Genomic DNA, 115,343 nt, shown 5'->3' on the forward strand with positions numbered 1-115,343 from the left:
GTGCAAGCGGCGGCATTCAGGACGACGGAGATGGGACGGCAACGACCTTCGGCGGCGGCGCACGCTACTCGGTCCTCTCCAACACCGGTCGGCTTCCTGCACTCGTGGTCAGTGCGCAAGGAGTCTTCCTGCACGGTGTCGCCGGGCTTCCAGAACTCGACATGTCGTGGATAAAACTCGGGCAAACCGCGGCAGAAGACGCCCCGCGTTCGGACGCTCTGTGGCTGGAGCCGGGTGAGGCCGCAGCAGTGCGAACCGCGTGGAACCTGCCGGAACCGCATAGCGACCTGAGTTACGTGATGTACCAAGTCGCGGATGAATCTGCAGACACCATCACGCCCGTCGCCACGGCAAACGCCCGGCGACTACCACGAAGCGTTGCGGAAGCCTATGCCCGGCTGGATCCGAAGGCTGCACCGGACTGGGACGGTGTTTGCACCGCGCCACGGGCCTTCGCGGAATAAGCCGGGAACGACGAAGGCCCGGATGCCTGGCATCCGGGCCTTCGAAGAGGTCACGCCTGGAGCGCGAACTGCAGGTCGAGCTCGATGGTGACGTCCTTGCCGACGAGGACGCCGCCGGTCTCGAGCGCGGCGTTCCAGGTGAGGCCGTAGTCCTCGCGGTTGATGACCGTCTTGGCGGTCGCGCCGGCCTTGTAGTTGCCCCACGGGTCGGTGCCGAAGCCGCCGAAGTCGATCGAGAAGGTGGCGGGCTTGCTGACGCCGCGGATGGTGAGCTCGCCGTCGACGAGGAAGTCGCCGTCCTCGACGCGGACGCCGGTGGAGCGGAAGTCCATCGTGGGGTAGGTCTCGACGTCGAAGAACTCGGCCGAGCGCAGGTGCTGGTCGCGACCCTCGTCCTTGGTGTCGACCGAGGTGACGTCGACGGAGGCCTCGACGGTGGCCTCGAGCGGGTTCTCGGGGGCGACGAGCGTGGCGCTCTTCATGCCGAAGGTGCCGCGCACCTTGGAGATCATCATGTGGCGGACGGTGAAGGTCACCTCGCTGTGCGAGGGGTCCAGCACCCAGGTGCCCGCCTTGTAACCGGGGATGTCGAGAGTCGTTGCGTCGGTCATGTCACTCCTTGAGGTCTGGGGAGCCGTGTCGGCGTCCTGCGAGAGTAAAACTCTCATTCATACGAATGTATTCCACGATCGAGAAAAACGACGAACCCGAGGGTGCGGGAGCACCCTCGGGTTTCGTGAACATCGGGTTTCGTACTCAGCCGACCTTGAGCAGGTCGATGATGAAGATGAGCGTCTTTCCGCCGAGGAAGTGGCCGCCGGCGGGGCCGTACGCGAGGTGCGGCGGGATCACGAGCTCGCGGCGTCCGCCGACCTTCATGCCCGGGATGCCGTCCTGCCAGCCCTGGATGAGGCCGCGCAGCGGGAACTGGATGCTCTCGCCGCGTCCCCACGACGAGTCGAACTCCTCGCCGGACTCGTACTCGACACCGGCGTAGTGCACCGTGACGGTGTCGCCGGGCTTGGCCTCGTCGCCGTCGCCGACGATGATGTCGCGGATGACGAGGTCGGAGGGGGCGGGGCCGCTGGGAGCGTCGAACTCCGGCTTGGTGCGATCAGTCATGCGTCCATCCAAGCACGTCAGCACGCGACGGACAGCCCCTGGACAAAGACTCAGCGCCCGGTGCCGCGGCGATGCCTGCGTGTCTCCCGAGCGCTGAGTTGGCCTACACCGATGGTGCTCCCGCCGCGCGGCGGTGTCAAGAGCCCGGATGCCGCGGGCTCACCGCGCGAGCAGAGCCGCACGCGCGGCCGTCGTACGCTCGAGCAGATAGCGCTCGGTGGCCGCGGCCTGGGGTTCGCGCCCCGAGAGCGAGCGCTGGCGTGCGGCGGCGAGCGCCGTGGCATCGGCGATGAACCCGCGCATCACCGCGGTGCGATCGCCGGGGAGCGTGCGCGCCCACGCCAGAGCCGATCGACGACCGGGACCGGTGGCCAGCATGTCGACCTCTTGCGGGGTGAACCACCCGGCGGCGGCGTACTCGCCCAGGCGGGCGCGGGTGAGGCGGGATTCCTCGCGCCGCAGCAGCAGGATGCCGGCGATGAACGCCAGGAACAGGGGCACCTGCAGTGTGGCGTATACCTCGAAGAAGTTCGCGAACGTCGCCGAGCCGTTCCACAGGGCGTGCAGCACGATGGCCGCGATGATGCCCGGGATGCCGTATGCCAGTGCCCCGCCCGCGCCGAGGCCGCGCCGGGCGGCGAGACCGAACGCGAAGCCGGTCAAGCTGGTGAACATGACGTGCGCGAAGGGCGACAGCACCGCGCGCAGGAAGAACGTCGTCGCCACCTGCTGCGGCCCGCCCTCGAGGTAGCTGACGGCGAAATACTGCACGTTCTCGGTCAGTGCGAAACCGGCGCCGATGAGCGCCCCGTAGACGATGCCGTCGACCGGACCGTCGAACGCTCGGCGGGCGAAGACGAAGATGAGCAGGACGCCGAGGCCCTTGGCCAGCTCCTCGACGATCGGAGCCTGCACGACGGCGCTGAACGCCTCGGGCGGACGCCCCACAAGCAGCGTGATCACGAGATCGACCCCGAGAGCGATCGCGACCGCCGCCACCGCGCCCCACGCCACCGCGAACACGAGCAGGCGCCGCGGTTCGGGCTCCCAGCGGTCGATGTAGCGCACCGCGAACCACACGATGACGAACGGGATGACGGCCAGCACGAGCCCGAAGAACGACGCGGCCGTGCCGAGCGCCCCGGTGAAGTAGCGCACGAGCAGGGCCAGCACCGGCACCAGCAGCACGGCCACGACCCACAGGGCGACACCTCCGCCGCGGCGACGCGGCGGCGCGGCGGAGACGGGCGCTCGCGGGGCCGGCGAGATGGGCGCCGGCGCGGCCGATCCGGGCTGCGCGAGCGGCGAGGGGAAGCTCATGCGCACAGCCTAGGGGCGGCCTCCGACATGGGGTCCGGGGCTTGCGACGGCGGGACCGCGGCGCGGGCCGGTAGCGTGGTGCCATGCGATTCGCCCACGTCCGCTCCCCGGAAGGGGCCGAGTCCCCTCGTCTCGTCAGCGTCCACGACGAGGAGTTCTCGTTCGTCGAGGAGTTGTTCGACGGCGCCCCGCGCACGCTCGAGCAGCTCATCGCCGGTGGCGACGACCTTCTGCAGCGCGTACGCACCTTGGCGGCCTCGGCTCCCCGGCATCCCCTGGCCGGCGTGACCTTCGCCTCGGCGGTGCTCGCTCCCCCGACGATCCTCGCGGTGGGCCTGAACTATGCCGCGCACTCGGGCGAACTCGGGCTGAAGACCGACGCGGGGCCGACGGTGTTCGTGCTCTGGCCCAATTCGCTCACCGCGCACGGCGCGACGACGTCGTGGCCGCGCGCGCTCAGCGAGGCCGTCGACTACGAGGCCGAGTTGGGCGTGATCATCGGGCGTCCCGGGCGCGACGTTCCCGAGGCCGACGCGCTCGACCACGTCTGGGGCTACACCGTCGTCAATGACATCACGGCGCGCAACATCCAGTTCTCCGAGGCGCAGTGGTCGCGCTGCAAGTCGTTCGACGGCTTCACCCCGACGGGGCCGTTCGTCGTGACCGCCGACGAGATCCCCGACCCGCAGGATCTGCACATCTGGACCGTCGTCGACGGTCACACGGTGCAGGATGCCAGCACGGGCCAGATGGTGCGGTCGGTGGCGACGCTCATCCACAAGCTGTCGGAGTCGGCAACTCTCCTGCCCGGCACTCTCATCTCGACGGGGAGCCCCGGCGGTGCCGGCTACTCCCGCGACCCGCAGATCTTCCTCCGCGACCGCTCGACGGTCACCGTCGGCATCGACGGCATCGGCGAGCTGACGACGCACTGCCGCATCCTGGACTGACCGCAGCGCGCCCCCGGTGCCACCGCCCGCGTCGGCTCACTCCTCGACGACGTCCTCTACGGCGCGCACGACGGGGATCGCCTGCGTGATCGGGTGCAGTCCCGACAGGCGCGCGGGCGAGAGCTGCTTCGTGACCTCCTCGCGCGACATCAGCCCGGCCTCCACGACGAGGTCGGCGACGTTGCGGTGGGTCAGCAGAGCGGTCTTTGCGAGGGCGGCCGCCGCGGCGTAGCCGATGAAGGGCGTGAGAGCCGTCACGACACCGACCGAGGAGCCGACCATCGCGCCGAGTCGCTCGCGGTTGGCGGTGATGCCGTCGACGCAGTTCACGCGCAGCGTCCACATCGCCTGTCGCATCCAGGTGATGGACTGATAGATCGAATGGGCGATGACCGGCTCGAAGGCGTTCAGCTGGAGCTGACCGGCCTCGACCGCCATCGTCACCGTCATGTCGGCGCCGACGACGGAGAACGCCACCTGGTTGACGACCTCCGGGATGACGGGGTTCACCTTGCCGGGCATGATGCTCGAGCCCGCCTGGCGCGCGGGGAGGTTGATCTCCCCGAGGCCCGCCTGCGGGCCGCTGGAGAGCAGGCGCAGGTCGTTGCAGATCTTCGACAGCTTGATCGCGTTGCGCTTCAGCGACGACGAGAACGACATGAACGCCCCGGTGTCGCTCGTGGACTCCACGAGGTCGGTCGCCGTCTCGAGGTCGAGGCCGGTGATCGCGCGCAGGTGCCGCAGCACGGCAGGCCCGTAGCCGGGGTGCGCGGTGATGCCGGTGCCGATGGCGGTCGCGCCCATGTTGATCTCGGAGAGCAGGGAGGCGTTCTCGGTCAGGGCGGCTGTAGTCCTCGCCGAGCGTCGTGGCGAAGCCGTGGAACTCCTGCCCGAGCGTCATGGGCACGGCATCCTGCAGCTGGGTGCGCCCGACCTTCAAGACGTCGTGGAACTCCTCGGACTTGGTCAGGAACGACTGGCGCAGCAGCGCGAGCTCCTCGAGCAGACTCTTCAACGTCAGCGCGAGGCCGACCTTGATCGCCGTCGGGTAGACGTCGTTCGTCGACTGGCTGCGGTTGGTGTCGTCGATCGGCGACAGGAACGCGTAATCGCCCTTCGCGCGGCCCGCCATCTCGAGGGCGATGTTGGTGATGACCTCGTTCGCGTTCATGTTGGTCGAGGTGCCGGCACCTCCCTGGATGACACCCACCGCGAACTCGTCGTGGAACTCCCCGTCGATCACTCGCTGGGCCGCTCGGTCGATGAGCTCGGCCTTGGCCGGCTCCAGCGCACCGATCTCGGCGTTCGCGCGCGCGGAGGCCTGCTTGACCATCGCGAGACCCCGTACGAGATCGGGGTACACCGAGATCGGCCGCTTCGCGATCGGGAAGTTCTCGAGCGCCCGGGCGGTGTGGATGCCCCAGTACGCGTCGGCGGGGATCTCGAGGGACCCCAGGGAATCGGTCTCGGTGCGAGTGCGCGTCATTGCGTCCAGAGCCATGTGTCGTCCTTGTGGGTGTCACGTGAAAGGGATGCCACGAGCCTAACCACCCGCGCTCCGCCCGCCGGTGGACACGATGGACCGTGTCGATATCCGCACCGTCCGTGGCGTCCATTGCCGCTGAGGCGCGTCACGACCGCTTGCGCGAGAAGGCCTCGAGCCGCTCCTCGGGGCTCAGAGCCGCCATACGTGCCGTCCACTCGGGCGTGAAGTACCCGCCCGTCTCCGCCTCGACGACCGGCACGACGGCGTGCGTGATCGTGTCGTCCCACACGTGCACCAGCTGGAACGACCTCCCGGCGTCCATGCCGTTGACCTCGTCGGCCGGTCGCGCGAGATTCATCGTGTAGCACGAGGCCGCGGCCACGCTCACCGGGACGCCGGCGAACGTGCCCGACGTCGAGTAGTGCAGGTGCCCGGCGAGGATCACCCGCACGTCGCTCCCCCGGACGACGTCGGCCAGGCGGGGCTGATCCCGCAGCTCGAGGATGTCGAAGAAGGGGATGTGCGACGGCAGCGGCGGGTGGTGCAGCGCGAGGATCGTGCCCAGCGGCGCCGGCTCGGCGAGCACGCCGCGCAGCCACTCGAGCTGCGCGGCATCGACATCGCCGTGGTGCCACCCCGGCACCGTGGAGTCCAGGGCGACGAGCCGCAGACCCCCGAGATCCCAGACGCCGGTCACCGGCTCCTCGGTCGCGGCGGCGTCGAGAAGCTCCGCGCGCAGCGCCGGCCGCTCGTCGTGGTTTCCCGCGACCCACACCACCGGCGCGCCGAGCCGCGCGGCCCACGGCTCGACCTCGGCGCGCAGGGCGCGGTAGGCCTCGGGCTCGCCGAGGTCGGTCAGATCGCCGGTGAACACCACGGCATCCGGTCGCACACCGCTCGCCTCTGCGGCGCGCAGCATGCGACGCAACTGCAACAGCGTGTCGTAGCGTTCCCCGAGCAGGCGGTCGCCGGCCAGCAGGTGCGTGTCGCTGAGGTGGAGGATCACACGCGCCGCGGGCGCGTGCTGACCGAACTGCACGGATGCCATGACCTCAGCCTAGGAGCAGGGTCCGACATCGCCGGCCGCCTCACTGCACCGCGACGCTGTCCCGCACCGTCGCGAGGGTGACGAGGGCGTCGGCCGCCTGTCGCTCCGAGGTGGCGCTGAAGCTGATGCGGATGCGGGCGTCGGCGGGCTCGCCGACGAAGTAGGCATCGCCGTCGCCGATCGTGATCCCGGCGCGCTGCGCGTCTCGGGCGAGCGGCCCCGGCTCGACTCCCCGGGGACACGCGAGCCACAGGTGAAAGCCGGCGCGCGGCGGGGTGACATCGCCGTCGGGCCACACGCGCCGCACCTGCGCGAGCAGGGCATCTCGTCGGGCGACGAGGGTGCGGCTGAGGCGACCGGTGTGACGCGGCCACTCCGCGGAGGTGAGGAACTCGAGAGCGACCTCTTGCAGGGGGCGGGCGACGAACAGCTGGTTCGTGACGACCGCGGTGTGCAGCCGCGCCAGGACCGGTCCCCGCGCGGCGAGGAAGCCGACCCGCAGACTCGGGGCGACGGGCTTGGCGAGCGAGGAGATGTGGATGACGTGCCCGTGGACGTCGTCGGCGATGAGCGGCGGAGGCACGGGCGCGTCGAGGCGGATGTGGCGCGCCCAGTCGTCGTCGACGACGAGCGCGCGATGCCGGCGCGCGACCTCCAGCAGGGGCCGTCGTCGTTCCGGATGCAACGACAGGCCCGTGGGGTTGTTCACGGCGCTCTGCAGGTACGCCAGACGCGCACCGGTGCGCGCGAACGCGGCATCCATGTCGACCGGGTCGACGCCGCGGGCATCGGTGGGGACCGGAATCGGTGCGCAGGCCCGCGGCGCGCAGAGCGGCGAGGGCCCCGGGGTAGGTCGGGCTCTCCACGATCACGGCGTCTCCCGGCGCGGCGACGGCCTGCGCGATGAGGGCGATGGCCGACTGCGAGCCGTTCGTGACGAGGACCTCGCTCTCGTCGACGGTCGCCTGGTGGGCGAAGACCGCGCGCAAGGCGCTGAGGCCGGCAGCGGGTGCCGGCTCCCAGACGCTGCCGCGACGGATGCTGCGCGAGGCGGCGGCCTGCAGAGCCGCGCGGGGATGCAGATCGGCGCCGAGGTAGCCGCTGGAGAGCGGGACCGTGTCGGCGAGGACTGCGACGGGATCGAGAAAGCGGACGGCCGCGCCGTCGACGCGGGAGGGAGCGAGCGCGAGAGACTGCCAGCCGGTGGAGGCCGCCTCGGTGCGCGGTCCGGCCGCGATGAACACGCCCCGCCCCGGCTCGCTGCGCACTCTGCCCCGCGCAGCCAGGGCCGCGACGGCGCGACCGACGGTCACCGGACTGGTCGACAGTTCCCGGCACAACGCCCGCGTGGAGGGAAGCGCGTCACCCGGCGCACCCCGCTCGATCAGCCGTTCCAGATGGGCGACCACGACCGCGACCCTGCTATCGTTTTCCATGACAGACAACGATAGCGTTACACCGCTCAGACCCGTACCGTTACATCGCTCCTGGTCCGTGACCGCGACGGTCGCCGGGCTCGTGGCCGCCCTGGTCTCCTTCGCGGGCCCCTTCGCGGTCGTGCTGCAAGCCACCCGGGCCGCGCACCTCGACGAGGCCCACACCGCGTCGTGGGTCTGGGCGATCGCCGTCGGCAGCGGCGTCAGCGGCCTGGTTCTCAGCCTGCTGACCCGGATGCCGATCATCGTGGCGTGGTCGACGCCGGGCGCGGCCCTGCTGATAGCCGCGATCGGCGGATTCTCGTTCTCGGATGCCGTGGGCGCCTTCCTGGTGTCGAGCGTCTGCGCGTGCATCCTCGGATTCACCGGATGGTTCGGCCGCCTGTTGGCTCTCGTCCCCGGCTCCGTCACGTCGGCCTTGCTCGCGGGAATCCTGTTGCCGTTCGTCGTCTCGGGCAGCTCCGCCGTCGTGACCGCCCCGGCTGTCGCGGGGGCGGTCGTGATCGCCTTCGTCGTCGCGAAGAGATTCCTCGAACGGTACGCCGTCGTCATCGCCCTCGCCGTCGGCGTGTGCGCGACCGTGGCGACCGGCGCGGCAGAGCGCGTCACGCTCGATCTGCAGCTCACGGCACCCGTGCTCACGATGCCGACCTTCGACCCGCAGGCCCTCCTGTCGATCGGGCTGCCGCTGCTGCTGATCACCATGGCCGCGCAGAACGCCCCCGGACTCACCGTGCTGCGCACCTCGGGCTACACCCCGAACGATCGCATCCTCGTGGGCGGCGTCTCGCTCGTCTCGGCGACGCTGACGCCCTTCGGCGGGCACGCCATCAACCTCGCCGCGATCACCGCGGGCATCTGCACCGGGCCGACCTGCCACCCCGACCCCGCGCGCCGCTACGTCGCGGGCGTGGCGTGCGGGCTCGCGAACCTCGTCGCGGGCGCGTTCGCGTCGACGCTCGTCGGCGCCTACACCGCCCTCCCGGCACCCATGATCGCTGCTCTCGCGGCGGTCGCGCTGCTGCCGTCCGTCATCACGGCCCTGACCGCGACCCTCGCGGGCCCGCCCGCCACGCAGACCGCCGCTCTCATCACGCTCGCCGTCACGGCATCCGGGATCGTCGTCGTCGGCGTCGGGAGCGCGTTCTGGGCACTGATCGCCGGGCTCGCCGTGTGGGCGGTGCTCACCCGCGCGACCTCTCGCGCGCGTCTCGGAGCGTCGCAGAGCGCCCTCAGTGGTTGAAGAGGATCAGCAGCAGTGCCCCGAGCACCGCGGCGCCGCACACGCCGAAGCACGCGTAGGCGCCGGCCAGAGCGAGACCCTTCTGCCCCTCGCTGAGCGGATTCTTCGCGGCGGCCTTGGCGACCGCCTTCTCGGCGCGGCGCCGCTGCTTGTCGGTGAGCACGGTGATGGCATCGGTGAACTCGGCGGGCGCGACCAGCGGCGGGCGGCCTCCGCGCACCAGCAGCCGCAGGCCCAGGGCGTAGAAGGTCACGACGATCGATGCGCCCAGCAGGGCCGCGACGAAGACGTGCAGGAACGCTTCCCAGTTGATCACCATCAGACGTCCTTCCCGGCCGTGGCGCGCTCGATGCGGCGCTGGCGGCGCGTGGGGCCGGGCTTGCGGGGCACCTTGACGGCGGCTCCCGAGTCGGCGACCTCGCTCATGGCGTTGACGGAAGTGACCTCGTCACGACGCGAGCGCAAGAACAGCCCCAGCACGATCACGACGGCGATGACCGCGTCGACCGCCACACCCCAGCCGCCCAGCCAGACCACGACGAGAGCCGCGGCGGCGCCGACGGCACCGGCGGCGGGCAGGGTCAGGACCCAGCCGATCATGATGCGCCCGACGGTGTTCCAGCGTACGGTCGAGCCGCGCCGCCCCAGCCCCGACCCGATCACCGACCCCGAGGCGACCTGGGTGGTCGACAGGGCGAAGCCGAGAGCGCTGGATGCCAGGATCGTGGCCGCCGTCGACGTCTCGGCCGAGAAACCCTGCGCCGGCTTCACGTCGGTCAGGCCCTTGCCGAGCGTGCGGATGATGCGCCAACCGCCCATGTACGTACCGAGGGCGATCGTGATCGCGCAGGCGAACACCACCCACAGCTGCGGATCGGGGTTGGCGGTCGACTGCCAGCCCACGGCGATGAGGGCGAGGGTGATGACCCCCATCGTCTTCTGCGCGTCGTTCGTGCCGTGCGCGAGGGCCACGAGCGACGACGTGAAGATCTGCCCCCAGCGGAAGCCGTCGCGACCGTCGGCCTTGGCGTCGTAGCGGCGGGTGACGCCGTAGGCGATCTTGGTCACGGCGAACGCGATGATGCCGGCCGTCAGCGGCGCGATGAGCGCCGGCAGGATGACCTTGCTCAACACGACGCCGGTGTCGATGGCCGAGACCCCGACGCCGACGAGCGTCGCACCGATGAGCCCGCCGAACAGCGCATGCGAAGAGCTGGAGGGAAGCCCCAGCAGCCACGTGAGCATGTTCCACGTGATCGCCCCGATGAGTCCCGCGAAGATGATCGGGGGGAAGATGTCGGGACTCAACTGGTCTTCGCGGATCATGCCGCCCGAGATCGTCTTGGCGACCTCCGTCGACAAGAACGCTCCGACGAGGTTGAGGCTCGCGGCCAACAGGACGGCGACCTTCGGCTTGAGCGCACCGGTGGCGATGGGGGTGGCCATCGCGTTCGCCGTGTCGTGGAACCCGTTGGTGAAATCGAAGAACAGTGCCAGCACGATGACCAGCACGATGATGAGGGCTGCGCTCTCCACCGTTCGCTTTCCGTGAGGAGGAAGAAGGGATGCCGACGGGATCGGCGCGACGAACGAAGAGTTCACCTGGCATTCGACACTCGTTCACCGAGGTCGCGTCCACATCATTTCACCGGGGCACGCGGTGGTCAAACGCGCAGCCCCTGGTCGATCGGCATCCGGAGCGTCATCCCCCGCGGATGTCCGACGGGCGCACTAGCGTGGAACGGTGACCGACCTCGACCCGCAGACCACCCCGCCCGTCGCCGACCGCCGTCCCGTCGCGCGAAGCCACCACGGCGACACCTTCGACGACCCGTACGAATGGTTGCGGGCGAAGGACGACGACGAGGTCGTGGCGCACCTCGAAGCGGAGAACGCGTACACGAGCGCCCGCACGCAGCACCTCTCCGCCCTGCGCGACACGGTGTTCGGCGAGATCAAGGGGCGCACGCTCGAGACCGATCTCTCGGTCCCCGCGCGCCGAGGCGACTGGTGGTACTACGGCCGCACCGTGGAGGGACGGCAGTACGGCATCCAGTGCCGGGCCCCGCTCGACTCCCCCGACGACTGGACGCCGCCCACCCTGACCCCCGGCACCCCGGTACCCGGCGAGCAGGTGCTCTTCGACGGCAACGTCGAGGCCGAGGGCACCGACTTCTTCTCGCTGGGCAGCTTCGAGATCTCGAACGACGGCACCCGCATGCTCTACGGCATCGACGTCGCCGGCGACGAACGCTACACCGTGCGCGTGCGCGACCTGACGACCGGCGAGACGCTGGCCGACGAGATCCCCGGCACGTTCTCGGGTGCGACCTTCTCGCCCGACGGCCGCTTCATCGTGTACACCACCGTCGACGACGCCTGGCGCCCCGACACCGTGTGGCTGCACGAGATCGGCACCCCCGTGGATGCCGACGTGAAACTGTTCCACGAGAGCGACGACCGGTACTGGGTCGGGGCCGACTTCACCCGCAGCGACAAGTACCTCGTGATCGAGATGGGTTCCTCCATCACCTCGGAGGAGTGGCTCCTCGACGCCGACGACCTGCGCGGTGAGCCGCGCGTGGTGTGGCCACGGCGCGAAGGCGTGGAGTACTCCTCGTCGCACGCCGTCGTCGACGGTGAGGACGTGCTCTACATCGTCCACAACGACGGCGCTCTCGATTTCGAGCTCGTCCGGGTCTCGGCATCCGCCCCCCAGGGCCCGCGCGAGACCGTCATCCCCCACCGCGCCGGGCAGCGTCTGCTCGGCGTCGATGCGTTCCGCGACTGGGGCGTGGTCGCCTATCGCCGCGACGGCCTGGCACGTCTGGGCATGCTGTCGTACTCCGACGGCGCGGTGACCGAGATCGCCTTCGACGAGCCGCTGTACAGCGTCGGCACGGGCGGCAACCCCGAGTACGCTCCCCCGGTGCTACGGCTCGGTTACGGCTCGTTCGTGACGCCGAGCACCGTGTACGACTACGTCGTCGAAACGGGCGAGCTGCTGCTGCGCAAGCGTCAGCCGGTGCTCGGCGGGTTCGACCCCGCCGACTACGGTCAGGCGCGCGTATGGGCGCCCGCCGAAGACGGCACGCGCGTGCCGGTGTCGCTGGTGTGGAAGCGCTCGTTCGGCGAGCCCGGCTCGTCGCCGCGGCCCGTTCACCTGTACGGCTACGGGTCGTACGAGCACTCCATCGAGCCCGGGTTCTCCGTCCCGCGGCTGTCGCTGCTGGACCGCGGCGTCGTCTTCGCCGTGGCGCACGTGCGCGGCGGCGGCGAGATGGGCCGCCAGTGGTACGAGGACGGCAAGCTGCAGGCCAAGCGCAACACGTTCACCGACTTCGTCGCCGCGGCACGTCACCTCGTGTCCGAGGGCTACACCACCCCCGACCGCATCGTCGCCGAGGGCGGCAGCGCCGGCGGCCTGCTGATGGGCGCCGTGGCGAACCTCGCGCCCGAGTTGTTCGCCGGCATTCTCGCCGACGTCCCCTTCGTCGACGCGCTGACCACGATCCTCGACCCTTCGCTCCCGCTGACCGTGATCGAGTGGGACGAGTGGGGCGACCCGCTGCACGACGCCGACGTGTACGCCTACATGAAGTCGTACTCACCGTACGAGAACGTGCGCGAGGGCGTGCAATACCCCCGCATCCTCGCCGTCACCTCGCTCAACGACACGCGCGTGCTGTACGTCGAGCCGGCCAAGTGGGTGCAGCGCCTGCGCGAGGTCGGTGCCGACGCGCTGCTCAAGTGCGAGATGGTCGCCGGGCACGGCGGTGTCAGCGGCCGGTACAACGCCTGGCGCGAGCGCGCGTTCGAGATCGCGTGGCTGCTCGACGTGCTCGGGCTGGCGGAGTAAGTCTGGTCTCTGCGAACGCCCCGCCGCCTCGTGCGGTGGGGCGTTCGGCGTGGGGCGGCGGCGTGCTGGGGGCGGCGTGCTGGGGTGCTGGGGTGCTGGGGCCGGGGCCGGGGCCGGGGCCGGGGCCGGGGCCGGGGCCGGGGCCGGGGCCCGGCGTGCTGAGTCCGGGAACAGGCGATCGCTCGAGAACAGGGTCGCGGCGCCGCACCACGGCCTGTTCCCAAACGATGCCCTGTTCTCGAACGTGGGGCGACGGCTCCTCCCCGACTGTGCGGCATCCGGAGTTCTCCACCGTCAGCCGCGCAGCGACGACGCTGCACCGGGGCGTGCGGGCATCCTCGGAGGATGAGTGACGCTCTTGTCGAGTTCCTCCGCCGGCGAGGTGGTGCCGTTCACACCCGTGCGGTGCGCGCAGCCGGTTTCACGCCACACACGATGGTCTCCGCCGTGCGGGAGGGACGCATCGAACGGATTCGCCGCTCGTGGCTGATCCATGTTGAGTGCACTCCGCACCGCCGGGCTGCGGCCGCCCGGGGCGGACGACTCACGTGCGTCAGCGCCGCCGCGGAGCGCGGGCTGTGGGTACCGGCGCCCGCAGATCCCCATATCTGGGTACCGTCGACAGCGTCTCGTCTGGATGCCACGGACGTGCGGCTGCACCGCGCGGTCGGTCCCGTGCCCCTGGCGCGCATCGAGCCCGATGAGCACATCGTGAATGTGCTGTACCACGTGGCATCCTGTCTCCCGCCCGCGGATGCCCTGGCGGTCTGGGAGTCCGCGCTTCGACAACGGCTCGTCGACGGTGAGGTGTTGAGGCGTGTGATCTGGCGTTCTCCCCGCGCCGCCGAGATGGCCCGCGTGGCGGGTGCGTTGTCGGACTCGGGGCTGGAGAGCCACTTTCGCGCGCTCTTGTCCGCCGCGGGGATCTCGATGCGCCAGCAGGTGCGCATCGACGGACATCATGTCGACGGACTGATCGGCGAACGGCTCGTGGTTCAGCTCGACGGGTTCGCATTCCATAGTGCTCCCGCCGACCGTCGTCGCGATCTCGAGCAAGATGCACGGCTCGTGCTGCGCGGGTACACGGTGCTGCGCTTCGACTACGCGCAGGTCATGCTCGAGCCTGCAACGGTGGTCGACCGTGTGCGGACGGCCATGGCCCAGGGACTGCACCTCGGCCCCTCCCCCCGGTGACCGGGGACCCGGTGAGAACAGGGGATCGTGCGAGAGCAGGGCGCCAACACAGCGACGCGGCCTGTCCTCCAACGATCCCCTGCCCGCGAACGAACACGCCACCGCCGTCAGCGACACGCGCCGACACGGCGACGCACCCCCAAGCGGGGCGTCGGCACGACGGCAGCTCAGCCGAAGAGCGCAGCGGCCTCTTCGTAGCGGTACAGGGGCACCGAGTTCAGTTCACCGAGGGCGTCGGCAAAAGGCACGCGCACGATGTCGGTGCCGCGCATCGCGACCATCTGGCCCCACGCACCCTCGTTCAGCGCATCGGCGGCGTGCAGGCCGAGGCGCGTCGCCAGCACGCGGTCGAACGCCGAGGGCGAGCCGCCGCGCTGGATGTGGCCGAGCACGGTGGCCCGGGTCTCGATGCCGGTGATCCGTTCGATCTCGGGCGCGAGCTGCTCGCCGATGCCGCCGAGGCGGGGACGGTTGAACGCGTCGAGGCCCTTGTCGCTGAACGCCTCGTCCATGCCGGTGAGCTTGAATCCCTCTGACACGACGACCAGAGGCGCGCGGCCGCGGTCGTGGGCGCGGGTGACCTGCTCGGTGATCTCGTCGATCGACATCGGCACCTCGGGGATGCAGATGACGTGGGCGCCGGCCGCGATGCCGGCGTGCAGGGCGATCCAGCCGACGTGCCGGCCCATGACCTCGGCGACCATGCACCGCTGGTGCGAGTCACCGGTCGTGCGGAGGCGGTCCATGGCATCCGTCGCGATGTTCACGGCGGTGTCGAATCCGAACGAGTAGTCGGTGGCTCGCAGGTCGTTGTCGATCGTCTTCGGCACGCCGATCACGTTGATGCCGTCGTTCGACAGACGGTCGGCCGCGGCGAGGGTCCCCTCGCCGCCGATGGCCAGGATGCCGTCCAGGCGGTGCCCGTACATGGTCTTGGAGATGTTCTCGGCGCCGCCGCGCACGCCCTCGTACGGGTTGGTACGGCTTGTGCCGAGGATGGTGCCGCCGACCTTGGACAGCCCCTTGACCTCGTGACGCGTCAGGGGGAAGAAGTCGCCGTCGACCACGCCCCGCCACCCGTCACGGATGCCGACGAACTCGATGTCGTAGTTGGTCGTGCCCTTCAGCACGACCCCACGGATGACCGCGTTGAGCCCGGGGCAGTCGCCGCCGCTGGTCAGGATGCCGATCTTCATGGGCTGGAGTCCTCGCTGTGATTCGGGTGAGGGGGCGGCGCCATTGCCATCTTCGACCTTATCGCCGCGAGCGGGAGCGGTGCCACACGGCGACCGAGGGGCGGGATGCCACAACCCACCCGCGCCCCATCCCACCCACCGAGAACAGGCGATCACGCCAGAACAGGCCGCCCAGACGCCGATCGCCCTGTTCCCACCGAATCCCCTGCTCTCACGAGGACCAGACGCACGAACAGCGGGTGCCGGGACACCGCCGCGCGCAGGACGATCGCGCGCGCGAAGACCCGGCGAGACTCGCGAACGGAGACACACGAACGCCCCGGCGCCGAAGCACCGGGGCGTTCACAAGAAGCGGGATCAGGCCTTGCCGAGCGCCTGACGCAGCAGATGCATGAGCGCCGACAGCTGCACGGAGTCGCTGGAGCCGGGCTCGATGGCGTGCCCGTCGAGGGCGCGGGCCGCGAGCCCCTCCTTCGAGTCGATGAGCTCAGCGATCTTCGTGTCGATCGTGTGCGCGGCGATGATGCGCCACGCGGTGACGGGCTCCTCCTGACCGATGCGGTGCACGCGGTCGATGGCCTGCGTCTGCTCGGCGGCGGTCCATGACAGCTCCGCGAGCACGACGTTGGAGGCCGCCTGCATGTTCAGACCCACACCGGCGGCGGTGAGCGAACACACCGCGATCCCGACGTCGGGGTCGGTGTTGAACGCGTCGATCGCGGCCTGGCGCGCGGTGGACGTCTGCTCGCCGCGCACCGAGACGGCCTTCAGACCGGATGCCTTGAAGTGGGCCTCCGCGGCATCCATCACGTCGATGTGCTTCGCGAAGAACACGACCTTGCCCACCGAGCGCTGCAGCTGCACGGCGTAGTCGGCGGCGAGGTGCGCCTTGGCCTGGCCGATACGACGGACCATCGTGAAGACGTTCTCACTGCCGGAACCGGCGGCCTTCGACTCCTCGAGTTCGCCGTGCGCGACGAGGCGCACGATGTCGTCGTCGATCTCGCCGGCGGCCAAGCCACGGTCGCCGCGGGCCTCGATGATGCGGCGGTACTTGGCCGCGAGCCGGGCACCGAGTTCGCGCTCCGCCTGACGGATCGAGCGGCCGTACTCGTCGTCGAGCTCGACGGGGAGGTCGGCGACGAGCTTGTCGGGCAGGTCGGCGGCGACGTCCTTCTTCTTGCGCCGGACGATCCCCATGGAGATCACGGCCTCACGCGCCTCGGGGTAGAACGCCTTGTCGGCGGGGGTCAGACCCGTGGCATCCAGCTTCTCCATCAGCTCGGGGCCGGGCTTCTCGCCGTTGGTCCAGCCGAGGAAGCGCCAGATCGCGTCGAAGTCCTCGACGTCGTTGATCAGCGGCGTACCGGTCAGGGCGAGCATGAGCGGGTCGCGCGTCTGCTGGCGGACGCGCGATGCCAGGGCCAGCACGTTCTGCGAGCGCTGCGAGGTGAGGTTCTTGATGAAGTGCGCCTCGTCGACGACGACGCCCTTCAGGCCGATCGACGACAGCCATGACAGGTGCCGGTCGAGGATCTCGTAGTTGACGATGAACACATCGGCGAAGGCGTCGATGTCGGCACCGCCGCCCGAGATGACGGTGGCGCGACGCTGCGGCGTCCAGCGCTGCACCTCGCGCGCCCAGTTCATCTTCACGACGTTGGGCACGACGACCAGCAGCGGGTACGCGTCGGCGACGCTGGCGGCCAGCACCGACTCGGCGGTCTTGCCCAGGCCCGGCTCGTCGGCCAGCAGGAACGAACGGTGCCCCTGCCGCACCGCTTCGAGGAAGCGGGACTGGTGCGGCATGACCTCGAGTCCGCGCGGCGAGACGCGGTCGAACTCGGGCACCGGCGGCAGCTCCATGCTCGCGGCGGAACCGCCCGCACCGGTCTCGAACGCCTTGTACAGCGGGCCCATGAGCTCCCAGCCGTCGAGGCGACGGCGCGGGGCGTCGCCGCTCGAGCGGGGGGTGAGGTCGGGGGCGAGGAAGGGATTCGCCATCTGCCGCGCCTCGATGGACGGCGGGATGACCTGCTTCTCGGCGAGCGCGGCCGGAACGACCGGCGCGACCTGGGGCGTGTTGTCGGTGATGATGAGCTCGTCGGGCGGGAGCTCGGCACCGGACTCCAGCAGCCAGTCGCGACGCATGCGGCGGGCGACCGGCGAGGTGGCCTGGTCGACCTCCAGGAGCTGGATGAGCGAGGTGTCGCGCGCGGCGGTCTTGGCGAGGATGGTCGCGACGCCGTCGAGACGCTTGAGCAGCTCGGCGCGCGCGGCGTCGGTGATCTCGGGGTCGGCCTTGACCCGGGCGCGCTCCTCGCGCACCAGGAAGGCGATCACCTGGAACTTCACCCGGTTGGTGGGTCCGAGCTTGCCGCGCTGCGCCTTCGCCTCGATCTCGCGCACCTTGCGCGCGAGGATCGGGATGACGGGGGCTTCCTCGTCGCGTCGGGATGACGTGGTCTTTCTGCGCCGTTGGCTCGAGCCTCGGGCGGCGGTTGCCGTGGTCGGCATGCTCCTCCTGAGCGTGTCGTCCGGATGACAGTCCGGAACGTCCGGCGTGACGCCGGCGGTCGGTGACCCCGAAGATCGTCGCGCGAACCGCCGCCGAAGCGGCGGTGTCGGCGACCCGCAACGCGTCTACGCCGGAACGGCTCGCGAGACCGCGGATGACGGGGTCGACTCCCATTCTAGCGCCACCCGCGTCGCCGTGCGTGATGGCGCCACGCGGGTGGGGGTTCACACCGGTCGCGGCCTTCCCAGGCGACATCGTCATCGGATGCCGCGAGGGGGCCGCCCCGGCCGGGCACGCGCCGGTGGCGACAGGGCCGCCCGGCCCGTACGGCGCCGCGCACCGCCCGGACCCGGCCGGACCCACCCACCGCCCGACCCGCCCGGGACGCCGCCCGCGCGTTTCAGGCTGCGCGGCGCAGACGCAGGCTGTTCAGCACGACGAACACGCTCGAGAAGGCCATCGCCGCACCGGCGAGCATGGGGTTCAGCAGGCCGAGGGCGGCCAGCGGCAGGGCGGCGACGTTGTATGCGAACGCCCAGAACAGGTTGCCCCGGATCACGCGCATGGTGCGGCGGCTGAGGGCGAGGGCTGTGACGATGCCGCGCGGGTCGTCCCGCATGAGCGCCACGTCGCTGGCGTGCAGCGCCGCGTCGGTGCCCCCGCCCATCGCGATACCCAGGTCCGCGGATGCCAGGGCGGCGGCGTCGTTGACCCCGTCGCCGACCATGGCGACGGTGCGCCCCTCAGCGCGCAGAGCAGCGATCTCGGCGACCTTGGCCTCGGGCAGCACGCCCGCCCGCACCCGGTCGATGCCGAGCTCGTCGGCGACGAGACGGGCGACGTGCGGGTTGTCGCCGGTGAGCAGCACGGGTTCGAGGCCCAGCGCGCGCAGCTGCGCGACCGCCGCGGCGCTCTCGGCACGCACCGTGTCGGCGATCTCGACCACGGCGCGGGCGCGAGGCACACCGTCGGCGTCGGGCCAGCCGGCCACCACGACGGTGCCGCGCTGCTCCCCCTCCTCGACCGCGGCGGCGAGTTCCGGGGGCAGGGCCGCTCCCTCCTCGGCGGCGAGCGCGGGACGCCCGGCGAACACGCGCACGCCCTCCACGCTCCCCGTGACGCCCCGGCCGGGGAGTGCGTCCAGGTCGGTCGCGACGGGCCCCTCCCCCACGGCGGCCACGATGGCGTGGGCGACGGGGTGCTCCGATCCGCGCTCGACCGCCGCGATCCGACGCAGGGCGTCATCGGCATCCTCGCCCTCGGCGACGACGACCGCCGTGACGCTCATGAGCCCCGAGGTGAGTGTTCCGGTCTTGTCCAACGCGATCGTGTCGATGCGCTCGGCCGACTCCAGCGCCGCCGGCCCCGTGACGAGGATGCCGAGCTGGGCGCCGCGTCCGGTGCCGACGAGGATCGCGATCGGGGTCGCGAGGCCCAGCGCGCACGGGCAGGCGATGATGAGCACGGCCACGGCGGCGGTGAACCCGGCGGCGACGGGCTGACCAGCGGCCAGCCAGGCCACGAGGGTGAGCATCGCGAGCACGATGACCACCGGCACGAAGACGCCGGAGATGCGGTCGGCGAGCCGCTGCACGCGGCTCTTGCCGAGCTGGGCGTCTTCGACGAGACGCGCGATGCGCGCCAAGCGCGTCTGCTCGCCGACGCCCGTGGCGCGCACGACCAGGCGCCCGCCGGAAGCGATCGTGCCGCCGGTCACGCTCGATCCCGGGCCCACGTCGACCGGGACGGACTCACCGGTCAGCATGCTCTCGTCGATCGCGGCGCGGCCCTCGAGCACCTCGCCGTCGGTGGCGACGGTGGCGCCGGGGCGCACGACGAAGACGTCGCCCACCGCGAGGTCGTCGACGGCGATGCGACGGCCGTCGGCGAGTTCGGCCTCACGCGCACCGAGGTCGAGCAGCGACCGCAGCGCCGCCCCGGCGCGACGCGTGGAACGCTGCTCGATCACGCGCCCGAGCAGGAGGAACACCGTCACGGCGGCGGCGACCTCGAAGTACACCACCGAACTGGCGTCGTGCACGGGGCCGAAGAGCGTGGCCTCGTGCCGGATGCCGATGCGCCCGGCCGTGCCGAACACGAGCGCCCACACGCTCCACAGGTACGCCGCGAAGGTACCGAGCGTGATGAGCGTGTCCATCGTGGCGGTGCCGTGGCGGGCGTTGCGCAACGTTGCGCGGTGGAACGGCCAACCGCCCCACATCACGAGCGGAGTGACCAGCACGAGCGACAGCCACTGCCAGCCGGGGACCTGCCACGCGGGCACCATCCCGAGCGCGACGACGGGGACGGCGAGGGCGAGCGACACCCACAGGCGCACGCGCAGCGGCGTGGCGCCCGGGGAGTCGGCGGTGTCGTGCACGTGTCCGCCGTGCGGGTCCGCGGCGTGGTCGTGTCCGGCGGCCCCGCGGACGACGGGCACGGCCGGAGCGGCGGTCACGGCGGGAGCCGCGGGCACCGCGGGAGCCGCGGCAGCCGTCGCAAGGGCAGCCGGCGCAGCCACGGCCGGCGCATCGGCCGACGCCGGAGGGCGCATCTGCGCGCCCGCGCGTGTGCGCACCCGGGCGTCGTATCCGGCGGCGCGGACGGCGTCGACGAGAGCGGCGGTATCGAGGTCGGCGGGGTAGCGCACGCGTGCGGTCTCGGTGGCGAGGTTGACGGCGGCCTCGACCCCGTCGACCCGCCCGAGCTTCTTCTCGACGCGCGCGACACAGCTGGCGCACGTCATTCCCTCGATGTCGAGCACCGCTTCGACGGTGGGTGCGGTGGCATCCGTGTTCTCGCCCATGGCTCCTCCTCGGTCCGCCTTCCCTAACAGGATACCCCCAGGGGGTATTCCGGGATCCCGTCGCCCGGAATCGGCACGATGCCCCCGCAGACCGCTCGTCCACCCTCGTGGCCGGTGACGTCCCGCGACCCTACGCTGGAGAAGTGGCCGAGACGATGACGCGGGAGCAGCGCACGGTCCTCGCCGTCGCGGTGCTGGCGTCTTTCGTGTCGTTCCTCGACGGCACCGTCGTCACCGTCGCCCTCCCCGCCATCGCCCGCGATCTCGGCGGGGGCCTCTCCACGCAGCAATGGGTCGTCGACGCCTATCTCGTGACGCTGGGCGCCTTCATCCTCGTCGCAGGCTCGCTGAGCGATGTGCTCGGGCGCGTCGTCGTGGTGCGGATCGGCCTGATCGGCTTCGGCATCACGTCGATCGCGATCGCGGCCGCCCCGACGGCCGGGTTCCTCATCGTCGCCCGCGCCCTGCAGGGGATCGCGGGCGCTCTGCTCGTGCCGAGTTCGCTCGCCCTCATCACCTCGACTTTCCGCGGACCGGCGCAGGCCCGCGCGATCGGCATCTGGACCGGGGCCACCACGGTGGCGATGATCGCGGGGCCGCTCATCGGGGGCGTCTTCGTCGACACCCTCTCGTGGCGGCTGGTGTTCCTGGTCAACGTGCTGCCGATCGCCGCGACGATGTGGCTGCTCACCCATCTCGGCCGTCGCGAGCAGCGGCGGCCCGGCGCCCGCGTCGACATCGTCGGCGCCCTGCTGTGTGCGATGGGCCTCGGTGGTGGGGTCTTCGCCCTCATCGAGCAGCCGAACCTCGGCTGGGCCTCTTACGTGATCTGGATGCCGGGGGCGATCGGCGCCGCGGCCTTCGCGGGGTTCCTCGTGCGCCAACGCCTCGCACGCGACCCGATGATGCCGCTCGACCTCTTCCGCGCCCGCAACTTCTGGGCCGGCAACCTCGCGACGGCGCTCGTCTACGCGGCGCTGTCGCTCAACGGCTTCGTCGTGAGCGTGTACCTACAGCAGGGCGCGGGCTTTCCCGCGACCCTCGCCGGCCTCGCGTCACTGCCGAGCACCGTGCTCATGATCGCGCTGAGCTCACGGATGGGTGCCCTCGCGGGTCGTTTCGGCCCGCGCCTGTTCATGACTCTCGGGCCGCTCGTGATGGCAGCCGGATCGCTCCTGCTGCTGCGCGTCGGCGACGAGGTCGACTACTGGACGCAGGTGCTCCCGGGAATCGTCGTGTTCGGACTGGGGCTCACGGCCACCATCTCGCCCCTCACGGCGGCGGTGCTCGGCGCGATCGACACCGAGCGCTCCGGTATCGCGTCCGCGGTCAACAACGCCGTCTCCCGCGTGGCCGGACTACTCGCCATCGCGGGGATCTCCGCCGTCGTCGGCGGCTCGCTCGATCTTCCCGGATTCCACCGGGCAGCGATCGTCGTCGCCGCGCTGATGCTGCTCGGCGCCGCGGCGTCGTTCCTCGGCATCCGCAACCGCCCCTCCGCGGCGCTCGCGTCCCGGTGACGCTCGCCGCTCTCAGCGCAGGATGCGGCGCGTGCGCTCCACGTCGTCGGCCATCTGCACCAGCAGCGCGTCGATGCCGTCGAAGGCCATCATGTCGCGCACGCGTTCGACGAAGCGCACCTCCACGTGATGGCCGTAGAGGTCGAGAGCGGTCTCGTCGAGCACGTAGGCCTCCACCTGCCGTGCGTCCACGTCGTCGAAGGTCGGATTGGTGCCGACGCTGATGGCAGCGGGATAGCTCGTGCGGCGCCCGCCCTCGACATCGACGAGCCAGCCGGCGTAGACGCCGTCGGCGGGCACGAAGCCCTCGAGGTCGGCGGAGAGGTTGGCGGTGGGGTACCCGAGCTCTCGCCCGCGCTTGAGGCCGTGCACGACCTCGCCCCACACCGAGGGGGCACGGCCCAGCAGGCGGGCGGCGGTCTGCACGTCGCCGGCCGACAGGGCCTCGCGGATCCACGTCGACGACACGCGCCGATCGGCGTGCACGGCGCGCACCTCATCGACGACGTCGACGTGGAAGCCGTACTCGGCCCCCATCCGCTCGAGCAGCTCGGGGCCGCCAGCACCGCCCGCACCGAAGCGGAAGTCGCGCCCGACCAGCACCGTGCGCGCCTGCAACGCGTCGACGATCACCCGACGCACGAACTCGTCGGCCGGAATCGACGCCAGGTGCTCGTCGAAGGTGAGCAGCAGGGTGGCGTCGACGCCCGCGCGATCCAGCAGGTCGAGCTTCTGGTGAGGTCCGATCACGTCGGGCGGGCACTTCTCGGGGCGCAGCACGCTGAGCGGGTTGCGGTCGAACGACACGGCGACCACTTTCGCGCCATCGGCGGCGTCGATGCGGGCCCGGTCGATGACCGCGCGGTGTCCCGCGTGCACACCGTCGAACTTGCCGATGGCCACGACCGACGGCCCGAAGCCGGCGGGGACCTCCGCGGGGTCGCGGAAGACGATCACGACGACGCCCGACGGTGCTTCACGAGCCACCATAGTCCGAGGAAGGGCAGCACGAGCGGAACGAACACGTACCCGTAGCCGTACACCGACCACACCGTCGGGTGCTGGAACAGGGAGGGCAGCGCAAGGCTCAGCGTTCCGACGACGAGCACGCCGACGAGCTCGAACCCGATGGCGACCCAGGCGACGCGGTACCACGCCGGGCGCGCCGAGAAGACGAGGGCCAGCGTGGCGAGGATGTACACGACGGCAGCGAGCGCGGAGAGACTGTAGGCCACGGGGGCGTCGTCGAATTCGCGCACGATCTGCACGAACGAGCGGCCGGTGGCGGCGAGCGCCATGATGCCGTAGACGACGACGAGGACACGGCCGATGCCGGTCATCCCCCGGGCGCGAGTGGGAGTGGTGGATGCCATGACCCCTCGATTCTAGTTCGCCCGCGGCGGCGTCGAGTGGCGGCGTCCTCCCGTAACAGGGGATGCACCGGGAACAGGCCCCTGCGCCGCGGATCGACCTGTTCTGGACGTATCGCCTGTTCTCACGACCCGCCAGGTCACGGCATCCGGAACCGTCAGGCGATCTGCACGGTCCAGATCACGTGCATGCGCCACACCATCACGGCGACCGCCAGGGCGGCGACACCCATGACGACGGTGCTCCACCGGCTGCGCTCGATGAGCGCCCACGCCGCGCCCGCGACGGGCACGGCCGCTGCCGAGACGAGATACGTCCAGAACTCCAGCAGACTGCCCGAGGGCGGGTTGCCCGCGAACGGCGCGATGATCGCGACGACGATCTGCACGATCAGCAACAGCTCGATGAGGGCGAGCGAGCCGACGGTGACGTCTCCGGGGCGGCGGCCGATCAGCCCCGCGACGATCGCGACCAGGCCCGCGATCACGGCGATCCCCACCTGCACGAGCGTGAACCACAGGATCATCGGGCGGCCTCCTCGGGCATGTTCATGACGCTCTTGAGCTGCGTGCCGCGCTTCTCGACGATACCGACGAGGCGTCCGTCCGGGTCGATCGCTGCCGCCACCGCCCCGGTGAGGCGTCCTCCCCCATCGATGCGCTTACCGTGGCGCAGGTCGCGCGCCTCGTCGGCACCGACGGCCAGGGCGCCGACGACGACCGCCGCCGCCGTGGCGGGTTCGACGAGCGCGTCCTCGGCGATGTCGTCGACGGATGCCGCGGCGGCGACGTCGAAGGCACCGATCCGCGTGCGGCGGAGCATCGTCAGATGCCCGCCCACGCCGAGGGCGCGACCGAGGTCGCGGGCGAGGGCGCGGATATAGGTGCCGCTCGTACAGTCGACGACGACGTCGAGCTCGATCACGCCGTCACCGCGGCGCGTGTCGCGCACGTCCAAGCGCGACACCGTCACGCGTCGGGCCTTCAGCTCGACCTCCTCGCCCGCGCGGGCGAGGTCGTACGCCCGCCGCCCCGCGACCTTGATGGCCGAGACGGTGCTCGGCACCTGGTCGATCTCGCCGGTCAGCTCGGCGATGCCCGCCGCGATCGCCTCATCGGTGAGGGCGGAGGCATCCGTCCTCGAGATCTCCGCACCGTCGGCGTCGTCGCTGTCGGTGGCGGCACCGAGCAGGATCGTCGCCTCATACGTCTTGTCGGCGCCCACGATGTACGTCAGCAGCCGCGTCGCGCCCTCGACCCCCAGCACGAGGAGCCCGGTCGCCATGGGATCGAGGGTGCCGGCGTGCCCGATCTTGCGGGTACCGAGAGCTTTGCGCGCCCTCGAAACGACGTCATGGCTGGTGATGCCCCCCGGCTTGTCGACCAGGAGGATGCCCGGACGCACCATCAGCAGAAGTCCCCGAACACCTGCACGGGATGCGCCGGGTCGGAGTTCTCCACGATCACCGAGGCGGCCGCGCGCGGGCGCGCCGTGCGGAGGTAGTGCTTCTCGGCATCCGCAAGCTCGGGGCGAGGAGCACCGATCGGCGGGTTGTTCTCGAGCCAGACCGAGAAGTTCCAGAGCCCCCGCACCTCGGGGCTGTGCAGGAAGCGCCCGTCGACGACCAGCACGGCGTCGGAGGGGGCGACGAAGCCCGCACCGAACTCCTCGCCCGCGCGGAACGGGGCGATGAAACGCTCCCGCGCCTCGGGTGCGCCGTCGGCGAGCGACGCACGGAATACCGCCGTGCCCTCGTCGGAGATCGCCTCTTCGAAGCCGTTGGCGAACTCCCTCGCGGCGCCCTGATCGAGCGCGTCGATCGCGACGACGACGCGTCCGGCGCGGTTGTTCTGCCGCATCAGGGCGCGCAGGCTCCGCTGCAGGTCTCGAACGGCGTTCTCGGGCGACGACATGGTTCCAGCCTACTTTCGCCACCGCGGCGGTCGCACGGGCGGCGTCCGGCGCGGCGCGGCGCGGGACGGGACGGGGCGGGACGGGGCGGGGCGGCGCGGGGCGGCGCGGGGCGGGGCGGGGCGGGGCGGGGCGGGACGGGGCGGCGCGGGGCGGCGCGGGGCGGGGCGGTGCGGGGCGGGGCGGCTACTCTCGCGCGCATAAACGCGATCCACGCGCATAAACGCGCTCTCCTCGCGTTTATGCGCGTGAATCGCGTTTATGCGTGACTCACCGACCCGCGCCGCGCGCGCTCGCGTCCCGCACCGCACCGCGCCGCGCGCGCTCGCGCGCCCACCGCACCGCGCATGCGACCGTAGGCTGGAGGGATGCCAGAACTCGCCGCCCCGCTCATCGCGTGGTACCGCGAGGCGGCGCGCGACCTCCCCTGGCGGCGCGCGGGCTTCGGCGCCTGGGGAACCCTCGTCAGCGAGTTCATGCTGCAGCAGACCCCGGTCAACCGCGTGATCCCGCACCTGGAAGCGTGGCTGACACGCTGGCCGACGCCCGCCGACCTGGCGGCCTCTCCCCCGGGAGACGCCGTGACGCAGTGGGCCAACCTCGGCTATCCGCGTCGAGCGCTGTGGCTGCACCGGGCCGCGGTCGAGATCCGCGACCGGCACGACGGGGTCGTCCCCCGTGATGTCGACGCGCTTCTCGCGCTCACGGGTATCGGCGACTACACGGCCCGCGCGGTGGCGGTGTTCGCGTACGGTGATCGGCATCCCGTCGTGGACACGAATACGCGCCGCGTCCTCGCCCGCGCCGTCGACGGCCGGGCGCAGCCCGGGCCGCCGCACAAACGCGACCTGGCGGCGATGGAGGCCGAGCTGCCCGATGGCGTCACCGAGGCGGCGATCGTGAATGCGGCGACCATGGAGCTCGGAGCGATCATCTGCACGGCGCGGTCGCCGAAGTGCGACCTGTGCCCGCTCGTCGCGCAGTGCGCGTGGCGTGCGGCCGGATATCCCGCGTCGGAGGATCTGCGCCGCAAGCAGGCGGCGTACGAGGGCAGCGACCGTCAGGCCCGTGGGGCGGTTCTCAAGACGCTTCGTGATGCGGCTCCCTCCCCCGTGCCGCTGTTCGCCGTGCTCCCCGACTGGCCGGACGCCGCGCAGCGCGATCGCGCGATCGACTCGCTCGTCGCGGACGGCCTCGCCGAGGCGATCGACGACACGCTCCGGCTACCCGGCCACCCCGCGACCTGACCCGGAGACGCCGCCACGGCCTCGTACGACGGGGCATGCATCCTCGCACAGCTCCTGCATCCCGCGGAGCATCGGCCCGACATCGCCACCGCGCAGCCCGCTTTGCAGGAGTTGTGCAGCCGAAGCGCGCCCGCGCAACGGCGAACGGCCGGATGCCATCCCCTCGGGGCGGCATCCGGCCGTGTGTCGAACGGGCTCAGGCCCGGTCGTCGTCCTCGTCGAGATCGTCACCTTCGTCGTGCTCGCGCGGCTTGACGTACGGGTCGGCGTCGCCGGCGTACGCCGCGGCGGCAGCGAGGCCCGCGACCGACTCGTCGCGTTCGCGCGCTTCGCGCAGCAGCGCCGAGATGTGGTCGGCGTTCTCGGGGATGCCGTCGAGGATGAACTCCAGCGACGGGGTGAGACGCGTGTTGAGGTGCTTGCCCACCTCGCTGCGCAGCATGCCGGTCGCCGACTTCAGCGCCGCGGCGGTGTCGGCGCGGTGCGCCTCGTCGCCCATCACGGTGTAGAACACCGACGCGCGCTGCAGGTCGCCGGTGACCCGCACGTCGGTGATGGTCACGAATCCGAGCCGCGGGTCGCGCAGCCCCTTCTCGAGCCGCTCGGCCAGCACCACGCGGATGCGGTCCGCCACCCGGGCCTGTCGCTCTCCTGCCACGTCCTTCTCCTTCTCGTTCTTCATACCGCCGCGGATGACCCAGCGAGTAAATATCCCCACGAGGATGCCGCCCCCAGCGTAGGCCGGAGGGGTGTGCATCTCCGAGAGCATCGGGGTAGGGGCCCCGCTCTGCTCTCGGAGATGCACACCCCGCAGACCGAAGCGGGAGCCGCGTCCGAAGACGACACCCCCGCAGGCCGAAGCGGGAGCCGCGCCCGAAGACGCGACCCCCGCCCAGCGAATCAGCCTCGCGGCTTCTCGACCATTTCCGTGGTTTCGATCTCGTCGCCGACCTGGATGTCGTTGAACTTGCCCAGGCCGATACCGCACTCGAAGTCCGTGCGGACCTCGGTGACGTCGTCCTTGAAGCGGCGCAGCGACTCGATGGCCAAGCCGTCGGCCAGCACGACGCCGTCGCGGATGACGCGGGCCTTGGCGTTGCGCGTGATCGTTCCCGACCGCACGATGACACCGGCGATGTTGCCGAACTTCGAGGAGCGGAACACCTCGCGGATCTCGGCGACACCCGACTGCACCTCTTCGAACTCCGGCTTGAGCAGGCCCTTGAGCGACTGCTCGACGTCGTCGATCGCGTTGTAGATGACGGAGTAGAACCGCACGTCGACACCCTCGCGGGCGGCACGCTCGCGGGCCTTGGTGTCGGGGCGCACGTTGAAGCCGATCACGATCGCGTTGTCGATCGTGGCCAGGTTGATGTCCGACTCGGTGATCGCACCCACACCGCGGTGGATGATGCGCAGCTGAACGCTGTCGTCGACCTCGATCTTGAGCAGCGACTCCTCGAGCGCCTCGACGGCACCCGACACGTCACCCTTGATGATGAGGTTGAGCGACTCGACCTTGCCCTCTTCGAGAGCGCGGGTGAAGTCCTCGAGCGAGATGCGCTTGCGGGCCTTGGCCAGCTGGGCGTTGCGCTCGGCGGCCTCGCGCTTCTCGGCGATCTGGCGCGCGGTGCGGTCTTCTTCGGTGACGATGAAGACGTCGCCGGCACGCGGGACCGAGTTCAGACCCTGCACCTGCACGGGACGCGACGGGTAGGCCTCCTCGACCGCTTCGCCGTTCTCGTCCATCATCGCGCGGACGCGGCCGTACGCGGTGCCCGCGACGATCGCGTCGCCGACGCGCAGCGTTCCGGACTGGATCAGCACCGTGGCGACCGAACCGCGACCCTTGTCGAGCTTCGCCTCGATGGCGACACCGCGAGCGGCCTTGTTCGGGTTGGCGGTGAGGTCGAGGCCGGCGTCGGCGGTCAGCAGCACGGCATCCAGGAGCTCCTGGATGTTCGTGCCCTGACGGGCCGACACGTCGACGAACATGACGTCTCCGCCAGTACTCCTCGGCCACGAGGCCGTACTCGGTGAGCTGCTGGCGCACCTTGGCGGGGTTGGCGTCGGGCTTGTCGACCTTGTTGACCGCGACCACGATCGGCACGTTCGCCGCCTGGGCGTGGTTCAGCGCCTCGACCGTCTGGGGCATGATGCCGTCGTCGGCCGCGACGACGAGGATGGCGATGTCGGTCACCTGCGCACCGCGGGCACGCATGGCGGTGAACGCCTCGTGACCCGGGGTGTCGATGAAGGTGATCGCGCGCTCGATGCCCTCGTGCTCGGTCCAGATCTGGTAGGCACCGATGTGCTGCGTGATGCCGCCGGCTTCGCCCGCGACCACGTTGGTCTGGCGGATGGCGTCGAGGAGTCGCGTCTTACCGTGGTCGACGTGGCCCATGACGGTGACCACGGGAGGACGGATCTCGAGGTCGTCCTCGCTCTCGGCCTCCAGCTCGGCGTCGAGGTCGAGACCGAAGCCCTCGAGGAGCTCTTTGTCTTCGTCCTCGGGCGAGACCATCTGGATCTTGTAGCCGAGCTCGGCACCGAGCACCTCGAAGGTGGCCTCGTCGAGCGACTCGGTCGCCGTGGCCATCTCGCCCAGGTTGAACAGGATGGTCACGAGCGTGCCGGGCTGCACGGTGTAGCCGCGCAGGGCCTCGAGCTTGTCGGCGAAGTCGGCGATGGAGGCACCGCGACGCAGGCGAATGATCTCGCCGTTACCCTTCGAGACGTTGACGCCGCCGACGACCGGCGCCGACCGCATCTCGAATTCCTGCCGCTTCGCCCGACGCGACTTACGTTGCTTCGACTTGCCGCCGCCCTTGCCGAAGGCACCCGCGGTACCACCGCCGGGACCACGGCCGCGACCGCCACCGCCACCGGGACGACCGGCGAAACCGCCGCCGCCCGGAGCACCGGGTGCGCCGCCGGGACGCTGGAAGCCGCCACCGGCGCCGCCGGGACGACCGGGACCGCCGGGACGCTGCTGGAACGGAGCGCCGGGACGACCGCCACCACCGGGACGACCTGCGCCGCCGGGACGCGGAGCGCCGGGACGGGGGGCGCCGGGGCGCGGAGCCTGCGGACGCGGGATGTTGCCGGGGGTCGGGCGCTGGCCCATGCCCTGCGCCGAAGCGAAGGGGTTGTTGCCGGGGCGCGGACCCGAAGGACGCTGGCCCATGCCCTGCGACGACGCGAAGGGGTTGTTGCCCGGACGGGCGCCGCCCGGGCGCGGGGGCGCGCTGGGGCCGGGCTTGGGGGCACCGGCGCCGGGCGTCGGGGCCTGGGAGCCGGGGCTCGGCGGCGACGACGGGGTCGCCGTGGGCTTGGCCGCAGGCGCGGGGGTGGATGCCGCGGCGGCCGACGCCGCGGGAGCGGCAGCCGGAGCCGCGGGGGCGGCGGGCTTCGCGGGACCGGGCGTGGGTCCGGACGGACGCGCACCGGGGGTCGCCGCGGGACGCGCGGGGCCGGGGCGGGCGCCGGCGCCGGGGCGCGCCGCGGGAGCGGCGGGCTTGGCATCCGAGGATCCGGACGAGCCTTCGGCCGCGAGAGCGGCGCGGAGCTTACGAGCCACGGGGGGCTCGATGGTGGATGAGGGGCTCTTGACGAACTCGCCGAGCTCCTTCAGCTTCGCAAGCGCGACCTTGCTGTCGACGCCGAGCTCGGAAGCGATCTCGTGCACGCGTGGTTTTGCCACAATTCTCCTGTCTGAGGGCCTACCCCGGACAGGGCAGACCGTTACTGGCGGACGGGTCTCATTTCGAGCCGTTCACTTCGTGTCCATAGCCGTTCAGCCTTTTCGCTGGAGGGTTGATTCGAAGGTCTGCGTGTCAAGCGGGCCTGACACACGCAATGCTCGTACGAAGGCGCGACGCGCGAGAGCTTTTCCCACGCACGCGTCCGTCTCGTGCACCCACGCGCCCCGACCGGGAAGGACCGCTCGCTCGTCTCGGACGAGGACCGACCCGTCGGCGACCACACGCAGAAGCGAGGATCGGGGGGCACGTGCGCGGCATCCGACGCACGTTCGTACGGGATCCATCCTACACCTCGCGCCTACCTGGCCGACGGACGGTCAGTTGTCTTCAAGGATGCTGTCGGGCTGGATGTCGATCTTCGCGCCGGTGAGCTTGGCAGCCAGGCGGGCGTTCTGCCCCTCCTTGCCGATCGCCAACGACAGCTGATAGTCGGGGACGAGCGCGCGCACGGCCTTGGTCGAGGCATCCAGGACGAACGACGACGTCACCTTGGCGGGCGACAGCGCGTTCGCGACGAAGCGGGGCAGCTCGGCGTCGTAGTCGATGATGTCGATCTTCTCGCCCGCGAGCTCCTCGGTGACGGCACGGACGCGCCGGCCGAGCTCGCCGATGCAGGCGCCCTTGGCGTTCACGGTCGGGTCGTTGGCCTTGACGGCGATCTTGGAGCGGTGACCGGCCTCACGCGCGAGCGAGACGATCTCGACCAGCCCCGCGGCGATCTCGGGCACCTCGAGCGCGAAGAGCTTGCGCACGAGGCCGGGGTGGGTGCGCGAGACGGTGATCTGCGGGCCCTTGTTGCCCTTCGCGACGCTGGTCACGTACACGCGCAGGCGCGAGCCGTGCGCGTACGTCTCGCCCGGCACCTGCTCTTCGGGCGGGAGGATCGCCTCGACGGTGCCGAGGTCGACGTGCACCATGCGCGGGTTGGGACCCTGCTGCACGACGCCGGCGACGATGTCGCCTTCCTTCCCGCGAAACTCCCCCAGCACCGCGTCGTCGGCGATGTCGCGCAGGCGCTGGCTGATGACCTGCTTCGCGGCGAACGCGGCGATACGACCGAAGTCGTCGGGAGCCTGCTCCTCTTCGCCGATGACGGCGCCCTCTTCGTCGGTGACGGGGGTGAAGATGCCCACGTGACCGGTCTTGCGGTCGAGCGACGCGCGCGCGCCGGCGGGGATCTCACCGCTGGGCGAGATGTGCTTGGCGTAGGCGGTCAGGATCGCCTGCTCGATGATGCGCGCGAGTTCGTCGAAGGGGATCTCCTTCTCGCGTTCGATCGTCTTCAGAAGTGCGAGATCGATGTCCACAAGGCCCTCCGTTATTCAGCTCTCGTCGACGCGACCGGCGCCGACAACCCTCCTACGATACCCGGGATGCCAGCGGGTGCGCGACTCGAAGAGGGATGACAGATGCCGATGCCCCGCGACACGACACCGGATGGGAATACAATGGTAGCTTTCTCCCATGGAACTCACCATCGACAGCGGCGGCCGCATCGTGCTCCCCAAGGCCTTGCGCGATGTGTACGGTCTCCTTCCCGGCACCGTGGTCGATATCTCGGCCTACGGCAGTGGTCTGCAGATCACCCCGGGCGGTCGTACCGCGCGCCTCGTCCGCGACGACGACGGTCGACTCGTCGCCCAGGGCGACACGCCCGTGAGCGACGACGTGGTGTCGGCGCTGCTCGACAGCGGTCGCCGGTGACGACCTCCGGCGAGTCGGGCAGCCTGACCGCGGTCGACACGAGCGTGGCGGTCGCCCTGCTCGTGTGGTCGCACGAACACCACGAACGCGTGCGTGCCTGGGCGCGCGGTCGCGAGCTGAGACTGAGCGGCCATGCGGCCGTCGAGACCTACTCGGTCCTGACCCGTCTCCCCGGCGACGCACGCCTGACCGCCGCCGACGCCATCGCCGTCATGGACGAGAACTTCGGCGCCCCGCTCACCCTCACTCCTGGCGCCGCCGCGTCGACACACCGCGAACTCGCCTCCCACGGCATCGCCGGCGGGGCGACGTACGACGGCCTGGTGGCCCTCGCTGCCCGGCAACACGGCGCCCGCTTGGCGACCCGCGACGCCCGAGCACGCGGAACCTACGAGGCGGTCGGGGTCGCGGTCGAACTCGTCGTCTGACCCCCCGACGGGAGCGGCGTCACAACCGCTCGTGCGGGTTGGCCGCGAGCGTGCTCAGCACACCCCCGAAGCGCTGCCGGTACGACCGCGGCGTCGTGCCGTATCGGGCGATGAAGCTCTGCCGGAACGTGACGGGACTGGCGAAGCCGCACGCGCTCGCGACCCGTGACACGGGCCACGTCGTCACCTCCAGCAGACGCCGGGCCTCGTCGAGGCGCCGAGCGCTCACCCACCGCGCCGGGGTGTCGCCGGTGAACGCCGAGAATCGCCGCGAGAAGGTCCGTGGACTCATCAGCGCCCGCGCCGCGAGCGCACGAACGCTCAGCTCGCAGTCCAGGTGCGCCAGTGCCCAGGAGATCGTCTCGCCGATGATGCCGTCACCCGGTTCCGCGACGGGGCGCGGGATGTACTGCGCCTGATGCCCCTCGCGATGGGGGGCGATCACCAGCCGCCGTGCCACGTTCGACGCTGCCTCCGACCCCAGCCGCGATCGCACGAGATGCAGACAGGCGTCGAGGCCGGAGGCGGTGCCCGCAGCCGTCAGCACGTCTCCGTGATCGAGGTACAGGGCGTCGGCGCGCACCTGCACCCGAGGGCAGGTGGCGGCCAGCTCGGCGACCCCCTCCCAGTGGGTCGTCGCCGACCGGCCGTCGAGGATGCCGCTCGCCGCCACGGGCGTCGCGCCGAGACACAGGCCGACGATGGTGGCGCCCCGTGCGTGCGCGGAACGGATCCGATCGACCAGCACCGCCGACGGCGGATCCCCGGCGGCCGGCCACGACGGGAACACGACCATGTCGGCCGCGTCGACGACATCCGCGTGCGAGAGTCCGCCCACATTCAACCCCTCCGACGTGCGGATCGACGTCGAGTGCTCGTTCCACACGCTCACCGACCAGTCGGCCCGCCCCTGTCGGGCGACCTCACCGAAGACCACGAGCGGCACCGAGAGGTGGAACGACGTGATGCCGTCGAAGGCGTGCACCGCGATGCGCATGAGTGGCTCGATCTCATCGAAGGATGTCGGAACGGACACTCACTCTACGTGCCCCCGGGCGGACATGATCGAGACGCCGCCGCCAGCGGCATCCGCTCACTCACGGAGGAACGATGTCCGAACCCCGCCGCGCCCTGATCGTCGTCGACGCCCAGCGCGAGTACTTCGAGGGTGCTCTGCCGATCGTGCACCCGCCCCGCGAGAGCGCTCTGGCCCGGATCGTCGAGGCGGTCGGGCACGCGCATGCCGCTGACATCCCGGTCGTCGTCGTGCGACACGAGCGCCCGGGCGGCACGGTCGCCTTCGTCCCCGGCTCGCGGGGTGCTCAGACGCATCGGGATGTCGAAGCGGTGACGGAAGGGGCCGTCCTGGTGGTGAAGCGCTTCTCGAGCGTCTTCGCCGGCACGGGACTCGCCGAGCGCCTGAACGACGACGGCGTCGACACGGTCACGCTCGTCGGTTTCATGACGAACAACTGCATACTCGCCTCCGCCGCGGATGCCGAACCCCGTGGCCTGTCCGTCGAGGTGCTGTCCGATGCCACCGGCGCCGTCGGACTCGCCAACGACGCGGGATCGGTCGGCGCCCGTACCGTGCATGAGACGCTCATGCCGATGCTGCACTCGAACTGGGCGGCCGTGGCAGACGTACGCGCGTGGGCAGCCGCCGTGACCGCGGGCCGCTCGCTCGCACCCGACTCGCTGGTCGCCTCCGCCGCGCGTCACCGCGCCGGAACGCCCGCCGCGCGGCACCGCACCGGAACGCCCGCCGCGTGACCGCCTGGGCGTGATGGGGACGGGTCAGAGCCGTTCCAGCGGGTTGGCCGCGAGCTTTTGCACCACTCCCCCGTCGACGAGCCGGCGCGCCGCGGTTTCGGGCTTTCGCGCGGCTTGGTCGACGACGCAGGCCCCGAACTCGGCGGCGAGCGCGCCGCGGGGGTGCGCGGTCAGCACCTCGACGACGAATTCCTCGGGCAGAGCGTCGGGCCGGGCGCCCGAGATGTCGAGCGCGGTCGCCGTCTCGAGCAGGTAGCCCTCGGCATCCCTCTCCGGATCCACGCTCGGCCAGTTGTGCCGCACGATCACGTCGAGCACGCGCTGGCGCCGCTCGAAAGCCCAGCCCGCACCCGCGGTGAGAGCCACACCCACGTGGCCGCCGGCGTGCTCGTACGAGATGGTGTGGTTGTCGAACTCCGTCACCGTGCCGATGTCGTGCAGCACCGCCGAGACATACAGCAGCTCGTGGTCGACGCCGGTGATGCCGTCGACGCGGGCGAACGCCTCGGCCCACAACCAGGAGCGCAGCGCGTGCGCGGTGAGGGCAGGCGAGTGATACTCCCGCGCCAGCGTCAGGGCGCCGCGGGCGGCGACGGTTTCGGGCACGGGGATGTCGGCGATGCGCACAGAACCTCCGGGGTCGAGTCGGCACTACTCTCGCTCAGCTCGTCGCCGGGCGGCAGCGCGACGACGGTCAGGTCACGACGCGTTCCTGCCAGAGCGTTCCGGATGCCGTTGCCTCGAGGCCGTGGCATCCGGAACGGCTCAGATCACCGGGGTGGCGTGCCAGATGCGGTCGAGGTAGTCGCGCATGGCTCGATCCGACGAGAAGTAGCCGCTGCGCGCGACGTTGAGGATTGCGGAGCGCACCCAGGCGTCCTGGTCGGCGTAGGCCGCATCCACGCGGTTCTGCGCGTCGAGGTACGACGAGAAATCCGCCAGGGCCATGAAACGGTCCTCGTAGAGCAGGTTCGACACGAGCGGCTCGAACACCGTGCGGTCACCGGCTGAGAACGCGCCCGATGCAATGAGATCGATCGCGCTGCGCAGCCGCTCGTCGCGCTGGTAGAAATCGGCGGGGCGATACCCCTCTGCCCACAGCGCCTCGACCTCGGGCTCGCTCATGCCGAAGAGGAAGAAATTGTCGTCGCCGACGAGCTTGCGGATCTCGACGTTCGCCCCGTCGTCGGTGCCGATCGTCAGCGCGCCGTTGAGGGCCAGCTTCATGTTGCCGGTACCCGACGCCTCTTTGCCGGCGAGCGAGATCTGCTCCGACAGGTCGGCGGCGGGGATGATGCTCTCGGCGAGGGTGACGTTGTAGTTGGCCGGGTACAGCACCTGCAGCTTGCCCTGCACCCGCGGGTCGGCGCTGACGACCTCGCCGACGGCGTTGATGAGGTGGATGATGCGCTTGGCCATGCCGTACCCGGGCGCGGCCTTCGCACCGAACAGGAACGTGCGCGCCTGGACGTCGTCGACGTCGAGCCGGCCAGACACGATGCCCTCGTACGTGCTGACGATGTGCAGCACCTTGAGCGTCTGCCGCTTGTACTCGTGCAGGCGCTTGATCATGACGTCGAGCATGTGGCCGTCTCCCGGTGCCGCGTCGCCGCGCGCTTCGAGCACGCGCCCCAACCGCCGCTTGTTCGAGGCCTTGACGGCGGCGAAACGCTCCCGGAAGTCGGCGTCGTCGGCGAGGGCTTCCAGGCCCCGCAGCCGTTCGAGGTCGACGGTCCAGCCGGCGCCGAGCGCCTCGGTGATGAGCGCGGAGAGCTCGGGGTTCGCCAGGCGGAGGAAGCGGCGCGGGGTCACGCCGTTGGTGACGTTGGTGAACTTGTCGGGCCACATCGTGGCGAAGTCCTTCAGCACGTTGTCGCGCAGCAGCTGCGAGTGCAGCTCCGCGACGCCGTTCACCTTCGACCCGGCCACGGTGGCGAGGTAGGCCATGCGCACCGAGCGGTAGGGGTGCTCGCCGATGATCGACATGTTGCGGATGAGCAGCTCGTCGTCGCCGAAGCGCTCGCGCACTTCGAGCAGGAACTCGTCGTTGATGCGGTAGATGATCTCGAGGTGACGCGGCAGCAGACGTCCCAGCAGGTCGACCGACCACACCTCGAGGGCTTCGGGCAGCAGCGTGTGGCACGTGTACGCGAAGCACTTCTGTGTGATCGCCCACGCGGCATCCCACTCGAGCTTCTTCTCGTCGACGAGCACTCGCATGAGCTCGGGCACGCCGATCACGGGGTGGGTGTCGTTGAGCTGGAAGATCACGCGCTCGGGGAGCTTGTCGAGATCGAAGTCGTCGGGCAGGACGTTGTCGATGAAGTCGGCGATGGAGGCCGCGACGAAGAAGTACTGCTGCTGCAGACGCAGCTCCTTGCCCTGGGGCGTGGAGTCTTCGGGGTAGAGCACCTTGGAGATGTTCTCGGCGAAGGTCTGCGCGCGCACCGACTCGACGTAGTCGCCGGAGTTGAACGTGTGCAGGTCGAAGGCGTTGGTGGCGACCGCGCGCCAGAGGCGCAGGGTGTTCACCCGGCCGTTGTGATAGCCGGGGACCATCATGTTGTACGGCACGGCCAGCACGTTCCACTCCGGAACCCAGCGCGTGCGCTCGACGCCGCCGTCGTCGTAGGTCTCGGTGTGTCCGGCGAACGAGATGGTCTGCGCGGCCTCGGGGTGGGCGAAGTCCCACGGCGACCCCATGCGCAGCCACGCGTCGGGCTGCTCGACCTGCTCGCCGTCGGCGAAGGCCTGGCGGAAGATGCCGTACTCGTAGCGGATGCCGTAGCCGATGGTCGGCACGCTCATCGTCGCGAGCGAGTCGATGAAGCACGCGGCCAGGCGCCCGAGACCGCCGTTGCCCAGGCCCGGCTCGATCTCGACCGCGCGCACGGCGTCGATGTCGATGCCGCACTGCGCGAGCGCCTCGGTGGCGATGTCGGTCAGCCGCGCCGCGAGAAGGTTGTTGTCGAGCTGACGCCCCAGCAGGTACTCGGCCGAGAGGTAGCAGACCGTCTTGGCCTGCTGCGTCTTCTGCGTGGCGCGATCGTCGAGCCAGCGCGCCATCAGATAGTCGCGCACGGTGTAGGCCAGGGCGAGGTACTGATCGTTGACGTCGGATGCCGACAGCGTCACGCCCTGGCCGAAGTTGAGGTTCTGCAGGAACTGTTTGGCGAAGCCGTCGACCGATGCGGCGGGGGCGACGACCGGGGCGAGAGCGAGCGGGTGGGTGGGACGCAGCTCAGAGGTGTTCTCGGGCACGATCCGACCGTAATGACATCCGGCGTCATGTACCAAGGGAGCAATGTCCATGTCACATGATCTTCACCCGTTCGCCGCAGGGTCCTGCGGGGAACGAGCGCGAGTGAAGCGCGGACGGAGAGGAAACACCGTCGCCCTATGCTGAGCGATTGTGTGACACCGATCGGAGGCAACGTGCTCGTCACCCTCACCTCGACCGCACCCGTGGCATCCCACCTGAGTCACTTGCTCCGCAAGCATCCCGATCGCGCGCAGAGCTTCCCCCTCAGCGTCGGGTTGGCGCATGTGTTCTACCCCGAGGTGAACGACGAGCGCTGCACTGTCGCGATGCTGCTCGAGATCGATCCGATCGATCTCGCCCGCAACCAGAACTTCCGAGGGGGCGCGACCCACACGCTCAGCCGGTACGTCAACGATCGTCCCTACACGTCGTCGTCGATGGTCGCTGTCGCCCTCGGGCAGGTCTTCCGTTCCGCGATGACCGGCCGGAGTGAGACCTTCCCCGAACTCGCCGCAGCCGCGCTCCCGCTGGAGATCACGGTGGCGGCGGTGCCCGCGCGGGGGCCTGCCACCGCCGGTCTCGCCACCCGTCTCTTCGCGCCGCTCGGCTGGGAGGTGACCGAGACCCCCCTCGCCCTCGATCCGGCCTATCCCGAGTGGGGCGAGTCCGTCTACGTCGACCTGGCACTGCGCGGAACCGTTCGGCTGAGCGACGCGCTCCGGCACCTGTATGTGATGCTCCCCGTCCTCGACGACTCCAAGCACTACTGGGTGTCCGACGACGAGGTCGGCAAGCTGCAGCGGGCGGGCGAGGGATGGCTCGCGGGTCACCCCGAGCGCGAGCTCATCACACGGCGCTACCTCGCCCATCAGAAGTCGATGGTCGACACGGCCCTCGACCAGCTCGCATCCGAACTCCGCTTGGACGCGCTCGACGACCTCTCCACCGATGCTCTGGCCGCTCCCGCCGAGGCGCCGCCGTCCGCCCCACTCGCCGCCACCCGCGCTGACGCGGTCCTTCGCGCCTTGCGCGACGTCGGTGCACGCACGGTAGGAGACGTCGGGTGCGGTGAGGGCGCGCTGCTCGTGCACCTTGCCGACGACCCGGCCTTCACCCGTATCCTCGGCTCGGATGTCTCGGCGCGAGCCCTCGCGAAAGCGGCGCGACGCCTCCGCCTGGCCGATGCGAGCGACCGCCAGCGCGAGAGGATCAGCCTTGCGCAGTCCTCGATCACCTACCAGGACGACCGCCTCGCGGGCTTGGACGCCGTCGTGCTGATGGAGGTCATCGAGCACGTCGACGCCGAGCGCCTGCCCGCGCTCGAGGCCTCGGTGTTCGGTGCCGCCTCCCCCGCGTCCGTCGTCGTCACCACCCCCAACAGCGAGTACAACCGCCTGTACGACACGCTCCCCGCGGGCGCGTTCCGCCACGAAGACCACCGTTTCGAGTGGACGCGTGCGCAGTTCCAGGACTGGGCGCAGGGCGTGGCCGACCGCCACGGCTACGCCGTCGAGCACCGCACCGTCGGCGACGTCGACCCCTCCGTGGGGTCGCCGACCCAACTCGCCCTCTTTCGGAAGGTCACCTCGCGATGACACGCCTGTCCCTGCCCGAGCTGTCGCTCGTCGTGCTCGTCGGAGCGTCCGGCTCGGGAAAGTCGACCTTCGCAGCGACACATTTCGGTCCCTTCGAGACTCTCTCCAGCGACTTCTTCCGGGGTCTGGTGTCGAACGACGAGAACGACCAGTCGGCGACGCGAGCCGCCTTCGAGGCGCTGCACGTGGTGGCGGCCAAGCGACTGGATGCCGGACTGCTCACCGTCGTCGACGCCACCAACGTTCAGGCCGAATCCCGCCGATCGCTGATCGCCCTCGCCCGTGAACACGACGTGCTGCCGGTCGCGGTGGTCCTCGACGTGCCGCAGAGCGTGTGCGTCGAACGGAATGCCGCGCGCCACGACCGCACGTTCGGCGCGGCTGTCGTCACGCGGCAGCACGACCAACTCCGCCGCTCGCTGCGGCACCTCGGCAAAGAGGGGTTCCGCCGGGTGCACGTGTTGTCGGGGGTCGACGAGATCGCCGCCGCCGAGTTCGTCAGAGAGCCGCTGCTGAACGACCTGCGCGGCGAGACCGGTCCCTTCGACGCGATCGGCGACGTGCACGGATGCCGTTCGGAGCTCGAGGCGCTGCTGAGCAAGCTCGGGTACGCCCTCATCCGCGATGAGGGCGGTCGCCCGGTCGACGCCGTGCACCCCGAGGGTCGCCGGGCCGTGTTTCTCGGCGACTTGGTCGACCGCGGACCCGACGCTCCCGGCGTGCTGCGACTGGCGATGGGCATGGTCGCTGCCGGGCATGCGCTCGCCGTCCCCGGCAATCACGAGGCCAAGCTCGTGCGCGCGCTCGAGGGCAAAAAGGTGCAGGTCAGCCACGGACTGGCCGAAACGCTCGCGCAGCTCGCGGAGGAGACGGAGGAGTTCCGGCAGCGGGTGCTCGAGTTCTGCCGGGGCCTCGTCTCGCACCTCATCCTGGACGGCGGACGCTTGGTCGTCGCCCACGCCGGACTGATCGAGAAGTACCACGGACGCGCGTCCGGTCGCGTGCGTGCGTTCGCCCTGTATGGCGACACCACGGGCGAGACCGACGAGTACGGGCTGCCGGTCCGCCTGCCCTGGGCGGAGGACTACCGGGGGAAGGCGACGGTGCTCTACGGTCATGTGCCGACGCTCGAGGCCGAGTGGGTCAACAACACCATGTGCCTCGACACCGGCTGCGTCTTCGGCGGCAAGCTCACCGCTCTGCGCTACCCCGAGCGACAGCTGGTCGACGTCCCCGCCGAGCGCGTCTGGTACGAGCCGGCGGCACCCCTGGACCGGAGCGTGAGGGCGACCACGCGGCATCCGGGTCTCCTGCGGATCGATGACGTGCTCGGCAAGCAGGTCGTCGAAACGCGGGTGTTCGGAAAGGTCGGCGTCCGCGAAGACAACGCCGCCGGTGCGCTCGAGGTGATGAGCCGCTTCGCGATCGACCCGCGACGACTCTTCTATCTGCCGCCGACCATGAGCCCGCCGCAGGCTTCGCGCCGCGAGGGTGTTCTGGAGCACCCGGCGGAGGCGTTCGAGGCCTATCGCAAAGAGGGCTTGGAGCGGGTGATCTGCGAAGAGAAGCACATGGGCTCGCGCGCGGTCGTCCTGCTGACGCGAGATGCGAAGCGGTTCGGCGCGCCCGAGGGGTGGCGTGGGGTCGTGCATACCCGAACCGGCCGCCCCTTCTTCGACGAGGCCACGAACGATGCCTTTCTCGCGCGGCTCGACCGCGCCGTCGACTCCAGCGGCCTCTGGGCCGAACTCGACGCGAGCTGGCTACTGTTCGACGCGGAGCTGCTGCCGTGGTCGCTCAAGGCGGGCCCTCTCATCCGTGACCTGTACGCCAGTGTTGCCGCCGCAGCCACAGCCGCGTTGCCCGCAGCCGCGAACGTCCTGCGGAAGGCCGTCGATCGCGGCGTGGACGTCGCCGAGTTGCGGGATCGCGTCGATCGCCGGGCGTCGAACGCCGAGCGCTACCGGGACGCTTACCGCCGCTACACTCAGCCCGCGCGGGACCTCGACGGCGTGCAGCTCGCGCCTTTCCAACTGCTGGCCTCCGAAGGCGCCAGTCACCTCGGCCGAGACCACGAGTGGCACCTCAGCGTGGCGGACCGTCTGGCCGAGGCGGATGCCGACTTCATCCGCCGCACCCGACACGTCGCGGTGGATCTGTCTTCGACCGACTCCGAGGCTCGGGCGACCCTCTGGTGGGACGAGCTCACGGCCTCGGGAGGAGAGGGGATGGTCGTCAAGCCGACCGCCGGCCTCGTCCGTGGCACTCGTGCGCTCGCCCAGCCGGGCATCAAGGTGCGAGGCGCGGAGTACTTGCGCATCATCTACGGTCCCGACTATCTCGAGCCCGCCCACCTCGAACGGCTTCGTGACCGGGATGTCGGGCACAAGCGGTCGATGGCCCTGCGCGAGTATGCGTTGGGTGTGGAGGCCATCGAACGGTTCGTCACCGAAGAGCCGCTCTGGCGCGTTCACCAGGCCGTCTTCGGCGTCCTCGCCATGGAGTCGGAACCCGTCGACCCGCGCCTCTAGCGCGAGCAGCATTCGAACGCGGGGACGTCGTCGCGGGCGGTCCGCGTGGTCAGCGCCGCCGCGTGACCGCCTCGCGCAGAGCCCCACACCGCGATCCGGGAGGCAGCGGCAGACCGCCGTGCAGCTCCCTGACCGGCACACGCGCAACGGTTTGGCGCCGGTCGCCCCTTCGACGTACGGTTCACGGATGCCGTCGACCGCCCGCACCGTCGCTCGTGAGGCCGAAGCGAATCCCGCGTTCCGGGGCGCCGCGCGGGCAGGATATGTCGCCAACGGCATCCTGCACCTGCTCGTGGGGGTCCTCGTCATCGCGGTCGGCTTCGGCGCCTCGGAGGACAGCGACCAGACCGGCGCCTTCCGCGCGCTCGCCGCCCACCCCCTCGGCGCCGTCGGTCTCTGGGCGCTGGCCGCGGGGCTCGTCTCGCTCGGGGGCTGGCATCTGCTGCAGGCGATGGCGCCACGCGGACTTTCCGGGTGGAAACGTTTGGCCCGCATCGCCGCCGAGGCTCCCCAGGGCGTCGTCTTCCTCGTGATCGGCCTGGTGTCGGCATCCGTCGCTCTCGGTGCCCGTCCGCACGCCGAGCAGGCGGCGGAGGAGGTGAGCCGGGCGGTGCTGGACCTCGCCATCGGCGGGTTCCTGCTGGGCACGACGGGGCTCGCGGTGGCCGGAGTCGGCGTCGGGTTCGTGTGGATGGGCGTTCGCCGGTCGTTCCACTCCAAGGTCCGGCTCCCCGACGGGCCGGCGGGACACGCACTCAGCGTGCTGGGACTCGTCGGCTTCCTCGCCAAGGGCGTCGCGCTCGGGATCGTCGGCGTGCTGTTGGTGGTGGCCGCCGTGAAGGTCGAGCCCGACACCGCCGGCGGGCTCGACGGGGCGGTGTCGGCGCTCATCGCGCTCCCCGCGGGTCCCGTGCTCGCGGCGCTCGTGGGAGCCGGTTTCCTCGCCTACGGCGTGTTCGCTGTGTTCCGGGCCCGCTACGCGCGGCTCGACGTGTGAGCGCCGTCTGGACGGCTCAAGTCCTGGGGGTTCGCTTCGCGGCGTGACGGGCGCAGCGACGATCAGTCGAGGTCGGGGTTCCGGCCCGTACGCTCCCCCGTCTCGAGCGTCGCGATCGCCGCGTGATCGTGGGCGTCGAGCGTGAAATCGAACACGTCGCCGTTCTCGCGCACGCGCTCGATCGACACCGACTTCGGGAACACGACGAGCCCCCGATCGAGGTGCCACCGCACCACCACCTGGGCGGGCGTCTTGCCGTAGCGCTCGGCGATGCGGGCGAGCACGGGCTCATCGAGCAGACCGCCGCGCGCGAGCGGCGCCCACGACTCGGTCACGATGCCGTGTGCCGTGTGCCAGTCGACGAGGGCGTTCTGCGGGAAGCGCGGGTGCAGCTCGACCTGATTGACGGCCGGGAGCACGCCCGTCTCGTCGCGGAGACGCTCCAGGTGGGGCACCGAGAAGTTGCTCACGCCGATCGAGGTCGCACGCCCCTCTTGCTGCAAGCGCAGCAGGGCCCGCCAGGTATCGACGTAGCGGTCGGCGCTCGGGATGGGCCAGTGGATGAGGTAGAGGTCGACGCGGTCGAGCCCCAGACGCGCGCTGCTGGCGTCGAAGGCGCGCAGCGTCTCGTCGAAGCCCTGGTCGTCGTTCCATACCTTCGTCGTGACGAACACGTCGTCGAGATCGAGGCCGGAAGCGCGTAGGCCCTGCCCCACCTCGGTCTCGTTGCCGTAGAGGGCCGCCGTGTCGACGTGGCGGTACCCCGCCGTCAGCGCACCCGTGACGAGGCCGGCGGCGACGTCGGCCGGAACCTTGTAGGTGCCGAGACCGAGCTGCGGAATCGTGGAGCCGTCGGACAGCGACAGGCGGGGCGCGGAGATCATGGCATCCACGCTATCGGGACGGGCGCGCCGCGGCCGGGTGACGCGGGCTGCCTTCGGGCCGCGAGATCGGACGCTGCCTCGGCGCCAGGCAGGCGTTCAGTGCGCCAGCGCCGCCACGGCGTCGGCGACCGCGAGCGTCTCGCGCTCCCCCGTGCGACGGTCCCAGAGCTCGACCTGACCCTCGGCCGCACCGCGGCCGACGATGAGGATGCGCGGGATGCCGACCAGCTCGGCGTCGCCGAACTTGACACCCGGCGAGACCTTGGGGCGGTCGTCGTACAGCACGTCGAGGCCGGCGCTCTCGAGGTCGGCCGCGACCTTCTCGGCGAGCTCGAACGCCGCGGCATCCCGGCCCGTGGCGACCACGTGCACGTCGAACGGAGCGACCGACGCGGGCCAGATGAGGCCCTTTTCGTCGTTGTTGAGCTCGGCGATGATCGCGAGGATGCGGGTGACGCCGATGCCGTAGGAGCCCATCGTGACGGTGACGAGCTTGCCGTTCTCATCCAGCACCTTCAGCCCGAGCGCCTCGGCGTACTTGCGACCGAGCTGGAACACGTGGCCGATCTCCATGCCGCGCGCGAGCTCCACGGGGCCCGAGCCGTCGGGGGCGGGGTCGCCGGCGCGCACGGTCGAGACCTCGACGAAGCCGTCGCCGACGAAGTCGCGGCCGGCGACGAGCGAGTGCACGTGCTTCTGGTCGATGTTGGCGCCCGTGATCCACGCGGTGCCGTCGACCACGCGGGGATCGAGCACGTAGCGGATGTTGGTCGCGGACTCCTCACCGAGCACCGGCCCGGTCTCGGACCACGGCCCGATGTACCCCTTGACCAGCAGCGGGTTCTTCGCGAAGTCCTCTTCGGTAGCGGCCTCCACCTCGGCGGGCGCGAAGGCGACCTCGACGCGCTTGTCGTCGACGTCGCGGTCACCGGGCAGACCCACGACCACGAGTTCGCGCGTGCCATCGAGGTGCGTGAGGGCGAGCACGACGTTCTTCAGCGTGTGCGCGGCGGTCCACGCCGCAGCCTCGGCCGTCGCGGGACCGGCGATGCCCGGCGCTGGCGCGTCGAGGTGCGCGTTGGCGTGGTCGACGAGGGTGGCGATCGTCGGCGTGTTCGGCGAGTCGAAGATCACCGGCGCCGGCTGTCCCTCGATCGGCAGCGCGTCGGGCACCACCGTCGTGAAGGCTTCGACGTTGGCCGCGTAGCCGCCCTCCGAGCGCACGAAGGTGTCCTCGCCGATGGGGGTGGGGTGCAGGAACTCCTCCGACTTCGAGCCGCCCATGGCGCCCGCATCGGCGGCGACGATGACGTACTCGAGGCCCAGGCGCGTGAAGATGCGCTCGTAGGCGTCGCGTTGGGCCTGGTACGACGCGTCGAGACCGGCATCCGTCGCGTCGAACGAGTACGCGTCCTTCATCGTGAACTCGCGGCCGCGCAGCAGGCCCGCGCGGGGGCGCGCCTCATCGCGGTACTTGTCCTGGATCTGGTAGATCGTCAGGGGCAGGTCTTTGTACGACGAGTACAGGTCTTTCACCAGGAGCGTGAACATCTCCTCGTGCGTGGGCGCGAGCAGGTAGTCGGCGCCCTTGCGGTCCTGCAGGCGGAACAGCGCGTCGCCGTACTCCTCCCAGCGGCCGGTCTGCTCGTAGGGGTCGCGCGGGAGCAGCGCCGGGAAATGCACCTCGAAGGCGCCGGCGTTCGCCATCTCCTCGCGCACGACGGCCTCGATCTTGGCCTTGACCTTCAGTCCGAGAGGCAGCCACGCGAAGATACCCGGGGCGTTACGGCGGATGTAACCGGCGCGCACGAGCAGGCGGTGGCTCGTGACCTCGGCATCCGAGGGGTCTTCGCGAAGCGTGCGGAGGAAGAAGTTCGACAGACGGGTGACCACGATCATCGAGTCTACGGCGAGCGAGTGCAGGCGATGGATGCCGCAACGCCCATGAGAGCGGCGGTGCGCGCCGCGGTCCGCCTCCCGCCCGCGGTCCCTCGTCAGTCGCCGCCCCGGACGACGTCGATCACAGCGGCCGCGATCTGCTGCGCGTCCGTCACCGCCGTGTCAACGGTCATTCGGCTGAGGACGAGTCGGTCGTCACCCACCGTCGCCACAAGCCCGAGCATGTAGACGTGATCGTAAGGCACCTGTATCCACGCCTTGTCGGCGCCGGCGACATCGGTTTCGTCGACGTCCGGAAGGTCCAGCACAGATGAGGACGGAGCCGACGCCCCCGGCATGAGCGTGACGATGATGTGTCCGCGACTGTCTTGTGCGCCCTGTCGGTAAGAGCAGGCCGTCATACCGGCGGAACTGGTCAGCACACGATCGACCAACTCTGTCGGTTGCAGGTCGTCGTCTCGGGGCGTGTAGCTGGTCACGGGTCCGCCGGTGATCGTCTCGATTCTGCCCTGGAGCGTCTCGCAATCCGTGAGTGTCCATCGTGTCGGGAGGACTGAATCGATGGTGGCGACCGGCGCGGCGTGCGCTTTCCTGCCGATGAAGGAGATCACGCGCTCAAGGCGCACGGCCGCCGTCGCGATCTCGTCCGCGGTGAAGCCCACCGAGACGTCGGCCGGCGAGGTGTGGTCTTGGACGGCGATCCACAGGTCTCCCGTGGTCTGGCCGAGAGAGCACCCACCATTGCGCACACATCTTGTCGACGAGATGGATGCCGCCAACTCGGGGGCGATCGCGTCCGGCGCCCCGACGACGACCGTGAACCCGTCTCCCTCGTTGGCCCAGGTGCACGAGATTCCACCGAGGAGAGCGAGCGAGCCGGACGTGTCCGCCTCGAGCTGGGAGCTGGCGTACCGGGCGGCTCCCCCACCGCGCAGGAAGTCGGAGGCCTCGGCGTCGGTCATCATCTGATCACAGTCCCCGCCGAAGGCGACGACGGGGACCGCCGGCGGGGTAGCCGTCGATACGGGGGTCGAGGTGGGTGTGGGTGTCTCCACAGCCGTCACGGTGGCCGTCGGTGACGGGGTGGTCGCGATCTGCGGGGCCGACAAGGTCGACGTCGCCGCCACGCCCCCCGCGACAGCGATCACCAGCACCGCCGCGATCGCCCCGGCGATCACGGCCCCGCGGTGCGCGCCTGCCGGCTTGATGCCCCGGGCTCCGCCCACGATCCGCGCACGCAGCGCCGCATGCTCCTCAGGCGTCAACTCCGCGTTCATGCCCGCGCTCCCTCCTGCGCGAGTTCCCCGCGCAGCTTCGTCTTCGCGCGGGCGAGACGCGACTTGACCGTTCCCACAGGGATGCCGAGAACGTGAGCTATCTCCCGCTCCGGGTACCCCTCCATCACCGACAGCACCACGACCGCTTGCTCCCGCTCCGGCAACCGCCGCAACGCCGCCATCACCTCACTGTCGTCGTGAGGGGGCGACACCGGCTCGGCGACCGGCGCCCGATCCAACAGCGCCCGATACCGCCGACCCGACCGCTCCAGATTCCGTGCACAGTGCGCCACCGTGTTGAGAAGCCAGGGCAAGGGCGACCCGTCGACCAGGCGCACCGACGCGCGCTTGCGCCACAGCTCGAAGAACGCCACGGCCACGGCATCCTTCGCGTCCTCCCGGTGCGTCAGCAACCGCGACGCGTGTCGGAACAGCCGCACCTCGTGCCGGTCGAACAGTGCGGCGAGCGCAAGCTCGTCCCCCCGAAGCACCCGAGCCCACAGCCCGGCGTCGTCATCTTCCACACCTCGTAGTGTCCACGCCCGGTCCATCGGTTCCCGGGAGGAGCACCGACATGGTCACGGATCGGTAACGACCTCGCCCGGGCGCTTCGCCGCGGCCCGTGCGGCCCGCCGGAGATCATGCGCGTCATCCCTCGGGAACGGTGCGCGCGAGAGACATCAGCGCGGCGAGCCCGGACGCCATCCCCTCGCGCGGCAGATGCCCCGCGACGACGAGCGTCGCCATGCCGTGGGCGAACGACCAGACGGCGGCGACGGCGGCCTCCAGCTCCGTACCTCGCAGGGACGGATCCATCGTCGTCAGCACGTCGGCGAGGAGGTCTTCGTTGGCACGGATGAGCGGGGCCATCGTCGGGGTGGGCGAGCCGGGGACGCAGATCTCGGGGTCGAAGACGAGAGCGAAGCCCTGGGGGTGCGTCACCGCGTAGTCGAGGTAGGCCTCGGCGATCGCGCGAAGCGATGCCGACCCCGCGGGGGCTGCCTCGTACGCCCGCCGCTGGGCGTCGAGCAGCTGGCCCATGTGCCGTTCCGACAGCCGTTTCAGCAGCGCTTTCCGGTCGGCGAAGTGGTGATAGGGCGCGTTGTGACTCACGCCCGCTCGCCGGGCGACCTCGCGCAGGCTCAGCGCCCCCACACCACCGGAGACGAGCAGCTCGTCCGCGGCCGCCAGGAGGGCCGGCCCGAGGTCTCCGTGGTGATACGTCGTCGATGTGGACACACGCAAGATGCTAGACGCCGTGCGGGCTGCCGCACCTCGACGCGCTCTCGACAACCGGTGGGACATCGCGCTATCTTGCTCCTGTCCAGATTCTTGACAGTGACCAGATAGGAACACCATGACCGCCCTCGTCATCGACGGCCACCCCGCGGCCGACTCCCTCACCGCCACCCTCGCGCGCCGCTATGCCGAGGCGCACGGTGACGCCGAGCTCCTCGCCGTCCGCGACCTGGATTTCGACCCCATCCTGCGCGGCGGGTACCGCAGCCCGCAGCCGCTCGAGCCCGACCTCGAGCGCGCCCTCGACGCGCTTCTCACCGCGTCGCACCTGGTCGTGGCCACCCCCGTCTGGTGGGCCGCGACGCCGGCGCTCCTCAAGGGCTTCTTCGACCGCGTCCTCCTGCCCAAGCAGACGTACCGCTACCGCCCCAACGGACTCCCGGAAGGGCTCCTACCGGCCCGCACGGGGCGCCTGCTGGTCACGAGCGACTCTCCGCGCTGGTTCCTGGCGTGGACCGGCGATCCCACCGTCCGGCAGGTGCGGAACCAGACGATGCGGTTCTGCGGGGTCGATACCGTGCGCACGACGCGTTTTCCCTCGGTCCGCACCGCCGACGAACGCACCCGCGCGGCGTGGCTCAGCGTGGTCGAGCGGATCGCACGCCGCGACGCGCGCGCGACCGCCGGCGTCGGCGCCTGAACGGGCAGCCGCGACAGAGCCCGCGCGACATAGCCTGGAGGGGTGACCACCGTGCTCCTCACCGGCTTCGAACCCTTCGGGGGCGACGCCGCGAACCCGTCCGGCGATGCCGTGCGGGCCGTCGGCGAACGATGGACCGGCGACGAGAAGCTGATCGTCGAGGTGCTGCCGGTCGCCTTCTCCGCGGCGGCGGCGCGGGTGCGGCAGCTCCTCGACGAACATCGCCCCGATCTCGTGATCGCGACGGGTCTCGCGGGCGGCCGGACGCAGGTCACCCCCGAGCGCGTCGCGATCAACCTCGCCGACGCCCGCATCCCCGACAACGACGGCGCCCAGCCCGTCGACCAGCCGGTCGTCGAGGACGCCCCCGCCGCCCACTTCGCGACGCTCCCGGTGAAAGCGATCACGGCGGCTGTCGGCGACGCCGGTATCCCCGCGGCCGTCTCGTACTCTGCCGGGACGTTCGTCTGCAACCACGTGATGTTCACGGCGTTGGATGCCGTCGGCCCGGGCACGCGAGCGGGTTTCGTGCACGTGCCGTCGGCGAGCGCCCTCCCGCTGCACGACACCGTGCGCGCCCTGGAGATCGCGGTGCGCACGGCGATCGACGTCACCGACGATGTCGCGACCGTCGGCGGCTCCCTCCACTGAACCGCCGCGTCAAGCCCGGCGCCGCCCGAGGTGCAGCACCGCGCGCACGAGCAGACCGGTGACGAGTGCCCAGAACGCCGCGCTGACGCCGGCGATCGCGATCCCCGATGCCGCGACGAGGAACGTCACGACCGCGGGCGTCCGCTCGCCCGGGTCGTCGATCGCCTGCTGGATGGCCGACCCGAAGGCCGCGAACAGTGCGACCCCCGCGACCGCCGGGATGACGCCTTCGGGTGCGAGGAGCACGATCGCCGCGAACGCGGCCGAGAGCGCGCCCAGCACCAGGTAGGTCGCGCCGGCCGAGACTCCCGCGACCCAGCGCCGCTTCGGGTCGGGGTGCGCGTCGGGGCCGGCCGCGATCGCGGCGCTGATGGCACCGAGGTTGACCGCGTGTCCGCCCGCGGTGGCCGCGAGCATCGACCCCGTGCCGGTGACGAGCATCGCCGGGCGCCACGGGATCGTGTAGCCGAGGCTGCGCATGACGGCGACACCGGGGACGTTCTGCGACGCCATCGTCACCACGAACAACGGCAGCGCGACGCCGACCACCGAGCCGATCGTCAGCGTCGGGGCGGTGAACGCGAACTGCGGCACGAGGCTCGCGGCATCCAGGTCCGCCCCCGTTCGCGACAGCGACACGGCGACCACGACGATCGCCGCCACGAACGCGAGCGGAACGGCCCAACGCGGAAGGAGGCGGGATGCCACCAGCCACACGATCAGCACGGGCGCCACGCCCCACGGATCGTCTACCAGACCGAGGAACGGGGCGACGCACAGGGGCAGGAGGACGCCCGCAAGCATGGCCTGCGCGATCGAGGGCGGGATGCGTGCGATCAGCGCGCCGAGCGGCGGGAACAGCGCCGTGCAGAGGATGAGCGCGGCACACACGAAGAAGCCGCCCACCACCGCGGGCCACCCGCCGTCGACCGCGCCGGTCGCCGCGAGCAGCGCGACGCCCGGTGTCGACCACGCCACCGTGATCGGGATGCGATAGCGCGAGGCCAACACGATGCAGCCGACGCCGACGACGAGCGTGATCGCCAGCAGGCCGCTCGCCGCCTGCTCCGGCGTCGCTCCGACCGAGCGCAGACCGGTGAGGACGACGGCGAACGTGCTCGTGAACCCGACCAGGGCCGTCACGACCCCCGCGATCAGCGGACGGGTGAGGGAGACGTCGGAACCGGGCATGAGACTCTCGACGTTAGCGGACGCGGCGCGCGGCGCCGGACGACTCAGACCGTGACGACCTGCGCCGTACCCGGCGCGGCATCCGGGCCCATCTCGTCGGCGAGGCGGTTGGCCTCCTCGATGAGAGTGCGCACGATCTCGGACTCGGGGACGGTCTTGATGACCTCGCCCTTGACGAAGATCTGGCCCTTGCCGTTGCCGGAGGCGACTCCCAGGTCGGCGTCGCGCGCCTCGCCGGGGCCGTTCACGACGCAGCCCATGACGGCCACGCGCAGCGGCACGGTCATGTCCTTCAGGCCCTCGGTGACGTCGTCGGCGAGCGTGTACACGTCGACCTGCGCGCGGCCGCACGAGGGGCACGAGACGATCTCGAGCTTGCGCTCGCGCAAGTTGAGCGACTGCAGGATCTGGTGACCGACCTTGACCTCTTCGGCCGGGGGCGCCGAGAGCGAGACGCGGATGGTGTCGCCGATGCCCTCGGAGAGCAGGATGCCGAAGGCCGTGGCGCTCTTGATCGTGCCCTGGAACGCGGGGCCCGCCTCGGTCACGCCGAGGTGCAGGGGCCAGTCGCCCCGTTCGGCGAGCAGGCGGTAGGCCTTTACCATGACGATCGGGTCGTTGTGCTTGACCGAGATCTTGAAGTCGTGGAAGTCGTGCTCCTCGAACAGCGAGGCCTCCCACACGGCGCTCTCGACGAGCGCCTCGGGCGTGGCCTTGCCGTACTTCTCGAGCAGGCGACGGTCGAGCGAGCCCGCGTTGACGCCGATGCGCAGCGACACACCCGCCGCCTTCGCGGCCGCGGCGATCGCGCCGACCTGGTCGTCGAACTTGCGGATGTTGCCGGGGTTCACGCGCACCGCACCGCACCCGGCGTCGATCGCCTGGAAGACGTACTTCGGCTGGAAGTGGATGTCGGCGATGACCGGGATCTGGCTCTTCTTCGCGATGATGTGCAGCACGTCGGCGTCGTCCTGCGACGGGACGGCCACGCGCACGATCTCGCACCCGGATGCCGTGAGCTCGGCGATCTGCTGGAGCGTGGCGTTGATGTTGGTCGTCGGCGTCGTGGTCATCGACTGGACGCTCACGGGGGCGTCACCGCCGACGAGCACCTTGCCGACCTTGATCTGACGGGTCTTGCGACGAGGCGCGAGGACCTCCGGCACGCGGGGCATCCCGATGTTCACTGCAGGCACGCCCACAGCCTACGCCGCCCCACCCGGACGGGCGCTGAAGGCGCCCTGTGGTAGGTTCGGCCCCATGCGCTCGTACACATCCTGGTGGCTCACCGTCTAGGCGGTGCGCGCGCATGCAACAGACCGCCCTCCCCCTGGGGAATCCGGGCGGTCTTCGTGTTTCCTGCGGCCGTTTCGGACCCTCTCTCACGAACGAAAAGACATCTCGATGACCGGTCCCGACCACTCCTCGCTCCTCCACGACCTGGCCGCGGGCTCCACGCCCTTCGCCCTGATCGCCCGCGACGGCGCGACCGTCGAGGTGCTCACCGGCGACGTCGTCGACGTCGACCTGCTGGCCGACATCCCCCTGACGGACGCCGCGGGCACCGCGCGCGAAGTGCTCGCCCTGGTGCCGTACCGGCAGGTGCGCGAGCGCGGCTTCGTCTGCCACGACGACGACGCGCCGTTGCGCTGCCTCGTCATCGACGAGCGCGTCTCGATCGACCGCGCCGAGGCGATGGCATCCCTCCCCTCCTCCCCCGTGCCGCTCGCTGATGCCGGTTTCGACATCGCCGACGAGGAGTACGCCGACATCGTGCGCCGGGTGATCTCCGACGAGATCGGTCGGGGCGAGGGGGCGAACTTCGTCATCCGTCGCGACTTCGTCGCCGGCGTCGACGTCGATCCGCGCATCGCCGCGCTGACGTGGTTCCGGGCGCTCCTCGAGCACGAGAAGGGCGCGTACTGGACGTTCGCGGTCGTCACCGACGGGCACATCGCGGTGGGGGCGAGCCCCGAGGCGCACGTGAGCGCGCAAGACGGCGTCGTCACGATGAACCCCATCTCGGGGACGTTCCGCCACCCGGCCGGGGGCGCCACCGCCGAGACGCTGGCGGAGTTCCTGCGCTCGACCAAAGAGACCGAGGAACTCTTCATGGTCGTCGACGAGGAGCTCAAGATGATGAGCGCCGTCTGCAGCGACGGCGGCCGCATCACCGGGCCGCACCTCAAGGAGATGTCGCGCCTGACCCACACCGAGTACATGCTGCGCGGGCGCAGCGACCTCGACCCGCGCGACATCCTGCGCGAGACGATGTTCGCCCCCACGGTCACCGGCTCGCCGATGCAGAACGCGTGCACGGTCATCGCCCGCCACGAGACCACCCCGCGCGGCTACTACTCGGGCGTTGCGGCCCTGTTCACCCCGAACGGCGCCGCAGAGGGGCCGACGCACGATCTCGACGCCCCGATCCTCATCCGCACCGCCTACCTCGTCGACGGACGCCTGCGCGTGCCCGTCGGCGCGACCCTCGTGCGTCACTCCGACCCGTACGGCGAGGTCGGCGAGACCCACGGCAAGGCCGCCGGCGTGCTGGGGGCGATCGGCGCGATCCCGCGCGATGTGCCGAAAGCGGCCCCGGATGCCGACCCCGACGCCCCCGCCGCCCCGCGGCGCCCGCTCGCGGAGGATCCCGCAATCGCCGAGCTGCTGGCATCCCGCAACGACCGTCTGGCGCCGTTCTGGATGAACCCGCAAGACCCCGACGGCTCGGGCCCGTTCGCCGGGCGCACCGCGCTCGTCGTGGATGCCGAGGACCGCTTCACCACGATGCTCGCTCACCAGCTGCGCCACCTGGGGCTCGACACCCGCATCGTGCCGTGGTCGGACGTCACGGATGCCGAGCTGGATGCCGCCGACCTCGTCGTCTCCGGCCCCGGTCCCGGCGACCCGCGCGACGACAGCCCGCGCATGGAGGCGATGCGCCACGTCGTGGCTCACCGCCGCGCGTCCGGCGCGCCGCTGCTCGCCGTCTGCCTGAGCCACCAGATCCTGGCCGATTCGCTCGGCATCGACCTCGCGCCCCTCGCCCAGCCCCACCAGGGCCTGCAGAAGAACGTCGACGTGTTCGGCGAGCCGGCCTCGATCGGCTTCTACAACACGTTCACGGCGCGTGTCGCGCCCGGAGACACCCAGCGGGGCATGACGATCGGCGATGGCGCGGTGGTGACCGAGATCGTCACCGACGTGGCGGCGGATGCCGAGACCGGCGACGTCTACGCGCTGCGCGGCCCCGGCTACGCGAGCGTTCAGGGACACCTCGAGTCGATCCTGTCGCGCGACGGCATGCGCACGCTCGAGCGGCTGATCTCGCACGTGCTCTGAGCCGCCCTGGCGGCCGGGCCGCGCGGCGGCCCGGCAGGTCGGCGCGCGGCCGCACGGCTACTTCCTGCGCGCGCCCGCGCTCGCGCCGCCGCGCCCGCGCGCCGCGCCGCACAACTCCTGCACAAACCCGCCGCCCGCCCCACCGACAACGCGACGTTTGCGATCTGCAGGAGCTGTGTCGAGACCGCACCCGGGCCCGAGACCGCGGCGCCACCCGCACGCGCGACGCGATGAGACCCCCCACCCGGCGCACAACTCCTGCATAACCGGCGGCATCGCCGCACCGCTGGCGCGAACCGCGTCGGTGTGCAGGAGATGTGCGCCGCCCCACCGGCGCCGCATCAACGGCGACACGCATCAACGACGGCAGGCCACCGGCCCCGGCCCACGAACGCCCGGTGCCGCCGGCACATCGAGGCTGATTAGAGCAGCTGCACCGGGTTGAAGATGTCGGCCAGGAACAGGATGCCGCCCATCCCCACCAGCAGCACCACGACGACGAACGTCACGGGGACGAGCTTCGTGGCGTCCACGGGGCGAGCGACTTTGCCGCGCAGGCGCGCGAACCAGCGCTTGATCCCGTCCCACAGCGCGACCACGACGTGCCCGCCGTCGAGGGGCAGCAGGGGGATGAGGTTGAAGACGAAGAGGGCGACGTTCAGGCCCGCGAGCAAGGCGATGATCGACTGCACCCGATCGAGGATCGGTGCGTCGACCGCGGCGATGTCGCCCGCGAGGCGGCCCGCGCCGACGACGCTCATGGGGCTGTTCGCGTCGCGGGGCTGGCCCGTGAGGGTGTCGACGGCGACATCGTAGATGCGCACGGGCAGCTGCGACACGATCTGCACCACCTGGCCGACGTACTGCCCCGTCGCGTCGGCGCCCGACCAGATCGGCTGCGGGACCAGCGCCTTCTGCGCGAGGAGCCCCGCGAAGCCGACCGTCTCGTACTCGGGCTGGCCCGCGGCATCCGTCACGGGCCGACCGCGGTCGTCGGTGACGGCGCGATCGGTGCTCTGCGGCGTGAACTGCACCGTCTGCTGCGCGCCACCGCGCTCGATCACCACCGAGAGCTGCTTTCCCGGCGAACGCTGGATGATGGCGGCGGCGTCGGCGAAGGTCGACACGGGAGTGCCGTCGACCGACACGAGCTTGTCGCCGGGCTGGATGCCGGCAGCCGCGGCGGGGGCGACCGGATCGGCCGAGGTGCACGCGTCGCGCTGCTGGCTCGCGGGGATCACGCACTGCGACACCGACGCGACGGTCGTGGTGCCCTGCTGCACGCCGATGCCGCTGAGGGCGATCGTGAACAGCACGACCGCCAGCACGAGGTTCATCAGCGGACCGCCGAGCATCACGATCACGCGCTTCCACACGGGCAGCTTGTAGAACACCCGGTCATCGGCGGCGATGAGCGTCTCGGCGTTCGCATCGCGCGCGTCCTGCACCATCGTCGCGAAGAAACGGGAACGTCTCGCACCGGGCTCGGCGCCCTCGGCAGCGGGCGGGTACATACCCGCCATCGAGATGAAACCCCCGAGCGGGAGCGCTTTGAAGCCGTACTCGGTCTCGCCGATGCGCTTGGACCACAGGGTCGGCCCGAAGCCGATCATGTACTGACCGACGCGCACGCCGAAGAGCTTGGCGGGCAGCAGATGCCCGATCTCGTGCAGCGCGATCGAAACGGCGAGGCCGATCACGAGCACGATGACGCCGATGAGGAAGGCGAGCGCGGTCACCCCGCGACGATACCGCCGCCCGCCTTTGAACCGCCCGTGCGGCCGCGATGCGATGTCTGTGCGACGCCGGATGAGACAATGGATGAGATGCCGACCGACGCGCCCTCGAACCTCCCGCCCGTGCTCCGGCCGGAGCGACCGCCCCGCCGCGATCTCGCGGAGCTGGCCCGACGCTTCGGCGTCCGCAGCGTCGGCGACGTCGAGGGCACGACCCTCACCGGCCTGACCCTCGCCACCGCGGACCTGCGCCCCGGAGAGGTCTTCGTCGCCATCCGCGGCGTGAACCGCCACGGGGCCGACTTCGCCACGACCGCCGCCGAGCGCGGCGCCGTCGCGGTCGTCACCGATGCCGACGGCGCCGAGATCGCGGCATCCGCGGGTCTGCCGATCGTCGTGGTCGGCGACCCCCGCGCCCTGCTCGGCGACCTGTCGGCTTGGGTGTACGGCACCGGCGCCGACGACGAGCTCCCCCAGCTGTTGGCCACGACCGGCACCAACGGCAAGACGAGCGTGTCGCACCTGCTGGAGGGCATCCTCGGCCAGCTCGGCATCGTCACGGGTCTGTCGTCGACGGCCGAGCGCCACATCGCAGGCGAGGTCATCGTGTCGCGGCTGACCACGCCGGAGGCGTCGGAGTTCCACGCCCTGCTCGCTCTCATGCGCGAGCGCGGCGTCGAGGCCGTGGCCGTCGAGGTCAGCGCTCAGGCGCTGACGCGCCACCGCGTCGACGGCCTGGTGTTCGACGTCGCCGGGTTCACCAACCTCACGCACGACCACCTTGACGACTACGCCGACATGCGCGAGTACTTCGAGGCGAAGCTGCCGCTGTTCCGCCCCGACCGTGCGCGCCGTGGCGTCGTGTGCCTCGACTCCCCCGCCGGCGCCGAGATCGCCGCGCGCGCCGAGATCCCCGTCGTCACGATCATCACTCCGGCGATCGCGCACGACCCCGCTGCCGACGCCGACTGGACGGTCGAGATCGTCGACGAGAGGCAGGACGGCACCGAGTTCACGCTCCGCTCCCGCGACGGGGCGCGCCCTGACCACCGTCGTCCCCGTGATCGGTCGCCACATGGCCGCCAACGCCGGGCTCGCCATCGTGATGCTGCTGGAGACCGGCCACGCCTGGGAGCGTCTGGCCGAAGCCCTCGACGGCGGCCGCATCGCGGCATCCCTCCCCGGCCGCACGCAGCTCGTCTCGGGTGCCGAAGGCCCGGCGGTGTATGTCGACTTCGGTCACTCCCCCGATGCATTCGAGAAGACGCTCGCGGCCATTCGCCGGGTGACGCCCGGCAAGGTCGTCATGCTGTTCGGCGCCGACGGCGACCGCGACGCGACCAAGCGTCACGACATGGGGCGCACGGCCGTCGAGGGCAGTGACATCCTCATCGTCACCGACCACCACCCTCGCCACGAGAATCCGGATGCCATTCGCGCGGTGCTCGTCGAGGGCGCGCGCCGAGCACGACCCGACGCCGAGATCCACGCCTTCACCCCGCCCGAGCGGGCGATCCTCGAAGCTGTGAAGCTCGTGGGCGACGGCGACGCGATCCTCTGGGCCGGCCCCGGGCACCAGGACTACCGCGACATCCGGGGCGTGCGCACGCCCTACTCGGCGCGCGAGCTGTCACGCCGCGCGCTGCGCGCCGCCGGGTGGACCGTGCCAGACCCCCAGTGGCCGGTGCCGTACCCCGCCGATTCGACGCCGTCGTCCGACCCCGAGCGCCCGGTCGACTTCCCCGCCTGACGCGAGGCGGCGTGGCCGCCGCCCCACGCCACCCGCGCCCTCGCGCACCGCGCCACCCGCGCCCCCGCTGACTTGCGCCAAGTGCACGCGCAACGGGCGCCTCCGAGAGCATTCGACGCAAGTCATCACCCCCCCCCCCCCCCCCCCCCGCGGCACCACGACCCGCGGGGCGGGGCGGGGCGTCAGCGCGCGGCGATGACCTCGTCGGCCGTTCGGCGCGCCCACGCCTCGGCGTCGGCGAGCGAGTCCCGGGTGAGAGCCGTCGGCGGCTCGTGGCGGTCGACGACGCGCTCGATGACCTCGACGATGCCGAGGAAGCTCAGACGCTTCTCGTGGAACGCGTCGACGGCCTGCTCGTTCGCCGCGTTGAAGACCGCGGGATACGTCGCGCCCGCGCGCCCCACCCGTTTGGCCAGGGCCACCGACCCGAATGCTTCTTCATCGAGCGGCTCGAACGTCCACTGCGAGGCCCGCGTCCAGTCCAGGGGCGCGCCGACGCCGGCGACGCGGCGCGGCCAGTCGAGACCGAGCGAGATGGGCAGGCGCATGTCCGGCGGCGAGGCCTGCGCGATGGTCGAGCCGTCGACGAACTCGACCATCGAGTGCACGATCGACTGCGGGTGCACCGTGACGTCGATGCGGTCGTAGTCCACGTCGAACAACAGGTGCGCCTCGATCACCTCGAGGCCTTTGTTGACGAGCGTGGCGGAGTTCGTCGTGACGACCCGCCCCATGTCCCATGTGGGATGGGCGAGGGCCTCGGCGGGGGTGACTCCGGTCAGCTGCTCGCGCGAGCGCCCGCGGAACGGACCCCCGGATGCCGTGAGCACGAGCCGACGAACCTCGGAGGCGTCACCGGAGCGCAGCGCCTGCGCGATGGCGGAGTGCTCGGAGTCGACGGGGACGATCTGCCCGGGGGCGGCGAGGGCGGTGACGAGCGGGCCGCCGACGATCAGCGACTCCTTGTTGGCCAGCGCCAGCGTTCGACCCGTCTCGAGTGCCGCGATCGTGGGGCCGAGCCCCACCGAGCCGGTGATGCCGTTGAGCACCACGTCCGCCTCGACGTCGCGCACGAGCTGCTCGGCTTCGACGGCGCCGAGCGCCGTGTGCGCGACGCCGAACTCATCGGCCTGCGCCTGCATCCCCGCTCGATCCGACCCGGCGGCGAGGCCGACGACCTCGAAGCGGTCGGCGTTCGCGCGGATGACGTCGAGCGCCTGAGTCCCGATCGAACCGGTGGAACCGAGGATGAGGACGCGACGCATCACGCCAGCCTACTGAGCGCCGACCTTACTGAGCCGCCGCCGCGTGCTGGACCCCGAGGATGTCGACGACGAACACGAGGGTCGAGCCCGCCGGGATGCTGCCCTGGGCCTGATCCCCGTAGCCGTCGGCGGGCGGGATCACGGCGACGACCTGCGAGCCCACCGTCTGTCCTTCGAGCGCCTTCTTGAAGCCGGGCACGACCCCGGTCGTGGCGAACTGCGTGGGAGCGCCCTTGTCCCAGCTGGAGTCGAAGACCGTGCCGCCGTCGTAGAGCACCCCGGTGTACTGCACGATCACGGTGTCGCCGGGGTTGACGACGTCGCCGCCGCCCTGGCGCAGGTTCTCGATGCGCGTCTCGGTGGGGGCGGGGGTGCTGGGCACCGTGATCGTGGGGGCGCCGTTGTCGGCGAAGGTCACCGTCGGCATGCCCTCGACCGGCGCGACCTCCGTGCCGTCGGCGCGCAGCGGCAGCTCCGAGATCGAGTCGGCGACGAGCACGTAGGCGGGCGAGCCCTCGCCGAGGGTGCCGGCGGGGAAGGTCGACACGGTGCGCGAGCCGATGGGAACGCACGACACGGCCGCACCGAAGATCTGCTGCGCGTTGACGATCATGTCCATCCCCGACGGGTCGCTCGTGAGCGAGTCGAGGGCGACCTCACCGGTGCTCGCGTCGATGACCGTGTAGTTCGCCTTGACCAGGTCTCCGGGCTTCACCTCGGCGCCGGTGCCCTCGATGAGGGTGCTGCGCTGGATGCCGGCGGGGGCGAAGCCGTCGGGACGGGTGACCGTGACGGGGCCCTGGAAGTCTCCCGAGACCTCGAGGCCGGCGGGGACGTCGCCCGTGAACGGGGTCTGGCACGCTCCGGCATCCGGGGTCGCGCTGGCATCGGGGGTCTGTGCCTGGTCGGAGGAGCCGGAGCACCCGGCCAGCAGCAGCACCGCGGCGGCGGCGAGGGACAGGGACGCGATCGGGCGGAAGCGCACGGGAGACCTCTCGATGAGAACGGGAAGCGTCCATCCTCGCTCATCCGGCTTTGCCGCGCCTGGGAGTCGGACCGGTATCGCGCAGGCGGCGGGCATGCACGGTCGGGCATGCGGCGGCTAGTAGCCTCGACGGGTGAGTACCGACGCGCCCGCCGAGCCCCCCGCCGCCGTGCCGCAGCAGATGGGGGCGACGTACGTCCTCGGGCGTTCGCTGATCGCCCCGCTCGCCCGCGCCGTCTATCGGCCCCACGTCGAGGGCCGCGACAACGTCCCGCGCACGGGCCCGGTCATCTTCGCCAGCAATCACCTGTCGTTCATCGACTCGATCGCCATCCCCGTCGCCGCGCCCCGGCCGGTGCATTTCATGGCGAAGTCGGCGTACTTCGAGAAGTGGGCGTCGCGGCAGTTCTTCACCGCCATCGGCGCGATCCCCGTCGAGCGAGGGGCCGGCCAGAAGGCGCTCGACGCCCTCGACCAGCAGCGTGCACTGCTGGAAGACGGTCGCGCGGTCGCCCTGTATCCCGAGGGCACCCGGTCGCTCGACGGCCGACTGTACAAGGGCCGCACGGGCGTGGCGTTCCTGGCGCTGCAGACGGGCGCGCCCGTGGTGCCGGTGGGTTTGATCGGCACCGACAAGGTCATGCCGGTGGGCGCGAAGATCCCGACCACGAAGGAGCGCATCACGGTGCGTTTCGGGGCGCCCCTCGACCTGTCTTCGCACGGCCCGGCCTCGTCGGGACGGGCGCGCCGCGCAGCGACCGACGAGATCATGGCCGCGATCCACGCCCTCAGCGAGCAGGAGCTCGCGAACGCGTACAACGAGGCGCCCGCTCACGGCACCATCGAGCGCATCAAGCAGGCGCTCCCGCACGAGCGGCTCTGACCCGCAGCGGCGCCTCCCCGCACCGCCGCCTCCCGCGCTCTTGACGCGGCGACGCGCGACGAGCAGGGTCGGGTGTGACGGTCGGCGGCCGTCGACGCCACGACGAGGAGGCACCGTGAAGAAGTTCGTCAACGATCCGGCAGACGTGCTGGCCGAGGCCCTGCGCGGTATCGCGGCCGCGTATCCCGACCTGCGAGTGGACGCCGACAACCGTGTCATCCTGAGGGCGCGACCGACGCGCGCGGGCAAGGTCGCCCTGGTATCGGGCGGCGGGTCGGGCCACGAACCGTTGCACGGCGGTTTCGTCGGGCGCGGCATGCTCGACGCCGCCGCGGCCGGCGAGGTGTTCACCTCGCCCACGCCCGACCAGGTGCTCGCCGCGACGCGAGCCGTCGATGCCGGTGCCGGCGTGCTGCACATCGTGAAGAACTACACCGGTGACGTGCTGAACTTCGAGATGGCGGCCGAACTCGCCGCGGCCGAGGGCGTGCAGGTCGAGACGGTCGTCGTCGCCGACGACGTCGCCGTGCAGGACTCCACGTGGACCGCGGGCCGCCGCGGGACCGGTACGACGGTGATCCTCGAGAAAGTCGTCGGCGCTCTCGCCGAAGAGGGAGCAGACCTCGCCGCCGTGGCCGGACTCGCCCGCCGGGTGGCCGCCGCCGGACGGTCGATGGGCGTGGCCCTCAGCAGTTGCACGGTGCCGGCGGCCGGCCGCCCCACCTTCGACCTGCCCGACGACGAGATGGAGGTCGGTGTCGGCATCCACGGCGAACCGGGTCGCTCGCGCGTGGGCCTGGCATCCGCTCATGAGATCGCGAGGATGCTGGTCGATCCGATCGTCCACGACGTCGGCGAGGCCGTGGGGCCCGCGATCGTCATGCTGTCGGGTCTCGGCGGCACGCCGCTCATCGAGCAGTACCTGCTGTACGGCGAGATCGCGCCGCTACTGGCGGAGGCGGGCGTCGAGGTGCGGCGCGTGCTCGTCGGCGACTACATCACGAGCCTCGACATGGCCGGGGCGTCCCTGACGGTCGTGAAGGCCGACGACGAGATCCTGCGCCTGTGGGACGCTCCCGTCGTCACGCCGGGACTGAGGTGGGGCGCGTGAGCGGCTTGATCTCGATCGACGACCTCGTCAGGTGGATCCGGGCGTTCCGCGACGCCGTGCAGCAGCACAAAGACGAGCTCACCCGCCTGGACTCCGAGATCGGCGACGCCGACCACGGCTCGAACATGGCGCGGGGTCTCGACGCGGTCGTCGCCACGCTCGACCCGGCGCCGGCGAGCCCGGCCGAACTGTTCAAGACGGTCGGGATGACGCTCGTGTCGTCGGTGGGAGGTGCGAGCGGTCCGCTCTATGGCACGTTCTTCCTCCGGATGGGGCCGGCCCTGTCGGCGGGGAACGTGGATGCCGCGGCGGTGGGCGCGGCTCTGCGCGCCGGCCTCGAGGGGGTCGTCTCCCGGGGCAAGGCCGAGCTCGGCGACAAGACGATGATCGACGCCCTCTCTCCCGCCCTCGACGCGTGGGACGCCGCTGTCGCCGCGGGCGCCGGTGCGGCCGAGGCTGCCCGCGCTGCCGCCGAGGCCGCCGCCCGCGGCCGCGACGGCACCGAGCCGCTCGTCGCCCGCAAGGGTCGCGCGAGCTACCTCGGCGAGCGCAGCGCGGGGCGCCTCGACCCGGGCGCGACGTCGGCGACCCTGCTGATCGAGGCCCTCCGCGACGCCCTGGAGACCGCCGGATGATCGGTATCGTCGCGGTCTCGCATTCACGTGCCCTCGCCGAGGCGGCGGTGCACCTCGCCCTGCAGATGGGCGAAGACCGACCGCCCGTGGTGCTCGTCGCCGCCGGCGGTCCCGATGGCGATCTGGGAACGGATGCCGTCGCCATCGCCGCCGCGGTCGACGAGGCCGACGGTGGCGACGGCGTGCTGGTGCTGATGGACCTGGGCTCGGCGATCCTCAGCGCGGAGACGGCGCTGGATTTCGTCGCCGCGCCGGAGCGCGTGCGTCTGAGTCCGGCACCGTTCGTGGAGGGTCTCGTGGCAGCGGTGGTGACCGCCGCGGGGGGCGCCGGTCTCGACGAGGTCGCCGGGGAGGCGGCGGGGGTCGACCGAGCTAAGCGAGGTCAGCTCGGCGAGACGACCGACGACAGCGAGGACCTCGGGCCTGCGATATCCGTCGACACCCCACCGCACGAGGAGCTGGCCTTCGAGGCGGTGGTCATCAATCCGTCGGGCTTGCACGCCCGCCCCGCTGCGACGTTCGTGAAAGCCGCGTCGCACTACGACGCAGACATCCGCATCGTCGACCTGGACACCGGCGGCGGTGAGGCCTCGGCGCGCAGCTTGCTCGAGCTCATGGCTCTGGGCGTACGGCAAGGTTCGCGCGTACGAGTGAGCGCCACAGGGCTGCAGGCCGCGCAGGCGCTCGAGGAACTCCGCGCACTGATCGACGACGGGTTCGGCGAGCGCTGAGGCCCTCGGCTAATTCACCTGGGATACGTGGACGGGAGTCGACCGCGTCTCACCCGCCCGCGCTCGGTCCTCTCCTACGAGCCACATCAACGGGCCGAATGCTCCGAGAAGAGCGAGAAACAGACTCGGAGCGAGGTTCTGGAGACGCGAGAAGACCGGCGACAGCCAACTGGTCGCCGAGAAACCGAGCCGGCGTCGAACGGCACTGACCGCCACGATGCCCACGGCGAGACCTGCCGCCAGCGTTCCCACGGTCCACAAGAACTGGACCGCCGCACCGGCTTGGATGAGGAACCCGATCGCGAGGAGAACCGTCGCTCCGGCTCGGCTCAGCCAGGACTCCGTCAGACACGCGCAGAAGGCGATGAACAACCCCAGGGTAGACACGTTGATCAGCGCGTCGCTTCGTTCTCCGAGCCACGCCTCGACGACCCCCAACCAGTCCGCCGGGATGGCGAGCCACGACAGGAGGCGGGCAGTCTGCTGCAACGGGGTCACCCCCTCGCTCCCTGCTGAGATTGCAAGGAGGAAGAAGAGGGCGCACACGAAGCGATAGACGTTGTCGAGCGTGAGGCGGAAGAAGTTCTGGACGGTATCGAGGCTCATACGCGGACATTAGCGGCAGGTTCCGACACGCTTTTTCGCGGGGCACCCGGACGGCGGAGCGTGGGATCCGGCAATGCCTGTCACCGCGTCACGCTGAGCAACCGCCGCGCGAGCGACTCCTCCACGACGAGCTCGGTGACGAGGTCGGCGGCGAGGGCGCCGCGCAGCCCGTCGAGTTTCGACAGGCTCGAGACCACGCAGAACCGCCGCGGGATGCGGCGCACCGTGTCGAGGTCGGGTCCGCTGGAGCGGGCGTTGAGCTCGGGGATGTCGTCGGAGCCGTCGGCGCGATAGAAGACCGTGGCGCAGTCGCCGACGACGCCCTCGCGCTCGATGACCGCGCGGTCGCGCTCGTCGAAGTAGTCGCCGCTGTAGACGTGCGAAGGCACGTCCGCGTGGGGCGATCCGAGGCCGAACACGAACAGGCCCACGCGCTGCTGGATCTCCAGGACCGAGCGGACCGAGCGCTCGCGCCACATCGCTCGCTTGGTGTGCGGGTCGTCGAAGAGCGCGGGCACCGGGAATTGGTGCACCGACGATGACCAGGCCGCGCCGAACTTCGACAGGATCTCGCCCGCGTAGGGGATGCCGGAGGTACGCACGTTGGCGGCACCGTTCATCTGCACGATGTGCGTGTCGTGCACGTCTTTCTGGGGTACGTGGCGCGCCACAGCCGACAGCGTGGAGCCCCAGGCGACGCCGATGGTCATCGACGACTCGACGCGTTCGGCGAGGATGCGCGCCGCTGTCAGCGCCGTGCGCTCCAGTCGTTCGGCCTCCGATGTGCGGGCGGGCGTGGGCACGACGTGCGCGGTGATGCCGAAGCGGTCGGCGATGCGCTGTGCCATCTGGCCGCGGGCGTCGTCGGGCGGGCTGATCGAGATGGTCACGAGGCCGACGTCGCGGGCGTGCTGCAGCAGGCGCGACACCGACGAGCGCGAGACGCGCATCTCGTGCGCGATGGCATCCATCGTCAGGTCCTGCAGGTAGTACAGCTGTGCGGCCCGCAACGCGTCGCGAGAGCGCGCCTCCGCCTGCGTCACCATTCGTTCATCACCACGCGGACCATTGTGCACGTTTGTTCAAGGGGCTTGCAACAACGTGCACACAGGCGCATTCTGACTGCGTACCAACAACGAAAGGTCGCAGTCGACATGTCGTCCCCCGCTACTTCGCTCCGCGCCGATGTACAGGCGCTCCGCGACGCCGAAGACCTCGACGTCCTGATCATCGGTGGGGGCATCAACGGCCTCGCCACTTTGCGCGACCTGGCCCTGCAGGGCGTCAGCGTCGCCCTCGTCGAACGGGGCGACTTCGTCTCCGGCGCCTCGTCCGCTTCGAGTCACATGGTGCACGGCGGTATCCGCTACCTCGAGAACGGCGAGTTCCGTCTCGTGAAGGAAGCCGTCACCGAGCGCAACGACCTGCTCAAGACCGCCCCGCACTACGTCAAGCCGCTCGAGACGACGATCCCGATCTACAAGACGTTCTCCGGCATCCTGTCGGCGCCCTTCCGTCTGCTCGTGACCCACGGGCGCGGTAAGCCGAACGAGCGCGGTGCACTGCTGATCAAGGTCGGCCTCATCATGTACGACACCTTCTCGCGCGACGGCGGAACCGTCCCCCGCCACAAATTCCTGGGGAAGAAGAAGTCGCTCGCCGAGCTCCCCCAGCTCAACCCCGACCTCGCCTACACCGCCACCTACTTCGACGCGTCGATGCACGATCCCGAGCGGATCGCCCTCGACGTGCTGCGCGACGGCATCGAGGCCGGCGCGGGCCGCGCCCACGCCGTCAACTACGTCGCGGCCGTCGGCGCCGACGAGAACGGCGTGCGCGTGCGCGACGAGGTGTCCGGCGAGGAGTTCACCGTCGCGGCCAAGGTCGTGCTCAACACCGCCGGGCCGTGGACAGACCTCGCCAACGCCGCTATGGGCCTGAAGACGCAGTTCATGGGCGGCACCAAGGGCTCGCACATCGTGCTCGACAACCCCGACCTGCTCGCCGCGACCGGAGGCCGCGAGATCTTCTTCGAGCACTCCGACGGCCGCATCGTGCTGATCTACCCGCTGAAAGACCGCGTCCTCGTCGGAACCACCGACATCGACGCCGACCCCTCGAAGCCGGTCGTGTGCACCGACGACGAGATCGCGTACTTCTTCGACCTCATCGGGCACGTCTTCCCGAAGATCGCGGTGGACCGTTCCCAGATCGTCTACACGTTCTCGGGCATCCGCCCCCTCCCCCGCCACGACGACACCGCCCCGGGCTTCGTCTCGCGCGACTACCGCATCGTCGAGGACGAGATCGCGGGTGTGCCCGCGATGAGCCTGGTCGGCGGCAAGTGGACGACCTTCCGCGCGCTGGCCGAGCACCTGAGCATGAAGACGCTGCAGAAGCTGCGTCGCCCGCACCGCATCAGCACGCAGGGCCTGCCCATCGGCGGCGGCGCGGGCTTCCCGACGACGCCCGAGCAGCGACGACGCTGGGTATCCGCGCGCACGAATGCGCACTCCGCCGAGCTCGTGGATGCCATGCTCGAGCGCTACGGCACGCGCGCCGACGCGATCCTCGCCGCCCTTCCCGCCGAGCCCACGCCCGTGCCCGATGCTCCCGGCTACTACCGCGAGGAGCTTGCCTGGATCGCCGAGAACGAGCAGGTCGTGCACCTGATCGACGTGCTCCTGCGCCGCACCCACCTCGCTTTCGTGGGCGGCATGACCGAGCGCACGCTGCGCGAGGTCGCCGAGGCGGTCGCCGGTCCGCTGGGGTGGGACACCGCCACCGTCGACGCCGAGATCGCCCGCACGACGGAGATCCTGCGCGTCGCTCACCGCGTCGATCTCGCCGAGGCGGGCGTCGCGCGAATCTGAGAGAACGTGCGGGCGCGCCACCTGTCGCGCGCCCGCACGGTCCCCATAGGTTCGGAGCACCGAGCCGCACCACCACCCGAGGCAACGACGTCCGGGGGTCAGAAGAAAGGTCGATGACGACATGCAAGAAGTGAACCTGGGGCTGTACTTCCTTTCGGAGGTCGTCGGCACCGCGATGCTCATCCTGTTGGGCTGCGGCGTGGTCGCCAACGTGGCTCTGGCCAAGACCAAGGGCAACGCCGGCGGCACCCTGATGGTCAACTGGGGATGGGGGCTGGCGGTCTTCGCCGGCGTGATCGTCTCCGCCTACTCCGGCGCGCAGCTGAACCCCGCCGTCTCGATCGGTCTGCTCGTGGCCGGCAAGATCGCTCTCGCGCAGTTCTTCGTCGCCGTCGCCGCCCAGATGGTCGGTGCGATCATCGGTGCCGTGCTCACGTGGGCCTCGTACAAGCAGCACTTCGACGATGAGCCCGACCCGGCCGCGAAGCTCGGCGTCTTCTCGACCGGCCCGGCGATCCGCTCCTACGGCTTCAACTTCCTCACCGAGGTCATCGCGACCTTCGTTCTCGTCTTCGTCATCTTCGGCTTCGGCGACTACGGGGTGGCCGACATCGGCGTTCCCGGTGGCATCGGCGGACTCGCCGCCGTCCCGGTGGCTCTGCTCGTGGTCGGTATCGGCGCGTCTCTCGGCGGCCCCACCGGCTACGCGATCAACCCGGCCCGTGACCTCGGCCCCCGCATCGCCCACGCGATCCTCCCGATCAAGGGCAAGGGATCGAGCGACTGGGGCTACGCGTGGGTGCCCGTCGCCGGTCCCCTCGTCGGTGGCCTCCTGGCGGGTCTGCTGGCGCCGGTCCTGCTCGGCCTCGGAAAGTGACGCCCCGGGCGCCATCCTCCTCCCCCTTCCTCTCACACCACTGAACTAGACAAAGGAGTCCCTCCATGGCCGACTACGTCCTCGCCATCGACCAGGGCACGACCTCGACCCGCGCGATGATCTTCGACAAGTCCGGCGGCGTCGTCGCCGTCGGGCAGAAGGAGCACGAGCAGATCTTCCCCCGCGCCGGGTGGGTCGAGCACGACCCGCTCGAGATCTGGCGCAACACCCAGGAGGTGATCGGCCTGGCCCTCGGCCGCGCCGACATCACCCGCCACGACATCGCCGCCGTCGGCATCACCAACCAGCGCGAGACCGCGGTGGTCTGGGACAAGAACACCGGCAAGCCCGTCTACAACGCCATCGTGTGGCAGGACACCCGCACCCAGCCGATCGTCGACCGCCTCGCCGACGGCGACCCCGAGCGCTACAAGAGCGTCGTCGGCCTGCCGCTGGCGACCTACTTCTCGGGAACCAAGATCGTCTGGATCCTCGAGAACGTCGACGGCGCTCGTGAGAAGGCCGAGGCCGGCGACCTGCTGTTCGGCACGACCGACACGTGGGTGCTGTGGAACCTCACCGGCGGCATCGACGGCGGCGTGCACGCCACCGACGTCACCAACGCCAGCCGCACGCTCTTCATGGACCTCGAGACGCTCGAGTGGCGCGACGACATCCTGGCCGACTTCGGCGTGCCGCGCTCGATGCTCCCCGAGATCCGCTCCTCCTCCGAGGTCTACGGCACGGTCGAGTCCTCCTCGCTGCTGCGCGAGACCCCGATCGCCGGCATCCTGGGCGACCAGCAGGCAGCGACCTTCGGGCAGGCGGCGTTCGACCCGGGCGAGAGCAAGAACACCTACGGCACGGGCAACTTCCTCATCTTCCAGACGGGTGAAGAGATCGTCCGCTCCAAGAACGGCCTGCTCACCACGCTGGGCTACAAGCTCGGCGACCAGCCCGCGCGCTACGCACTCGAGGGCTCGATCGCGGTGACCGGATCGCTCATCCAGTGGCTGCGCGACCAGCTCGGCATCATCTCCTCGGCCCCCGAGGTCGAGGCGCTGGCCCGCACCGTCGACGACAACGGCGGCGTGTACTTCGTGCCCGCGTTCTCGGGTCTGTTCGCTCCGTACTGGCGTCCGGACGCCCGCGGCGCGATCGTCGGTATGACCCGCTTCGTCAACAAGGGCCACATCGCCCGTGCCGCGCTCGAGGCGACCGCGTTCCAGACCCGCGAGGTGCTCGAGGCCGTCAACGCCGACTCGGGTGTCGACCTGACCGAGCTCAAAGTCGACGGCGGCATGACCGCCAACGACGAGCTCATGCAGTTCCAGGCCGACATCCTGGGCGTGCCGGTGGTGCGCCCGGTCGTCGCCGAGACCACCGCGCTGGGCGCCGCGTACGCCGCCGGCCTGGCCGTCGGCTTCTGGGACAACCTCGACGACCTCCGCGCCAACTGGCAGGAGGACAAGCGCTGGGAGCCCGACATGGAATCCGCGGAACGCGACCGCGAGCTGCGCCTGTGGAAGAAGGCCGTCACCAAGTCCATGGACTGGGTCGACGACGACGTGCGCTGAGCGCCGTGCCCCGGAACCCCGTCGGCATCATGCCGACGGGGTTCCGTCGTCGGAGCTTCTGGTCCGCCGAGGCCGCACGACTCCTGCGATCTGCCGCGTCACGGGCCGAAACCGTCACCGGAGCGCCGCATTGCAGGAGTTGTGCTCGTCACGCGTCCGCGCCGCGTCGCGGGAGTCGACGTTCGGGATCCGGATGCCGAGGACTCAGCGCTCCGGCTTCGGGTACGCCGCGCGCACCGGGTCGGACTGCAGGTAGTCCGAGACGCCGATCAGCAGGATCGCGAAGAGGATCTGCTCGGTCACCACCCAGAACGGGTACAACCCGGGGATGGCGGCGAGCACGAGGGCGACGATCGGGAAGATCCGGCTGAACAACTGCAGCCGGCGGAACGCCCAGTACCACCCCGCGTGTGCGCGCCAGAGGAAGTAGAACAACGTGGTGGTGATGGCCAGCACGACGAGGCAGCGCATCCAGACGGCGAATCCCACGTCGTCGCCGTTCACCGTCATGACGAAGGCGACGGCGACCGTGGCGACGCCGAGTACGAAGCCGATCGCGAGCAGGAGCGTGACGGCGCGGAACGCCCGTCGCACACGCGGATCCTCGGATGCGGCGACGCGATGATCGGCCTGGCGTCCGCCGGCGATCCGATCGAGGCCGCGCAGGGCCGGTTCGAGCTGCATGCGCTCACTGTACGACGCCGAGGAGCCCCGGCGCACACCGGTCAGCCCACGGTGATCTCGGGTTCGTGACGCACGGGGAAGTTCACGGAGTTGGCGATGAAGCACCATTCCCGCGCCTGCCGGTGCGCGGCACGGGCGGCCTCCACCATCGACTCCTCGGCCACGCGCACCCGCGGGCGCAGCACCACCTCGATGAACGCCCCGCCGCTGTTTCCGTCTTCCTGCATCGTGCCCGACGCGTCGTCCTCGTACGCGGTGACGACGACACCGGTCGTCACGCACGCGTGCAGGTACGACAGCAGGTGGCACTCGCTCAGCGCGGCGAGCAACAGCTCCTCGGGGTTCCACTTGACGGGGTCGCCGCGGAAGGGTTTGTCGGCGGATGCCGCGATGGCGGGTTTGCCGTCGACCTCGAGCGTCACGGAGCGGTCGTAATCGCGGTAACCGCTCGTGCCACTCCCCCGATCGCCGGTCCAGGTCGAGCGCAGGCGGTAGTGATGCTCTCCATTCATGCCCCCAGTCTGCCGTTCCTCGCCGCTCACCGGCCCCCGGCAGCCGAGGTCCGCCGGGATACGATGGAGGGATGGCCGCAACACCCCCCGCCTCCGTCGAACTCGCCGTCGTCGAACGCAGCGGATTCGTCGAATCCCGCCACCACGGCGTCGCCGTCGTCCTCGCACCCGACGGTGCCGAGACCCTGACGCTCGGCGAGGCGACGGCCGCCTTCCTCCCCCGCTCGAGCATGAAGCCCCTGCAGGCGCTGGCCTGCCTGTCGGCCGGAGCCGACCTCGCGGGCGAGCGCCTGGCGATCTCGATGGCGAGCCACTGCGGCACCGAACGGCACGCCGAGGTGGCCCGTGGCATCCTGCAGTCCGCGGGTCTGACCGAAGACGATCTGGGCTGCCCCGCGGCCTGGCCGAGTGACACCGCCGCGCGCGACGAGCTCGTACGAGACCACGGCACGCCCTCACCGCTGCGTATGAACTGCTCCGGCAAGCATGCCGCGATGCTTCTGACGTGCGTCTCGAACGGCTGGCCCACCGCGGGTTACCTCGACCCGCAGCACCCGCTGCAGGTCCACATCCGCGAGGTGATCGAGCGCCTCGTGGGCGAGCGCATGACGACGACCGCGATCGACGGGTGCGGTGCCCCCGTCTACGCGATGAGCCTCGTCGGTCTCGCCCGGGCCATCCAGCGCATCGCGACGTCGTCGGAGCGTTCCCCCTTCGCCCTGCATCGCAGCGCCGGCACTCTCGTGCGCGCCGTGAAGGAGCACGCGTGGACGATCGACGGACCCGGTCGCCCCGACACGGTCGTGATCGAGCGCCTCGGAGTGTTCTCCAAGATGGGCGCAGAGGGCGTCCAGGTCATGACGGCTCCCGACGGGACGACCGTCGCGCTGAAGATGCTCGACGGTTCGAACCGTGCCGGCCACGCTGTCGCACTCCGCCTGCTCGAGCGCGCCGGCGCTCTGACGGCCGAGGCGGTCGCCGACACTCTGGCGCTGCTGCCGTTGAGCGTCTCGGGCGCCGGGCGCGAGGTCGGCGCCATCCGCTGCGCGGTCTGACGCGAACCGCCACCGAGAACGCCGACGCGGCGTCTGCGACGGGTCCCCCTCAGATGCCCCCGTCGACCGAGCGCGGGTACGCGATCGGCTCCTCGGGGACGAGCACCTCGGTGTCGCGGTTGAGGCTCTCGCCCCGGAAGAACGCCTTCGCCGCGGGGAAGAGGTACCACAGGAGCATCAGCACGACGCCGAACGCGAGCGAGCCGATGCCGAGCACGAACGTGCCCCCGACGCCCAGGAGTTCACTGTTGCCGTAGTCGACGGCGAACATGTCGATCGCCGACTGGACGAACGCGTAGGTCAGCATCAACGCTCCCAACAGGGGCAGGATGCCGCGATAGACCAGGTTCTTACCCGATGTGAACAGGTCGCGGCGGAAGTACCACACGCATGCGTACCCGGTCATGGCGTAATAGAACGCGATCGCAAGGCCCAGCGAGGCGATGGAGTCCTGCAGGATGTCGTCGCTGATCAGCGTCATCCCGATGTAATACAGGCTCGCCACCACGCCCATGACGACGGTCGAGAACGACGGCGTCTGGAATCGCGGGTGCACCGTGGAGAAGCGCTGGGGCAGGGCCTTGTACGCGGCCATCGCGAGGGTGCCTCGAGCCGTGGGCAGGATGGTGGTCTGCGTCGACGACACCGCCGAGATGATCACGGCCAGCACGAGGAGCCAGCCGAACGGCCCGAAGAGTCCGTCTTTGAGGGCCAGGAAGACGTCGTCGACGTTGGAGATGGCTCCCTCTTCGCCCACCCCGGCGTACATCATCGCGGCGATGGTCACGGCGACGTAGGTGCCGAGCAGGATCACCGTCGTCAACAGCGCGGCTCGCCCCGGAATGCGTGTGGGATCCTTGGTCTCCTCGTTCAGGGCGAGGCAGGTGTCCCAGCCCCAGTAGATGAACAGCGCGAGCAGCACCGCTTCGGTGAACCCGGCGCGGTCCTCGAAGCCGAACGGGTTCAGCCACTGCAGGTCGAACGGGGTCGGGTTCGGGGCGGTGCCGTCGAAGAACTTCCACAGCGCCAGCACGACGAACAGCACCAGCACCAGGTACTGCACCCCGAGCAGGACGTTCTGGATCCGCTCGCCGATCTCGACGCCGCGGTAGCTGACGTAGGTCATCACCGCGATGAAGAAGACGCCCGTCGCGGTCACGAGCGGCACGTTCTCGGCGAGAGATCCGTCCCCCACGAGCGTCCACACGTAAATCCCCGCGATCTGCGCGAGATTGGCGAGCACCACGGTGCCGGCCACGGCGACACCCCAGCCGCCCATCCAGCCCACCCAGGGTCCGAAAGCCTTCGTCGACCATGTGAAGGTGGTGCCGCAGTCGGGCACGTCGTTGTTCAACTCGCGGTAGGCGAAAGCGATGAGCAGCATCGGAATGAAGGCGATGATGAAGGCGATCGGGGCCGAACCGCCGACCGCGGCGACGACGAAACCGAGTGTGGCGACGAGGGAGTAGACGGGGGCGGTGGATGCCAGTCCGATGACGGTCGAACCCCAGAGTCCGAGCGTTCCGCTGGCCAATCCCTTGCCCGCGGTCCGTTCGGGTGCGGAGGTCATGTGCCGAACGTAGAATCCGCGGGTCGCCGCGGTCAAGAAGAGATTCTCAGGCGGAGTGGCGAGCGACGTCGAGGACGACGATCGTGATGTTGTCGCGGCCGCCGTTCTCGAGAGCGGCCGCCATCATGGCCTCGACCGCGGCGGCCGGGTCGGCGTTGGCTTCGAGGAAGTGACGGATACCGAAGTCGGTGAGTTCCTTGGTGAGGCCGTCGGAGCAGATCACGAACCGGTCGCCGTCGACCACGTCGAGGCGAAGGTAGTCGGGCTTGACGCTGTCGCTCGGTCCGACGGCGCGCGTGATCACGTTGCCGTACGGGTGGTTCTCGGCCTCTTCGGGGCTGAGACGGCCGGCGGCGATGAGCTCTTGCACCACCGAGTGATCCGTCGTCACCTGAACGATCTCGTCGTCGCGCAGCAGGTAGACACGCGAGTCGCCGATGTTCAACGTCACCCAGTGCGGCTCATCGGTATGCGTCTCGAGGTACAGACCCGTGAGAGTCGTCCCCGTGCCCTCGTCGGTGGTCTCGGGGTGGGCCACGATGTCTTTGACCGCGCGCGACAGGGCCTTCTCGATGGTCTTCGACGACACCGAGCCACCGGCCACCACGGCACGCAGACGCTCGACCGTGCTCGCGCTGGCAATCTCGCCACCCAGGTGTCCGCCCATGCCGTCGGCGACGACGAAGAGCGGGTAGTCGGCGAGCACGGCGTCTTGATTGACCTCGCGACGGCGACCCGTGTCGGTGCTCGCCGCCCACGACAACTCGATGTCGCCCGCGCCGAGCGGAACGGTACGCGTGTGGGTGGTCACCTCGGGCACGAAAGATCCTCCGGTTGGCCGACAGCTGCGCCGGCGGGTCTGCACGGCCCTGTCATCCTAGTCGACCTGCGCCCCCCGCCCGGGGACGCGCCGCGCGGGGTCATCCCGCTGCCGGATCGGCGGGGAGGGCGAAGATCGCGTCGATCTCGGCGATGTCCGCGGCATCCGGGGTCCAGGCCGTCGCCGCCGCGGCGTTCGCGCGCACCTGCTCGGGGCTCGTCGCTCCGGCGATGACGCTCGACACGTGCGGGTTCGCGAGGAACCAGGCGAACGTCGCCTCGAGCATGCTGATGCCCCGGGCGTCGCAGAACGCGCGGTACCGCTCGAGGGCGTCCCACGGCGCGTCGCGCCACAGGTGCGGGCGCTGGCGCATGATGCGGCTTCCCTCGGGCCCGCCCTCGCGGGTGAATTTGCCCGTCAGCAGACCGTTGTGCAGCGGGAAGAACGGCAGCAGGCCGAGTCCGAACCGTGCGGCCGCGGGGATCACCTCCCGCTCCGCGGCGCGCGCGAGCAGGCTGTACTGGTTCTGGGTCGACACGAAGCGCACACCGGATGCCGCATACTCGGCCTCGGCGATCTGCCAGCCCGTGAAGTTGGAGTGGCCGATGTAGCGCACCTTGCCCTCGCGCACGAGGTCGGTGAGAGCGTCGAGGGTCTCGTCGATCGGCGTGGAGGGGTCGGGAGTGTGCAACTGGTAGAGGTCGATCCAGTCGGTACGCAGACGCCGTAGCGAGCCTTCGACCGCCCGTCGGATGTGCGCGCGCGAGCCTTTCGCGCCGCCCGGCAGGGCGGGAGCGAGGTCGGCGTGACCGAACTTGGTCGCCACGACGACCCGATCGCGCCGGCCCTCCAACGCCTCGCCCATGAGCGTCTCGGACAGGCCGAACTCGCGACCGTACACATCTGCGGTGTCGAGGAAGGTCACGCCGACATCGATCGCGGCGTCGAGCACCGCACGGGTGCCGGCGATCGTCTCGGTCGCGGTTCCGGCCCGACCGAAGTTGTTGCAGCCGAGGCCGACGGCAGAGACGCGGAGGCCGGAGCGGCCGACGGGACGAAGGGGAAGAGCGGGGGACGTCATCCCCCCACGCTAACCCCGACCGACACGACGGGCTCCCCGCGTCAGCGGGAAGCCCCGTCGTGTCAGACCTGCGGACCGGCCGGGGGTGGAGGGGTGGGACCGCCGGACGGCGGAGCCGCCGGGGGCGCGTAGCCCGGCGCAGGCGGAGCCGCCGGGGGCGCGTAGCCCGGCGCAGGCGGCGCGTCGGCACCGTACCCGGCGGAGGGGGCGGCGACGTTCTGCGCGGGCTGGGCGGGGATGCCCTCCCAGAAGGTCTTATCGGCGAGGAAAGAGGAGGCCCAGGGCGACGGCGATGCCGCGGCGGGATTCCAGCGGTTGCCGCTGAACGCGAGAATGCCGAGCCAGATCCACATGCCAAGGCTGCCGAGGATGTACAGAAACAGAATCGGCCAGTCGCGACCGAACTTCGCGTTGATCCTCACCGAGGCCATGATCACCAGGACGAACATCGCCGGCACGGCGAGGAAGTTGACGATCGGGATGACCCACGCGACGATCACGAACACGATGGCCCACGGCGTGATGTCGCCGAGCTTGGCGAAGACCATGACGTTGTAGACCGGCACCCACGCACGCCACTTGCCCTCGACGCCGGCCTGCTCGAAGACCTTCATGAGCAGGAAGGAACCGATGAGGTATCCGGCGAGGGACAGGACAACCGCGAACACGAAGAAGACCACCCCGAACACGGCCTCGGCCCCCGTCGTCGTCCCGTATTCCGAGTAAGTGAAACTACTGATGATATGCACGTCGATCCTCTCGAACGGACCGCCCGCGAACGCGCGCCCCGGCGGGTATCTCCCGTGGGACACATGCTAGCGAGCCTGAGTGTTCGCTGACAGCCCCGCGCTCGGAGGGGTCAGACGACGAGGTGGAGCTCTTCCCGCACGCCCGGACGAAGCACCCACCCGGTCGTCGCCGCCCACTCCTCGAAGTCTCGCCGTGTCGCGACACGGCGCCCCGATGTGGCGAGGGCGCGCACGAGGTCTCCCTTGGCGTGCTTGTTGAAGTGATTGAGCGCGCGTACCACTCCCCCCTCACCCTCGGTCACCACCCGCACGTAGGCGGCGTCCACCGACGCGGGCACGGGGCCCAGCGCCGCGTAGGCCTCGGAACGGAGGTCGAGCACGAAGGCGGGCGCCAGCTCGACGAACGCAGCCGTCACGGCATCCGCCCACACGCGCCGCAGTGCGGGCAGGCCGGGAATCGACGTGCCCGCCGCCAGGCGATACGCGGGAATGCCGTCGAGCGCACCGATCGGTCCGAACGGCGCCGAGTGGATGACGACGTGCTCCCCCAGCCATGAACGTGCGGCGGCGTCGAGGCTGCCGGCATCCAACGCATCGAAGAGGACGCCCGTGTAGCGATCGATCGCGGGCATCGTCGGTGCGCAGCGCAGGGCTGCGTTGTCGGCGATCTCGTGCCGACGCTTCGCACTGAGCTTGAGCACCCGCGCCGCTTCGTCCTCGTGCGACGACAGCGCGACGAGCGCATCGACGACCGCCTCGCGCTGCGGTCGCAACGTCGGCACTGTCAACGCTGCGACATCCAGCGGCGGACCGTCGCCGCCGGGACGTTTGGTCTCGGAAGGAGGAAGAAGGACCAGCATCGATGTCTTTCGGGGAAAGCACGACGCGCGCCTCCCGGAGGACCGGGGGGCGCGCGTCGTGAAGAAGGCCGTCAGGAGACGAGGGCGGCGTTACCGGCGACGATGGTGAGCTCGTCGTCGGCCATCGACAGGAAGCCGTCTCGGGCGTTGGCCAGGATCTTCGTGCCGTCGGTGCGCGTGATGCGCACCTCACCCTGCGCGAGGATCGCGAGCACCGGCTCGTGTCCCTGCATGAAGCCGATCTCGCCCTCGACCGTCTTGGCCACGACGAGGGAGGCCTCCCCCGTCCACACCTCGGCGTCGGCCGAGACCAGGCTCACACGCAGCGACATGTCAGCCGTTCTCCTTCTGGATCTGCGCCCACTTCTCTTCGACGTCGCCGATACCACCGACGTTGAAGAAGGCCTGCTCGGCCACGTGGTCGAAGTCGCCCTTGACGATGGCGTCGAACGACTCGATGGTCTCCTTGATCGGGACCGTGGAGCCCTCGACGCCGGTGAACTTCTTCGCCATGTAGGTGTTCTGCGAGAGGAACTGCTGGATGCGGCGTGCGCGCGACACGACGATCTTGTCTTCCTCGGAGAGCTCGTCGACACCGAGGATGGCGATGATCTCCTGGAGTTCCTTGTTCTTCTGCAGGATCTGCTTCACGGCGGTGGCCACGCGGTAGTGGTCGGCACCGATGTAGCGCGGGTCCAGGATGCGGCTGGTCGAGCTGAGCGGGTCGACGGCGGGGTACAGACCCTTCGACGCGATCTCACGCGAGAGCTCGGTCGTGGCATCCAAGTGAGCGAACGTGGTCGCCGGGGCCGGGTCGGTGTAGTCGTCGGCGGGGACGTAGATCGCCTGCAGCGAGGTGATCGAGTGACCGCGCGTCGAGGTGATGCGCTCCTGGAGCACACCCATCTCGTCGGCCAGGTTCGGCTGGTAGCCCACGGCCGAGGGCATGCGGCCCAGCAGCGTCGAGACCTCGGAACCGGCCTGCGTGAAGCGGAAGATGTTGTCGATGAACAGCAGCACGTCCTGCTTCTGCACGTCGCGGAAGTATTCCGCCATCGTCAGGGCCGACAGGGCGACGCGCAGACGCGTCCCCGGCGGCTCGTCCATCTGGCCGAACACGAGGGCGGTCTTGTCGAAGACCCCCGCGTCTTCCATCTCGTGGATGAGGTCGTTGCCCTCACGGGTGCGCTCACCGACACCGGCGAACACCGACACACCACCGTGGTCCTGCGCGACGCGCTGGATCATCTCCTGGATGAGGACCGTCTTTCCGACACCGGCGCCGCCGAACAGGCCGATCTTTCCGCCCTGCACGTACGGGGTGAGCAGGTCGATGACCTTGATGCCGGTCTCGAACATCGTCGTCTTCGACTCGAGCTGGTCGAAGCTCGGCGCCTTGCGGTGGATGCCCCAGCGCTCGGTGACCTCGATGGTCTCGCCGGGCTCGCCGTTCAGCACCTCACCGGTGACGTCGAACACCTTGCCCTTGGTGACGTCGCCGACGGGCACCGTGATGGGTCCGCCGGTGTCGCGCACCTCCTGGCCGCGGATCATGCCGTCGGTCGGCTTGAGCGAGATGGCGCGCACGAGGTCGTCGCCGAGGTGCTGGGCGACCTCGAGCGTGATCTCGGTGGAGACGCCGTCGATCGTGATGGTCGTCTTCAGCGCGTTGTAGATCTCGGGGATCGAGTCGTGCGGGAACTCGATGTCGACGACCGGGCCGGTGACGCGCGCGACGCGCCCGACGACGGCTGCGTCGGTCTTCTCGGCGGTGAGGCTCATGGCTTCTTCTCTCCTTGGGACTTACTTGCCGGATGCCAGAGCATCGGCGCCGCCGACGATCTCGGCGATCTGCTGCGTGATCTCCGCCTGTCGCGCGTTGTTGCGCAGGCGGGTGTAGTCGGTGATGAGCTTGTCGGCGTTGTCGCTGGCCGACTTCATGGCCTTCTGCGTGGCGGCGTGCTTGGCGGCCGACGACTGCAGGAGGGCGTTGAAGATGCGGCTCTGGACGTAGACCGGCAGGAGGGCGTCGAGAACGGTCTCGGCGTCCGGCTCGAACTCGTAGAGCGGGTACACCGTCGCGGAGGCGTCGGTGTCGGCCTCGACCACTTCGAGCGGGAGCAGGCGCACGGTCTCGGGCGACTGCGTCATCATGCTGACGAAGCGGTTGTAGACCAGGTGGATCTCGTCGACGCCGTCGTTCTCGCCGGAGCGGTGGTACGCCTCCAGCACAGCCGCCGAGATCTCTTCGGCGGTCGAGAACTGCGGCGTGTCGGTGTCGCCGGTCCACTGGGCCTTGCTGGCCATGCGACGGAACTGGAAGTACCCGACCGCCTTGCGCCCCACGAGGTAGAACTCCACCTCTTTGCCCTGCGAGCGCAGCAGCGCAGCCAGCTCGAGACCCTCACGGAGGATCTGCGAGTTGAACGCGCCGGCGAGCCCGCGGTCGGAGGTGAAGATCACCACGGCCGAGCGGCGGATGTTCTCGCGCTCGGTGGTCAGCGGGTGGTCGACGCTCGAGTGCGTCGCCACCGCCGACACCGCGTTGGTCACGGCGCGCGCGAAGGGCGACGCCGCGCGCACACGCGCCATCGCCTTCTGGATGCGCGACGCAGCGATGAGCTCCATCGCCTTCGTGATCTTCTTGGTCGTCTGAGCAGAACTGATCTTCTGCTTGTAGACCCGTAGTTGTGCGCCCATGATTCCGTTCTCGTGTCGTCGCTGTCAGCGACGGCCCTTGACGATCCGCTCCTGGTTGACGTCGTCGGCCTCGGCGGCCTCGACGTTCTCGGTGCCGACGAGACCCTGGTCGTCGCCGGCCTGGAACTCGAGGATGAACTGGTCGACCTTCTGCTCGAGCTCGGCGACGATGTCGTCACCCAGCACGTTCGTCTCGCGCAGCGAGTCGAGCACGGTGGAGTTACGACGCAGGTAGTCGAGCAGCTCGCGCTCGAAACGCAGCACGTCGGACACCTCGATCGAGTCGAGCTTGCCGTTCGTACCGGCCCAGATCGACACGACCTGCTCCTCGACCGGGTACGGCGAGTACTGCGGCTGCTTGAGCAGCTCGGTCAGACGCGCGCCGCGGGCGAGCTGACGACGCGAGGCCGCGTCGAGGTCGCTCGCGAACATCGCGAACGCCTCGAGCGAACGGTACTGCGCGAGCTCGAGCTTGAGCGTTCCCGAGACCTTCTTGATCGACTTGACCTGAGCGTCACCGCCGACGCGCGAGACCGAGATACCCACGTCGACCGCGGGACGCTGGTTGGCGTTGAAGAGGTCGGACTGCAGGAAGATCTGCCCGTCGGTGATCGAGATCACGTTGGTCGGGATGTACGCCGAGACGTCGTTGGCCTTGGTCTCGATGATGGGCAGACCCGTCATGGAACCGGCACCGAGGTCGTCGGACAGCTTCGCGCAACGCTCGAGCAGACGCGAGTGCAGGTAGAACACGTCGCCGGGGTACGCCTCACGGCCCGGCGGGCGGCGCAGCAGCAGCGACACGGCACGGTAGGCCTCGGCCTGCTTCGACAGGTCGTCGAAGATGATCAGGACGTGCTTGCCCTCGTACATCCAGTGCTGACCGATGGCCGAGCCGGTGTAGGGAGCGAGGTACTTGAAGCCCGCGGGGTCGGAGGCGGGTGCGGCGACGATGGTGGTGTACTCCATCGCGCCGGCGTCTTCGAGGGCGCCCTTCACCGAAGCGATGGTCGAGCCCTTCTGGCCGATGGCGACGTAGATGCAGCGCACCTGCTTGTTGACGTCGCCCGACTCCCAGTTGGCCTTCTGGTTGATGATCGTGTCGATCGCGATGGCCGTCTTGCCGGTCTGACGGTCGCCGATGATGAGCTGACGCTGGCCGCGGCCGACGGGGATCATGGCGTCGATGGCCTTGATGCCGGTCTGCAGGGGCTCGTGCACGCTCTTGCGCTGCATGACGCCGGGGGCCTGGAGCTCGAGGGCACGACGACCCTCGGTCGCGATCTCGCCGAGACCGTCGATGGGGTTGCCGAGCGGGTCGACGACACGGCCGAGGTAGCCCTCGCCGACACCGACCGAGAGCACCTCGCCGGTGCGGGTGACCGGCTGGCCCTCTTCGACGCCCGAGAACTCGCCGAGCACGACGACACCGATCTCGTTCTCGTCGAGGTTCTGCGCGAGGCCGAGCGTGCCGTCTTCGAAGCGCACGAGCTCGTTCGCCATGACACCGGGGAGGCCTTCGACGTGAGCGATGCCGTCGGCGGCATCCACGACCGAACCGACCTCGTTCGCCGCGGCGCCAGTGGCCTCGTAGGCGTTGACGAAGTCCTTCAGCGCGTCACGGATGACGTCGGGGCTGATAGAGAGGTCTGCCATTGTCTTCCTTCGTTCGTGGGGCCATCGGCCCCCAGATCTCCGCCCGTTCCGGGCGGGAAGTCTTAGCCTGCGATCCGCTGCCGCAGGTCGGCGAGACGCGCCGAGACGCTCGCGTCGATGACGTCGTCGGCGATCTGCACGCGCAGCCCGCCCACCACCGTCGGGTCGATGACCGTGTTCAAGGTCACCGTTGCGCCATAACGCGCGCCGAGGGCGTTCTGCAGGCGCGTGGCCTGCACCTCGCTGAGCGGGGCGACGGCGTGCACCGTCGCCACGACGCGTCCGCGCTGCTCGGCGACGAGCTTCTCGGCCCAGCGCAGGAGCGAGCGCACACGACGTTCGCGCGGCTGCTGGACCAGCGACGACGCGACGAGCACGGTGGCCTCGCTCACGCGCCCCTGGAGCAGCGAGGTGACGAGGGCCCCCTTGGCCGCCGGCTCGCCCACGCGGCTGCCGAGAGCGAGCTCGAGATCTCCGTTGGCGGCGACGGTGCGCGAGAACTGGAACAGCTCTCCTTCGATGTCGCTGTGCGTGTCGGCCACGGCCGCTGCACGGATCGCCAGCTCTTCGAGCCCGTCGATCAGCTCGCTCACGCTCGACCAGCGCTGCTCGACGACGGTGCGCAGCAGCGCGACCGTCGTCGGAGCGAACGACGGGCCGAAGACGGCCGTGACCACGTCGGCGCGCGCCGAAGCAGGCGCCGACGAATCGGCCAGCGCGCCGCTCAGGTGCGACGACGAGTCGACGGTGCGCGCCGCGGCGAACAGCTCGCGGGTGACGTCGAGGTCGACACCGGTCGCGGCGCCGAGGGCGCTCGCGACGGCGGCCCGTGCCTGAGTGGTCGCGCTGCCCATTACTTGGCCGCCTTCTCGGATGCCTCGAGGTCGGCGAGGAAGCGGTCGACCACGGCCTGCGCCTTGGCGTCGTCGGAGAGGCTCTCACCGATGACGTTGCCGGCCAGGTCGACGGCGAGCGTGCCCACCTCGGCGCGGAGCGAGACGAGAGCGGTCTGGCGCTCGGCCTCGATCTGCGTGTGCGCGGCCGCCGTCAGACGTGCGGCCTCCGACGAGGCGGTCTCTTTGGCCTCGGCGACGATCTTGCGACCGTCTTCACGAGCGGCCTCGCGGATCTCACCGGCCTCCTTGCGGGCGGCGGAGAGCTGCGCGGTGTACTCCTCGAGCGCGGCCTCGGCCTTGCGCTGGGCCTCGTCGGCCTTGGCGATGTTGCCCTCGATCGCAGCGCTGCGCTGGTCGAGGACCGCGCCGATGCGCGGCAGCGCGACGCGCCACACGACGAAGGCGATGATGACGAAGCAGACGAGCGACCACGTGATGTCGTAGACGGCCGGCAGCAGCGGGTTGCCCGCGCTGTCGTGCCCTTCCTCGGCTGCGACCGTGACAAGAGCCTGAAGCATCCTGTCTCCTTACTCGGGGATCGGGTGGATCAGAGCGCGCCGAAGATGAAGGGCGTGGCGATGCCGATCAGCGCGAGGATCTCGATGAAGGCGACACCGATGAACATGGTGGTCTGGAGGCGACCGGCGAGCTCGGGCTGACGAGCGGTCGACTCGATGGTCTTGCCGATCATGATGCCGAGGCCGATGGCCGGGCCGATGGCAGCGAGACCGTAGCCCACGGTCGCGATGTTGCCCGTGACCTGAGCGAGAATCGTCGTTGCGTCCACTGAGGGTTTCCTTTCGTAGGGCGAACAGCCGGGCGGCTGGTCGTCAGTGCTCTTCCGCCACCGCGAGCTGGATGTAGACCGCGGTGAGGATCGTGAAGACGTAGGCCTGCAGCAGCGCCACGAAGACCTCGAAGAGGGTGAACGCGAACCCGAGGGCGAGCGTTCCCGCGGCGAGCGGGGTGAGCAGGTTGAAGCTGAAGAAGAAGAACTGGGTGGCCGAGAAGAACAGCACGAGCATGAGGTGCCCGACGATCATGTTCAGCAGCAGTCGGAGGAACAGCGAGACCGGGCGGGCCACGAAGACCGAGATCAGCTCGACGATCGCGATGATCGGCACGAGGTAGATCGGCACCCCGCTGGGGACCAGCGAGTTCTTGAGGAAGTGCCCGAAGCCGTGACGACGGATGCCGGCGTACACGAACGCGACGTACGCGGTGAGCGCGAAGACGAGAGGCGCACCGGCGACCGAGGTACCCGGGATGTTGAGGAACGGGATGACACCGGTCAGGTTGAGCGCGAGGATCGTGAGGAACATCGCGGTCAGCAGCGGCAGGAACCGCTTGCCGTCCTTCTCGCCGAGCACCTGGAAGGCGATCTGCTCGCGGATGAAGCCGAAGCCCAGCTCGATGACGCTCTGGAAGCGACCGGGAACGACCGTCAGACGGCGCGTGCCCAGCACGATGATGAGCACCATCACCGCGGTGGCGAGCAGCTGCACGAGCGTGATGCGCGTGACCGCGAAGGGCGTGCCCGCGAACAGCAGTTCGGGCGGGAAGAAGTCCGAGATGGACGGCGGGTGGAATGTGTTCGCGTCAGCAGTGATGTGCGCGATCGTATTCGCCTGAGTCAACGGGGTGGCTCCAGCTTCTCGAGCCGCAGTGAAGCGGTTCGGGGAGGGTGGGAAACGTCTCTCCCCGGGGCCTCGGCGTCACCGCCGCACACCGGCCGAGGTGCGTAGGACCACCCTAGCAAAGATCGCCGGGTTTGCGGCATCCGGTTGTGGTCAGACCTCATTCGGGTCGCTGTGCGTGGGCAGCACCGTCTCGGAGACGGCCGGCAAGCGCATGCGCGAGATCACGATGAGATCGACCACGAGCGAGCTCACCGCGGTGGCCAGCAGCGCGAAGAAGAACACGGGTGCGACCACCCAGTCCAGGCGTAGCAGCACCAGGAACGCAACGATCACGAGCACGAACTTCAACAGCCAGCCGCCCAGCACGACGCCGAAGAAGATCTGCAACCAGGCGGGGTGGCCGTAGAACCGGTTGGCGACGAGGATGCTCACGGCGGTCAAGGCGGGGAAGATCGCGCCGACGGCCGCGCCCACTCCCCCGCTCAGTGCGCCGTTGCCGCCGGCCACGAGCGCGCCGACGCCGACAGCGACCACGAGGACGACCACGGCCACCACGGCAGACCAGATGAGCGCGGCGCGCAGGACGGGGGTACTGGAGAGCGGGGCGGTCATGACGTTTCCTCACGGACGGGGCGACGCGCGAAGCGTCGGGACGGAAGCAGGGTCAGCACCACGCATGCGGCGACGCCGACGACGCCGAACACGATGCCGAAGGCGTAATCGCCGGGCCAGCTCTGCTGGGTGCCGATGTACATGAGCAGGAAGGCCAGGCTGACCACGGCGGTCCAGCTGTAGAAGATGAGCACCGCGTCGCGGTCGGTGTGCCCCATGTCGAGCATCCGGTGATGCAGGTGCTTGCGGTCGGGCGAGAACGGAGAGCGCCCGGCCCACTGGCGACGGGCGACCGCGAGGCCGAAGTCCAGCAGCGGCAGCAGCACGATGACGACTGGCAGCAGGATGGGGATGAACGCTCCCAGCAGCTGCGATCGACCGATCTTCTCGGGATCCAGCACCGCCGGGTCGAGCTGGCCCGTGATGGCCACGGCCGAGCTCGCCATCAACAGGCCCAGCATGAGCGCGCCCGCATCGCCCATGAACAGTTTCGCGGGGGTCCAGTTCATCGGCAGGAAGCCCAGGCACGCTCCCACGAGCACGGCGGCGATGAACGAGGCGAGGTTGAAGTAGGTGCTGGCGCCGGTGTCGCGCACGAGCAGATACGAGTAGGCGAAGAACACCCCGTTGGCGATGAGACACACGCCCGCGACGAGACCGTTCAGCCCGTCGATGAAGTTGACCGCGTTCATGACGACGACCAGCGCGAACACCGTCAGCAGGAAGCTCACCCAGCTCGACCCGACCGTGAGGGCACCGATCGGCAGCGAAAGGATCTGCAGCTGCCCGAACCAGGCGATCACGCCCGCGGCGATGAACTGTGCGCCGAGCTTGATCATCCAGTCGAGGTCCCAGAGATCGTCGACGACGCCCACCACCACGATGAGCAGCACCGCCCCGAGTAGCGAGAGGACGGGCACCGGATCGGTCCAGAAGATCGAGAAGTAGGGGTTTCGGCTCGACAACGCGAACGCGGCGACGACCCCCAGGAACATCGCCACCCCGCCCAGGCGCGGCGTGGGCGTCTTGTGTACGTCGCGGTCGCGGATCCCGGGGTACAGCTTGAAGCGCAGCGCGAGCTTCCACACCACCCACGACAGCGCCAGCGTCACCGCCGCGGTGAACAGGATGGTGAGGAGGTACTGGGTCACGGACCCGGGGCCTCGGCATCCGGGGTGTCGCCCACCGGCGCTGACGTCGCAGCGGGGGCGTCGCGGGCGTCGACCGGGTCGTCCTCGAGCAGATCGCCGAGCACCTCGCGCAGGCGTTCGCGTGAGATGGCGCCTTCGCGCAGCACCCGCACCCGCGGCTCGGTCCCGCCCACCAGCGTGGTGGCGTCGACGATGGTCGAGGCGATACCGGTCTCGCTCACGCCCGCGTCGAGGTAGGCGGCCACGCTCTCGCCCAGCATGTCGCGGGCCGCGTCGATGTCGACCGCGGCGGGCATGCCGGTGAGATTGGCGCTCGAGACGGCGAGGGGGCCGGTCTCTTCCAGCAGTTCGAGGGTGATCTTGTGCGCCGGCATGCGCACCGCGACCGTGCCGCGGGTCTCGCCGAGGTCCCACGACAGCGACGGCTGGGCGGGGAGCACGATGGTGAGCCCGCCCGGCCAGAACTCGCGAACGAGATCGTCGACCGCGGGAGGGATCTCGGCCACGAGGGCGCGGAGCGTGCCGACGCCGGCGACGAGCACCGGCGGCGGCTGCTGGCGCGTGCGCCCCTTCGCCTCGAGAAGGCCCGCGACGGCGCGCGCGTTGAACGCGTCCGCGGCGATTCCGTAGACGGTGTCGGTGGGGAGCACGACGAGTTCGCCTCGGCCGATCGCCTGACGCGCGTGGCGCATCCCGGGCAGCAGCTGCGACTCGTCACGGCAGTCGTAGACGGGTGACATGTCGCGCGCCAGTCTAGTCGCGCGACGCCGTGCGCGTGGTCATGGCCGCACGGCCGTGGTCGCGCGGTCCCTCGCGGTGAGGTCGGGATGCGTCGCCGCTGCACGCCAGCCGTCCGCGGCGAGGATCTCGCGGATCGCCGCCCCCTGCCACTCGCCGTGCTCGATGACGATCGTTCCGCCGGGATGCGCCAACCGCAGTCCGACGCGGCTCAGCTGCCGTACGGCATCCAATCCGTCGGGTCCGCCGTAGAGCGCCGCCGGCGGGTCGAACAGCCGCACCTCGGGATCGCGCGGGATCGCGTCGTCGGGAACGTAGGGGGGATTGGATGCCACGACCGAGACGGTTCCATCGAGCTCGGGGAAGGCGTCGGCGAGGTCGATGAAGGCGAGCGTGACGTTGCGCGCGCCGATACGGGCGACGTTCTCTTTCGTCCAGATGAACGCGTCGACGGAGTTCTCCGCCGCGTACACCCGCGCGTGCGGCACCTCGGTCGCCAGGGCCAGGGCGATCGCGCCACTGCCGGTGCCGAGGTCGACGGCGATCGGATTCTCGGATGCCACCGAACGCAGCGCGTCGATGGCCAACTGCGCCACCATCTCGGTCTCGGGGCGCGGCACGAACACGCCGGGGCCGACGGCGAGCTCCATCGAGCGGAAGGGCGCCAGACCGGTGAGGTGCTGCAGGGGCTCGCGTGCACAACGGCGGTCGACGAGCGGGGTCAGGGCCGCGGCGGCGGACTCCGGCATCCGGTCTCCGCGGATCGCGGCCGCCTGCACCCCACCGCGAGAGGAGTCGAGCACGTGTGCGACGAGGAGCTCGGCGTCGACGTGAGCATCGGGGACACCCGCGCTCGCCAAGCGCGCGGCGACGGCGCGCACGACATCGGCGACGGAGCCGGGGGTCGCGGGTGCGGGCGTCGCGGGAACGGGGGCCGGGAGGGTCTCACGCATGACGGGAGCCCAGTTTAGTCGCGCATCGTCATACGAACGTCGGGTGTCGGTGGGCTCACCTAAAATGAGGACGATTCGATCGACGGCGAAAGGCGAGCCATGCCCGGCATCCACTCCGACATCACCTCTGCGTTCGGCGACACGCCGCTGGTGCGCCTGAACCGCGTCGCGGAGGGGACCGAGGCGCAGATCCTGGCCAAGCTCGAGTTCTACAATCCCGCCTCCAGCGTGAAGGACCGCCTCGGCATCGCCATCGTCGACGCGGCCGAGGCCTCGGGCGAGCTGAAGCCGGGCGGCACGATCGTCGAGTCCACGAGCGGCAACACCGGCATCGCGCTGGCCATGGTCGGTGCCGCGCGCGGGTACAAGGTGATCCTGACGATGCCGGCCTCGATGTCGAAGGAGCGCCGCATCCTGCTGAAGGCGTTCGGCGCCGACCTCGTGCTCACCGACCCCACCAAGGGCATGTCGTACGCCGTCGAAGAAGCCAAGCGCATCGTGGCCGAGACCCCGGGCGCGGTGTGGGCCCGGCAGTTCGAGAACGAGGCCAACCCGGCCATCCACCGCAAGACCACGGCCGAAGAGATCCTCCGTGACACCGACGGCAAAGTCGACTACTTCGTCGCCGGCATCGGCACGGGCGGAACCATCACGGGTGTCGGGCAGGTGCTCAAGGAGCGCGTGCCCGGCGTGAAGGTGGTCGCGGTCGAACCGGCCGACTCCCCCGTGCTCACCAAGGGCCACCCCGGCCCGCACAAGATCCAGGGCATCGGCCCCAACTTCGTGCCCGCGATCCTCGACCGCGACATCATCGACGAGGTCATCGACGTCGAGTTCGATGACGCCATCCGCCTCGCGCGCGAGACCGCGGCCAAAGACGGCATCCTCGTCGGCATGTCGTCGGGCGCCGCGATCTGGGCAGCCCTCGAGGTCGCGAAGCGCCCCGAAGCCGCCGGCAAGAACATCGTCGTGATCATCCCGTCGTACGGCGAGCGCTACCTCTCGACCGCGCTCTACGAGCACCTGCGCGAAGACTGACGGTGGGGGTTCTCTCCCGCATCCGCGAAGACATCTCGTCCGCCAAGCTCCGCGATCCCGCGGCGCGCGGCGGGATCGAGATCGCCCTGCTGTACCCGGGTCTGCACGCGGTGTGGTCATACCGCGTCGCGAACCGCCTGTGGCAGCGACGTCTGCGGTTCGCGGCGCGGGCGCTCTCGCAAGCGACGCGATGGCTCACGGGGATCGAGATCCACCCCGGCGCGACGATCGGTCGACGTTTCTTCATCGACCACGGCATGGGCGTCGTGATCGGCGAGACCGCGGAAGTCGGCGATGACGTGATGCTGTATCACGGCGTCACCCTCGGCGGCCGGCAGCGCGAGGGCGGCAAACGGCATCCCACCCTTCACGATGGGGTCGCGGTCGGCGCGGGGGCGAAGATCCTGGGGCCCATCACCGTCGGCGCACGCTCGGTCGTCGGCGCGAACGCCGTCGTCACGCGCGACGCGCCCGCCGACAGCGTGCTGGTGGGCGTGCCGGCGAAAACCCGCTCACGTCGAAGCGGCGAAGACACGCGCGCCCTGCTGACGGCGCCGGAGTACTCGATCTGAACGCGGCGGGCTAAACCCCCCGGCTGTCAGGGTGAAAGCCTGCTCCGGCGGGTCAGGGTTCCACGCCGCGGGCGTTGGTCAGGGCATCCACGGTCGTCGACGCACGCGCACCGCAGCGTCCAGGCGACCGCCGCAGAGTCCCACCGAGGAGAACCCATGAGTCACGCCCGCATCACCAAGACGCTGTACCGCACCCGGGTCACCTCGACGAACGACGCGCAGCCGCGCGTCACGAGCGACGACGGCCGCCTCGATCTCGACATCGGCATCCCCGTCGACCTCGGCGGTCCCGGTGGCGACGGCACCGACCCGCAGCAGCTGTTCGGCGCGGCTCTCGCGAAGTGCTTCGGCGGCATCCTACCGCTCGCCCTCGACGACGATTCCGACATCGATCCGACGCGAGCGGTCATCTCCGCGGAGGTGGCGATCGGGCCCAGCGATATCGGGTTCGCGATCGCGGTCCGGCTCGAGGTGCATCTGCCCGGGGTCGACCTGGCGACCGCGCAAGAGCTGGTCGAGCGCACGCGTCGCCTGTGCCCGTACTCGCGCCTGTTGGAGGACCGCGTCGACTTCACGGCCGTCGCCGTCTGAGGTCTCCGCGACGCAGGTCTCCGCGTCCCGTACGGCGGCAGCTCCCCCGGGAAGCCGGACGAACACCTCTGTGCGGGCCCACCATCGCCGCGGGCCCGCACAGAAGCGGCTCGGTCAGACCGACAAGCGGTTCTCCGCCGCGGCCAAGTGGTCGTATCCGGGGGTGCGCAGCATCTCGTGCAGGTGGCGACGCCGCACGCCCATGTTGCCGCCGTCGTAGATCGGCAGGCACAGCACGTCTTGCATGATGTCGCCGAGCGGCACGCGGTCGCCGTAGGAGTCGACGCCTACCAGACGCATCGCGTCGTAGACGGTCTGCACGGCGAGCTCCGAGTTGTAGATCTTCGACATGTTCGACAGCTCGCGGTCCAGGCCCCCGGTCTTGTCGAAGTGGTCGGCGGCCTTCCACGCGAAGTACCGGCCGACCTCGATGCGGGTCTTGATGTCGGCGAGCATGTAGCCGGCGTTCTGGTGGTCGATGACCGGCACGCTGCCGGAGCGCTTCTCGGTCGAGACGAAGTCGTACGCGATCTCGAAGGCGCGGCGCATCTTTCCGACCGCCGCCGCGGCGATGCTGGAGCACGTCCACGAGAAGGCACCCTTGGTCAACGCCATCCCGTCGCCGGGGACGCCGATGAGGTTCTCCACGGGCACCCGGACATCGACGAAGTCCACGTACGGCGAGTTCGTGGCGAGGTGGCCGATCGTGTCGATGATGCCCGAGAACGTGACACCGGGCGTGCCCTTCTCGACGACGATGATCGCGAGCGACTCCGCCGGCGGCTTGGTCTCGTCGATGCGGCAGACGACGCTGATGATGTCGGCGCCCTCGTCGTCCCAGCCCGAGGCGTTGGTCGTGTACGCCTTCCGGCCGTTGATGACCCACTCGTCGCCGTCGCGGACGGCGAAAGTCTGCACGCCGTACTTGGGGTCGGGGTGGTCGAAGTTGGCGCCTCCCGCGGCCTCGGTGAACGCGATCGCCGCGAGAGCGGGACTGCCGTCGACGAAGGGTGCGAGGAAGCGCTCCTTCTGCTCGGGCGTGCCCGCCGTTATGATCGGGAAGGTGCCGAGACCGGTGCCGAGGACGATGGTCGGGGTGTTGATCTCGACGCGCGCGAGCTCCTCGCAGGCGAGGGCGAACTGCAGGTTGCTGAAGCGCTGCCCACCGTTCTCGGCGGGGATGAGTCCCTTGACGAAGCCGGCATCCACCATCTGCTGGTAGAAGGGCTTGAGGGCGCGGAACCGGTCGAGCGGGTCGGGAATCGGCGCGATGACGTCGGGGACCTGGCTGAGCACGGTCTCGGCGAACTCGCGCGCCTGCAGGCGGAGACCGAGCTGCTCGTCGGAGAGGGTGAAGTCGATAGCCACGGGTGTGCTCCTCGTTCGTTCGGGTGAAGGTCTGGGTAGCGTCGCAGCGCAGCGAACGGCCGAGATTGGATCCGCGTGCACGTCCACGAGGACGACAGTGCACGGCAGAGCGCGGTGAGCAGTTCGTTACCGGGATGACATGTGGCACGCCGCCCCGGGAAACAGGACGTTGCTCTGCTGTAGTGCGTCGACATCCGTACAGCGTCGAGGAGGAGCACATGCAGCGCTGGGACACGCGCGAGAAGCGCCCGTCGGAGCAGTACGCGTACTGGCGCGAGGTCGTGTGCGCGGCCTTCACCCCGCTGCGGCCGGCCGCGCGCGGCACCCACGACGACTGGACGCGCACCGGGCTCGAGGGGCATGTCGAGAGCCGCCCCTTCGGTCCGGTGAACGGTGCCGAGATCGCCACCTGCGCGCAGGTCATCCACCACGGCCCCGACGAGGTGAAGCGCGTCGACGACGAGGTCGTCTTCGTCAACCTGATGCTCGACGGGCGCTGCATCGTCGCGCAGGACGGCCGACGCAGCATGTCGGGTCCGGGGACGTTCTCTATCGTCGACGTCACTCGCCCGTTCTCTCTCGACTACCTCGACCCGTGGCGCACGGTGTCGTTTCGCGTGCCGGCGCGCGACATCCCCGACGGTCTTCGGGCGAACGCCACCGCGCGCACCTTCTCCGCCGGAAGCGGGCTCGGGGCGGTGATCGCCGACACGGTCCGCGCCTCGTGGATGCAGGCGTCGCGGATGAGCGCGGGCGAAGCGGATGCCGTGGGCATCGCGGTCGCGTCGCTGACCAGGGCGCTGTCCCACGCGTCGCCGACGGCGGCCGTCGCCGAGGAGGACGGCGGCGACGAGATTCTGCGGCGGAGCATCGAGCATCACCTCGAGCGCCACATCCGCTTCGTCGACACGTCGCCTGCCGCGATCGCTCGACATTTCGCCATCTCGGTGCGCAAACTTCACCAGTTGTACGAGAGCGCACCCCTCACCTTCGGGCAGACCGTGATGCGCCTGCGTGTGCTGGCCTGCGCCGACGACCTGCGTGCCGAGTGCGGGCGTGTCACCATGACGCACCTGGCGGCGAAGTGGGGCTTCAGCGACCTCTCGCACCTGCACCGTGCGTTCCGCCACCACCTGGGCCAGACTCCGCGCGAGGTGCTCGCGCAGCTCGACACGGGAGATCTCGCGCAGATGCGCGCGGGCTGACGGTTCTCGACGACGCTCGTCACGCGGCGGGCGGTGCGCAGCCGGTCACCAGAAGGGCACGCCGTAGGCTCGAACCATGACGCGCCCGCACGACCTGTCGCTCGTCGCGCAGGTGGCCGCCCTACGCGACGGCTCGCTCGATCCTCGCGACCTCGCGGCGCACTACCTCGACCGCATCACCCGGTTCACCGATCTGGGCGCGTTCGCCGAGGTGACCCCGGACGCCGCCCTGCGTCGCGTCTCCGCGCTCGTCCGACCCGCGCGCGGGTCGCTGTGGGGCGTCCCCCTCGCCGACAAAGACCTCGTCGCCCGCGCCGGCGTGCCCACCCGCTATGGCTCCCGCTCCCGAGCGCACCTCGTGCCCACGGCATCCGATCCGCTCGCCGAGGCCCTCGACGCCGCCGGCGCCGTCAACGTGGGAAAGACGAGCACGTCCGAGTTCGGGCTCACCGGGTTCACCGAGCCGCTCATCCACGCACCGGCGCGCGACCCGTGGAGGCTGTCCGCCGGGGCGGGCGGGTCCAGCGGCGGCGCTGCGGTCGCGGTCGCGGCGGGCCTGCTGCCCGCGGCGGTGGGCTCCGACGGCGGCGGGTCCATCCGCATCCCGTCCGCCACGGTCGGCGTCGTCGGGCTCAAGCCTTCGCGCGGCCGCCTGCCGATCGGTTCGGGCTTCGACTCTCCCGACGGTCTCTCGGTCACGGGCCCGATCGCGCGGACCGCCGAGGACGCAGGGCTGCTGCTCGACGCGCTCGTCGGGCTCGCACCGTTCACGTATGCCACCGCCGCCGCCGGTTCCGGTCCGTTCGTCGACGCCGCTCGGCGCCCGCCCGGACTCTTGCGGGTCGGTGTCACGACCGTGTCGCCGTGGGACGACGACGAAAACATCGTGCTGGACCCCGACGCGCGCGCCGCGTTCGAGACGGCCGGCGCCTGGCTGAGCGACGCGGGACACGACGTGACCGCTGCCGACTGGCATCCCTTCGGCTACGCCTCGCTCTTCCACGTGCTGTGGCGCGCGAGCGCGGCGAGGATTCCGTTGAGCGACGACGACATGACCCTCGTCGAGCCGCTGACGGCGTGGCTCGTCGCCGAGGGGCGCCGCCTGTCGGCGCTCGATCTGCTCGGCGGCCTCTCCTCCGCGCGGGCCTTCGAACGGCGCACGATCGCCGACTTCGCCGCTTTCGACGCGGTGCTCACGCCCGCCCTGGCGCAGAAGCCGCAGCCGGTGGGCGCGTACGCCGGGCACAGTCCCGAGCGCACGTTCGCGATGCAGGTCGAGTACGCGCCAGTATTCGAGCTTCGTCAACGTCGCCGGGCTTCCCGCCCTGACGCTGCCGGTGACCACCGATGCCATGGGACACCCCGTGTCGGTACAGCTCATCGGCCGTCCCGGCGGCGAGGCGACGCTGCTGTCGCTCGCCGCCCAGCTCGAGCACCGCCGCGGCCCTCTCCCCCACCCGCCCGTCTGGGACGCCTGACTTTCGCGCTGACTTCGGCCATACGCGCGCCTGTGACCTCCCGCGGCGTACGGAAGCCGGAAGTCATCGAGCCCGCGCGTCGCCGACGAGTCTCACGAGGAGATCGGGGCGACGGAAGAGCATGGCTCGCGTCACCCTCACGATCCGCCACCCCGCCGCCGCCAGACGTTCGTAGCGTTCCAGGTCGCGTTGCCACTGCGCGGGATCCGTCCGATGCTGGTCGCCCTCGTACTCCACGCCGACGCGCACGTCCGGATAGGCCAGGTCGATGCAACCGACGAAGCCGTCGACGTCGTACACGTCATGATTCAGAACGGGTTCGGGCAGGCCGCCGTCCACGAGTGTCAGCCGAGTCCAGGACTCGGTCCGAGACGCCGAGCCGACACGAACCCGAGGGAGCGCATCTCGCACCGCGACGATGCCACGTCGCTTTGGCGCGGCATCCACAGCCGCTTGCAGCTCCTCGATCGTCACCAGCGGATCACGGATGACGCGACCCCGCGGCCCCGCCACGCGGACGCTCGTCACGGCGGCGTCGGCCGCGGCGACGAGGTCGTACGGATGCCGAAGCTCTGACCCGAGCAGGGCCCAGGTCGTGGCGGGGTCAGTGAGGAGAGCACCGCTCGAGGAGGTCCGCACACCCACCCCGTGCGGCTTCAACTGATGTCCACGGACGCCTCGCCCTTCCGGCGCGCGCGCGGGTGCGACAACGGAGACGTGCACGACATCGTCCGTCAGAGGGGGAAGGGGCATGGCCCACAGGAGAGCCGCGGTGGAGTGGGAGAAGAAGGCGTGGGATCCGATGATCGCGCGATACGCCTCGACCCGGGTGAGAATTCTGCGCTCGCGCTGCGTCGCGGGGTGTACGTCGGTGTCTTCTCCGCTCGGCGACATCCGCACACCGTGGAACGGTCGCGCCCACTGTCGGGAGTCGACGAAGCGCCGCGTGGCGCCCTCGCGGAGCGCGTCGCCGGTGGTGAAGACGTGAACGGAAGGCGATGTCATCCCGACATCCTGCCGCCCTGGGAGGCGTCGCCCCGTGCGTTGTCCACAAGCCGCCACGCCCGCCCGACACCGCTGCCGCTAGGTCGCGCGGCCCATCCTGCGCGCCCCGCCGAGCCCCCCGGCTGACTTCGGCCAAACGCGCGCAATCCCCCGCCTCCGCCGTACAAAAGCCCCAAGTCAGCGTCCTGCGTCACGCCCCTGGCTCGTCCCGTGCCTCGCGACGACGCTGACTTCGGCCGAACGCACGCCCCGGCGGCGTCTTGGCGGGCGTTTGCCCGAAGTCACGCGCCTGTGACTCACCCCTCGGACGCGCCGGGGGCTCACTCGCCGGCGAGAGCCGCCAGACGTGCCTCTTCGTCGGCGGTGATCGCCGACTCGATGATCGGGCCGAGGGCGCCGTCCATCACCTGGTCGAGGTTGTAGGCCTTGTAGCCGGTGCGGTGGTCCGCAATGCGGTTCTCGGGGAAGTTGTAGGTGCGGATGCGCTCCGAGCGATCCATGCCGCGGATCTGCGAGCGGCGCGCGTCGGCCGCCACGGCATCCCGTTCTTCCTGCTGCTTGGCGAGCAGGCGGGCGCGCAGCACGCGCATGCCGGCCTCGCGGTTCTGCAGCTGCGACTTCTCGTTCTGCATCGACACGACGATCCCGGTGGGCACGTGCGTGATGCGCACGGCCGAGTCGGTCGTGTTCACCGACTGGCCGCCGGGGCCCGACGAGCGGAAGACGTCGATCTTGAGGTCGTTGGGGTCGATCGCGACCTCTTCGGGCTCGTCGACCTCGGGGAACACCAGCACGCCCGTCGTCGAGGTGTGGATACGCCCCTGCGACTCGGTCGCCGGCACGCGCTGCACGCGGTGCACGCCGCCCTCGTACTTCAGGTGCGCCCACACGCCCTGAGCCGGGTCGCTGGACGAGCCCTTGATCGCGACCTGGACGTCCTTGTAGCCGCCGAGGTCGGACTCGGTGCGCTCGAGCAGCTCGGTCTTCCACCCCATGGATGCCGCGTACTGCAGGTACATGCGCAGCAGATCGGCCGCGAACAGGGCGCTCTCGGCCCCGCCCTCGCCGCCCTTGATCTCCATGATCACGTCGCGCGCGTCGTCGGGGTCGCGCGGGATGAGCAGGCGCCGCAGACGCTCCTGCGTCTCGGCGACCCGTTCCTCCAGGGCCGGCACCTCGTCGGCGAACGCCGCGTCTTCGCGAGCGAGCTCGCGCGCGGCATCCAGATCGTCGGATGCCGAGACCCAGGCCCCGTACGCGTGCACGATGCGGTTCAGCTCGGCGTATCGCCGGTTGACCCGCTTCGCGCGCGCCGCGTCGGCGTGGACCGCCGGGTCGTTGAGCTCGAGCTCGACCGCGCGGTGCTCATCGAGCAGCCCGCGGACGGACTCGAAGATGCCGGACGCTTCGGCAGGCTCAGCGCCCACGGATCAGCGGATGCTGTTGTCGTCACCGCCGCGCGCGGGCGCCGGGATCGACTTCTGCATCTGCACGAGGAACTCGACGTTCGACTGCGTCTCTTTGAGCTTGCCGAGCACGACCTCGAGGGCCTGCTGGGGCTCGAGACCGGCCAGCGCACGGCGGAGCTTCCAGGTGATCTTGACCTCGTCGTTCGACAGCAGCATCTCTTCGCGACGGGTGCTCGAGGCGTTGACGTCGACGGCGGGGAAGATGCGCTTGTCGGCGAGCTGGCGGTTCAGGCGCAGCTCGCTGTTGCCGGTGCCCTTGAACTCCTCGAAGATCACGTCGTCCATCTTGGAGCCGGTCTCCACCAGCGCGGTCGCGAGGATCGTGAGCGATCCGCCGTTCTCGATGTTGCGCGCGGCACCGAAGAAGCGCTTCGGCGGGTACAGCGCCGAGGCGTCGACACCGCCCGAGAGCACGCGGCCCGAGGTGGGCGCCGCCAGGTTGTAGGCGCGGCCGAGGCGGGTGATCGAGTCGAGCAGCACGACGACGTCGCGGCCGAGCTCGACCAGACGCTTCGCACGCTCGATCGCGAGCTCCGCGACCGTGGTGTGGTCTTCGGCCGGGCGGTCGAACGTCGAGGCGATGACCTCGCCGCGCACGGTGCGCTGCATGTCGGTGACCTCTTCGGGGCGCTCGTCGACGAGCACGACCATGAGGTGGACCTCGGGGTTGTTCGTCGCGATCGCGTTCGCGATCTGCTGCAGCACGATCGTCTTGCCGGCCTTGGGGGGCGCGACGATCAGGCCGCGCTGGCCCTTGCCGACCGGGGCGACCAGGTCGATGATGCGCTGCGTGAGCTTCTCGGGGCCGGTCTCGAGGCGCAGGCGCTCCTGGGGGTAGAGCGGCGTGAGGTTGTTGAACTCGACGCGGGCGGCGGCGTCGTCGACGGACAGGCCGTTGATCGAGTCGACCTGAACGAGAGCGTTGTACTTCTGACGCCCCTGCTGCTCGCCCTCGCGCGGCTGCTTGATCGAGCCGACGACGGCGTCGCCCTTGCGGAGGTTGTACTTCTTCACCTGGCCGAGCGAGACGTACACGTCGCTCGGGCCGGGGAGGTATCCGGTGGTGCGGACGAACGCGTAGTTGTCGAGCACGTCGAGCACACCGGCGATCGGTACGAGCACGTCGTCTTCGCCGATCTCGGTCTCGAACTCGTCGCCCGTGGTGTTCTGACCACGGCGCTTGTTGCGCTGGCGGTTGCGGCTGTTGGCGCCGCCCTGCTGCTGGTTCTGCTGACCGTTCTGCTGCGCGTCGCGCTGGTTGCCGGCCTGCTGGCCGCCCTGCTGCGGCGCCTCGGCGTCGTCGGCGGTGGGCTGCGCGGCGGCATCAGCGGGCGCGTCGGCCTTGTTGCGGTTGCGGTTGCGCGAGCGGCTGCGGCCACGGCCTCGGCTGGGGGTCTCGTCGGCCTGTTCGGCGGCGGGGCTCTCGGCGTCGGGCGTCTCGGATGCCGAGTCCTCGGCCGCGGAGTCGGCTGCCTGCTCGGCGGGCGCGGCACCATCGACGGGTGCGTCGGTGTCGGCGGTTTCCGCGTCGGCCGTGGGCGCCTCGGTGATGGGCGCTTCGTTCTCGGGCGCGTCGGCCGCGGGCGTGGCTGCTGCGGCGTCGGTGGCGGTCTGCGCTGCGGCATCGTCGGCGACATCGGCGGCGGTCGTCGCGGGGGTGGTCGCGGTCGCGTCCGACGCAGCGGCAGCGTCGGACGCGGCGGCGGCCTCGGCTGCGGCCTCCGCGGCGGCGGCCTTCTCTTTCGCGCTGGCGGTCGTCGCACGGCGAGGTGCTCGCTTGCGCGGCGCGCGGGCGGGCTTGTCGGCGGGCGCGGCCTCCTCAGCGGCGGGGGCGGGCGCGGCCTCGTCGGCGGTGGTGGCCGGCGCGGCCTCCTCCGCGACGACAACGGTCTCGGCGGCGACGGGCTCGGCTGCCGTCGCCGCAGCCGAAGCGTCGTCGGCCGCAGCCGCGTCGGCGACGGGGGCTGCCGCGGCCAGTGTGTCGTCGGTGAACAGCGCCTCGGGCTGCTCGTCGGCGACAGGCTCGGCGTCGACAGTGGCGGCCGGGGTCTCGGCGTCCGCGCTATCGGACTCCGCGGCGGCGTCGGCCGGCTCGGTGACGGGGGTGTCGGTAGCCGTGTCCTCGGCAGCCTGCGAGTCAGCGGTGGGCTGCTCGTCGGCGGGGGTCTCGACGGCCTCGAGCGCGTCGACGGGCTGGGTCTCGGAGATGGACTCCACGAGTGCTCCTCAGAAAATGAAACGTGATCAGATCGCGCTTCGCCATGCAGAACGCAGACGAAGAGACACCAGCGGTTCGGGAGACTGCAGCCGAGACCGGGTTCGCGATGTGTTGCGGATTTCGCAGGTGGTGCAGAGGCTCAGATTCGCGACTTACGCGGAACCCTCTGCGTTTTTCACTGTACCACCCTTGACGTCGACGGCGAGCATGAGCGCCTGCCACGGGGTGTCGACCACGGATGCCATGAGATCTGCAGCGGCAAGTCGCTGCCCCGGCCCGTCGGCGAGCACGAGCACGCTCGGCCCCGCACCCGAGACGACAGCCGCGTATCCCTCGGCGCGGAGCGCCCGCACGAGGCGGTCGGTCTCGGGCATCGCCTGGGCGCGGTAGTTCTGATGCAGCTTGTCTTCGGTCGCGGCCATCAGCAGCTCGGGGCTCTGGGTCATCGCGGCGATCAGCAGGGCCGAGCGCGAGACGTTGAACACCGCGTCCTCGCGCGGCACCTGCAGCGGCTGAAGGCTCCGCGCGACGGCGGTCGACATCGTGAAGCTCGGCACGAAGACCAGCGGCGACACACCGCGGTGCACGATGAGCTGCTTGTGCTGGGGGCCCTCGGCATCCATCCAGGCGATCGTGAGTCCGCCGAACAGGCCGGGCGCGACGTTGTCGGGGTGTCCCTCCAGCTCGGTGGCCAGACGCAGCAGGTCGACGTCGCTGAAGACGACCTCACCCTCGAGCAGGCCCTTGGCAGCCAGGATGCCGGCTACCACCGCCGCGCCCGAGGACCCCATGCCCCGCCCGTGCGGGATCACGTTGTGCGCGGTCAGCCGGAGCCCCGGCAGGGTGCGCCCCACCGAGGCGTATGTGTGCGCCATGGCGCGCACGACGAGGTGCGACGCGTCGCGGGGCACGTCGTCCGTGCCTTCGCCCGAGACCTCGATCTCGAGGCGGTCGCCGTCGAGCTGCTCGACGACGAGCTCGTCGTAAACGCTCAGCGCGAGGCCGAGGGTGTCGAAGCCGGGTCCGAGGTTCGCGCTCGTGGCAGGAACGCGCACCGCGACCCGACGGCCGGGGCCTGTGGTCACGCGGTCACCGGCTGCAGGTCGAGCACCGAGGCGACCTCCGAGGTGGTCGCGTCGACGACGGTGGGCTCGACGGTCGTGCCGTCAGCCTGGCGCAGGGCCCACTGGGGGTCCTTGAGGCCGTGACCGGTGACGGTGAGCACGACCTTGGCGCCGGCGGGGACGACCCCGGCCTCGGCCCGGTCAAGCAGACCCGCGACGCTGATCGCCGAGGCGGGCTCGACGAAGATGCCGACCTCGCCGGCGAGGATCTTCTGCGCCTCGAGGATGCGGGCGTCGTCGATCGCGCCGAAGTACCCGTCGGTGGCGTCGCGCGCTTCGAGCGCGAGCTCCCACGAGGCGGGGTTGCCGATGCGGATCGCGCTGGCGATCGTCTCGGGGTTCTTCACGACCTCGCCGCGCACGAGCGGGGCGGAGCCGGCCGCCTGGAAGCCGAACATACGGGGCACCGTGGTGGCGACGCCGCGCGCGGCCTCTTCGCGATAACCACGCGAATACGCGGTGTAGTTGCCGGCGTTGCCGACGGGGATGAAGTGGAAGTCGGGAGCGTCGCCCAACACCTCGACGACCTCGTACGCGGCGGTCTTCTGGCCTTCGATGCGGTCGGGGTTGACCGAGTTGACCAGGTGCACCGGGTAGTGGTCGGCGAGCTCACGGGCGATCTCGAGGCAGTCGTCGAAGTTGCCGCGGATCTGGATGAGCCGGCCGTTGTGGGCGACGGCCTGGCTGAGCTTGCCCATCGCGATCTTGCCCTCGGGCACGAGGACCGCGGCGGTGATGCCGGCGTGCGCGGCGTAGGCCGCGGCCGAGGCCGAGGTGTTGCCCGTCGAGGCGCAGATGACGGCCTTGGCGCCGTGCTCGACGGCGCGCGAGAGCGCGACGGTCATGCCGCGGTCCTTGAAGGAGCCGGTGGGGTTCATGCCCTCGAACTTCACCCACACGTCGGCGCCGGTGCGGCGCGACAGCGACGGGGCGGGCAGCAGCGGCGTGCCGCCCTCGCCGAGGGTGACGACGGTGGAGGCGTCGGTCACGCCCAGACGGTCGGCGTATTCGCGGAGGACTCCGCGCCAGAGGTGTGCCATGTTCAGTTCCCTTCCACGCGCAGCACGGAGACCACGCGCTCGACGACGCCGCTCGCGGCGAGACGCTCGACGGTCTCGCTCAGGTCCTGCTCGCGGGCTTTGTGTGTTCCGATGACCAGACGCGCGGATCCCGCGCCGGTCGCTGAGCCTTCTGCTTCGGTCGCTGAACCTTCCGCTTTGGTCGCTGAACCTTCCGCTTTGGTCGCTGAGCTCGTCGAAGCGGCGGATGCCTCGATGACCGTCTGCTCGACGGTGGCGATCGAGACGCGACCCTCGCTGAGGATGCCGGCGACCGTGGCGAGCACGCCCGGCTTGTCGTCGACCTCGAGCGTGATCTGGTAGCGCGTGATGACGTGTCCGATGGGCACGGCGGGGAGGTTCGCACGCGTCGACTCGCCCACGCCGACTCCCCCGGCGATGTGGCGCCGCGCGGCGGACACGACGTCGCCGAGCACCCGCCGACGCGGTCTGCACGCCGCCCGCACCCGCGCCGTAGAACATGAGGTCACCCGCAGCCTCGGCCTGCACGAAGACGGCGTTGTTGGCGCCGTGGACGCTGGCCAGCGGGTGCGAACGGTCGACGAGGGCGGGGTAGACGCGCACCGAGATGGACTCCGAGGCGTCCTCGGCCGTCAGGCGCTCGCACACGGCGAGCAGCTTGATGACGTATCCCGCGTGACGCGCCGACTCGATCATGGTGGCGTCGACGGAGGTGATGCCCTCGCGGTGGACGGCATCCAGGGGCACGGTGGTGTGGAAGGCGAGGCTGGCCAGGATCGCGGCCTTCTGCGCGGCGTCGTAGCCCTCGACGTCGGCCGTCGGGTCGGCCTCGGCGTACCCGAGCTCCTGCGCCTGGGCGAGCACGTCGGCGAAGTCGGCGCCCTCGGTGTCCATGCGGTCGAGGATGTAGTTCGTCGTGCCGTTGACGATGCCCATGATGCGCACCACACGGTCGCCGGCGAGCGAGTCGCGCAGCGGCCGGATGATCGGGATGGCGCCGGCGGCGGCGGCCTCGTAGTACACCTCGGCGCCGACCTGATCGGCGGCCTCGAAGACCTCCGAGCCGTGGGTGGCCAGCAGCGCCTTGTTGGCGGTGACGACGTCGGCGCCCGAGGCGATCGCGTGCAGCACCTGCGTGCGGGCGGGCTCGATGCCGCCCATCAGCTCGATGACGATGTCGGAGCCGACGATGAGGGTCTCGGCATCCGTCGTGAAGAGTTCGCGCGGGAGGTCGGCGTCGCGCTTGGAGTCGACGTTGCGGACGGCGATGCCGGCGAGTTCGAGCTTGGCGCCCGCGCGGTCGGCGAGCTCGTCGCCGTGCTTGAGCAGCAGGTCGGCGACCTGCGAGCCGACGGCGCCGGCGCCGAGGAGCGCCACGCGAAGCGTGCGGTAGTCGGTCATTCGGTGTCTCCGTGGGGTGTTGCGGTGGGGGCGGATGCCGGGATCCCGGCGTCGCGCGAAAGGAGGTCGGCCACGGTCTCGCCGCGCACGATCACGCGGGCCTCGCCGTTGCGAACCGCGACGACGGGAGGGCGCGGCGTGTAGTTGTAGTTGCTCGCCAGCGAGAAGCAGTAGGCGCCGGTGGCGGGCACGGCCAGCAGATCGCCGGGCGTGACGTCGGCGGGGAGGTACTCGGCATCCACGACGATGTCACCCGACTCGCAGTGATGCCCGACCACGCGCGAGAGCGCCGGAGTCGCCGAGCTGGTGCGCGACACGATGCGCGCCGAGAAGTCCGCGCCGTAGAGCGCGGGGCGGGCGTTGTCGCTCATGCCGCCGTCGACGCTCACGTAGGTGCGCTCCAGGTTCTCGGCCGCGGTGACGGTCTTGACGGTGCCGACCTCGTAGAGGGTGACCCCTGCCTGGCCGACGATCACGCGGCCGGGCTCGGTGGCGACGTCGGGCATCGGGATGCCGCGCACCGCGCACTCGTCGGCGATGGCATCCAGGATGCCGTCGGCGATCTCCTCGATGGGCCTCGGGTCGTCGACCGCGGTGTACGAGATGCCGAAGCCGCCGCCGACGTTCAGCAGCGGGATCTCTCCCCCGGCGAGCAGGTCGGCGTGCAGGTCGACCAGACGCGCGGCCGACTCGCGGAAGCCGCTGGAGTCGAAGATCTGCGAGCCGATGTGCGCGTGCAGACCCACGAAGCGCAGGCTCGGCAGCTCTCGGATGCGGGCGACGGCCTCGGCCGCACCCTCAAGCGAGAAGCCGAACTTCTGGTCCTCGTGAGCGGTGGCGAGGAAGGCGTGGGTCTCGGCATGCACACCGGTACGCACGCGCACGAGCACCGGTTGGACGACGCCCTGCCGGTCCGCGATGGCGGCGAGTCGCTCGATCTCGATGGGGCTGTCCACGACGACCGAGCCGATGCCCACCTCGACGGCACGCTGCAGTTCGCCGACGCTCTTGTTGTTGCCGTGGAAGCCCAGCCGCGCGGGGTCCGCACCCCCGGCGAGGGCGACTTCGAGCTCACCGCGCGTGCAGACGTCGACCGAGAGACCCTCGTCGACGACCCAGCGCACGACCTCGGTCGACAAGAAGGCCTTGCCCGCGTAGTACACGCGCGCCTGGATGCCGTGACGCGCGGCCGCGGCCGCGAAGGCGTTCTTCGCGCGACGCGCGTGCTGGCGCACCTCGTCCTCGTCGAGCACGTACAGAGGAGTGCCGAAACGATCGCGCAAGTCGAAGACTGAGACCCCGCCGATCTCGACGGAACCGTCGTCGACGCGGTGGGCGGACGACGGCCAGATGGGCGCGACGAGCTCATTCGCTTCGGCCGGGGCAACGAGCCACTCGGGCACGAGCGCAGAGTGCGAGGCGGACACAGAGGAACCAATCGGGTTTTGCGGCGACGCGACGGCCGCGGATCACGGCTGCTGCCCCCGCGGAGAGTCACGCGGTGACAACCCCGCAAGTCTAGAGCACGGCGTATGCCGCTCCCTTCCCGGGGCGCTCGAGGATTGACACATAGCTGAGGGGCGGCGCATCCAGCGCCGCCCCTCATACCCGCTGACCATGATCAGACCGACAGGTTCCCTCGCACCGTCGCGACCGCAAGGGAACCCGTCGTTGGCGTTCACGCCGTGATGTAGTACTGGTTCCAGTTGCGCATGCCCTCACCGATCGCGGTGATCGCCCGGCCGGAGAGTCCTATAACGGAGACCGGGGTAGTACGCGTGGTCGTCGTTCCGTCTCCAAGGCCGCCAGTGCTGTTGGCTCCCCATGCCTTGACCGTTCCATCGGTAAGCAGTGCGTATGCGGATGCCGCCCCACCGGAGACGACCGACACTCCCGACAAACCAGTCACCGAGACAGGCGTCCACCGGTCGGTCGTCGAACCATCGCCGAGTTGCCCGGAGTCGTTCTTGCCCCACGCCACCACGGTGCCGTCCGAACGAAGGGCGTACGCGGAATCGTTCGAACCCGAGATCTGCTTCACGCTGGAAAGACCGGGCACAGCGATTGCCGTCCAGCTATCCGTCGTCGAGTTGTTCCCCAGCCGGCCATTGCCGTTGTATCCCCACGCCCGGACCGTACCGTCGGTCAGCAGAACATAAGCGCTCGCACCGCCACCCGACACCTGCGCGACGGTCACGTTATCGAGACCCTGCACTTTCACGGGCGTGTACTGGTCCGTCGCAGAGTTGTTGCCGACCGCTCCACCCCAGCTGTTCTCTCCCCACGCCCAGACGGTCCCGTCCGCCAACAGGGCGTATCCGTTCCACGAACCCGCGGCAATCTGCGCCACGTTCGTAAGGTTCCTCACCGCAACGGGAATAGCGCTGTCCGTGGTCGTCCCATCTCCGAGGTTCCCGTACCAGTTCGGACCCCACGCCTTCAGGGTTTTATCCGACATCAACGCGTAGAAGTGATTGCGCCCTGCCGCGAGCTGGGTCACACCCGACAAGCCCGGAACCTTGCCCCATGCATTCCGCGAGCTGACACCGGACCCGTCACCCAATTGGCCGTAACCGTTATCGCCCGCGGTCCAGACAGTCCCATCCTTCAGAAGTGCCGCCAGCGACGCGTCACCGCCGACGATTTGCTTGACGGGCGACGGGAACAACGTCAAACCCTGCGTCGGAGTAGACGTCCAGTTGACTCCCGCAGCCCCGCCCTGCTGACGACCCGACGCCAGATAATTCGCACCCAACACCGAGAAGGCAGCCCTCGCAGAATTGGGGCCGCTCACGGCGCTTACGCTCAGCACAGTTCCTGGGCGCGTCCACGCTTCGGGCGTGACAGTTGTCTGAAAGACGCCGGAGGATGCTGTGGCCCCCGAGGATGCGCCAAGAACCGCGCTCCCCGTCGCAGACAGGGAAATTGAAGCACCGCCGACTCCGGTAGACCCCGCCATTACCTTGGCCTGTACCGAGCCGGCTTGTCCTGCGGAAACGAAAGCATCGACGTTGACTGCGAGCGTCGAGTCTCCTGTGATGTAGTACTGGTTCCAGTTGCGCATGCCCTCACCGATCGCGGTGATCACGTGACCGGACAGTCCGATCACGGAAACCGGCGCGCTCCTGTTGGTGGAGGAGCCGTCGCCGAGAGCGCCGATGCTGTTGCTTCCCCATGCCTTGACCGTGCCGTCGGCCAGAAGCGCGTATGCAGACGCGGCACCGCCGGAGATGACGGACACGTTGGCCAATCCGGTCACGGAAACGGGCGTCCAGCGATCAGTGGTCGACCCGTCTCCCACCTGCCCGGAGTCGTTCTTGCCCCACGCTTTCACCGTCCCGTCCGTCAGCAGCGCGTAGACGGCGTCGCTCGAGCCAGACACCTGCTTCACCCCTGACAGCCCGGGGACAGTGACGGCCGTCCACCGGTCGGTGGTCGTGTTGTCGCCGAGTCGACCGTTTCCGTTGTATCCCCATGCCCGGACGCTTCCGTCCGACAGCAGGGCGTAGCCGCTCGCACCGCCACCGGTGACCTGCGTCACCGTCACGTTGTTCAGGCCCTGGACGCGGACTGCCGTGTACTGGTCCGTCGACGAGTTGTTCCCGACGGCACCGCCCCAACTGTTCTCCCCCCATCCCCAGACCGTTCCATCCGCCAGCAGCGCGTAACCGTTCCACGACCCCGAAGCGATCTGCACGACATTCGACAGGTTCGCCACTGCCACCGGCGTCGGGCGATCCGTCGCTGTGCCGTCGCCGAGATTCCCGTACCAGTTCGGCCCCCACGCACGCAGAGTCTTGTCCGCCATCAACGCGAAGAAGTGGTTCCGACCGGCAGCAAGCTGCGTCACGCCCGACAACCCCGGAACTTTCCCCCAGGCGTTACGCGAGCTGACCCCCGAACCATCACCCAACTGGCCGTAGCCGTTGTCGCCCGCCGTCCACACGGTCCCGTCCTGCAAGAGAGCCGCCAACGACGCATCACCACCGACAAGTTGCTTCACCGGCGACGGGAGCAACGTCAAGCCCTGCGTCGGCGTGTCGGTCCACTGGCTTCCAGTGGCAGGACCACCAACCTGACGCCCCGACGCCAAATAATTCGCACCCAACACCGAGAAGAAGTCCGCACTCGAGGCGGCATCCGTCGATCCACTCACTTTGAGCTGGGCACCCGGCCTCGTCCACGCATCGGGTGTGACAGTTGTCTGAAAAACACCTGACGAATCTGTCGCTCCCGAGGTCACACCGAGGACAGCGTTGCCTGTGGCTGTGAGGGATACCGTCGCCCCGGCTACCCCGGTCGATCCGGTGGACACTTTGGCCTGTACCGTTCCGGCCGATCCGGCCGACACCTGCGTCTGGACCACGTCGACATTGAGCGTCAGGGCGCCCGCGATCGCGAAACGCGCGTCGACACTGCTACTCCCACCCAGCGATGTGACAGGGATACCCGCCGGAAGGTTCGCCTGCACGGGAACGTTGGAGGGGTTTCCGGTGTACCCGTTGCCGATCTGGCCGTGGTCGTTCACACCCCACGTCCACACCGTGCCGTCGTTCTTCAGAGCGAAACCGGCGGCGACCTCCGCGACATTGGACAGTCCCTGAACGGCCACCGGCGTCGCCGAGGCGGCCGACGCCCCGTTTCCGAGCTCCCCGTTCTCGCCATCGCCCCACGCCATCACCGTCTTGTCGGCCATCAACGCGTACCCGGTCTGACCGGCGGCCGCGATCTTCACCGCGTTCGAGATGTTGACCACGGGAGCAGCGGTGTAACGGTTGCCGGACTGGGTCGAACCGTCGCCCATCTGGCCCTTCCAGTTACCGCCCCACGCCATGATGGTGCCATCGGTCCGCAGGGCATACCCCGCCACCGACGTCGCCGCGATCTGCGTCACCCCCGACACCCCGACGACCTGCACCGCCGACGTCCTTTCGGTACTCGTCGTATCCCCCAACTGACCGAACCCGTTGCGACCCCACCCGATCACGGTGCCATCACTACGTAACGCCAGACCGAACCACGACCCGCCCGCAACCTTCACCACACCACTGGCGCCCTGGACAGTCACGACCGACGTGGAGAAACTCTGCGTGTTGTAGTCGTTGCCGTTCCCCAATGCCGAGAACGCGTTCACACCCCACGACCGCACCGTCCCGTCAGCCAGCGCGGCATACCCGGTCTGATACCCGGCCGCAATGTCGACCACATTCGACAGGTTCGGGATCCGCTGCGGCGGCCAATACCGGTCCGTCGTCGTCCCATCAGCGAGTTGGCCCTGACTGTTGCGCCCGACGCCCCAGACATCGCCGTTGTCGAGACGGAACAGCGTGAAGTTGTTCCCGCCCTGCGCCACCTGCACCACCGGCGACGGGAAGACCTTCATCACCTGAGACGGAGTCGGCGTGTTGTCACCGGTGCCAAGACCGCTCATGCCGAACACTCCCGAACCCCAGGCGATCAGGTTCGCACCCAACACGGCGAACGACTGCGTCGCATTCGCGTTCGCCGACACCGCCGAAACGCTCACCGTCGAGCCCGGAGTGGCCCACGGCTTGTTCAGGTTGAAATTCGCGGTGTACTGACCCGCACCGTTGGTCACGCCATCAGCCGCATCGAAGCTCGAGCCATCGGGACCGCTGAACGACACCGGCTGACCCGCCTGCGGCTGCCCCTGCGCGTCTTTCACGGTCACCGTCATCGGCACCGCGCCCGACGCCGGCACACCTGACGACGGACCGGCGATGGTCAGGTTCGACGCCTGCGACGCATTCGCGAAAGCCGGCGTCGCCGACGCGATCGACAGCGCAGGAACACTCCACGCCGCCGCAGCGACGACGGTGCGGCGTGAAAGAGGCGAGCCGAGGCCCTCCTCGACACGCTCATCGGGGGGAAGGATACGAGCAGACGACACGGGCAGACTCCTCAGGTCTCGAGCGAACAGGTGCGGCCAGCGATCGGCTCCGCATGCCCGAAAGTACGACGGCTCGTGCACGCGCCGAACGAAGTCGCTCCGTGAGACTCGCCGGGTGATTCAGAGCGCCACGAGCGCGCGTGCGCCCAGAATCCGCTGAGTACGGCACATGTATAAATGCATGACCCGGGAGCGGCCAGACACCTGCGTCACCATCACCGAAGCGATCTCGCTCAAAGTTTCACCCGCCTCTGGCGAGGCGGTCACCCACGCCGCGAGACCTCCAGACATCACCACGTCGGAGCGCTCCACACACCGCTCACCAGGCATCCCGATCAGAACCGGAACCGACCTCCGCGCATCGTCAGCGTGCGCGGCGATGTCGACAGCGACCCGACCTTTTGGCTATCGGTGTAGGTCCGCACCCGCACCGGCTCGGCCGCCCGCACCCGAAGGCGGTAGCCGTCGCCGCAGGCGACACCATTCAACGCGCGGACCACCTTGTCATGCGTCTCGTCGCCGTTCACGCTCACCGTGGCGACCGTCGCGCCGCGAGCGTTGAGCAGCGTGAGCTCGTAGTAGAGCTTGCCCTGGAAGTAGTAGTCGTGCGGGGCGAAGCCCGTCGAGGTGGCGACGAGATGAGTACCGTCTCGGCTGATTCCCACCCAGCCCGCGCGGATGTCGTAGATTCCCACGAACTCCAAAGCCGAGTTGACGGTCACGTCGACGGCCTGGATGAGGAGCTCGGGAGTGCGGTCATCGGCCTCGAGGACGGCGAAAAGGTGCCCCTGGCCGGGACCGACGTTGATCGCCGCCGACCCGCGCGACACCAATCGACTCGGCGTTCCCGCCAGACTCGTCAGCCCCGTCACCTCACCGCCCGTCGCCTGATTGTCACCCAGGTCCAACGTCATCCCCTCGCCCGAAAGGTTTCCGAGCGGCACGTTGTATCCGACCCGTCGTTCCACGAACGCGTCGCGCGAGTCGATCGCCGCCGCGATCTGGTGCTCCAAGGAAGGATAGGCAGCCGTCGATGAGATGACGGATGCCGACAGCGATAGGCCCCACTCGGCGAAGAACGGAGCCAGATCACGATCTGCCACCTCGGATGCGACCTGCGCGAACATGTCGATCTTCTCCTGGTCTGCGTAGGGCATCGTCATCCCCTGGCCTCGTCGCACCCGGTACCTCTGATCGACCGCCGGATAGAAGCCCTCGCCGAATGACTGGCGCAACTGATCGAAGAAGAAGAGCGGATAAAACGGGTTCTCGTTGATCAGATCCCAGAACCGGCGATCTGTCACGGGTTGATCGAAGTACCGCGCGATGCGATCTTTGGCCTCGGGCCACTCGTCGAGGCGATGCGCGCCCGTGAGCCGCTGCTGCAGGGCGAGCGATGAGATGTTGACGGTCACCTCGCCGAGCCCACCCCAGGTGTACGACGGTGTCTGGAAGGTGTGGCCCACTTCATGCCACGTCCCCCAGTTGTCGGGGGTGGTCAGAAGCGTCTCGCTCGCGCCTGTGTTGATCTGGAAACACAGCCACTGATTCGTCGCGAACGCCCAGCCCGCGCCCGAGTCGGCGCCCGAGAAGTAGACACGGCCCGGGTGCTTGCGCGCGACACCCACCGCCGCGTAGGTGAGCCCGTACACATCGCAGGTGTACTCCAGCACGCGGTCGAGGCGCATGACCACGTCGGCCGGGTCCCACGAAACTCCGCGGGAGCGCAGATCTTCGACGAGGCGTCTCTGAACATCGACGAAGACACGTTCCCCGACCAGCGACACCACCGGCGCCGCGGAAAAGTCCGCCAGCTGCGCCGCGAACTCATCCGCTCTCGTGCGATTCTTCACCCACACCGGGTGCGCACGCCCTCCCGAGATGGTCGCGGTGGCGACTTTCTCGGTCGAGGAGTTCGACACGAAGACGATGCCGTCACGCGGTGCCGTGATCTGTTGCCGGCCGGCAGTCAGGCTGATGCTGGTCACATCGACGTTCTGCCCGCCGTTGAGATCCTGCCAGGGGCCCCGCGCCCCGAACCACAGCAGCACAGACTCCACCGGGCCTGCCGTCACGTCGACGTCGAGCACGTCGTTGGCGCGCACCCACCGGCCGGTCGGCTGCAAGTCGCTGTGCGTGAACCCTCGGTTCTCGATGTCGCGCACGGCATCCTGGTTGCCATGCGGCAGAACCATCACCGTCGTGGAGGCACCCGTCGCGTCGTGCATGATCACCGACACCTCGCGCACCTCTAGGGACGCCGTCGCCGTCGCACCCGATGATGACACCGTCACGGTGGTCGTCGCGGCAGCTGCACCCGTCAGCACACGCAGCGATGTCGAGAAGACACCGGCGGCGTCCGTCACTCCCGACGGCTGCTCTATCCGCACCAGCCCCGCGTCGGCCACCCCCACCCAGACGGGTTCACCCGCCAGGGGGCGCCCCGCCTCATCGGCGCGCGTGACACGAACCGTCGTCATCTCGTCGGGGTAGAGACGTGAACGATCCAGTGTGAGAGTCGCCGCCCCTCCGGTGCTGGTTGCGTATGCAGGCACCGCGGTGGTCAGCACGAGCGCTGGTGTGGACCAGACGCCGGCAGTGACGATCGTGCGACGCGACAGGGGGCTAGGCATGGAGGTCTCCGTTCCACGCCCCTGGGCCCACCTCGGGCACAGAAGCGTCCGACCCTGACGGTAAGACATCCCACGCAGACCACGGCCGGCATTCTGATCGCGCGAGGCGGGGTGAACACCTGGCACCGGCGCCGGCGCGATCACACGACGAAACATCCGCCGACGATCTGCAGAGCTGTGGTCGTGAGAGTGAGCGTCGTGGTCCAGGCGCTGTCTCGGTAGACGCGCACCCGCCCCGGCTCGGCCGCGGTGACTCGCACCACATCGCCCTCGCCGCAGGGTATCCCGTGCAGTGCGCGTACGACGGGCTCGGCGGTGTCTTCTCCGCGAACGGTTGCCGAGGCCCGAACGATCCCGTCGGCGTTGCTGAGCTCGACGGTGTAGTACTCGACTCCCGCGAAGTAGATGGGGTGCGCCTGATTGCCGAGCGACGTCGCCACCAGATGCGTCCCCTCAGCACTGATCGCGATCGACCCGATCATGACGTCGTAGAAGCCGACGAACTCCAGCGCCGAGACCGCTGTCACCGCCACGACGCGCTGCAGAACCTCCTGCGTGCCTTCGGGCGATTGCAGCACCGCGTACACCCGTCCCGCACCGGGTCCGATCTGCGCAGCGACCACCCCACGGGCGACGACCGTGCTGGGCGCGCCGGAGATGCTGAAGGTGTCGTCCACCGAGACGGATGCCGTGGCATCGCCGAGATACACCGAGGTCACTCCCGACGTCAGCGACCCCGTCGGAGGGTTGTACGGAACATCCCGTTCGATCGGAGCGTCGGTCGAGAGGACGTACGTCCAGATGTCGTGCGTGAGCGCCGGAAGCCGAGCGATCTCGGCGAGGATCTCCTCCGAGACGGTGAGCCCCCACGCCTGAAAGAACGGTCCAAGGTCGCGGTCGGAGACGGTCGAGGCCGCCGTCGCGAAAGCGTCGATCTTCTGTCGATCGGACTGCGCGCGAGCGATGCCCTTCGCTCGACGTACGCGGTAGTACTGGCTGAGCGCCGGGTAGAAGTCGTCGCCGAACGACCGACGCAGTTGATCGAAGAGAAAGAGTGGGAAGAACGGGCTCTCCGCCGTCAGCGCCCCGAAGTCTCGATCCGCGACCGGTTGGGAGAAGTAGCGCGCAATCCGATCCTGGATGTCGGGTGACTTGTCGAGCATGTTCTCACCGGTCATCCGCTTCTGTAGAGCCAGGGACGAGATGTTCACCGTCACCTCGCCGAGGCCCGACCAGGTGTAGTCGGGCGTCTGGTACGTGTGGCCCATCTCATGCCACAGCACCCAAAGATCGGAGCCCGTCACCAGCGCTTTGCTCGCACCGGAGCTGACGTGCAGCGACAGCCACTGCGTCGTCGCGAACGCATAGGCTCCGCCCGAGTCGGGACCCGCGATGTAGATGCGGCCGGGGTGCTTGCGCGCGACGCCGACCGCGTCGTAACTGAGCCCGTATACCCCGTCGGTGAGCAGGCGGATCTCGTCGAGACGCGAGATCACGGCGGCGGGATCGTAGACGGATGCCACGTCGGGGGCGTCGATCACGCGTCGCTGGACATCGGCGAAGACTCGATCCGCGACATGGGTCACGATGGGAGCGTCGCTCCAGTCGTTCATCTGCCCATCGAACTCGGTGCGGTCCGTGAAACCGTCGATCCAGACGGGATTCGGACTTCCGCCGCTGATCGTGGCGTCGACGGCAGACCATTCGCTGTAGTTGACGATGAAGACCAGACCCGACCGGTCCGCCGTGACCGTGTTCGTCCCCCCGTGCAGCACCGTCCGCGACAGCTCGACGCTTCCGTCGCTGTCGAAGACCGCCATGGGTCCGCGCGATCCGATGGCCAGTTCGAGCCACCACGACGGAGAGGCGTCGACGTCGACCGTCAGCACGTCTCCTGCACGCACCCATCGCCCGGTCGGCTGAGGGTCGCTGTGCGGCATCCCACGATTCTCCGGAGCGACGATGGCATCCTGACTTCCGTGCGGCAGGGCGACGACGACGGTGGAGCTCCCGTCGACGCTATGCCGGATCACAGCTCGGCGCACCACCGAGAATGAGGCCATCCCGCCGTTGTCGCCGACACTCGCCGCAACGAGCCCCGTGCCAGGAGTGCAGGTCGTGCGCACGCGCATGACCGTCGAGAAGGAGCCGTCCGCATCGGTGGTTCCCACCGCCTCATCGAAGAAGGCGGGGATGCCGCTGACGCTGAGCGCGACGGGAGCACCGGGCGCCGGTCGCCCGTCTTGCGCACGGACATCGACCTGGATGCCGGACACCTCCCCCGCCAACAGGCTGGACCTCCAGACGGTGACGGTCACCGTCTGGGAACCACTGACCGCGTAAGCCGGGCTGGACGCGAGGAGGACCACGACAGGTGCCGACCATGCGGCGCCGGCGAGAACGGCGCGGCGGCCGAGAGACGGAGCGTCAGTCATCGAAGTACCTCCCAACATCGGATTCGGGCGAAGACCGTGTCGGCGGACGCGGGTGCCGCCCGCCGACACGGCTCGCTTGGTCACGGCGCGGTGTAGAGGTACATGCGGTTGGTGGAGGGTGAGTTGGTCATGAACCCCGTGATGGGCAGCCCGGACAGGCCGCTGACGGCGACCGGCGTGGTGGCGTTGGTGGTGTTACCCGTACCGAGCTGACCGGTGGAGTTGTCACCCCAGGCGATGACGGAGCCGTCCGACTTGATCGCGTAGGCCGAGTTGCCCGACGCCGTCACCCGCGCGACGCCCGAGGTCAGCCCAGATACCGCCGTCGCGCTCGAGCGCGATGTCGTCGTGCCATCGCCGACGAACCCGGAGGCATTGTCGCCCCACGCGTACACCGCCCCGTCAGAGGTCCGCACCACGCCGCCGGCGAAGCTGCCCGCGACCTGCACCACCGTCTTGCCCGACAGCCCCTGCACCTGCACCGGCGTCGACGACGCATACACGGCCGCACTCGCCGACCACTGCGGGGGAACCGGTGTCGTGCCCTTGCCCAACGCGCCCGCGTAATCACTGCCCCACGACCACACCGTGCCATCGGACTTCACCGCATACCCGCCCTGCGCGAAACCAGCGATCTGCGTCACATTCGACAACCCCGACACCTGCACCGGCGACGCCGACTGCGACACACTCGACCCGTCACCCAACGCCGCACCGAACGTATTCCGCCCGATCGCGCGCACCGTGCCATCCGTCAGCAAGAAGAAGCACTGCTGCGTCCCCGAACTGACCTGCGCGACATTCGACAACCCCGCCACCTGCACCGGCGTCGACGCCGACCCGCCGGAGACATTCGCCCCCAACTGCCCGAACGAGTTATCGCCCCACGCCATCACCGTCTTGTCCGCCAGCAACGCGTACACCGACTCGTTGCCCGCTGAAATCTGCTGCACACCGGAAACGCCTGTGACGCGAGCCCAGGTCGTTCGCGAGTTGCCGCCGGTGCCCAGCTGGCCGAAACCGTTGCCGCCCACAGACCAGACGGTCCCGTCATCCAGCAACGCGATCGTCGCGTGATTCGCGCCCCCGCCCGTTCCCGCACCGACGGAGACGACCTGCTTCACCGGTGACGGAAAGGCCCGAAGAAGCTGCGACGGCGTCGTGCGCGCGACACCGCTACCCGCGGCATCGCCACCCGCCGCTCCCCCATCGCCCAATTCCGCCCACTGGTTCAGACCGAAACCCAGAGCATTCGCACCGAGGCTGACGAAAGTGTCGCTGCCCGCGCTCGTTCCGCTGGCGGCGGTGACCTTGGTGACCAGTCCCGGCGTCGTCCACCGGTTCAGCTGAACGGTGGTCTGGTACGTGCCGCTCGCACCCGTCGAGCCCGAACTCGCGCCCAGCTGCGCGTTGTTCGACGCGGACAATGTCAACGCGGCGCCCGTCACGGGGACCGAACCGGCCGTGACCTTCGCGACCACCGCCCCGGCCGTGCCCGCCGGAACCTGTGCATCGACATCGACCGTCACCGTCGCCGTGCCGACATAGAGGTACATGCGGTTGGTGGAGGGTGAGTTGGTCATGAACCCCGTGATGGGCAGCCCGGACAGGCCGCTGACGTTCACCGGAGTGGTGGCGTTGGTGGTGTTACCCGTACCGAGCTGACCGGTGGAGTTGTCACCCCAGGCGATGACGGAGCCGTCCGACTTGATCGCGTAGGCCGAGTTGCCCGACGCCGTCACCCGCGCGACGCCCGAGGTCAGCCCAGATACCGCCGTCGCGCTCGAGCGCGATGTCGTCGTGCCATCGCCGACGAACCCGGAGGTATTGTCGCCCCACGCGTACACCGCCCCGTCAGAGGTCCGCACCACGCCGCCGGCGAAGCTGCCCGCGACCTGCACCACCGTCTTGCCCGACAGCCCCTGCACCTGCACCGGCGTCGACGACGCATACACGGCCGCACTCGCCGACCACTGCGGGGGAACCGGTGTCGTGCCCTTGCCCAACGCGCCCGCGTAATCACTGCCCCACGACCACACCGTGCCATCGGACTTCACCGCATACCCGCCCTGCGCGAAACCGGCGATCTGCGTCACATTCGACAACCCCGACACCTGCACCGGCGACGCCGACTGCGACACACTCGACCCGTCACCCAACGCCGCACCGAACGTATTCCGCCCGATCGCGCGCACCGTGCCATCCGTCAGCAAGAAGAAGCACTGCTGCGTCCCCGAACTGACCTGCGCGACATTCGACAACCCCGCCACCTGCACCGGCGTCGACGCCGACCCGCCGGAGACATTCGCCCCCAACTGCCCGAACGAGTTATCGCCCCACGCCATCACCGTCTTATCCGCCAGCAACGCGTACACCGACTCGTTGCCCGCTGAAATCTGCTGCACACCAGAGAGCCCAGCGATCTGCATCCACTGCGACCGCGAGTTGCCGCCCGTGCCCAGCTGGCCGAAACCGTTGCCGCCCACAGACCAGACGGTCCCGTCATCCAGCAACGCGATCGTCGCGTGATTCGCGCCCCCGCCCGTTCCCGCACCGACGGAGACGACCTGCTTCACCGGCGACGGAAACACCCGCAACAACTGCGCGGGCGTCGTGCGCGCGACACCGCTACCCGCGGCATCCCCACCCGCCTGACCACCGTCGCCCAGCTCAGCCCACTGATTCAGACCGAAACCCAGAGCATTCGCACCGAGGATGGGGGCCGACGTCGTCGCCGTACCGAATGGGCAGCTTGCGGTGACCGTCAGTGACGAACCGGGCATGGCCCAGGTGTTCAGGCTCGCGATGGCTGTCACGAATCCCGACGAGTTCGTCGTTCCCGACGAGGTCGACAGTGGTGCATTGTCGGATGCCGACAGCTGAACCGCGACGCCGGAGACACCCGTGGATCCTGTGGTCACTCGCGCACCGACCGAGGCGTTCTCGCCCGCGCGCACCGGATTCGGCGACAAGGCTGTGATCTGCGGATTCGCCGTGACGACGAACATGCGCGAGGAATTCGGCGCCAGTGTCATGAGCCCCGAGACCGACAGTCCGCTCAAGCCGCTGACGGAGGACGGGCGCGGACCGGTTCGTGGTCGTCGTGTCGCCGAGCTCACCTTTGGTGTTCTGACCCCACGCCTTCACCGATCCGTCCGAAACGACCGCGTATGCCGACGAACCGCTCGCTGCCACCTGAGTGGCGTCGGTCACGCCCGTGA

General features: G+C 70.0%; 93 protein-coding genes and 6 pseudogenes (2 of these 99 running past the window's edge). 31 read left to right on the forward strand and 68 right to left on the reverse strand.

Annotated elements, in window-relative coordinates:
* A protein-coding gene (locus QE412_RS06590; protein ID WP_307481412.1) for a hypothetical protein crosses the window boundary here: on the forward strand, nucleotides 1–464 show its 3' portion. The gene continues 118 nt to the left of window position 1, outside the view; the window shows 464 of its 582 coding nt (coding positions 119–582); the start codon falls outside the window, past its left edge; the stop codon is at nucleotides 462–464.
* 50 nt (nucleotides 465–514) lie between these two features.
* Here QE412_RS06590 and QE412_RS06595 read toward each other — a convergent pair whose 3' ends face one another.
* From QE412_RS06595 to QE412_RS06605, 3 genes are all read right to left on the reverse strand, one after another.
* Nucleotides 515–1,075, reverse strand: coding sequence for a YceI family protein (locus QE412_RS06595; protein WP_307481413.1), 561 nt, complete (start codon nucleotides 1,073–1,075; stop codon nucleotides 515–517).
* 145 nt (nucleotides 1,076–1,220) lie between these two features.
* Complete coding sequence (locus tag QE412_RS06600; RefSeq protein ID WP_013583439.1) at nucleotides 1,221–1,586, reverse strand: FKBP-type peptidyl-prolyl cis-trans isomerase; 366 nt, start codon at nucleotides 1,584–1,586, stop codon at nucleotides 1,221–1,223.
* Nucleotides 1,587–1,745: 159 nt separating this feature from the next.
* Nucleotides 1,746–2,906, reverse strand: a complete 1,161-nt coding sequence (locus tag QE412_RS06605; RefSeq protein WP_307481415.1) for a PrsW family intramembrane metalloprotease — start codon at nucleotides 2,904–2,906, stop codon at nucleotides 1,746–1,748.
* Between the two features lie 83 nt (nucleotides 2,907–2,989).
* On the opposite strand from QE412_RS06605, the gene QE412_RS06610 reads away from it, so the two are divergent.
* Nucleotides 2,990–3,856 carry a fumarylacetoacetate hydrolase family protein gene (locus tag QE412_RS06610; RefSeq protein WP_307481417.1) on the forward strand — a complete coding sequence of 289 codons (867 nt, stop codon included), beginning with the start codon at nucleotides 2,990–2,992 and terminating at the stop codon, nucleotides 3,854–3,856.
* Between the two features lie 36 nt (nucleotides 3,857–3,892).
* Here the strand turns inward: QE412_RS06610 and QE412_RS06615 are convergent.
* The 4 genes and pseudogenes from QE412_RS06615 to QE412_RS17685 form a co-directional block, all read right to left on the reverse strand.
* Nucleotides 3,893–5,357, reverse strand: a pseudogene (locus tag QE412_RS06615) (aspartate ammonia-lyase).
* Between the two features lie 130 nt (nucleotides 5,358–5,487).
* Complete coding sequence (locus tag QE412_RS06620) at nucleotides 5,488–6,390, reverse strand: phosphodiesterase (RefSeq protein WP_307481418.1); 903 nt, start codon at nucleotides 6,388–6,390, stop codon at nucleotides 5,488–5,490.
* Nucleotides 6,391–6,430: 40 nt separating this feature from the next.
* Entirely contained in the window at nucleotides 6,431–7,195 is a 765-nt protein-coding gene (locus QE412_RS06625) for an aminotransferase-like domain-containing protein (RefSeq protein WP_373426570.1), read from the reverse strand.
* Nucleotides 7,196–7,211: 16 nt separating this feature from the next.
* Nucleotides 7,212–7,826: pseudogene (locus QE412_RS17685) on the reverse strand (aminotransferase class I/II-fold pyridoxal phosphate-dependent enzyme); the annotation flags it as partial.
* A gap of 58 nt (nucleotides 7,827–7,884) precedes the next feature.
* Between QE412_RS17685 and QE412_RS06630 the strand changes: the two are divergent.
* The gene (locus QE412_RS06630; protein WP_307481421.1) at nucleotides 7,885–9,069 is read left to right on the forward strand and encodes a benzoate/H(+) symporter BenE family transporter; all 1,185 of its coding nucleotides are present in this window, start codon (nucleotides 7,885–7,887) and stop codon (nucleotides 9,067–9,069) included.
* Here QE412_RS06630 and QE412_RS06635 read toward each other — a convergent pair.
* Together QE412_RS06635 and QE412_RS06640 are read right to left on the reverse strand one after the other, a co-directional pair.
* Entirely contained in the window at nucleotides 9,059–9,388 is a 330-nt protein-coding gene (locus tag QE412_RS06635) for a peptidase (RefSeq protein ID WP_307481422.1), read from the reverse strand. The two genes, QE412_RS06630 and QE412_RS06635, sit on opposite strands and share 11 nt — an antisense overlap.
* Nucleotides 9,388–10,605 (reverse strand): inorganic phosphate transporter, encoded by a 1,218-nt coding sequence (locus QE412_RS06640; protein ID WP_307487056.1) that lies wholly within the window; start codon nucleotides 10,603–10,605, stop codon nucleotides 9,388–9,390. The genes QE412_RS06635 and QE412_RS06640 overlap by 1 nt, the downstream gene beginning before the upstream one ends.
* 208 nt (nucleotides 10,606–10,813) lie before the next feature.
* On the opposite strand from QE412_RS06640, the gene QE412_RS06645 reads away from it, so the two are divergent.
* Both QE412_RS06645 and QE412_RS06650 read left to right on the forward strand, forming a co-directional pair.
* The gene (locus tag QE412_RS06645; protein WP_307481424.1) at nucleotides 10,814–12,928 is read left to right on the forward strand and encodes a S9 family peptidase; all 2,115 of its coding nucleotides are present in this window, start codon (nucleotides 10,814–10,816) and stop codon (nucleotides 12,926–12,928) included.
* A gap of 345 nt (nucleotides 12,929–13,273) precedes the next feature.
* Complete coding sequence (locus tag QE412_RS06650) at nucleotides 13,274–14,122, forward strand: endonuclease domain-containing protein (RefSeq protein WP_307481426.1); 849 nt, start codon at nucleotides 13,274–13,276, stop codon at nucleotides 14,120–14,122.
* Nucleotides 14,123–14,289: 167 nt separating this feature from the next.
* Here the strand turns inward: QE412_RS06650 and QE412_RS06655 are convergent, their stop codons facing one another.
* From QE412_RS06655 to QE412_RS06665, 3 genes are all read right to left on the reverse strand, one after another.
* Nucleotides 14,290–15,318 (reverse strand): 6-phosphofructokinase, encoded by a 1,029-nt coding sequence (locus QE412_RS06655; RefSeq protein WP_307481428.1) that lies wholly within the window; start codon nucleotides 15,316–15,318, stop codon nucleotides 14,290–14,292.
* A 357-nt stretch (nucleotides 15,319–15,675) separates the two neighbouring features.
* Entirely contained in the window at nucleotides 15,676–17,835 is a 2,160-nt protein-coding gene (locus QE412_RS06660) for a DEAD/DEAH box helicase (RefSeq protein ID WP_307481429.1), read from the reverse strand.
* Between the two features lie 401 nt (nucleotides 17,836–18,236).
* Nucleotides 18,237–20,642 (reverse strand): heavy metal translocating P-type ATPase, encoded by a 2,406-nt coding sequence (locus QE412_RS06665; protein ID WP_307481431.1) that lies wholly within the window; start codon nucleotides 20,640–20,642, stop codon nucleotides 18,237–18,239.
* Nucleotides 20,643–20,797: 155 nt separating this feature from the next.
* On the opposite strand from QE412_RS06665, the gene QE412_RS06670 reads away from it, so the two are divergent.
* Complete coding sequence (locus QE412_RS06670) at nucleotides 20,798–22,162, forward strand: MFS transporter (protein WP_307487059.1); 1,365 nt, start codon at nucleotides 20,798–20,800, stop codon at nucleotides 22,160–22,162.
* A gap of 12 nt (nucleotides 22,163–22,174) precedes the next feature.
* Here QE412_RS06670 and QE412_RS06675 read toward each other — a convergent pair whose 3' ends face one another.
* The 5 genes from QE412_RS06675 to QE412_RS06695 form a co-directional block, all read right to left on the reverse strand.
* The gene (locus tag QE412_RS06675; protein ID WP_307487061.1) at nucleotides 22,175–23,119 is read right to left on the reverse strand and encodes a bifunctional riboflavin kinase/FAD synthetase; all 945 of its coding nucleotides are present in this window, start codon (nucleotides 23,117–23,119) and stop codon (nucleotides 22,175–22,177) included.
* The gene (locus QE412_RS06680; protein ID WP_307481433.1) at nucleotides 23,116–23,535 is read right to left on the reverse strand and encodes a hypothetical protein; all 420 of its coding nucleotides are present in this window, start codon (nucleotides 23,533–23,535) and stop codon (nucleotides 23,116–23,118) included. Before QE412_RS06680 ends, QE412_RS06675 begins: the two co-directional genes overlap by 4 nt.
* A gap of 155 nt (nucleotides 23,536–23,690) precedes the next feature.
* On the reverse strand, nucleotides 23,691–24,059 hold the full coding sequence (locus QE412_RS06685) for a hypothetical protein (protein WP_307481434.1): 369 nt from the start codon (nucleotides 24,057–24,059) through the stop codon (nucleotides 23,691–23,693).
* Entirely contained in the window at nucleotides 24,056–24,940 is an 885-nt protein-coding gene (truB, locus tag QE412_RS06690; protein ID WP_307481436.1) for a tRNA pseudouridine(55) synthase TruB, read from the reverse strand. Before truB ends, QE412_RS06685 begins: the two co-directional genes overlap by 4 nt.
* The gene (locus QE412_RS06695; protein ID WP_307481438.1) at nucleotides 24,940–25,446 is read right to left on the reverse strand and encodes a hypothetical protein; all 507 of its coding nucleotides are present in this window, start codon (nucleotides 25,444–25,446) and stop codon (nucleotides 24,940–24,942) included. Before QE412_RS06695 ends, truB begins: the two co-directional genes overlap by 1 nt.
* Nucleotides 25,447–25,812: 366 nt before the next feature.
* Between QE412_RS06695 and QE412_RS06700 the strand changes: the two genes are divergently transcribed.
* Nucleotides 25,813–26,691, forward strand: a complete 879-nt coding sequence (locus QE412_RS06700) for an A/G-specific adenine glycosylase (protein ID WP_307481440.1) — start codon at nucleotides 25,813–25,815, stop codon at nucleotides 26,689–26,691.
* A gap of 196 nt (nucleotides 26,692–26,887) precedes the next feature.
* Here the strand turns inward: QE412_RS06700 and rbfA are convergent, their stop codons facing one another.
* The 4 genes and pseudogenes from rbfA to nusA form a co-directional block, all read right to left on the reverse strand.
* Entirely contained in the window at nucleotides 26,888–27,349 is a 462-nt protein-coding gene (gene rbfA, locus QE412_RS06705; protein WP_307487063.1) for a 30S ribosome-binding factor RbfA, read from the reverse strand.
* A 242-nt stretch (nucleotides 27,350–27,591) separates the two neighbouring features.
* Nucleotides 27,592–30,394 (reverse strand): annotated as a pseudogene (infB, locus tag QE412_RS06710) (translation initiation factor IF-2).
* A gap of 93 nt (nucleotides 30,395–30,487) precedes the next feature.
* Complete coding sequence (locus QE412_RS06715; RefSeq protein WP_307481441.1) at nucleotides 30,488–30,739, reverse strand: YlxR family protein; 252 nt, start codon at nucleotides 30,737–30,739, stop codon at nucleotides 30,488–30,490.
* Nucleotides 30,740–30,772: 33 nt separating this feature from the next.
* Nucleotides 30,773–31,762 (reverse strand): transcription termination factor NusA, encoded by a 990-nt coding sequence (gene nusA / locus QE412_RS06720; protein ID WP_058597057.1) that lies wholly within the window; start codon nucleotides 31,760–31,762, stop codon nucleotides 30,773–30,775.
* Between the two features lie 157 nt (nucleotides 31,763–31,919).
* Between nusA and QE412_RS06725 the strand changes: the two genes are divergently transcribed.
* Both QE412_RS06725 and QE412_RS06730 read left to right on the forward strand, forming a co-directional pair.
* Entirely contained in the window at nucleotides 31,920–32,159 is a 240-nt protein-coding gene (locus QE412_RS06725; protein WP_307481443.1) for an AbrB/MazE/SpoVT family DNA-binding domain-containing protein, read from the forward strand.
* A complete protein-coding gene (locus QE412_RS06730) occupies nucleotides 32,156–32,587 on the forward strand; it encodes a type II toxin-antitoxin system VapC family toxin (protein ID WP_307481445.1) in 432 nt (143 codons plus the stop codon). The genes QE412_RS06725 and QE412_RS06730 overlap by 4 nt, the downstream gene beginning before the upstream one ends.
* A 19-nt stretch (nucleotides 32,588–32,606) precedes the next feature.
* Here QE412_RS06730 and QE412_RS06735 read toward each other — a convergent pair whose 3' ends face one another.
* Nucleotides 32,607–33,623 (reverse strand): GlxA family transcriptional regulator, encoded by a 1,017-nt coding sequence (locus QE412_RS06735; RefSeq protein ID WP_307481448.1) that lies wholly within the window; start codon nucleotides 33,621–33,623, stop codon nucleotides 32,607–32,609.
* A 74-nt stretch (nucleotides 33,624–33,697) separates the two neighbouring features.
* Between QE412_RS06735 and QE412_RS06740 the strand changes: the two genes are divergently transcribed.
* The gene (locus QE412_RS06740; protein WP_307481450.1) at nucleotides 33,698–34,360 is read left to right on the forward strand and encodes an isochorismatase family protein; all 663 of its coding nucleotides are present in this window, start codon (nucleotides 33,698–33,700) and stop codon (nucleotides 34,358–34,360) included.
* A 24-nt stretch (nucleotides 34,361–34,384) separates the two neighbouring features.
* Here QE412_RS06740 and QE412_RS06745 read toward each other — a convergent pair whose 3' ends face one another.
* Together QE412_RS06745 and QE412_RS06750 are read right to left on the reverse strand one after the other, a co-directional pair.
* Entirely contained in the window at nucleotides 34,385–34,987 is a 603-nt protein-coding gene (locus tag QE412_RS06745) for an HD domain-containing protein (protein WP_307481451.1), read from the reverse strand.
* Between the two features lie 138 nt (nucleotides 34,988–35,125).
* A complete protein-coding gene (locus tag QE412_RS06750) occupies nucleotides 35,126–37,621 on the reverse strand; it encodes a glycogen/starch/alpha-glucan phosphorylase (protein WP_307481452.1) in 2,496 nt (831 codons plus the stop codon).
* 174 nt (nucleotides 37,622–37,795) lie between these two features.
* Between QE412_RS06750 and QE412_RS06755 the strand changes: the two genes are divergently transcribed.
* The 3 genes from QE412_RS06755 (at nucleotide 37,796) to QE412_RS06765 (ending at nucleotide 42,745) form a co-directional block, all read left to right on the forward strand.
* Nucleotides 37,796–39,217, forward strand: coding sequence for a 3' terminal RNA ribose 2'-O-methyltransferase Hen1 (locus tag QE412_RS06755; protein ID WP_307487065.1), 1,422 nt, complete (start codon nucleotides 37,796–37,798; stop codon nucleotides 39,215–39,217).
* Nucleotides 39,214–41,748 carry a polynucleotide kinase-phosphatase gene (locus QE412_RS06760; RefSeq protein ID WP_307481454.1) on the forward strand — a complete coding sequence of 845 codons (2,535 nt, stop codon included), beginning with the start codon at nucleotides 39,214–39,216 and terminating at the stop codon, nucleotides 41,746–41,748. The genes QE412_RS06755 and QE412_RS06760 overlap by 4 nt, the downstream gene beginning before the upstream one ends.
* Before the next feature lie 187 nt (nucleotides 41,749–41,935).
* Nucleotides 41,936–42,745: a DUF1206 domain-containing protein gene (locus QE412_RS06765; protein ID WP_307481456.1), complete on the forward strand. Its 810-nt coding sequence runs from the start codon at nucleotides 41,936–41,938 to the stop codon at nucleotides 42,743–42,745.
* A gap of 62 nt (nucleotides 42,746–42,807) precedes the next feature.
* Here the strand turns inward: QE412_RS06765 and QE412_RS06770 are convergent, their stop codons facing one another.
* The 5 genes from QE412_RS06770 to QE412_RS06790 all read right to left on the reverse strand — a co-directional run bounded on the left by QE412_RS06770 (nucleotide 42,808) and on the right by QE412_RS06790 (nucleotide 48,044).
* Entirely contained in the window at nucleotides 42,808–43,629 is an 822-nt protein-coding gene (locus QE412_RS06770; RefSeq protein WP_307481458.1) for an aldo/keto reductase, read from the reverse strand.
* 96 nt (nucleotides 43,630–43,725) lie between these two features.
* The gene (locus QE412_RS06775) at nucleotides 43,726–45,522 is read right to left on the reverse strand and encodes a proline--tRNA ligase (RefSeq protein WP_307481460.1); all 1,797 of its coding nucleotides are present in this window, start codon (nucleotides 45,520–45,522) and stop codon (nucleotides 43,726–43,728) included.
* A gap of 101 nt (nucleotides 45,523–45,623) precedes the next feature.
* Nucleotides 45,624–46,805: a hypothetical protein gene (locus QE412_RS06780; protein WP_307481462.1), complete on the reverse strand. Its 1,182-nt coding sequence runs from the start codon at nucleotides 46,803–46,805 to the stop codon at nucleotides 45,624–45,626.
* Nucleotides 46,802–47,329 (reverse strand): RNA polymerase sigma factor, encoded by a 528-nt coding sequence (locus tag QE412_RS06785; protein ID WP_307481464.1) that lies wholly within the window; start codon nucleotides 47,327–47,329, stop codon nucleotides 46,802–46,804. Before QE412_RS06785 ends, QE412_RS06780 begins: the two co-directional genes overlap by 4 nt.
* A 124-nt stretch (nucleotides 47,330–47,453) precedes the next feature.
* Nucleotides 47,454–48,044: a TetR/AcrR family transcriptional regulator gene (locus QE412_RS06790; RefSeq protein ID WP_307481466.1), complete on the reverse strand. Its 591-nt coding sequence runs from the start codon at nucleotides 48,042–48,044 to the stop codon at nucleotides 47,454–47,456.
* Nucleotides 48,045–48,162: 118 nt separating this feature from the next.
* Between QE412_RS06790 and QE412_RS06795 the strand changes: the two genes are divergently transcribed.
* On the forward strand, nucleotides 48,163–48,744 hold the full coding sequence (locus QE412_RS06795) for an NAD(P)H-dependent oxidoreductase (protein ID WP_307481468.1): 582 nt from the start codon (nucleotides 48,163–48,165) through the stop codon (nucleotides 48,742–48,744).
* Nucleotides 48,745–48,786: 42 nt separating this feature from the next.
* A complete protein-coding gene (pcp, locus tag QE412_RS06800; protein WP_307481469.1) occupies nucleotides 48,787–49,395 on the forward strand; it encodes a pyroglutamyl-peptidase I in 609 nt (202 codons plus the stop codon).
* A gap of 9 nt (nucleotides 49,396–49,404) precedes the next feature.
* Here pcp and QE412_RS06805 read toward each other — a convergent pair whose 3' ends face one another.
* Both QE412_RS06805 and ispG read right to left on the reverse strand, forming a co-directional pair.
* The gene (locus QE412_RS06805; protein ID WP_307481471.1) at nucleotides 49,405–50,586 is read right to left on the reverse strand and encodes a benzoate/H(+) symporter BenE family transporter; all 1,182 of its coding nucleotides are present in this window, start codon (nucleotides 50,584–50,586) and stop codon (nucleotides 49,405–49,407) included.
* A gap of 44 nt (nucleotides 50,587–50,630) precedes the next feature.
* A complete protein-coding gene (gene ispG, locus QE412_RS06810; RefSeq protein WP_307481473.1) occupies nucleotides 50,631–51,782 on the reverse strand; it encodes a flavodoxin-dependent (E)-4-hydroxy-3-methylbut-2-enyl-diphosphate synthase in 1,152 nt (383 codons plus the stop codon).
* Between the two features lie 208 nt (nucleotides 51,783–51,990).
* Here ispG and QE412_RS06815 point away from each other — a divergent pair, with 208 nt between their 5' ends.
* Nucleotides 51,991–53,928, forward strand: coding sequence for an anthranilate synthase family protein (locus tag QE412_RS06815; protein WP_307481475.1), 1,938 nt, complete (start codon nucleotides 51,991–51,993; stop codon nucleotides 53,926–53,928).
* A gap of 422 nt (nucleotides 53,929–54,350) precedes the next feature.
* On the opposite strand, the gene QE412_RS06820 is transcribed toward QE412_RS06815, so the two are convergent.
* Nucleotides 54,351–55,667, reverse strand: a complete 1,317-nt coding sequence (locus tag QE412_RS06820; protein ID WP_307481476.1) for a M50 family metallopeptidase — start codon at nucleotides 55,665–55,667, stop codon at nucleotides 54,351–54,353.
* 87 nt (nucleotides 55,668–55,754) lie between these two features.
* On the opposite strand from QE412_RS06820, the pseudogene QE412_RS06825 reads away from it, so the two are divergent.
* Nucleotides 55,755–57,414: pseudogene (locus QE412_RS06825) on the forward strand (Mur ligase family protein).
* A 182-nt stretch (nucleotides 57,415–57,596) separates the two neighbouring features.
* Here QE412_RS06825 and dxr read toward each other — a convergent pair.
* Together dxr and QE412_RS06835 are read right to left on the reverse strand one after the other, a co-directional pair.
* Nucleotides 57,597–58,679, reverse strand: a complete 1,083-nt coding sequence (gene dxr, locus QE412_RS06830) for a 1-deoxy-D-xylulose-5-phosphate reductoisomerase (protein WP_307481477.1) — start codon at nucleotides 58,677–58,679, stop codon at nucleotides 57,597–57,599.
* 25 nt (nucleotides 58,680–58,704) lie between these two features.
* On the reverse strand, nucleotides 58,705–59,664 hold the full coding sequence (locus tag QE412_RS06835) for an FKBP-type peptidyl-prolyl cis-trans isomerase (protein WP_307481478.1): 960 nt from the start codon (nucleotides 59,662–59,664) through the stop codon (nucleotides 58,705–58,707).
* Nucleotides 59,665–59,845: 181 nt separating this feature from the next.
* Between QE412_RS06835 and QE412_RS06840 the strand changes: the two genes are divergently transcribed.
* The 4 genes from QE412_RS06840 (at nucleotide 59,846) to dhaM (ending at nucleotide 63,024) form a co-directional block, all read left to right on the forward strand.
* Nucleotides 59,846–60,547, forward strand: coding sequence for a lysophospholipid acyltransferase family protein (locus QE412_RS06840; protein WP_307487067.1), 702 nt, complete (start codon nucleotides 59,846–59,848; stop codon nucleotides 60,545–60,547).
* A gap of 115 nt (nucleotides 60,548–60,662) precedes the next feature.
* Nucleotides 60,663–61,658 carry a dihydroxyacetone kinase subunit DhaK gene (gene dhaK, locus QE412_RS06845; protein ID WP_307481479.1) on the forward strand — a complete coding sequence of 332 codons (996 nt, stop codon included), beginning with the start codon at nucleotides 60,663–60,665 and terminating at the stop codon, nucleotides 61,656–61,658.
* Complete coding sequence (gene dhaL / locus QE412_RS06850) at nucleotides 61,655–62,293, forward strand: dihydroxyacetone kinase subunit DhaL (RefSeq protein WP_307481481.1); 639 nt, start codon at nucleotides 61,655–61,657, stop codon at nucleotides 62,291–62,293. Before dhaK ends, dhaL begins: the two co-directional genes overlap by 4 nt.
* Nucleotides 62,290–63,024 carry a dihydroxyacetone kinase phosphoryl donor subunit DhaM gene (gene dhaM / locus QE412_RS06855; RefSeq protein WP_307481483.1) on the forward strand — a complete coding sequence of 245 codons (735 nt, stop codon included), beginning with the start codon at nucleotides 62,290–62,292 and terminating at the stop codon, nucleotides 63,022–63,024. The genes dhaL and dhaM overlap by 4 nt, the downstream gene beginning before the upstream one ends.
* A gap of 9 nt (nucleotides 63,025–63,033) precedes the next feature.
* Here the strand turns inward: dhaM and QE412_RS06860 are convergent, their stop codons facing one another.
* Nucleotides 63,034–63,630, reverse strand: a complete 597-nt coding sequence (locus QE412_RS06860; RefSeq protein ID WP_307481485.1) for a hypothetical protein — start codon at nucleotides 63,628–63,630, stop codon at nucleotides 63,034–63,036.
* Nucleotides 63,631–63,710: 80 nt separating this feature from the next.
* Entirely contained in the window at nucleotides 63,711–64,676 is a 966-nt protein-coding gene (locus QE412_RS06865; RefSeq protein ID WP_307481487.1) for a sugar-binding transcriptional regulator, read from the reverse strand.
* 108 nt (nucleotides 64,677–64,784) lie between these two features.
* Between QE412_RS06865 and QE412_RS06870 the strand changes: the two genes are divergently transcribed.
* The 3 genes from QE412_RS06870 to glpK all read left to right on the forward strand — a co-directional run bounded on the left by QE412_RS06870 (nucleotide 64,785) and on the right by glpK (nucleotide 68,957).
* On the forward strand, nucleotides 64,785–66,503 hold the full coding sequence (locus tag QE412_RS06870) for a glycerol-3-phosphate dehydrogenase/oxidase (protein WP_307481488.1): 1,719 nt from the start codon (nucleotides 64,785–64,787) through the stop codon (nucleotides 66,501–66,503).
* Nucleotides 66,504–66,624: 121 nt separating this feature from the next.
* Nucleotides 66,625–67,380, forward strand: a complete 756-nt coding sequence (locus QE412_RS06875; protein WP_307481491.1) for an MIP/aquaporin family protein — start codon at nucleotides 66,625–66,627, stop codon at nucleotides 67,378–67,380.
* Between the two features lie 65 nt (nucleotides 67,381–67,445).
* Nucleotides 67,446–68,957, forward strand: coding sequence for a glycerol kinase GlpK (gene glpK / locus QE412_RS06880; RefSeq protein ID WP_307481492.1), 1,512 nt, complete (start codon nucleotides 67,446–67,448; stop codon nucleotides 68,955–68,957).
* A gap of 204 nt (nucleotides 68,958–69,161) precedes the next feature.
* Here glpK and QE412_RS06885 read toward each other — a convergent pair whose 3' ends face one another.
* Together QE412_RS06885 and QE412_RS06890 are read right to left on the reverse strand one after the other, a co-directional pair.
* Nucleotides 69,162–69,641, reverse strand: a complete 480-nt coding sequence (locus QE412_RS06885; RefSeq protein ID WP_307481493.1) for a hypothetical protein — start codon at nucleotides 69,639–69,641, stop codon at nucleotides 69,162–69,164.
* Nucleotides 69,642–69,682: 41 nt separating this feature from the next.
* A complete protein-coding gene (locus QE412_RS06890; RefSeq protein WP_307481495.1) occupies nucleotides 69,683–70,153 on the reverse strand; it encodes an OsmC family protein in 471 nt (156 codons plus the stop codon).
* Between the two features lie 71 nt (nucleotides 70,154–70,224).
* On the opposite strand from QE412_RS06890, the gene QE412_RS06895 reads away from it, so the two are divergent.
* Nucleotides 70,225–71,208, forward strand: coding sequence for an asparaginase (locus tag QE412_RS06895; RefSeq protein WP_307481496.1), 984 nt, complete (start codon nucleotides 70,225–70,227; stop codon nucleotides 71,206–71,208).
* 49 nt (nucleotides 71,209–71,257) lie between these two features.
* On the opposite strand, the gene QE412_RS06900 is transcribed toward QE412_RS06895, so the two are convergent.
* From QE412_RS06900 to prmC, 17 genes are all read right to left on the reverse strand, one after another.
* Nucleotides 71,258–72,778 carry an APC family permease gene (locus tag QE412_RS06900; RefSeq protein WP_307481498.1) on the reverse strand — a complete coding sequence of 507 codons (1,521 nt, stop codon included), beginning with the start codon at nucleotides 72,776–72,778 and terminating at the stop codon, nucleotides 71,258–71,260.
* A gap of 46 nt (nucleotides 72,779–72,824) precedes the next feature.
* Complete coding sequence (locus tag QE412_RS06905; protein ID WP_307481499.1) at nucleotides 72,825–73,598, reverse strand: PP2C family protein-serine/threonine phosphatase; 774 nt, start codon at nucleotides 73,596–73,598, stop codon at nucleotides 72,825–72,827.
* A 100-nt stretch (nucleotides 73,599–73,698) separates the two neighbouring features.
* A complete protein-coding gene (locus QE412_RS06910) occupies nucleotides 73,699–74,679 on the reverse strand; it encodes an aldo/keto reductase (protein ID WP_307481501.1) in 981 nt (326 codons plus the stop codon).
* A 62-nt stretch (nucleotides 74,680–74,741) separates the two neighbouring features.
* On the reverse strand, nucleotides 74,742–75,428 hold the full coding sequence (locus QE412_RS06915; RefSeq protein ID WP_307481502.1) for a DUF5684 domain-containing protein: 687 nt from the start codon (nucleotides 75,426–75,428) through the stop codon (nucleotides 74,742–74,744).
* Between the two features lie 110 nt (nucleotides 75,429–75,538).
* Nucleotides 75,539–76,288, reverse strand: a complete 750-nt coding sequence (locus tag QE412_RS06920; RefSeq protein WP_307481504.1) for a YaaA family protein — start codon at nucleotides 76,286–76,288, stop codon at nucleotides 75,539–75,541.
* 71 nt (nucleotides 76,289–76,359) lie between these two features.
* Entirely contained in the window at nucleotides 76,360–76,620 is a 261-nt protein-coding gene (locus QE412_RS06925) for a F0F1 ATP synthase subunit epsilon (protein WP_307481505.1), read from the reverse strand.
* 1 nt (nucleotide 76,621) lies between these two features.
* Nucleotides 76,622–78,070: a F0F1 ATP synthase subunit beta gene (gene atpD, locus QE412_RS06930; protein ID WP_307481506.1), complete on the reverse strand. Its 1,449-nt coding sequence runs from the start codon at nucleotides 78,068–78,070 to the stop codon at nucleotides 76,622–76,624.
* Between the two features lie 21 nt (nucleotides 78,071–78,091).
* Nucleotides 78,092–78,988 carry a F0F1 ATP synthase subunit gamma gene (locus QE412_RS06935; RefSeq protein ID WP_307481508.1) on the reverse strand — a complete coding sequence of 299 codons (897 nt, stop codon included), beginning with the start codon at nucleotides 78,986–78,988 and terminating at the stop codon, nucleotides 78,092–78,094.
* A gap of 24 nt (nucleotides 78,989–79,012) precedes the next feature.
* Complete coding sequence (gene atpA / locus QE412_RS06940; RefSeq protein ID WP_307481509.1) at nucleotides 79,013–80,644, reverse strand: F0F1 ATP synthase subunit alpha; 1,632 nt, start codon at nucleotides 80,642–80,644, stop codon at nucleotides 79,013–79,015.
* Between the two features lie 62 nt (nucleotides 80,645–80,706).
* On the reverse strand, nucleotides 80,707–81,498 hold the full coding sequence (locus tag QE412_RS06945) for a F0F1 ATP synthase subunit delta (RefSeq protein ID WP_307481511.1): 792 nt from the start codon (nucleotides 81,496–81,498) through the stop codon (nucleotides 80,707–80,709).
* Complete coding sequence (locus QE412_RS06950; protein ID WP_307481514.1) at nucleotides 81,498–82,058, reverse strand: F0F1 ATP synthase subunit B; 561 nt, start codon at nucleotides 82,056–82,058, stop codon at nucleotides 81,498–81,500. Before QE412_RS06950 ends, QE412_RS06945 begins: the two co-directional genes overlap by 1 nt.
* Before the next feature lie 29 nt (nucleotides 82,059–82,087).
* Nucleotides 82,088–82,327 (reverse strand): F0F1 ATP synthase subunit C, encoded by a 240-nt coding sequence (atpE, locus tag QE412_RS06955; RefSeq protein ID WP_055834851.1) that lies wholly within the window; start codon nucleotides 82,325–82,327, stop codon nucleotides 82,088–82,090.
* A 43-nt stretch (nucleotides 82,328–82,370) separates the two neighbouring features.
* Nucleotides 82,371–83,177 (reverse strand): F0F1 ATP synthase subunit A, encoded by an 807-nt coding sequence (gene atpB / locus QE412_RS06960; RefSeq protein ID WP_307481516.1) that lies wholly within the window; start codon nucleotides 83,175–83,177, stop codon nucleotides 82,371–82,373.
* A gap of 153 nt (nucleotides 83,178–83,330) precedes the next feature.
* On the reverse strand, nucleotides 83,331–83,792 hold the full coding sequence (locus QE412_RS06965; protein ID WP_307481517.1) for a hypothetical protein: 462 nt from the start codon (nucleotides 83,790–83,792) through the stop codon (nucleotides 83,331–83,333).
* Complete coding sequence (locus QE412_RS06970; protein WP_307481519.1) at nucleotides 83,789–84,943, reverse strand: MraY family glycosyltransferase; 1,155 nt, start codon at nucleotides 84,941–84,943, stop codon at nucleotides 83,789–83,791. The genes QE412_RS06965 and QE412_RS06970 overlap by 4 nt, the downstream gene beginning before the upstream one ends.
* Nucleotides 84,940–85,683: an L-threonylcarbamoyladenylate synthase gene (locus tag QE412_RS06975; protein ID WP_307481521.1), complete on the reverse strand. Its 744-nt coding sequence runs from the start codon at nucleotides 85,681–85,683 to the stop codon at nucleotides 84,940–84,942. Before QE412_RS06975 ends, QE412_RS06970 begins: the two co-directional genes overlap by 4 nt.
* A gap of 39 nt (nucleotides 85,684–85,722) precedes the next feature.
* On the reverse strand, nucleotides 85,723–86,634 hold the full coding sequence (prmC, locus tag QE412_RS06980; protein ID WP_307481524.1) for a peptide chain release factor N(5)-glutamine methyltransferase: 912 nt from the start codon (nucleotides 86,632–86,634) through the stop codon (nucleotides 85,723–85,725).
* A 99-nt stretch (nucleotides 86,635–86,733) separates the two neighbouring features.
* Here prmC and cysK point away from each other — a divergent pair, with 99 nt between their 5' ends.
* The 3 genes from cysK to QE412_RS06995 all read left to right on the forward strand — a co-directional run bounded on the left by cysK (nucleotide 86,734) and on the right by QE412_RS06995 (nucleotide 88,835).
* Nucleotides 86,734–87,672, forward strand: coding sequence for a cysteine synthase A (gene cysK, locus QE412_RS06985; protein ID WP_307481525.1), 939 nt, complete (start codon nucleotides 86,734–86,736; stop codon nucleotides 87,670–87,672).
* A 2-nt stretch (nucleotides 87,673–87,674) separates the two neighbouring features.
* Nucleotides 87,675–88,244: a serine O-acetyltransferase EpsC gene (gene epsC / locus QE412_RS06990; RefSeq protein ID WP_307481527.1), complete on the forward strand. Its 570-nt coding sequence runs from the start codon at nucleotides 87,675–87,677 to the stop codon at nucleotides 88,242–88,244.
* Nucleotides 88,245–88,400: 156 nt separating this feature from the next.
* The gene (locus QE412_RS06995) at nucleotides 88,401–88,835 is read left to right on the forward strand and encodes an Ohr family peroxiredoxin (RefSeq protein ID WP_307481529.1); all 435 of its coding nucleotides are present in this window, start codon (nucleotides 88,401–88,403) and stop codon (nucleotides 88,833–88,835) included.
* Nucleotides 88,836–88,949: 114 nt separating this feature from the next.
* On the opposite strand, the gene QE412_RS07000 is transcribed toward QE412_RS06995, so the two are convergent.
* A complete protein-coding gene (locus QE412_RS07000; RefSeq protein WP_307481531.1) occupies nucleotides 88,950–90,203 on the reverse strand; it encodes an acyl-CoA dehydrogenase family protein in 1,254 nt (417 codons plus the stop codon).
* 218 nt (nucleotides 90,204–90,421) lie between these two features.
* On the opposite strand from QE412_RS07000, the gene QE412_RS07005 reads away from it, so the two are divergent.
* From QE412_RS07005 to QE412_RS07015, 3 genes and pseudogenes are all read left to right on the forward strand, one after another.
* Complete coding sequence (locus QE412_RS07005) at nucleotides 90,422–91,408, forward strand: AraC-like ligand-binding domain-containing protein (RefSeq protein WP_307481532.1); 987 nt, start codon at nucleotides 90,422–90,424, stop codon at nucleotides 91,406–91,408.
* 76 nt (nucleotides 91,409–91,484) lie between these two features.
* Nucleotides 91,485–92,588: pseudogene (locus tag QE412_RS07010) on the forward strand (amidase); the annotation flags it as partial.
* A 157-nt stretch (nucleotides 92,589–92,745) separates the two neighbouring features.
* On the forward strand, nucleotides 92,746–92,886 hold the full coding sequence (locus tag QE412_RS07015; protein WP_307481534.1) for a hypothetical protein: 141 nt from the start codon (nucleotides 92,746–92,748) through the stop codon (nucleotides 92,884–92,886).
* Nucleotides 92,887–92,949: 63 nt separating this feature from the next.
* Here QE412_RS07015 and QE412_RS07020 read toward each other — a convergent pair whose 3' ends face one another.
* From QE412_RS07020 to QE412_RS07075, 12 genes and pseudogenes are all read right to left on the reverse strand, one after another.
* Complete coding sequence (locus QE412_RS07020) at nucleotides 92,950–93,891, reverse strand: endonuclease domain-containing protein (RefSeq protein WP_307481536.1); 942 nt, start codon at nucleotides 93,889–93,891, stop codon at nucleotides 92,950–92,952.
* A 320-nt stretch (nucleotides 93,892–94,211) separates the two neighbouring features.
* Complete coding sequence (gene prfA, locus QE412_RS07025) at nucleotides 94,212–95,288, reverse strand: peptide chain release factor 1 (protein WP_307487069.1); 1,077 nt, start codon at nucleotides 95,286–95,288, stop codon at nucleotides 94,212–94,214.
* A 33-nt stretch (nucleotides 95,289–95,321) separates the two neighbouring features.
* Nucleotides 95,322–97,577, reverse strand: coding sequence for a transcription termination factor Rho (gene rho / locus QE412_RS07030; protein WP_307481537.1), 2,256 nt, complete (start codon nucleotides 97,575–97,577; stop codon nucleotides 95,322–95,324).
* A gap of 153 nt (nucleotides 97,578–97,730) precedes the next feature.
* Nucleotides 97,731–98,663: a homoserine kinase gene (gene thrB, locus QE412_RS07035; RefSeq protein WP_307481538.1), complete on the reverse strand. Its 933-nt coding sequence runs from the start codon at nucleotides 98,661–98,663 to the stop codon at nucleotides 97,731–97,733.
* Complete coding sequence (gene thrC / locus QE412_RS07040; protein ID WP_307481539.1) at nucleotides 98,660–99,742, reverse strand: threonine synthase; 1,083 nt, start codon at nucleotides 99,740–99,742, stop codon at nucleotides 98,660–98,662. Before thrC ends, thrB begins: the two co-directional genes overlap by 4 nt.
* Before the next feature lie 2 nt (nucleotides 99,743–99,744).
* Nucleotides 99,745–101,143 (reverse strand): annotated as a pseudogene (locus QE412_RS07045) (homoserine dehydrogenase).
* A complete protein-coding gene (lysA, locus tag QE412_RS07050; RefSeq protein ID WP_307481541.1) occupies nucleotides 101,140–102,570 on the reverse strand; it encodes a diaminopimelate decarboxylase in 1,431 nt (476 codons plus the stop codon). Before lysA ends, QE412_RS07045 begins: the two are co-directional and overlap by 4 nt.
* 251 nt (nucleotides 102,571–102,821) lie before the next feature.
* Nucleotides 102,822–107,054 carry an Ig-like domain-containing protein gene (locus QE412_RS07055; RefSeq protein ID WP_307481543.1) on the reverse strand — a complete coding sequence of 1,411 codons (4,233 nt, stop codon included), beginning with the start codon at nucleotides 107,052–107,054 and terminating at the stop codon, nucleotides 102,822–102,824.
* 335 nt (nucleotides 107,055–107,389) lie between these two features.
* Nucleotides 107,390–109,534: a M60 family metallopeptidase gene (locus QE412_RS07060; RefSeq protein WP_307481545.1), complete on the reverse strand. Its 2,145-nt coding sequence runs from the start codon at nucleotides 109,532–109,534 to the stop codon at nucleotides 107,390–107,392.
* Between the two features lie 293 nt (nucleotides 109,535–109,827).
* Entirely contained in the window at nucleotides 109,828–112,122 is a 2,295-nt protein-coding gene (locus QE412_RS07065; RefSeq protein ID WP_307481546.1) for a M60 family metallopeptidase, read from the reverse strand.
* 80 nt (nucleotides 112,123–112,202) lie between these two features.
* Nucleotides 112,203–114,905, reverse strand: coding sequence for an RCC1 domain-containing protein (locus QE412_RS07070; RefSeq protein WP_307481547.1), 2,703 nt, complete (start codon nucleotides 114,903–114,905; stop codon nucleotides 112,203–112,205).
* Nucleotides 114,793–115,343, reverse strand: partial view of an RCC1 domain-containing protein gene (locus QE412_RS07075; RefSeq protein WP_307481548.1) — the 3' end only. The gene runs 889 nt beyond the window's last position; only the last 551 of its 1,440 coding nucleotides appear in the window; its start codon lies beyond the right edge, outside the window; its stop codon occupies nucleotides 114,793–114,795. Before QE412_RS07075 ends, QE412_RS07070 begins: the two co-directional genes overlap by 113 nt.

This window comes from Microbacterium trichothecenolyticum, from assembly GCF_030818955.1.
Classification (GTDB): Bacteria; Actinomycetota; Actinomycetes; order Actinomycetales; family Microbacteriaceae; genus Microbacterium; species Microbacterium trichothecenolyticum_B.

Bases quoted from the DNA above. Each gene is read 5' to 3' on its own strand.
- QE412_RS07060 (WP_307481545.1), bottom strand. From the start codon at position 109,534: ATGACGACGGTTCGTGTCACGCGCGCCGATGAGGCGGGGCGCCCCCTG.
- QE412_RS06975 (WP_307481521.1), bottom strand. From the start codon at position 85,683: ATGTCACCCGTCTACGACTGCCGTGACGAGTCGCAGCTGCTGCCCGGG.
- QE412_RS07065 (WP_307481546.1), bottom strand. From the start codon at position 112,122: ATGACTGACGCTCCGTCTCTCGGCCGCCGCGCCGTTCTCGCCGGCGCC.
- QE412_RS06965 (WP_307481517.1), bottom strand. From the start codon at position 83,792: ATGACCGCCCCGCTCTCCAGTACCCCCGTCCTGCGCGCCGCGCTCATC.
- cysK (WP_307481525.1), top strand. From the start codon at position 86,734: ATGCCCGGCATCCACTCCGACATCACCTCTGCGTTCGGCGACACGCCG.
- QE412_RS06815 (WP_307481475.1), top strand. From the start codon at position 51,991: ATGACCGGTCCCGACCACTCCTCGCTCCTCCACGACCTGGCCGCGGGC.
- QE412_RS06925 (WP_307481505.1), bottom strand. From the start codon at position 76,620: ATGTCGCTGCGTGTGAGCCTGGTCTCGGCCGACGCCGAGGTGTGGACG.
- QE412_RS06935 (WP_307481508.1), bottom strand. From the start codon at position 78,988: ATGGGCGCACAACTACGGGTCTACAAGCAGAAGATCAGTTCTGCTCAG.
- QE412_RS06875 (WP_307481491.1), top strand. From the start codon at position 66,625: ATGCAAGAAGTGAACCTGGGGCTGTACTTCCTTTCGGAGGTCGTCGGC.
- QE412_RS06770 (WP_307481458.1), bottom strand. From the start codon at position 43,629: ATGATCTCCGCGCCCCGCCTGTCGCTGTCCGACGGCTCCACGATTCCG.
- QE412_RS06740 (WP_307481450.1), top strand. From the start codon at position 33,698: ATGTCCGAACCCCGCCGCGCCCTGATCGTCGTCGACGCCCAGCGCGAG.
- QE412_RS06680 (WP_307481433.1), bottom strand. From the start codon at position 23,535: ATGGCATCCACCACTCCCACTCGCGCCCGGGGGATGACCGGCATCGGC.
- QE412_RS07020 (WP_307481536.1), bottom strand. From the start codon at position 93,891: ATGACATCGCCTTCCGTTCACGTCTTCACCACCGGCGACGCGCTCCGC.
- atpD (WP_307481506.1), bottom strand. From the start codon at position 78,070: ATGAGCCTCACCGCCGAGAAGACCGACGCAGCCGTCGTCGGGCGCGTC.
- glpK (WP_307481492.1), top strand. From the start codon at position 67,446: ATGGCCGACTACGTCCTCGCCATCGACCAGGGCACGACCTCGACCCGC.
- QE412_RS06610 (WP_307481417.1), top strand. From the start codon at position 2,990: ATGCGATTCGCCCACGTCCGCTCCCCGGAAGGGGCCGAGTCCCCTCGT.
- QE412_RS06780 (WP_307481462.1), bottom strand. From the start codon at position 46,805: ATGAACGCGGAGTTGACGCCTGAGGAGCATGCGGCGCTGCGTGCGCGG.
- QE412_RS06635 (WP_307481422.1), bottom strand. From the start codon at position 9,388: ATGGTGATCAACTGGGAAGCGTTCCTGCACGTCTTCGTCGCGGCCCTG.
- atpA (WP_307481509.1), bottom strand. From the start codon at position 80,644: ATGGCAGACCTCTCTATCAGCCCCGACGTCATCCGTGACGCGCTGAAG.
- QE412_RS06910 (WP_307481501.1), bottom strand. From the start codon at position 74,679: ATGACGTCCCCCGCTCTTCCCCTTCGTCCCGTCGGCCGCTCCGGCCTC.
- QE412_RS06870 (WP_307481488.1), top strand. From the start codon at position 64,785: ATGTCGTCCCCCGCTACTTCGCTCCGCGCCGATGTACAGGCGCTCCGC.
- QE412_RS06890 (WP_307481495.1), bottom strand. From the start codon at position 70,153: ATGAATGGAGAGCATCACTACCGCCTGCGCTCGACCTGGACCGGCGAT.
- QE412_RS06660 (WP_307481429.1), bottom strand. From the start codon at position 17,835: ATGCCGACCACGGCAACCGCCGCCCGAGGCTCGAGCCAACGGCGCAGA.
- QE412_RS06995 (WP_307481529.1), top strand. From the start codon at position 88,401: ATGAGTCACGCCCGCATCACCAAGACGCTGTACCGCACCCGGGTCACC.
- QE412_RS06725 (WP_307481443.1), top strand. From the start codon at position 31,920: ATGGAACTCACCATCGACAGCGGCGGCCGCATCGTGCTCCCCAAGGCC.
- QE412_RS06795 (WP_307481468.1), top strand. From the start codon at position 48,163: ATGACCGCCCTCGTCATCGACGGCCACCCCGCGGCCGACTCCCTCACC.
- QE412_RS06685 (WP_307481434.1), bottom strand. From the start codon at position 24,059: ATGATCCTGTGGTTCACGCTCGTGCAGGTGGGGATCGCCGTGATCGCG.
- QE412_RS06670 (WP_307487059.1), top strand. From the start codon at position 20,798: ATGACGCGGGAGCAGCGCACGGTCCTCGCCGTCGCGGTGCTGGCGTCT.
- QE412_RS06945 (WP_307481511.1), bottom strand. From the start codon at position 81,498: ATGGGCAGCGCGACCACTCAGGCACGGGCCGCCGTCGCGAGCGCCCTC.
- QE412_RS06920 (WP_307481504.1), bottom strand. From the start codon at position 76,288: ATGCTGGTCCTTCTTCCTCCTTCCGAGACCAAACGTCCCGGCGGCGAC.
- QE412_RS07070 (WP_307481547.1), bottom strand. From the start codon at position 114,905: ATGCCCGGTTCGTCACTGACGGTCACCGCAAGCTGCCCATTCGGTACG.
- QE412_RS07005 (WP_307481532.1), top strand. From the start codon at position 90,422: ATGCAGCGCTGGGACACGCGCGAGAAGCGCCCGTCGGAGCAGTACGCG.
- QE412_RS06595 (WP_307481413.1), bottom strand. From the start codon at position 1,075: ATGACCGACGCAACGACTCTCGACATCCCCGGTTACAAGGCGGGCACC.
- QE412_RS06895 (WP_307481496.1), top strand. From the start codon at position 70,225: ATGGCCGCAACACCCCCCGCCTCCGTCGAACTCGCCGTCGTCGAACGC.
- QE412_RS06765 (WP_307481456.1), top strand. From the start codon at position 41,936: ATGCCGTCGACCGCCCGCACCGTCGCTCGTGAGGCCGAAGCGAATCCC.
- QE412_RS06860 (WP_307481485.1), bottom strand. From the start codon at position 63,630: ATGAGCCTCGATACCGTCCAGAACTTCTTCCGCCTCACGCTCGACAAC.
- QE412_RS06715 (WP_307481441.1), bottom strand. From the start codon at position 30,739: ATGGATCCCGTACGAACGTGCGTCGGATGCCGCGCACGTGCCCCCCGA.
- QE412_RS06950 (WP_307481514.1), bottom strand. From the start codon at position 82,058: ATGCTTCAGGCTCTTGTCACGGTCGCAGCCGAGGAAGGGCACGACAGC.
- QE412_RS06900 (WP_307481498.1), bottom strand. From the start codon at position 72,778: ATGACCTCCGCACCCGAACGGACCGCGGGCAAGGGATTGGCCAGCGGA.
- QE412_RS06650 (WP_307481426.1), top strand. From the start codon at position 13,274: ATGAGTGACGCTCTTGTCGAGTTCCTCCGCCGGCGAGGTGGTGCCGTT.
- prmC (WP_307481524.1), bottom strand. From the start codon at position 86,634: ATGCGTGAGACCCTCCCGGCCCCCGTTCCCGCGACGCCCGCACCCGCG.
- thrC (WP_307481539.1), bottom strand. From the start codon at position 99,742: ATGGCACACCTCTGGCGCGGAGTCCTCCGCGAATACGCCGACCGTCTG.
- truB (WP_307481436.1), bottom strand. From the start codon at position 24,940: ATGGTGCGTCCGGGCATCCTCCTGGTCGACAAGCCGGGGGGCATCACC.
- QE412_RS06655 (WP_307481428.1), bottom strand. From the start codon at position 15,318: ATGAAGATCGGCATCCTGACCAGCGGCGGCGACTGCCCCGGGCTCAAC.
- QE412_RS06700 (WP_307481440.1), top strand. From the start codon at position 25,813: ATGCCAGAACTCGCCGCCCCGCTCATCGCGTGGTACCGCGAGGCGGCG.
- dxr (WP_307481477.1), bottom strand. From the start codon at position 58,679: ATGCGTCGCGTCCTCATCCTCGGTTCCACCGGTTCGATCGGGACTCAG.
- QE412_RS06600 (WP_013583439.1), bottom strand. From the start codon at position 1,586: ATGACTGATCGCACCAAGCCGGAGTTCGACGCTCCCAGCGGCCCCGCC.
- QE412_RS06665 (WP_307481431.1), bottom strand. From the start codon at position 20,642: ATGGGCGAGAACACGGATGCCACCGCACCCACCGTCGAAGCGGTGCTC.
- QE412_RS06885 (WP_307481493.1), bottom strand. From the start codon at position 69,641: ATGCAGCTCGAACCGGCCCTGCGCGGCCTCGATCGGATCGCCGGCGGA.
- QE412_RS06760 (WP_307481454.1), top strand. From the start codon at position 39,214: ATGACACGCCTGTCCCTGCCCGAGCTGTCGCTCGTCGTGCTCGTCGGA.
- QE412_RS06695 (WP_307481438.1), bottom strand. From the start codon at position 25,446: ATGTCGTCGCCCGAGAACGCCGTTCGAGACCTGCAGCGGAGCCTGCGC.
- dhaM (WP_307481483.1), top strand. From the start codon at position 62,290: ATGATCGGTATCGTCGCGGTCTCGCATTCACGTGCCCTCGCCGAGGCG.
- QE412_RS06805 (WP_307481471.1), bottom strand. From the start codon at position 50,586: ATGCCCGGTTCCGACGTCTCCCTCACCCGTCCGCTGATCGCGGGGGTC.
- QE412_RS06865 (WP_307481487.1), bottom strand. From the start codon at position 64,676: ATGGTGACGCAGGCGGAGGCGCGCTCTCGCGACGCGTTGCGGGCCGCA.
- QE412_RS06605 (WP_307481415.1), bottom strand. From the start codon at position 2,906: ATGAGCTTCCCCTCGCCGCTCGCGCAGCCCGGATCGGCCGCGCCGGCG.
- QE412_RS06620 (WP_307481418.1), bottom strand. From the start codon at position 6,390: ATGGCATCCGTGCAGTTCGGTCAGCACGCGCCCGCGGCGCGTGTGATC.
- QE412_RS06840 (WP_307487067.1), top strand. From the start codon at position 59,846: ATGGGGGCGACGTACGTCCTCGGGCGTTCGCTGATCGCCCCGCTCGCC.